Below are 115,343 nucleotides of genomic sequence, written 5' to 3'. Positions count from 1 at the left end.
GCGGTGGCGATGTTCGAGATCTTCGAGGAGGCCGGAATACCGGCCGGGGTGGTCAATCTCGTGACGTCGAATCGTCCCGAGGAAGTCGGTGACGTGTTGCTCGATTCCCGGGACGTCCGCAAACTCACCTTCACCGGATCGACGTCCGTCGGGCGAGCACTCGGCGCACGCGCGGCGGCGACGATGAAGCGGGTGTCGATGGAACTCGGCGGGCACGCACCGTTTCTCGTGTTCGACGACGCCGATATCGAGCACGCCGCCAAGGGTGCGGCACTGGTGAAGTTCCTCAACACCGGACAGGCCTGCATCTGCCCCAACCGCATCTTCGTTCAATCCGGTGCCTACGACCGTTTCGTCGAGGTCTTCACCTCCCGGGTGAACGCAATGAAGGTCGGCAGCGGTGCCGGTGCCGGAGTCGCGATCGGCCCGCTGATCGACACCGACGCCATGGAGAAGATGGCGCGTCAGGTCGACGACGCGGTGGCCAAGGGTGCCAGTGTTCTCGCCGGCGGACACCGAGTGGACGTCGACGGCTCCCCGGGAAAGAACTTCTACGCACCGACGGTCCTCGTCGACGTCACCGAGTACATGGACATCTATCGCGAGGAGACGTTCGGCCCCATCGCGGCGATCATCCGTTTCGACGACGAGGCCGAGGCCGTGCGCCGGGCCAACGACACCGACTACGGACTCGCCTCCTACGTCTACACCGACGATCTGCGTCGGGCCGTCCGCGTCACCGAGAAACTCCGCTTCGGAATCGTCGGCGTCAACGACATCAACCCCACCGCGGCCGCTGCACCGTTCGGCGGAGTCAAGGACAGTGGACTCGGACGCGAAGGCGGCGCCCAGGCGCTCGACGAATATCTCGACGTCAAGCTCGTGGGCATGAGCCTGTGAGCACTGCACACGAAGGCGAGGAACACAAGATGACGCAACAACAATCGGTGATCGTGACCGGCGGCACCGGCGGTCTCGGTACCGCCGTGACGGCACTGCTGCTCGACAAGGGCTGGCGCGTCGTCGTCCCCTGGATCGCCGAAGCCGAGGTCGAACGCCTGGCCGAGCACTCCTCGAACCCGAATCTGGTGCTCACCCAGGCAGATCTGTTCGACACCGAGAGCACCGAGACCGTCGCCGCCCTCGGAGCTGCCGACCCCACCGCACCGTTGACCGCACTGGTCAATCTCGTCGGCGGGTTCGCGATGGGACCGCGCGTGCACGAAAGTCCGATCGGCGACTTCGAGCACCAGTTGAATCTCAATCTTCGACCCACCTACGCGATGTCCGCCGCGGCGATCCCCCACCTCATCACCTCCGGTGGAGGTTCCATCGTCGCGATGTCCACCAAGGCCGCATCGGCACCGTTCGCCGGAGCCTCGGGTTACGTCACCGCCAAGGCCGGCGTGCTCTCGCTCGTCGCGGCGCTGGCGGTGGAATACAAGAAGGACCGCATCCGCGCGAACGTCCTGATGCCGACGGTGATCGACACCCCGGGTAACCGGGCCGGGCAACCCGACGCCGATCGCAGCAATTGGGTTGCACCCGAGCGCATTGCACAGGTCATCGCTTTTCTGGTCGGGCCGGACTCCGAGGCCATCTCCGGAGCCCAGATCCCGCTCCCCGGCGTCGGCTGAGCGCAGCCGCACCGAAGAACTCGAGCCGGCCGCGGTGAGGTGTCCCGCGGCCGGCTCGCCCATCAGTTCCAAGGTCCTACGGTTTGACGGCGTACGAGACCATCGAGTGCGTGAACGGCTTACCCGATGCGCCCATCGTCCGCACGCGCATGACCGCAAGCGATCGACCACGTTGCACCGCCTCGGCGACGACGGTGACCTTGTCACCCTCCACCGCAGGCCGAAAGTAATTCGTACGCAACGACAGTGGGGACCACCGCGCAGCGCCGCCGTCGAGTGCTGCCACCGCGACGTAATCCGAGAGCGTCGCCAGCACACCGCCGTGCATGACCTGGCGTGGATTGTTGAGCCACGGTGCGGCGGCGATCTGGAGTTCGCTACCGGAATGGGTACGCTGCGGCACTCCGCAGAACATGTCCGTCAACGTCGCGGTCGGATCAGGACCGGGGATGTCCATCGGCTCGGAGGGACTGTCTCCGCTGGCGATGGGGAAGAACCGGCCCCACAGTGTTCCGGTGGTGCAGATGTTTCCGGACGAATCCCGTACGTCTCCCCGGGTCAGACCGCCCGAGGCATCGATCTGCATCAGTTCGCTCGCCGCACTGAGTTCGGGTCCCTGCCAGGTGGCAGCGGGAACGAAATCGAGGGACAGTTCCGAGGTGGCCATGCCCATCGTCGGGCCGGGACGCCGCACGAACAGTGGCCCACACAGGACACTGTCCATCATGATCGCCACCGAACTCGGATAGTGCACGCCCTCGGCGTCGGTCATCCACGGACCCGTGTGCATGCCGAGGCCCGTCACCCCCCAGTCCTCACGCCGATCGATGGCGAAGAGGGTCTGGGGGGTGTGTTCGGCGAAACGAGAAGCCGCCGGGCCCGTCAGGACGTCGACACCCCGTGGATGTACCGCCGGTCGCGGACCGGATTCGATCGTCATCAGCGAACTTCGATGATCGCCGCGCCTGCCTGGCCACCACCGGCGCACATCGCCGCAACACCGATTCCGCCGCCGCGACGCTGCAGTTCGTAGATCAGCGTGGTGAGCATGCGAGCGCCCGAGGCAGCAACGGGGTGCCCCAGAGAACAACCGCTGCCGCTGAAGTTCACCAGCTCCTCGTCGATTCCGAGTTCCTTGCACGCACCGACCGGTACCGAGGCGAACGCCTCGTTGATCTCCCACAGTGCGACGTCGGCGACGTCGATCCCTGCGCGCGAGAGCACCTTCGGAATCACTCGGATTGCGCCGAGGCCGGTGTCCTTGGGGTCGATTCCGAGCGCCGCCCACGCCCGCACGGTGGCCATGGTGGTCAAACCCTCGGATGCGGCGAGGTCTGCGCTGGTTAACGCGAGTGCGGCCGCAGCGTCGTTGATGCCGCTCGAGTTACCCGCGGTGATGTTGAAGCCCTCGATCTCGGGATGCAGCACGCGCAACGACGCCAGCTTCTCGAGCGTCGATCCGCGTCGGGGATGCTCGTCGACGGCGAATTCGACGATGGCCCCGTCCGGACCCTCCACCTTGATCGGCACGATCTCGTCGACGAACTTGCCCGCATCGATGGCCACGATCGCGCGCTGATGCGACCGGAAAGCCCACGCGTCGAGCTCTTCTCGGGTCAGCCCGAGGGACTGCGCGGTGTTCCAGCCGACGGTGATGGACATGTCCCGGTTGGGCGCATCGGCGCGATCGGGGTGGGTCGGTGGCATCCACCCGTCGTTGTACTCGTCGACGGTTCCGAGGACACGCTGGGACAACTTCGGTCCGGTGGACGCGGACATGACGCCGCCGGCCACGATCGCCTGTTCCATGCCGGACATGATGTTCGCGGCCGCGTTGCCCACTGCCGTCAGGCTTCCGGCGCAGTGCCTGTTGACGGCCTGACCGGACACGGTGGTGAGGCCGGCCTTGACCGCCGCGTAGCGGGCGAGGTCGCCGCCGCCGTAACCCGATTCGGCGAAGATGACGTCATCGAATCGTGCAGGTTCGAGACCGGACCGGCGTACCGTCTCCTCGAGCACGGTGGTGGCCAGGTCCTCTGCCGACGTATTCCTCAGAGATCCCTTGTACGCAGTTCCGATCGCGGTGCGCGCGGCGCTGACTATGACGGCGTCCGACATGAGCGTTCCTCACTATCTGCAGGGGGCGTGTCCACATCCGGGACAGAAGTCGGAAAACGCCCTGATTTTTTAATTCGGTACTAGCTACCGTAATGCCAACAGTATAGTAACCACCAGGGTCGGGGAACCGATTTCGACCAGCAGATCCACGCTCTCGAAAACACGGCCCGACGCCCTTCACACCACACCGCTCGCCGAGCGGCACGACATCAGGAGAATCCATGGAACTGGCAGGAAGCTCAGCACTCGTCACAGGTGGCGCAGGCGGATTCGGTGAAGCCACGGTCCGACGTCTGGTCGACGCCGGAGCCAAGGTCGTCATCGCCGAACTGTCCGACGAGAAGGGCAACGCTCTCGCCGAGGCCCTGGGCGATAGCGTCCGCTACGTCAAGACCGATGTCACCGACGAGGATTCCGTTGCCGCCGCCATCGCCGCCGCAGTCGAGTTGGGTCCGCTGCGCACCGCGGTGATCGTGCACGGCGGCCCGGCCGCAGGAAAGCGCATCGTGAACAGGGAGGGCAAGGCCTACCCTCTGGCCACCTTCAAGCGCACCGTCGACATCTTTCTCACCGGTACGTTCAACGTGCTGAGCCAGGCCGCCGCCGCGATGTCGTCCAACGAGCCACTCGACTCGGGCCAGCGCGGCGTCATCATCACCACGGCCTCCATCGCCGGCTACGAGGGCCAGGTCGGCCAGTCCGACTACTCCGCAGCCAAGGGCGGAGTCATCGGCCTCAACCTCGTCGCCGCCCGCGACCTCGCCCCCATCGGCGTGCGCACCATGTGCATCGCCCCCGGCACCTTCTTCACCCCCGCCTACGGAATGGAAGAAGCCGAGGCACAGGCTAAATGGGGCCCGGGAGTGCCGAACCCAAAGCGCATGGGACACGCCGACGAATACGCCCGATTGGCACTGCACATCGCCGAGAACGACTACCTCAACGGTGAGGTCATCCGAATCGACGGAGCACAGCGATTCAACATCTGATCGACCCGGCCTTCACCTGACCACCGATGCTGGTCACCGCGCAGTGCGGTGACCAGCATCGGCGTCACTGGTCGGCGGTAGGCTCCGGCGCACCTGCGTGGCCGACATTCGACTCGATCGGCGGGATTCCGCCAATTGGCAACACTATTGGCCGATCCGGTGCGTTTTCACATTCGATCGCCGGAGCTAGCGGACGGCAGTGACCACCGGATCGAGCAGGAACAGGCACGTCGTCTCTTCGTAGCGGTCGATCTTCGCCGTCACACTCAGGTTCGTCCCCACGCCGATCGTCTCCGGTACCGAGCCGGACCAGTGAAGATCGGCAGTGAGATTGACATCGCGGAACAGGAAAGCCGGCCCGGGAGCGGACGTTTCGCTGAAGTCGCCCGCGCCGATGAGGATGAGGTATCTGGTGCTTGCGTCCTCGTAGGGTGCCATCGCACCGATGCTGCCCGGGACCGACACCGTCCGACCTCGATGAGCCGACGCGAACGCTGCCATATCAGGTGAGCAGGTGTCGGTCAGTGCGAGCACGGCCGCGAGCTCCGCACTGTTCTCGGATGTGAGGACGACGCCTTCGGGCTCCGGCGATGGTGCCGGTGCCGTGCCTACCGCGTCAGGGGACGGTTGCTCGCTCGGTGCAGCTGCCTCACTCGACGCAGGACTCGCGGACTCTACTGGCGCAGTGTTGTTTTCACCGATCGCGCCGATGGCGATGACGGTCGCGAGGACAAGCGTCAACGCGCCGCCACCGACGATTTAGAGGAGCCGATGAGACCTGGGCGCGGGCCGTCGGAACGTGATCTCCGTCTTGATCTTCCCGGGTGACTGGGAAACGACCTCCCAGCCTTCGCCCTCCCACTTCTCGATGGTCCGCGACACCATGCCGCGGACCGCACGGACCGTCTTGGTCTCGTACGCGATGTCGGTGTCCGTAGCCATCTCGAAACTCCCAGCGTCATGCCGGAACGTCACCGGACTCGCAGGGAGCCTACCGACCGCCAACGCCTGTGCGGCCCGGGGTGTCGTGGTGCCCTGGTGCCGTGGTGCTCTGGTGTGCGCAGGGTCAGCGGCCGGTCCAGACCGGTGCGCGCTTCTCGGCGAACGCTGCCGGACCCTCTTTGGCGTCGGCCGATGCGGAGGTGGCTTGCGATTCCGTCGAGGTGATCGCCCAGCCTGCTTCCTCACTCGGACGGCTACCGTCGGGATGCTGACCGAGCGCAATCCGCTTGTGCGCCTGCACCGACAGCGGCGCATTGGCCGCAATCTGCTCAGCGAGTTCCAGTGCGGTGTCGAGGAGTCGATCGTACGGAACGACCCTGTTCACCAGGTTGAGTTCCAAGGCGCGCCGTGCGTCGATCGGCTCACCGGTCAACAACATCTCCATCGCGACGACGGGCGGAATCTTCGCGGCCAGTCGAAATGCGCCACCCGCTCCGGCCACCAGACCACGCTTGGCCTCGGGCAGGCCGAAGGTGGCCGTATCCGCCGCGACGACCAGATCTGCAGCCAGCACGATCTCGGTACCGCCGCCGAGGGCAGGCCCGTTCACCGCGGCGATCGTCGGCTTGCTGATGGCATGGCCCACCCATCCCGCCAGACCCCATGCCTCGCGTCCGGGCGGGATGATTCCCTCGCCGCGGGCGATGGCCTTGAGATCGGCACCGGCACAGAAGGCCTTGTCACCAGCACCGGTCAGAACGACCACACGCACATTCGGATCGTTGTCCGCCTCCTCCAGCGCATCGCCGACCGCCAGGCACAGCGCCTCGTTGACGGCGTTGCGAGCCTTCGGCCGGTTCATCACGATCAGCATCACGTTTCCTCGCCGACTGACCAACACCTCTGCGTCGTCGATGCCCGCCTGATCGTTCACTGCCGGTGCGTCCGTAGTCATGGGCCACTCATTTCTCGAGAAGTGCGATGGGCACAGTCCGTATCGCTGCGCGCCTAGTTAGGCTTACGGTATACAACACTAGAACGGTTACGATGCAAAATACGAGAATGGTGACGTCGATGTCCGCAGTGCAGACCGGTTCCGCGATCGAGCTCCGCGTCGACCAGGGAATCGCCTGGTTGACCATGAACCGACCCGAACGCCTCAACGCCATCGACCACGACATGCGCGACGACCTGCTCGCCGCCATCGAGGAGATCCGCACCGATCCCGCCATCCGCGTCGCCGTCGTCACCGGAGCCGGTCGGGCATTCTGCTCGGGGGCGGACCTGAGTCAGGACGACCATTTCCAGGTGGCCCCCGAGTCTCGCCGCGGTGACGGTTCCACCATGGCACGCGAGGACGGCAGAAAGTTCGGCTGGTGGCGCGTCATCAAGGCCGTCTGGGAGAACGAGAAGCCGTTCGTGGCAGCGGTCAACGGGCCCGCATACGGTTTCGGCTGCAACTTCGCACTGGCCTGCGACTACATCGTCGCCGCCGAGGATGCACGGTTCTGCGAGGTCTTCGTCACGCGAGGACTCCCGCTCGAGGCACTGGGGGCCTACCTCCTCACCCGCGCCCTGCCACCCGCCAGGGCCAAGGCCATGGGACTGCTCGGCGAGGCCGTCAGCGGTGCCGAAGCCGAACGATGGGGGCTGGCGAACCAATGCGTGCCCGCCGCCGATCTACTGTCCGTGGCAGGCGACGTGGCTGCCCGCTTCGCCGACGGCCCCAGCATCGGCATCGGACACATCAAGGGCCAGATCAACGACGCCTACGAGGCCACCTTCGAGCAGGCCTGGAAGATGGAGGTCACGTTGCTCGGTCTCGGCAGCGGTGGCGAGAGCGCAGAGGCCTTCTCCGCCTACGCGGGCAAGCGCGCACCGAACTTTCGGGGAATGTGACCGATTCGATGCCGCGCACTTCCACGACACGCATCGTCGACGGCGCCTTTCTGGCACCGGCGACGGCCGTGTTCTTCTTCTTCTTCGCGTTCGGGATGGTCCTGCCCGTACTGCCGATCTACATCACCGACACCCTCGGCGGATCCGATCTCGCCGTGGGAACCGTCGTCGGGATCACGGCCGTCTCCGCCATCGCGATCCGCCCCTGGATCCCGGCGGGCGTACAGCGTTGGGGTGCAGCACGATTGATCGCCGGGTGCGGCATCCTCGGCGGCATCTCGTTCGTCTTCTCGGGACTGATCGGTACCACGGCCGGGCTGTCCGGCCTGCGCCTGCTCGCCGGCGTCGCGCAGGCAGTGATCATGGTCGCGGCGCTGATCATCGTCAGCTCGTCGGTGTCCGACGCCCAGCAGGGCCAGGTCATCAGCTATCTCTCGGTCGCCCCGTACACCGGGATCGGACTGGGCCCGGTCGTCAGTCAACCGATACTGCAGAACTACGGTGCCGCATGGGCATTCGCCGCCGCAGGTGTCGTCTCGCTGATCGCCGCCGCGGCAATCGCGCCCAGCGCCGCCCGTCGTCACGAGCGAGACCTCGGCGCGCCACGCAGCAAGCCGGAGATCTATCTGCCCGCCGTCGTTCCCGGTCTGGTCCTGATGCTCGGCATCCTCGGACCGGTGGCACTGAGCACCTTCATGCCGCTCTACATCGGCGAACTGGGTTCGAACAGTCCCCAGTGGATATTTCTCGGCTACTCCGCAGTGATCCTGGCAGCGCGAATCCTGGGCGGTCGAATTCCGGATCGACTGGGACCCATGACAACCGGCGCAGTATCGACGCTACTTATCAGCGCCGGCCTCGCCGCGATCGCGCTCGCACCCAGCGTGCTGATCGTCTACCTCGCGCTCGTCCCGTTCGGAATCGGCATCGCTCTGCAGTACCCGGGTCTGCTGGCACTGGTCATCGCCCGTGCGCCCGCGGAGCGCCGCTCGACCGCGATATCGACGTTCACGATGTTCTTCGACGTGGCGTCGGGACTGGGCGCGGTACTGATCGGCGTCGTGGCCACCGCCGCCGGATATCGAGTGGCCTTCGGCGCATGTGCCGGGGCAGCGCTGGTCGGATTGGTCCTACTGTTCGCGTTCGCTGCACTCAGCGGACGCGCCGAGGCTCGACCAACCGCAGTGTCGGCGTGATCGGATCAGGCGTCGGCAGCTTTGCGAGCTCGCTTGTCGGCTCGAAGGACCGCCTCGAATCCGGTCATCAGATGTCCGATTCCGGCGTCGTAGTCGTCGTCCGCCACCATGCTGAGCGAGCGTGTCTTGATCAGTTCGGCCAACCGCGGCATGTCGACGGGATCGATCAACCGGGCCTGACGCTGATCGTCGATGGTCGGCGACTTGGCGGAGAGTTGAATGCGTTCGAGCAGTATGGACCCGCGGGTGTACACGGACATCGACTCGTAGACCTCGAGAGCGGACTGCGGCTCGAATCCCGCCTCGATCAACATCTCCAGAATCTCTTCCATGACCACGAAGACCTGATGCACAGCTTCTTTGCTGTACGTGCCGAACCGGACCAGGGCCAGATCGCACAGCGTGTGATCTGCACTGTAGATCGTGCGGGTCAGCGCGAAATGCTCACGCAGATAGGACTTCCAGTCAGATTTCTCGACGGGGAGCAACTGCTCGAACACGATCCGGATAGCCTCGTCCGTCATCGCGTTGAGGAGGTCGTCCTTCTTGCGGAAGTACCAGTAGATGCTGGTGACACCCACGTCGAGATGCTTGGCCAGCTCTGGCATGGACAGCTTGTCCAACGTGTCACGACGAGCCACCTCGAACGCACCGTTGATGATCTCCTCGGCGCTGATCGACCCACGCTCGCGACGTTGTCGACCAACCTTCTCCGATGTTGCCTGCTTCGGCATTACGTGTCCTCCCCTTCGATATCTCCCACAGTCAGTTCGGCAAGCATACCTAAGCATTCGGTAAGGTTTACTGTTGGAGCCGGATTTGCGCGATCCAATTGCGTGAGCAGCCCTGTGAAGACGTAAAATTCGCCCGAATCAGGGCCACATTCGGACAATTGCCGCACTATCAATAGTCGTTCAGAACGAACAGGCTCCTACCATGCCCCGAAACCTCGGCATTGCCACAACTGTGGCCGCCGCACTACCACGACCGCGCAGCGAATTCTGGGAATGGCAACTCCGCGCCTCATGTCGCGGACGGCCGAGCGACACGTTCTTCGGCGAGGATGAATCACCTACGGGTGAGCATGAGGTTGCAGCGAAGAAGATTTGCTCGTCGTGCCCGGTGATCTCCGCCTGTCGAGAACATGCTGTGCGCACCCGCGAACCACATGGAGTTTGGGGCGGACTATCGCCGAGCGAGCGCACGCGCCTCAGATGGTCGTACAGATGAACGGTGCCGCCTCCACGACGCCCGCCACACGTATGGGACTCTGCTGCACCTTCAGGGTGTGCCGATTGCCGTCATCTCGGCATGGCTCGGGCACTCGGACAACGCATTCACAATGCGCACCTACGTCCATTCCCAGAACCATGCGCTACTGGGCGCAGCCGACACTTTGCAGTCACTCGTCCGGCGTCGCGACGAGCCATCCGACGATGCGCGTTGACCGGCGTTTGTCCGCAACCGTCCACATAGGAGTAGGCAGTCTCACCAGGCGCTGTTCCGGCGAGTTCTGCGGCATTTGTGACATTCTGTGACACTGAGCTCGCCTAATCGGCAATGAATCTCATTACTAGTAGCTCAAAATGCCAGTTCAGAACCCTTTTTCAGTGGAGCCTCCTAACGGGATTGAACCGTTGACCGCTCGCTTACAAGGCGAGTGCTCTACCGCTGAGCTAAGGAGGCAGTGAAGCGAGCCAAGCATACCGTTCATCGGACGCTCAGCGACAACAGGTACCTTGTCGGTGGATCACCCCAGCAACGTAAAGACGGTCATGACTTTCCTGCAAGACCTGACGGCTTCGCTGAGCCGTCTCACCGGTGAGCGTCGGGCCACCATCGATACACCGACCGCCGCGCCGTCACCTCTTCGCCCTATCGATCTGACCGACGATGCGACGGTCGCCGAGGTCCTCGAGCTGGCGGTTCGCGTCGGCGAGGTGTTGTTGGCGTCGGGCACGTCTGCGGTGGATACGGCGACGCAGGTGCAGTTCATCGCCGCGACGTACGGCCTCGCACGATGCGATGTCGACGTCACGTACAACTCGATCACGCTGAGCGCACATCGCGGTCCGACGCGACCGCCGGCGTCGACGATGCGCATCGTCCATTACCGCTCGATGGACTTCACACGGCTGGCCGCGGTCGACCGACTCATTCGCTCGGTGCGCGTCAAGGTGGTCCCGGCGAGCATCGCGCGTGACCGCCTCGACGAGATCACCTCGGCCCCGCACCCGTACAACCGGTGGATCGCGACCTTCGCGTGGGCCGGCATGGCGGCGGCAATCGGTGTATTGCTCGGCGGCGGCGCATTGGTCGCGGTCGTCAGCTTCCTGACGACGATGGTGATCGACCGAATCGGCCGCATCCTCAACCGCGCCGGACTGCCCTTCTTCTTTCAGCAGGTGGTCGGCGGATTCGTCGCTGCCACCCCGGCGATCACTCTGTACAACTTTCAGGATCAGCTCAATATCGACATCTCCCCGTCGGTGATCATCGGTGCCGGGGTCACGGTGCTGTTGTCGGGGCTTTCGCTCGTCGGCTCGGTACAGGACGCGATCACCGGGGCACCGATCACGGCGTCGGCCAGATTCTTCGAAGTATTGATGATGACGGGCGGCATCATTGCCGGCGTCGCCACGTCGCTGCGGCTGGCGGCCCTGATCGGGAGCGATCTGCCGCAGATCAGCAACCTTCCTCCCCCGGACATCACACAGGTGCCCACCAAGGTCCTGGCCGGCGCGGCCGCGTCACTGTTCTACGCGCTCGCCTGCTACGCCGAGCGGCGCGCACTGACGGCTGCATTCATGGGCGGCTTCGCGGGCGCGCTCGTCTACCTGATGTCACAGACGTTGGCTGTGGGTCCGATCATCGCGTCTGCCATCGCAGCCACGGTCGTCGGATTCGCCGGTGGTCTCCTCGCACGTCGAGCGCTCATTCCGCCGCTCATCGTCGCCGTCGCCGGCATCACTCCGTTGCTGCCCGGTCTCTCGCTCTACCGAGGTCTGTACGCGATCCTCAACGACCAATTGCTGCTCGGTATCAGCTCGCTCTTCGCGGCGTTCGGCATCGGCTGTGGCCTGGCTGCGGGCGTCACATTGGGTGAGTGGGGTGCGCGGACACTGCGTCGACCCCGGATCCTGGCACGCACCGAGGAACTACTGCGCCCGACGCTTCGCCGCAGAGAAGAACCGCGCCGACCGACGGTTCGTCGGCGGCGCGGTACGAGTCCTTCGTAGAAGGCGGAACTCAAGCCTCGGTGCTGGGGGTTCCCTCAGCACCTGCGCGGGCAGCTGCGTCGGCCTCCATGGCCTCACGCAGGCTGCGCGGACGCATGTCGGTCCAGTTCTTCTCGACGTACTCCAGGCACGCAGCGCGGGTGTCTTCACCGAAGACGACACGCCACCCCTGAGGGACCTCGGAGAACGTCGGCCACAGCGAATGCTGATCTTCGTCGTTGACCAGCACGAAGAAGCGTCCGTCTTCGTCATCGAACGGGTTGGTACTCATCTCGCCTCACTCGTCGCGAACGTTTGATTGGTAAGTCTGCACCGTGAGGTGCCACACGACCCTAGCAACGCAGGTCGTGCTCAGGTGGCGTCAGGCCTTGAAGAAGTCGAGCAAGTGCGCATTGACGGCCTCGGGACGCTCGAGATATCCGTAGTGCCCGGCGTCCGCGATCTCCACGTATCGAGCCCCCGGAATGGCGTCGGCGAGCTCCTTGCCCAGGTAGGCGGGGATCATCCGATCGTCGGCGAACCCGACCGACAGACACGGCACCGACACTGCCCGGTAGGCATTGGTGCGGTCGAAATCGTCGTCCATGCCCAGCTGCGCGCGCACCCCGGCGGATGGTGAGGATGTCGAGAACTCGAACAGGTCGAGCCAATCGCGAGCCGTTCGCGCATCACGCAACGTGGCGGGCGACAGGTTCATCACCGCCGTCACCGCGGCCGAGTACGTGCCCGGCAGCTCGACGCGCTTGTCGTACAGCGCCCGCTCACCCTGGGCGAGCGTCTTCTGGAACTCGTCGACCCGCGCGTGCCCGGCCAAGAACGCCGCCTTGCGAACCAGATCGGGACGCTTCAGAGCCAACTCCTGTGCGACGCGAGAGCCCATCGACGTTCCGACGACGAAGGCCTTCTCGGCACCGTCGCGGATCAGTTCGATCAAGCCCTCGGTGTCGGCGACCATGGCGTCGATGGTGATACCGGTCGCACTTTCCGACGACGGCGCGATACCGCGGTTGTCGAAGGTGCACACCCGGTAGCCGGCCGCCAGGAGGGCCGGTACCTGATGCAGTTCCCACACTCGGCCGGGACTGCCGGTGCCCATTATCAGAACTACCAGGTCTCCACTGCCCTTGACCTGGTAGTTCACGTCGATGCCGTTGATCTTCGCGATAGGCATACGTCTCCTCACTGCTGATGCTTTCGTCGGCGATCGTATCGTCCGAGGTCGACGTGGGGTTACTCGAACAGCCAGTGGGTACCTGCAGTTACATGACTGACGAGAACGTAGCGGGCGAAGCACGCAAAGGAATGCTCGACGGGATCAAGGGCAAAGCCAAAGAGGTCGTCGGCGCTGTCACCGGCAACGACTCGTTGACGGCCGAGGGCCAGTTGCAGGCCGCTCAGGCTCGCGAACGCAAGGAGGCGCAGGCCACCGAACGCGTCGCCGATGCACAGGCTACCGAGGCCGCCGAGGAGCTGGCCGACGTGCGGACTGCGGCAGACAGTCGACGCGAGGCCGCGGAGGAGAACGCAGCAGTTGCCGAGGCGAACGCAGACCACGTTCGTGAGACCCAGGTGGCCGCGGCCGAGCAGAACAAGCGTGAGACCGTGGCGCAGGAACGAGCGGCCGCCGAGGTCGACGCCACGGCCGAACAGATCGAAGCGACCGAGGAGCGCAAAGCCGAGCAGGCCGCGGCAGATGCGGACGAAATGGTGGCTGCGCAAAAGCACCAGGAAGCGTTGCTGCAGGCCGAGGCCGACCGCAAGAAAGCCGAAGAGCTTCGCAACCAGGCTTGACCCACTACTGCTGATCTAGGAGTTCGACTACATGAGTGTTTTGGCCCTACCACTGACCATCCTGAGAATTCAGTACAGGATCGCACGAATTCCGTTGCAGCTCATCGAGACCAACGTCGTGGTAAAGATGGATGCAGAATCGCCGGCACGGCTCGCCTACGAGCACACGCTCGGATCCCTCGATCGTGCTGTCGGAAACCTGTTGGGAGACAGGAGTCTTGCCGATCGCGGTGAGACTCTGGTCGACAGCACCGAGAACCGCGCCGAAGCAGCACGCCTGGACGCCGAGGCACGTGCGAAGAAGACTGCCGCGGACGCCGACCTGAAGACGGCTCGTGAGACCGCCGAGCAAGACCGCCGGGCCGCCGACGCCGCAGCCCAGGAAGCCGCCCGCGACGCGCGACAGGAGGCCGAGCAGCGCAAGCGCGAGGCCGCCCAAGAGGCCGAACGCGAAGCGGCTGCAAAGAAGAAGAAGGCCGACGAGCAAGCTGCCGCGGCGGCCAAGGCAGCCGAGGACCGCAAGAAAACTCAGCAGGCCCAGGTCGACAAGCAGGAGAAGTTGGCTGCAGCACCGTCCGAGGCCGAATTGGCCGAGGCCGCAGAGCGATCCGAGGAAGCCGACGCCAAGAAGGACGAGGCAGAGCGCATCGAGAAGCTGTTCATCGCGGAGAAGAACAAGGACTGACAGCCCGGTTCTCTCGAATCGAGCTCAGCAACAACCTCTTCCAGCCCCGCACCGTGTTCTCGGTGCGGGGCTGGTGCGCGCTGCAACCGTTGGGTGCCACACTCCGAGAGCATCGACCGGGGCGCACCAGCGAAGCCCGATTGCCCGGTTTACTGTAGGTTCGCCGAACACATCGACGAGGAGGGTAGATGCGCATGCGACAAACGGGAACCGAGTCCACTCGACTTATCCATGCCCGGCAGAGACTCTCGCCACTGTTCGCCACTCTGGTGATCTTCGGCGTTCTCGCCATCCCGCGACTGGATCTGCCATGGGCCGGCATCGCGGGCTGGGGTCTGGCAACCGTCGCAGCAGCGGCCTGGCTTTTCACAGCATTGCGCCCGCAGCGGTCCAGCCAAAAGAGCTAGGTCATGCGCAGCGACATTCAGCCGAGGACACGAGTGAGGAATGCGTCGATGTTCTCCCTCACCGTCACCGTGCGGGTGTCGACGTCGAAGTCCTCCTTGAACTGTCGTCCCAGGGCCGGTGTTTTCTTCTTGCGTGCGTACAGAGAACATGCGAGATCCGAGCAGATGTAGGTACCGACGGTGTTGCCGCGTCGCCCGGACTCCCCTGCCTTCGCAGCGGCCATCAGCGACACACCGCCGTTGGCGTGGGTGGTGAGACAGATGCTGCACATCTGCGCAGTCCGCGGTCCACCTGCCTTGTATCGCAACGCAATTGCACGGAGTCGATCTTCCTGCGGTACGACGATGTAGCTCCGTCCCGCCAGCTTCGGGTCGCCCCAGCCGAGGAAATCGAGATCCTCCCACGGCGTTTCGTCGAACATATCGGGGAGGGAAAGCCGAGTGGCGTCACCCTTGGACGAGTTGACGAACGACGATCTGATGTCGCGTTCGGAGATCGGCTTCATGGTTCCTGCCTCCATTGCCGTAGGAGTGTGTCGATTCCGTCGAGGATTCGGGCCCACGACTCTTGTGAGTCGGGTGCACTGTGAGCGAACGAGCCGGCCGCTTCGAGGCTGGCGAAACCGTGAAAGACACTGCCCAACAATCGAACAGCGTGCACCTGATCGGCCTCGTTCAGGTGATACCCACGAAGAATTGCCTTCATCATCGCCGAGTGCCGCACCCCGGCACTGTTGATCGCCGTCTCGTGGTCGAGAGGAAATTGAGTGGCCGCGTACCGGCCGGGATGTTCGCGCGAATAGACCAGGTACGCGTCGGCCACTGCTACCAACGCGTCCTTGCCTGCCCTGCCCGCCAACACTTCTGCCACCCGGTCGGCCAGTTCTTCCAACGCCAGCAGAGCGATGCCGACATTGAGCTGATGCGCGCTCTTCAGATGCGAATACAGACTCGCCACTTTGACGTCGAAGCGTCGCGCCAACTCACTGGCAGTCACGCGATCGAAGCCGACCTCGTCGGCCAGATCCGCTCCTGCTGCCACGATGCGCTGCGCGGTCAATCCTGCGCGTGCCATGTCGGCCTCCTCCATCTTCCGAGGACACCGTAGCCAAAACTAATAGATATAGGCAAATTGCTATAGCAATCAGCGACCCTGCCACGCCTCCCACAGCTCTGCGTAACGCCCACCGGCAGCGACCAACTCGTCGTGCGGACCTTGCTCCACGATTTTCCCGTGCTCGAGCACAACGACGCGGTCCGCTGCAGCGGCCTGGGTGAGGCGATGCGCCACGACCAATGTGCTGCGGCCTCTCGTCGCCGCCTCCGCAGCCAGTTCGAGCTCACGGGCACCGGAGCTGCCGGCCTCGGCGGTGGCCTCGTCCAACACCGCGACAGCCGGATCGGCGAGAACCAGCCGCGCCAGAGCCAATTGCTGCGATTGCGCCGCGGTCAACTGGTGACCGCCCTCGCCGACGGCGGTGTCGAGGCCGTTCTCGAGCGCCTCGACCCATCCCCAGGCCCCGACGGTCCGCAGTGCGGCTTCCACGTCGTCGCGGCCGGCGTCCGGTGCCGCGAGCAACACGTCGTCGATCAGTGGGCCGGCGAAGACGTGCACTTCCTGGCTGACGATCGCGACATGCCGGCGTAAACCCTGGTGGCCCAACGAGTCCAGCGACGCGCCGCCGACACGAACCGTGCCCGACGTCGACGCCATGGACCCGGCCGCAATGGCCGCGATCGTCGACTTCCCGGCACCGGTGGATCCCACGAGCGCGACCGTCTCACCTGCGTCCACACGCAGGTCGACCCCGTGCAGTACTTCGTGACCCCCGTCGTACGAGTGGCGCAGGTCGACGACATCGAGGGTGGCGTCGGCAGGCACGGAACCGTCGCCCACCGGCCGCTCGTCGGCAATGTCGACCACACCGACCAGTCGGGCCAGAGAAGCTCCGGCAGACTGGATGTCGTCGAACGTGAAGAGCAGGGTGCCGATCGGATTGAACAGGCGATGGAACAGCAGCGCCGCGGCCGTGGTCTCGCCGACGGTCACGTAATCGCCTCGTACCAGCAGGAATCCGGCCAGCAGGATCACCGACAGACCGACACATTCGGCGCGGTTGCTGCGTGAGCCGAAGCGCGTGAACAGGCGGAAGACGTCGACGCCGATGTCGCGGGCTTTCGCCGACGCTCGATCCACCTCATCGAGGTGCTCCGCTTCGAGTCCGTAGGCGCGCACCGTCTTTGCGCCCTGCATGCTGCTGACGAAGGACTGGGCTCGCTCGCCCATAGCGACTCGTTCGGCCGCATACAGCGGAGCCGATCGGGGCAGATACCAGCGCAGCGCGAGCACGTACATCGGCAATGCCACCAGACCGGCAAGCCCCAGACGCCAGTCGATTCCGAGCATCGTGATCATGCTCAGGCACACGAGCAGGAATGCTCCGACAAGCTGTGGAATCACTTCGCCGATCGACTTGGCCATCACTGCGACGTCGTCGCCGACGCGGGAGAGCAAGTCGCCCTTGCCCACTCGCTCCAGCGTGGCCACCGGCAGACGGAGGGCGCGTCGCACGACGGCCTCACGCAGGGACGCCAGGATGCCCTCACCGAGGGTACTGATCAAGTAGCCGCTGAAGCCGGTGACAACACCGCCGATGACCGCTGCCACCGCGATCACGACGACGACCCCGACGATGGTCGACGAGTCTGCCCCGTCGCGGACGCGGTCGACCAGGACGCCGAGCACGTAGACGGGCACCAACGACATCGCCGCGGCCACTGCGCCGAGCAGCAACGTCACCGCGGTACGGAGTTTGCGCAGGCGCAGCTGTTCCAACAGCCATCGGCCCGACCGGGCACCGGTGGCGATGGGAAGAAGTTCGGGGGCGGTCATCGCAGCACCGTCTCCTTGTACTGCGCGTCCGAGGACGCGAGATCGTGGTGGGTTCCTTCGGCGACGACGCGGCCGTCGTCGACGACGAGTACGCGATGCGTCACCGACAGCAGCGCAGGGCTGGTGGTGATCAGGATCGTGGTCTGCGCCGCGCTTCCGGTGTGTCGCAGCTCCGCGATACCGCGCGCGATCGTGTGCTCGGTGACGGCGTCGACCGCAGTGGTGGGGTCGTGCAGCACCAGCACCGGGGCGTCGACCGACAGGGCCCGCGCCAACGCGACCCGTTGACGTTGGCCGCCGGAGAGGCTGGCACCGCGGTCGGTGACGGCGTGGTCGAGTCCGGCCTCGTGCAGTTCGACGACGTCGGTGGCCGCGGAGGCCTCGAGCACGCGGTCGAGTTCGGCGTCGGGCTGGGCGCGACCTGCGGTGACGTTGCTGCGGACGGTACCGGCGAACAGGTCGGTGATGTGCGGCTCGACGAGCACGGTCTCGCGGGCGCGTCGGAGATCGATGTCTCCTGTTGCGACGCCGCCGATCCGTACCGTTCCGGCGTAGTCGGACTCGGAGATCTGACCGGAGAGCACCTGGGCGAGTGCCTCCCCGTCCTGCGGCCGGTAGGCGACGATTCCGAGCATCTCGCCGGGTGCAGCCGAGAAGGTGAGGCCGTCGAGCGAACGGAACCCGACCTCGTCGACGGCGAGTTCGGTACCCGAGGGCACAGCGGAATCGGATTGCGGCAGAACGTGGTCGGCACCGAGTACGAGTGCGAGCCGATCGGCAGAGCCACGCACCATCGCCACCACGCCGGGGACCTTGGACAACCCGGTCAGCGGTTCGATGACGAATTGCGAGAGCCCGATGACGGTGATCAGCTCGCCGACCGAAATGCGACCCTGCAACGCGAACCAGCCTGCGGTACCGGCGATTCCGACGGCGAGCAACGCGTTGACCGCCGCCGCCAGGCCCTGATAGACGTTGTTGGCGCGGGCCAACCTCAGCGTGGCCGCCAGTGCCGTTCGGCTCGACGTCACGAACCGCTGAGTCGCGGCGTCCTCGGCTCCGATTCCGCGCAGCGGACGCACTCCACTGACCAGATCGGTGGCCATTCCCGAGACCCCGGCGATCTCGGCCTGCTGTGCGGTGGCCGCGCGGGTGAGCAACGGGGCGAGACGCTGGAGCGCGATCAGAATCACCGGAGTGCCGATCACGACGGCCAGGCCGAGAGGAATGTCGATGATCAGCAATGCCACCGCGGACGCGACCACCGCCACTGCGGACGCGAAGACTCGCGCGATCAGGTCGAGAATCCACGATTCCTTCTCGGCATCGGACGTCGAGACCGTCAGCAATTCCCCGGCCGACAGATCGGTGCGCAGTCCGCGTGGGTCGAGAACGCGGCCGGCGACCTCCACCCGCACATCGTGGGCCTCACGCTCGATGGCGACGACGATGATGCGGGCACCGATGCGCCAGGCGTAGGACAGCGTGACGAACAGAGCCGCGAGACCGACCAACGAGACGATCATCGCCGTCACGTCGCCGGTGTCGATCGCCCGCGACACGATCAGACCGATCGCGACCGGAACCATCGTTTCGCACAGTTGATGCACCCCGAAGAGCAGGGACGAGACGATCAACCGGGTGCGACGACGTCGTACGGTGCGGCGCAGAATCGCGCCACCGGTGGCCGGGAAAGGTGCCTCCACCACGTTTCGAGCATGGTGAAGCGAGACAGAATCGGTCATTCGCTGCAGCCTATGGCATCGGGAAGTGGCGATGGGGTGTCACATTTACATAGAGTTGGCACCAGCGAACACCGAGTAAGTCCAGCAGAGAGTACGGAGATCACCATGCCTGCCAAGACATCGACCGACAACGACATCGCCGACGAAGACATCGTCCCACTCGAGTACGAGACCGCCAGTCAGGCCCAGCGCGTCGTCGCCGCCTATGCGACCGATGCAGACGAGTGCCGCATGTTGTTGTCGATGCTGGGTATAGACCCCGTAGCGAAGACCGACTGACAGGTTTTCGCAGGGCTGATTACCCAGGGATCAACAAGCGGATTGGACAGTTGTGGCTGACGCCTCGCAGGGTTCGGATTTCGTCGTCGTAGCCAACAGGTTGCCGGTCGATCTGGAGACACTTCCCGACGGCAGCACACGATGGAAGCGCAGCCCCGGCGGGCTGGTCACTGCGCTCGAGCCCATCCTGCGCGCCAACAAGGGTGCCTGGGTGGGATGGGTCGGCGTATCCGACGTCGACGTGGAGCCGTTCGTCGAGGACGACCTGCACCTGCGTCCGGTGCCGATCAGCGAGAAGGAATACACCCAGTACTACGAGGGCTTCTCCAACGCCACGCTGTGGCCGCTGTACCACGACGTCATCGTCAAGCCCGAGTACGACCGCGACTGGTGGAACGCCTACGTCGAAGTCAACCGCCGCTTCGCGGAGAAGACGTCCGAGGCAGCCGCGCAGGGTGCGACGGTGTGGATTCAGGACTATCAGCTCCAGCTGGTGCCCAAGATGCTGCGGATGCTGCGGCCAGATCTGACCATCGGCTTCTTTCTGCACATCCCGTTCCCGCCGATCGAGCTGTTCATGCAGATGCCGTGGCGCACCGAGATCGTCGAAGGACTGCTCGGAGCCGACCTGATCGGTTTCCATCTGTCCGGCGGCGCACAGAACTTCCTCTACCTTGCCCGACGCCTCGCCGGGGGAACCACATCTCGCGGAACCGTCGGAGTGCGGTCCAAGCTCGGCGTTGTGCAGGTCGGCTTCCGAACGGTGCGCGTCGGAGCGTTCCCGATCTCCATCGACTCCGGTGACCTCGACACCAAGTCGCGCACGAAAGCCGTCCGGGATCGCGCCAAGCAGTTGCGCAAAGACCTCGGCAATCCGAAACGGATCATGCTCGGCGTCGACCGACTGGATTACACCAAGGGAATCGACGTCCGGCTCAACGCATTTCGAGAGCTGCTCGAAGAAGGCCGAGTCGATCCGGCCGAGAACGTCATCGTGCAATTGGCGACGCCCAGCCGTGAACGCGTCGAGAGCTATGTCGCCATGCGCGGTGAGATCGAACAGCAGGTGGGACGCATCAACGGCGAGTACGGCCAGGTGGGCCACCCGGTGGTCCACTACCTGCACCGTCCCATTCCCCGCGAGGACCTGCTCGCCTACTTCGTCGCTGCCGACGTCATGCTGGTCACTCCCCTACGCGACGGCATGAACCTCGTCGCCAAGGAGTACGTGGCCTGCCGTAGCGACCTCGGTGGCGCGCTGGTTCTCAGCGAATTCACCGGTGCTGCTGCAGAATTGCGCCAGGCGTACCTGTGCAACCCCCATGATCTGGACAGCGTGAAGGACGCCATCACCGGAGCGCTCGAACAGGAACCCGAGGCAGGTAAGCGTCACATGCGAGCCATGCGTCGGCAGGTTCTCGCCCATGACGTCGACCGCTGGGCTCGCTCGTTCCTGTCCGCTCTGGCACAACCGGCCGAGGGCACCAACCTCGTCAGATAAATCGCTTTACCCCCACCGTCGACGGCTGTTAGTTTGCCGTCGACGGTTTTGTGCATGCGAGAAGTGAGGAGGTGGGCATCGTGGCCACCTGGACGAGAACACACCCGAGCCCTCACACCTCCTCCACGAAGGACTTCTCGCATGTCTTCTCTACTCGAATACGGACTCGACCAACACTGGCGTGACGAGTTCGAACAGCATGCTCACAGCGCAGTTCTCGCCCGCGTGGTTCGCGTCGACCGCGGTGAATTCGACGCCGTCACCGAGCACGGAATCGCGCGCGGCACCGGCAGTGTCAGCGGTCGTTCCGCAGGCTCCACTCTTGACGGCCTCTGCACCGGGGATTGGGTGGCACTGGACGCGGAATCGTTCCGGCTGATCGACATCCTGCCCCGCCGAACGGCCATAGTTCGCGCCAGTGCCGGATCGACCTCGGCCGCACAGGTTCTCGGTGCCAACGTCGATACCGTCGTGGTCACCGTCGCGTCGGACACTGCCCTCGATCTCGGTCGCGTCGAGCGCTACCTCACGTTGGCGTGGGGCAGCGGCGGCGTACCCGTCGTCGCGATCACCAAGACCGACAGCGGACGCGTCACCGAAGAGTCGGTACTGGCCGCCGCGCCGGGTGTCACCGTCTGCAGCACCAGCGCGGTGTCGGCCGATGGAATCGACTCGCTGACAGCGCATCTGCACGGCACGGTCGCGCTGATCGGGCCGTCGGGATCGGGTAAATCGACTCTCGGCAACGCTCTTATCGGGAGCACCGCGTTCGCCACCGGCACCACTCGCGAGGCGGACGCCAAGGGCAGACACACGACGGTGCGTCGGGAATTGATTCCGGTACCACGACTGGGACTGACCCTGCTCGATACTCCCGGATTGAGATCGGTGGGTGTACAAGGATCGGAAGACGCAGTGGCGAGCGCCTTTTCGGATATCGACGAGCTGGCCGCCCTGTGCCGTTTCGGCGACTGCGCGCACGTTCACGAGCCCGGTTGCGCCGTTCTCGCCGCCGTCGAGACAGGCGAAATCACCGAACGCCGGCTGGGTAACTACCGAAAGCTGTTGCGAGAGAACGCCTGGACAACGTCGCGCCACGATGCGCGGGCGCGCAGCGAGAAGTTGAGGGAATACAAGCAGATGACCAAGTCGCTACGGCAGAAGTACGCAGCCGACGGTGGGCGGCGCTAGGTCAGCTCTCGTCGAACAGCGAGGGGCTCTCGGACTCCGCCTCTTCCAGCGGAGCCGAGCCCTCGCGCGGCGATGCCTTGCGCACCACCTCGACCGTCGTCGTCCGGACCGACAGCCGATGCCCGTCGTGATGCTCGAGCAACGCCAACCCTTGACGAATCTCGAGCACCTTCCACGGGCCTGCATGCCCGGACGCCTGAACCAGGTCGCCTGGTGCGATCTCGGAAGCCACTGTTGTTCTCCATTCACCGAGCAGGTATCGGGGGTCGAGCAAGTCTGTGACACACACCCTATCGGGCGCCGACCAGCCCGACGCCACTTGCTCGTCGAACAAGTTAGGAGTACTCATGTAATAGTTGTAGATGTACAAGCAAATATGCGGAGGTGCACGTGGCCGAGCTGACTCGACGACACCGATATCTCGTGCTCGGGATCTGCTGCCTCAGCCTGTTTCTCGTCAGCACCGACAACACGATCGTCAACGTCGCGCTGCCGTCGATGCGCGCAGATCTGAATGCATCGGTATCGGGTCTGCAATGGATCATCGATGCATACACGCTGGTCGTGGCATCTCTGCTGATGCTCGGCGGATCGATGGCCGACAAGTACGGCCGCAAACGCTTCTTCCTGATCGGCACCGGAACGTTCGTGCTCGGCTCGCTGCTGTGCAGCGTCGCACCGTCGCTGGGCTGGCTCATCGCCTTCCGGATGCTGCAGGCCGTCGGCGGCTCGATGATGAATCCCGTCGCGATGTCGATCATCACCAACACCTTCACCGACCCCAAAGAGCGCGCCGGCGCGATCGGCATGTGGGGTGCCGTCGTCGGAATCTCGATGTCCGCGGGACCGGCACTCGGCGGCGTGCTCGTCACCAGCGCCGGCTGGCAGTCCATCTTCTGGATCAACGTCCCCGTCGGGATCTTTGCTTTGGCGATGACACTGAAGATCGTCCCGGAATCCAAGGCCGAGCACGCGAGGAAGTTCGATCCGGTAGGTCAGTTCCTCATCTTCGCGTTCCTCGCGTCCCTGGTCTTCACCATCATCGAAGGTCCCGCGAAGGGTTGGGGATCACCGCTGATCGTGTTCACGGGTGCCTTCGCGATCGGCTCTCTCGTCGGGCTGCTGGTGGTCGAATCGCGAATCGATGAACCGCTGATCCAGCTGAAATTCTTCCGCAGTGCACCGTTCAGTGGCGCTACGGTGATCGCCGTGTGTGCGTTCGCGTCCCTCGGCGGGTTCCTGTTCCTCAACACGCTGTACCTGCAGGACGTTCGCGGCTACTCACCTCTGCACGCTGGTCTCTACACTCTGCCGATGGCACTGATGACGCTGATTTTCGCGCCGATATCGGGACGCATCGTCGGCAGCCTCGGGGCTCGCATCCCCCTGCTCGTGGCCGGCCTCGGCTTCGTGGTCTCCGCGCTGATGCTCACCAGAACGACGCCGACGACATCCTTCACCTGGTTGGCGACGGCATACGTGATCTTCGGAATCTCCTTCGGCATGGTCAACGCCCCGATCACCAACACCGCAGTGTCCGGGATGCCGCGCAGCCAAGCCGGCGTGGCATCGGCTATCGCGTCGACCAGCAGGCAGGTGGGTCAGTCGCTCGGCGTGGCCGTCATGGGATCGATCGTCACCGCCAGCATCGTCGGAGAAATCTCCGACGGCTTCACTGCCGCCGCCGTGCCCGCTTGGTTCGTCATCGCCGGTGCCGGCGTGGTCGTGACCGTGCTCGCGCTGGTCACCACCGGCCGGTGGGCACGATCGACCGCCGAACGTATCGACCAACCGGTGCTCGTATGACGAGCGAAGCAGCGCGGATCTGGCGCGAGATGCGAGCGCTGATGCTCGAGGTACACGACACTCGACGGGCCGTCGCCGAGGCCACCGGGATGAGCTTCCTGCGCGCGAAACTGCTGATCAAGCTGTTGGGCGGCGATCGGTCGGTCACCGAACTCGCCGATCTGCTCGCCTCCGACGTGCCCTACGTATCTCTGAACGTGCGCGAACTCGAACAGCGAGAACTGGTGTTGCGCACCGAGGACCCCCACGATCGTCGACGACGCATCATCGGGCTCACCGACACCGGACGCCGCCTCGCCGAGAAAGCCCGCACGATCGCCGACGCCCCGCCGCCGGAATTCACGGCACTACCGCCGGAAGACCTGGCGCATCTGCGTCGAATACTGCGACTGCCCTGATGTGGTGGGACGGCGCTTCTGCTTCGTCTTCTGCTTCGGCTTCAGCGGCGAATGTCTGCGAGCGGGGTTCCGATCTCGACCAGGGCACGCACGGTGGCGGCCTCCATGCCGGGTGAACCACACACCAGGATCTGACTGTCGGGAAACGGGCCCTGCACCGCGACGACGTCGGCGATGGCACCCTCCCAGCAGTGCTCCGGCTCGAAGAAGGATGTGCTGGAACCTATTTCGTCGTGAATACGATCGTTCCAGCGGTCCGAGGCCCACGGCTCGTGCAGCTGATCGACGACGGGAACGACGGTCAGCCACGGCAACTCGGCCGCCATCAACCACAGCATGTCGCTTGCATAGAGATCGCGCGGCGACTTGCCGCCGAAGAACAGCGTGACATTCGGCGGCCGCTCCCAGCGCGTGAGATCGAGCAGAATCGCGCGCAACGGAGCGAGACCGGTACCGCCCGCGATCATGACGACGTCACGCCCGGAATCGTCGACGTGCAGACCGCCCTGCGGATCACTGATCTGCCAGACATGACCGGGCCGCGTCTCGTTGACGACCGACCCGCTCACCCACCCCGCGGGTACCGCGCGCACATGGAATTCGAGCTTGCCGTCCAGCGACGGCGGCAGGGCGGGCGAATATCGCCGCGTCAGAGCAGTGTTCTGAGGCACTGTCACGGACACCGATTGCCCGGCCCTGAACGGGATCGCGTCGCCCTCGAGCCTGATCACCGCGAGGTCGTTCCGAAGGCGATGGTACTGAACGACTGTCGAATTCCACGCCTGCATGCGCACCAGGATAGGGGTCCATGCCGGGTGTCTCGCAAACGCGCGCGGGGTTCGCCGCTGCCGATGCCGCAAACGCGCGCGCGTTTGCGGGGAAGGCGGCGAACTCAGCGCTGGTGCTTCGGCTTCCAGACCACCAGGGCGTTGCGTTGGATCGGCACCAGGTCACGGCGATAGCTCGCGTGCACGTTCGCTACCTCCTGCGCCAGTTCCGAGACTCGGGCCTGCAGGGCCTCGACCTGGTTGGTGAGTTCGATGATGCGCTTGATGCCGGCGAGGTTGACGCCCTCGTCCTGCGAGAGTCGCTGCACCTCACGGAGCAGTGCGACGTCCCGCGGTGTGTAGCGTCGACCCCCGCCGGTGGTGCGGTGCGGGATGACCAGGCCTAGTCGGTCGTAGGTGCGCAGCGTCTGCGCATGCATGCCTGCCAGCTGAGCCGCGACGGAGATCACGAAGATCTGCGCGTCGGGATCACCTTGTGCTCCACCGGCTTTCGCGGAACCGCCCTCGGGAGGGACCGACATCACACACCTGCCCACCCGGCCCGCGGGTCGAATCCGCTGGCCTTCTCGGCTTCCAGATAGGTCTTCAGAGCGTCGGTAGCAGCATCGTCGAGTTTCTGCGGGACGGCAACTTTGACGGTCACCATCAGGTCGCCTGCGCCGGACTTCTTCGGGATGCCGCGTCCACGCACCCGCAGCACTCGGCCGTCGACGGTGCCCGGTGGCACCTTGACGCCCACGCGTCCTTCGAGGGTGGGCACCGACAGTGTGGTGCCGAGGACCAATTCGCCGTAGCTGACCGGCACGGTCACCGTGAGGTCGTCGCCGGTGCGGCCGAAGACCTTGTCGGGCTTGACTCGAACGGTGACGAACAGGTCGCCGGACGGTGCTCCGCGAAGCCCGGCCTCGCCTTGGCCTGCGAGTCGTACTTTCTGGCCGTCGCTGATGCCGGCCGGTACTCGCACGGTGATGGTGCGGGTGCGGTTCTGCACTCCGGTGCCGCGGCAGTCGACGCACGGGTCGTCGATGATGGATCCGGTGCCGCGGCAGTCGTCACAGGGCTCACTGAACCCGAACGCGCCTTGGTTTCGGTTGACGACACCTTGGCCGTTGCACTTGGGACAGACCCGCGGGCTCGTTCCGGGCTTCGCACCGCTGCCGTGACACGTGGTGCACGAGGACGGACTGGTCAACCGCAACGGGACCGTCACACCCTGCGCTGCTTCACGGAATTGCAGCGAGGTCTCGGTTTCCACATCGCTGCCGCGTCGGGGACGGTTGCTCTGCGGGCGCTGGGCTGCGCCGCGATTGAACAGGCCACCGAAGAGGTCGCCGATTCCGCCGTCGCCGCCGCCGCCCTGGCCGAAGATGTCGCCGACATCGAAGGTCTGGCCACCGCCGCCGAATCCGCCTGCACCGGGCGAGAATCCGCCTCCGCCGCGACTACCGAAGCCACCGGACGCGAACAGCCGCCTGGCCTCGTCGTATTCCTTACGTTTGGCCGGGTCGGCGAGAACGGCATGCGCCTCGCTGACCGCCTTGAACTTGTTCTCGGCCGCGGCGTTACCAGGATTGGCGTCGGGATGGTTGTCCCGCGCCAACTTTCGGTACGCCTTCTTGATCTCTTCTGCAGTAGCGCTGGAGGAAACGCCCAGCTCCTTGTAGAAGTCCTTCTCGATCCACTCCCGCTGGCTCACCGGGCGTTTCCTCCTCTCGCGCTATTTCTTTTTACTGCTCGTCGGACGCGGGTGCGTCCGATTCTTCTGTTGCCGTGCCCTCGGAAGCACTGTCGACCACACCGACCATCGCGGTACGCAGCACGCGCTCGCCGAGCTTGTAGCCCGGACGCATCAGCGTGCCAACGACCGGATTGCTGCCGTCGCCCTCATGGGAGACGGCCTCGTGGATGGCCGGGTCGAAGGCGTCGCCCTCGGCCCCGAAGGTGCTCAGACCGATGTTCGAGAACACCCCCGCCAACTTGTCCGCCACGGACTTGAGCGGTCCGGTTTCGAGATCGCCGTGCTGGCGAGCTCGCTCCAGATCGTCGAGGACGGGGAGCAGCTGGGACACGACGGACGCTTTCGCGTTCTCCGCTCCCGTCTGCTTCTCCCGATCCGTGCGGCGACGGTAGTTGGCGTACTCGGCCGACACGCGCTGCAAATCGGCAGTGAGTTCGGCGACCTGAGTGTCGCGCGGATCTTCTGTGTCCTCCGCCTCGACCACGATCTCGCCTGTCCCTTCGTCCACCGAGCCGGGCTGGGGCGCAGTACCGGTGCCCGCGAGGGGCTCCGGAACTGCGTCACCTTCCCGTACTTCACCGGTCTCGGGATCGATCTTCCGCTTGTCCACGAAAGTGACCGGTTCTTGCTCGGAGTTACCCGACGTCACTTCTTGTCCGTGTCGTCGGCGGGCTCGTCGACAACCTCTGCGTCGACTACACCGTCGTCAGCGGCCTGCGCGCCACCCTCTGCGCCGCCCTGCTCCTTGGCCTGAGCCTCGTAGATGGCGGTGCCGAGAGCCTGCGACTCGCTCGACAGCTTCTCCACGGCGGTCTTCACTGCCGAGATGTCGCTGCCCGCGAGTGCCGTCTTGGCGTCGGCGATGGCGGTTTCGACGCGGCCCTTGAGCTCCGCGTCGACCTTGTCCTCGTTGTCCTTGACGAACTTCTCCGTCTGGTGGACGAGGGACTCGGCCTGGTTGCGGACCTCGGCCTCTTCGCGACGAGCCTTGTCCTCGTCTGCGTGAGCTTCGGCGTCGGCGACCATGCGGTCGATCTCTTCCTTGGACAGACCGGAGCCGTCCTGGATCTTGATCGTGTTCTCCTTGCCGGTGCCCTTGTCCTTGGCCGTGACGTGCACGATGCCGTTGGCGTCGATGTCGAAGGTGACCTCGATCTGGGGGACGCCGCGCGGAGCCGGGGGCAGATCCGTCAACTCGAACGAGCCGAGGAGCTTGTTGTGCGAGGCGATCTCGCGCTCACCCTGGAAGACCTGGATCTGCACCGAGGGCTGATTGTCGTCAGCGGTGGTGAAGGTCTCGGATCGCTTCGTCGGGATGGTGGTGTTGCGCTCGATGAGCTTGGTCATGACGCCACCCTTGGTCTCGATACCGAGGGACAGCGGCGTGACGTCGAGGAGCAAAACGTCCTTGACCTCACCCTTGAGCACACCGGCCTGCAGTGCAGCACCGACGGCCACGACCTCGTCCGGGTTGACGCCCTTGTTGGGCTCGCGTCCACCGGAGAGTTCCTTGACCAGCTCGGAGACTGCGGGCATACGCGTCGAACCACCGACGAGCACGACGTGGTCGATGTCCTTGACGGCGATGCCGGAGTCCTTGACCACTGCCTGGAACGGCGCACGGGTGCGGTCGAGCAGGTCGGAGGTGATCTTCTGGAACTCCGAGCGGCTGAGCTGCTCGTCGAGGAAGAGCGGGTTCTTGTCCGCGTCGACCGTGATGTACGGAAGGTTGATCGAGGTGCTCTGCCCGGAGGACAGTTCGATCTTCGCCTTCTCGGCAGCCTCACGCAGACGCTGCAGGGCCATCTTGTCCTTGGTCAGATCGATGCCGTTCTGAGCCTTGAACTTGTCGACGAGCCAGGTCACGATGCGCTCGTCCCAGTCGTCGCCACCGAGGTGGTTGTCGCCGGACGTCGCGCGGACCTCGACGACGCCGTCGCCGATTTCGAGCAGCGAGACGTCGAACGTGCCGCCACCGAGGTCGAACACGAGAATGGTCTGCTCGCTGTCGCCCTTGTCCAGGCCGTATGCGAGAGCTGCCGCGGTGGGCTCGTTGACGATGCGCAGGACGTTGAGGCCGGCGATCTGGCCGGCTTCCTTCGTGGCCTGACGCTGTGCGTCCTCGAAGTACGCGGGAACGGTGATGACCGCGTCGGTGATTTCCTCACCCAGGTAGGCCTCGGCGTCGCGCTTGAGCTTCTGCAGCGTGCGCGCGGAGATTTCCTGAGGGGTGTACTTCTTACCGTCGATCTCCACGGTCCAGTCCGTGCCGACGTGGCGCTTCACGGAACGAATCGTGCGGTCGACGTTGGTGACCGCCTGGTTCTTCGCGGGCTGGCCGACCAGCACTTCACCGTTCTTGGCGAAAGCGACGATCGACGGGGTGGTGCGTGATCCCTCGGAGTTGGCGACGACAACCGGTTCGCCGCCCTCGAGGACGGACACGACCGAGTTGGTGGTCCCGAGGTCGATACCGACCGCACGAGCCATAATGTTTCCTCCTGTTGTTGCGTGGGTTCCAGTCCCTGGGTGAGCGAACTCCGCTCAAGTTTGCACAACGCGATCTATCGCGTCAACTTCCAACTTGAGCCTCATCCACTCAAGGCTGCTGACCTGCACAACGGAGGGTGTGGCGAATTTGTTCCCGAGGGAGCGGCTGCGCCGCATGTGAGTAGGAGTGGAGCCTGCGGAACGACCCAGGTGAGTGAAAACTCGACCCCTGCTACGAAGTTCCACGCACATGGGGCGAAGCCCCTCCACAGCAGTACGCCGCGACGATCGGATGGATCGTCGCGGCGCAGCGGGAGAGAAAGTACGGAACGAAAATTTACTCGGCAGGCTCGGTGGCGGGTGCGGGGATGCAGCTGTAGCTGAGCAGTCCGCCGGTGATGTTGTTCATGAAGTCGGCATCGAGTGCGCTGGCGAAGGCAGCTGCGCCGGCGGGGCGAGCGACCCATTCGCGATCGGCCGACGGCACGGTGTACGTCATTGCCTCGCCTGCCTTGATGGTCTTCTCGGCGTTCTGACCCTGCAGACCCGGCAGTGCGCCGTAGTTGACGTTGACGTTCGACGCGTCGTCGGCACCCTTGTTCTCGACCTTGACCTGCAGTGCGACGACGCCGCCCTCGGGGGCCTTCTCGACTGCGGTGTCGCAGACAGTGGCCATCGAGACCACCAGGTCGGGGCTTTCCAGAACTGCGGAGCCGAGGGGCATCGCGGGCTCGGTCTCGGGCTCGGCCGAGGCCATGGGTACGAGGACGACCGCACCGATGCCGGCGGCCAGGGCGGCCGTCGAGGCCAGGATCGATGTGCGGGCAAGACGTCGCATGGACAACTCCTGTGGCTGAGGGGATGTGACCCGTGAGTCTGATGTGACTGAAGGGACAGTTGGTACTTCCCCACTATGACCTATCCGATTCAGACATTCCACACCAGGCGGTCTCGATTCGATGACGTTCGCATATCGAACAAAACCGGTCGGGCCGAATGACATTCGTGTGATTCGGCCGACGCTCACCGATCGACGGGACGGGCCCGGCGCGCCCACACGCTAGGTTTCGCTGGTCGAAGAAGAGGGGAACCACAACCCTGCGGATCGGCCGCGCCCTACGTAGGGTTGAGGAAAAGCGAGGCTACGGAGGCACATGGATCCCGAAGTGCAGCACGAACCGAGCGAGATCACCTACGACGAAAAGTTCTACCCGGCTCGGCCGAAACCGCTTCGTCCGTCCGTGCGTCGTGCGAACCGAAGTAGTGGTCCCACACCCGACAGCGAGCCGGTCGCGTCCAATCCCGAGTACGTGGACTGGCTGACCGAACAGTCGATGCTGCGAGATGCCAAGCTCATTGCCGAACAGCTGTCGGGCAAGGGCAGCATGTGGCAGAACCCGTATGCCGATCCCGACCCGCGTGCTGCCGTCGAGCGAGCCCCCGTCTGGTTCACCGCCTACCCCATCTCGGTGATCAACGCTCCGCAGACCAGCTTCCTGAGCACCCTCGGTGACGAGAAGTTGTGGCAGGCGTTCTCCGAGATCGGCGTCACCGCCGTGCACACCGGACCGGTGAAGGTGGCGGGCGGCATCCACGGGTGGCGTCCCACCCCGTCCGTCGACGGCCACTTCGACCGCATCGGTATGCAGATCGACCCCGCCTTCGGATCGGAAGAAGAGTTCCGACGCCTGTGCGTCGTGGCTTCCGCGTACGACGGCATCGTCATCGACGACATCGTTCCCGGCCACACCGGTAAGGGGGCGGATTTCCGGCTGGCCGAGATGGCCGTCGCCGATTACCCCGGCATTTACCACATGGTCGAGATCGAGCCGCAGGACTGGCACCTGCTGCCGCGTGTGCGCGCCGGTGCCGACTCGCAGAACATCGACGCCGAGGCCGAGGCCAATCTCGCTCGTGCCGGCTACATCATCGGCCAGTTGCAGCGAGTGATCTTCTACGAGCTCGGTGTCAAGGAAACCAACTGGAGCGCAACACCTCCCGTCGTCGGTATCGACGGCGTCGAGCGGCGTTGGGTGTACCTGCACTACTTCAAGGCCGGTCAGCCGTCCATCAACTGGCTCGACCCATCGTTCGCGGGAATGCGTCTCGTCATCGGCGACGCCTGCCATTCGATCGCCGATCTCGGTGCCGGCGCGTTGCGCTTGGACGCCAACGGTTTCCTCGGCGTCGAACGGCGTGCAGAGGGTCCGGGCTGGTCCGAGGGACACCCACTCTCGGAGGCCGCGAATCACCTGATCGCCAGTGTGGTGCGCAAGATGGGTGGGTTCACCTTCCAGGAGTTGAACCTGACGATCGACGACATCAAGGCCATGGGTACCAACGGTGCCGACCTGTCGTACGACTTCATCAACCGCCCGGCCTACCAGCATGCGTTGGTCATGGGGAACACCGAATTCCTCAGGCTCACCATGACTTTGGCTCGCGATCACGGTGTGGACACCGCGTCGCTGGTGCACGCGCTGCAGAACCACGACGAGATGACGTTCGAGCTCATCCACTTCGCGACACTGCACGCAGAAGACGAGTTCGCCTACGGCGGCGAGTCGGTCAAGGGCTGCGACCTGGGCGATCGCATCCGCGGTGAACTCACCGATCGCCTCACCGGCCGCTGGGCACCGTACAACCGAACGTTCACCACCAACGGAATCGCCTGCACCACAGCCAGTGTGATCACCGCGTCGCTCGGCATCCGCGATCTCGATCGGATGGACGAGCAGGACATCGAGACCGTCAAACGTGCGCACCTGCTGCTCGCCATGTACAACGCACTCCAGCCCGGCGTGTTCGCACTGTCCGGCTGGGACTTGCTGGGCATCCTTCCGATCGCCGCCGACGAGGTCGAGGATCTCATCAAAGAGGGCGACACTCGCTGGCTCAACCGCGGCGCACACGACCTGATGGGGTATTTCCCCGACGCCGTGCGCTCGGAGTCGGGCATTCCCCGTGGACGCAGCCTGTACGGTTCGCTACCGGAGCAGTTGGCCGACCCCCAGTCGTTCGCTCGGCAGCTGGCTCGAATCATCGAGCTGCGCAACAAGTACGGAATTGCCACGGCGCAGCAGATCGACATTCCGACGGTCTCGCACAAGAGCCTGCTGGTGATGGTGCACGAACTCGGCCAGGGCACCATCCAGGCCACGGTGCTGAACTTCTCGTCCGACGAGATCAGCGCAACCATTCAGTCCAAGCACCTGGTGCCCGGCACCTGCGCCATCGATGTGTTCGACGACAACGAGATCGCGACGGTCGACGAACTGCACAGTTTCCCGATGAACCTCGGTCCGTACGAGGGCGTCGCGGTGGTGCTGCGATGAGAGAGACGACGCAGCACCGCTGACGGATAGACTCCTGCACCGTGGCCGAAGAACCGAACGATCCGACAGCGCACAGGCCTCGGCCTGCCCGACCGCAACCACCGCGGCCGGAGCTGTCCGTCGAACCTCTTCGGCCACGACAGGAATCCACCGCAGACTCCCGTCTGCCGAAGATCGCGACCGGACTGTGGGCGGCGACCGCCGCATTGATCCTGGCGCTGGCCGCCGTCATCGCGCTGAACTGGAACGTCGTTCTGTCGGGCGTCGAAACCGCCGTGGCTCAGCAGGATTCGACCGCAAGCGCCGCAGACGTCCGGAACACGGCGTCGGCCACCCTCATCTCGAGCGGTGCTGCCGCCGCCGTGCTGGTACTGCTCGGGTTCGTCTCGTTGAACCTGCTCCGCGGCGCAGCCACGTCGTCCAAAATCTTGATGGGCGCGGTAGGAATTCTGACCATCGGGGCGGCCGTCACGTTCTCGACCTTCGTCTCCGACGCCTCGGCCCTGCTCGGCGGCGTGCTGCAATGGGGTCCGTTCGTCGTGGCAGGCGCTGCCGCAGCCGCCACGGTCGTCGCGCTGCTACCTCGACGCCCCTCACGTCAGTGAGGCGAGAATCCCTTCGGCACTACGTGCGGCGAGGGCACACGAATTCGACGTGAACCGGTCCAGAAGCGGATGCTCCGAGAGGGATCGCCACTTACGCACCGCAGCCAGTGCCGTGTCGCGCTGCTGAGTGTGCCCCGCATCGGGCGGCAGATCGAGACGCTCGGTGGCGGCGATACCGAAGCCGCCGATGATGCGCTGCAGATCGAGCAGTCCGCCGTCGGGCAATGTCGGTGTGACCGAACGCAATCGGCCGAGCAATCGTAGTTCGGCAAACCCGTGCACGTCGGCGAGCATCCGGCCGGCTTCGGTACGCAGCGCATGCGACTCCGGCCGGAACTCCAGAATTCGTTGCAGCGCAACCAGAGCCGAGTGCAGCTTCAGCTGATCCGCACGCTGGCCGAATTGCACGTCGATCACCGATCGAAGTTCGGACAGTCCACTGCGCTCGACCAGGTCGGCCGCCAGCGTCGGCGAATCACGCACACCGAGCCGAATCAGCGTCACGGCCATCCGAATCCCGAACAAGCCGAAGCGGTCGACGATGCTGGCGCGCAGGGCGGCATCGACGGGCAGAGTACTCTCCGCCCGCACGAACCGATCGGCCGAGAGCATCGCCAATTGCAGATCCTCGGTCGGTACCGTCGCGAGCATCTGGAATGCGGCGAACTCGCTCTGCCGCAACGTCTCTGCTCCCAACGCCAACAGCCCTGCCACCGGGACGACAGCCTGGCACAGCCCGGTGGCTTCGAGCTCGGACGCGAACCGCGCCGCAACCTCTTTGGCCGACATCATCGCGTCCATACGGCCCGAGCCGACCTCGTCGGCCCGGGAGACCACCCCGATGACGCCGAGCGGCCCGGAATCACCGCCGACGTGTGCCCCGATCTGCCCGAGAAACGAGACGTCCGTGGCATTGAGGGTGCGCAGCAGGTAGACCACCGCGTCGGCCCCCGACGACGAATTCTCGGGGGTCAGCATCGCCAACGTGCGCGCCGAGACATCGCGAGAGAGCGACGAGGTGCCGGGTGTGTCGATGATCGTCGTTTGTGCCAAAGTACTCGCCGGCCATTCGACGTCGAGCCGGTCGACCTGCGCCGCCGTCAACGCACCGAGATCGAACGTCAGCCGCCCGTCGCGTCGTTGCACCGGAACGTTCGCCGCGCGATCGCCGTCGTACCAGGCCGTCACACTGGGTGAGACGCCGTTGCGATACCACGTGACGACCTTGGTGCATTCGGTGGCGTCGGTCGGCGCAATATCCTGCCCGACAAGCGAATTGAGCAGAGTGGATTTGCCGGCCTTGAGCGATCCGGCGAGCGCGACCCGGAGCGGCTCGTCCAACCGGTAGAGACATTCGTCGAGCATCCAGGACGCCTCCGCGTCGCCGGCGTACGTCGACCGCGCTGCCGAGATCAGATCGCGCGCTCGGGCCAGTGCCGTCACGCTCATACCGCGACGTCCTTCACCAGACGCGTTGCGCGAGCATTCAATTCCGAGACAAGTCGCATGTCGTTCTCCAGCCTCGCGATCCGGGCGGTGCGATCGGTGTTGTCGGCGGCAGCGGCTTCCTGCGCCGAGCGCAACGACTCGTTGAGCGAACGCAATGTCTGCTCGGCGATCGAGGTGAAGTGATCTCGCAGCACCCGCTGCATCTGACGCAGCCGATCCTTCGACTCCTTGCCCACCTGGAAGCTGACGTCGTCGGTGAAGCGGCGAATCGCCATCTTGGCCTCGGAACGACGCGCCTTGACGCGATTCTCCTTGTCTTCCTTGTACGCCTTGGTGCCGAGCAGTACGCCTGCTCCGATCGAGATCGGATTGAGCAGACTCAGCCCGACGAACGTGGTGATCAGACCGAACATCAGTACGCCGCCGTAGGATCCACGCATTCCGACGAGCACTTTCTGCGTGATACCCACCCGACCCGACTCCAGATCGGCCAGGGACGTCACGGGCTCGAGCACATTGTCGAGATCGCCGAGATCGAGATCGGGCAGGGCCGCCGCGCCGGACGACGCGAAGTGCTCGGCCACCAACTCCGACAACCACAGCGCCCGCTCGTGCGCCCACACGAAATTGTCGCCCACCGACGCGGCAATCTGCTCTTCGAGCCATTCGCCCAGTTGCGGCCAGTCCTTCCCCGGATCCCCCTCGTCGACGGTTTCCTCGGCCTCCCGGGTGACGCGTCGCAGTCGGTCGCGCAGGTCGTGATCGATGTCCGACGCGAGATCTGCGATTCCGTCACCGAGCGTCTGTTGCCACTGCGAGGACCTCTTGTGCAGTTCCTCGGCGGCGGACTTGGCGCGCTGGAGTCCGGCGACTGCGGCGGCCGCGCGCTCCGGATCCTTCAGCGCCGCAAGCTCACTGCCGAACGACAGTGTCAGGTGCTCGGTCACCGAGCGGACATCGAGGGATACCGATGCGCGAGCCAGCACGTCGGCTCGTGCCACCACGTCGTCGCGCAGAAACGCGTACAGCTGCTGGAAGCCGGATTCGGCATTGAGTTCCTCGTCGTTCAAACGCACTGCGTGCGAACGCAACAACGACGACACCGGCAGCATCTGCACGGTGATGCCTGCACGGTCCAGATGTCCACGGTTGGCCTCGACGATCTGTCGCCAGTGGGGATACAGATCGATCTTGGTGATCAGCACCGCCACAGCCGGGCACAGACCCTGCACCTGCCGCAGGAACGCCAATTCCGGCTCGGTGAATTCACGAGAGGCATCGGACACGACGAGCACGGCATCGGCCGACGGAATCAGACCCAATGTCCCTGCCGCATGGGGGTTTCCGTGGCCACCGACTCCCGGCGTGTCGACCAGCACCAGGCCGTCGGCGAGCAGTGGGCTCGGTACCGCGATGTCCAGCCGCAGCACCTCCCGGCCCTGAGCCCGGGGACTCGCCGGAGTGACCGTGGTGATCTCTTCGAGCGGTACGTCGACCCGAATCGGTTCGTCACCGGGATTCGCGAGCACGAGCTGCGCGGAGAAGCTGTCCGCGTTGGACACCACCGTCGGAATCGCGGTGGTCTCGTCGTCGCCCACCGAGCACACCGTCAGATTCAGCAGCGAATTCACGAACTGGCTCTTGCCCTGTTTGAGGGGTCCGACCACGATGATGCGACGGCGAGGGTCGAGCACACGCGACTTCGCTGCCTCGACTCGATCGACCAGATCGGATCGTCCCGCCGATGTCGCTACCTCCGCGGTGCGATCGAGCAGCTCGGCCAGTTCCGTAGATTGCCCGTCCATACCTGTGTCTCCACAACCCATCTCGTCGACTCCCGCGAACCCAACCCGTTCCGCAGGCCGCATTCCCAAACTCTAGCGACGACTCGGCCCCGAGTGTCGTTGAACACTCGGGGCCGACTCGTCACTTCGTCACCTGATCACAGGCAACGCGATCAGGGGTTCAGCGGGTCGATGTCGTGGTCGACGGTCAGCGAGTGGCCCAGTGAATCTGCTGCCGAATCGACCGATCCGTGCAGGTTGCCGCCGGTCTCGCCGAACAGGTCCGTGCTGCTCTCGCTCTGTCCGAAGACGTCGGAGTCGACGCTCGACCAGCCCGTGCCCGATGCGTTCGCGCTGGAATCGAAGGAGCTCGCAGACTCGAAAGATCCCTCGGCTCCGGACTGCACTGCACCGGTGACCTGGCCACCGAGCTGCGCGGCGGAGTCAAACCCGCCGGCCACGGAACCCGCAGCGTCCGCACCAGCATCCAAACCCCCGCTCACCGTGGAGGCCAGTCCGCCGCCGATCGAGCCGCCGGCATCCAGTCCGCCGCCGATGTTCGACGCGATCTCGCCGCCCACCGAGGTTCCCGCGTCGACGACGCCGCCCACGGTGCCCTCGAGTCCTCCGGTGACGTTTCCGGCCAGGTTACCCGCGGCGGAACCGGCGAGGTCACCTGCCGATTCGAGTCCTGCACCGACCTGGGTACCGGCGTCGATTCCGCCGTCGACGGCACCGGTGAGAGTGCCTTCCAGTCCTGCACCGGCCTGCGCTGCCGCGTCGATTCCGCCGTCGACGGCACCGGTCAGGGTGCCTTCCAGACCCGCACCGGCCTGCGCGGCTGCGTCGATCCCGGTCGAGACACCGCCCTCGACTCCGCCTGCAACACCGCCTGCGATTCCGCCGCCGAGGCTGCCGAGTCCGGCCAGTCCGCCGGTCAGGCTCGTGCCCGCGTCGACGAGCCCATTCAGTCCACCGGCCACGTCGCCGCCGACGTTGCCGACCGCCGCCAGGCCGCCGGTCACATCTGCTCCTGCGCTACCGACGGCCGCGAGGCCGCCGGTGATGCCTGCGCCGACGCTGCCGACTCCAGCGAGGCCGCCCGTCAGGCCGCCGCCGAGGCCACCGAGTCCGGCCAGGCCGCCGGTGAGGTCTCCGCCGACGTTGCCGAGTCCGGCGAGGCCGCCGGTCAGGCCGCCGCCGAGGCCACCGAGTCCGGAGAGGGTGCCTTCCACGGTGCCGGTGAGATCGGCACCTGCGGACACGGCCGTGTCGACCGCACCGGCCAGCTGAGCACTGAGATCTGCACTCGCGCCGAGTGCTGCTCCGAGGTCGAGTGTGGCTCCGGCGTCGACGATCGCTTCGACGGCCGTGCCGAGCTGTGCGCCTGCAGCGCCGCCCACGCCGAACGCGGTTCCGAGAATTCCTTCGAGGCTGCCCGTGACTCCGCCGGTCAGCGCGCCGGTGATTCCGCCGGTCAGCTCACCCGTCAGCTCACCCGCCAGTTCGCCGGTGATGCTGCCACCGATGCCCAGCCCGGCACCGAGGGTTCCCTCGATCGCGGTGTCGATGGCCGTGGCCAGGTTTCCGACGACTCCGGCGTCGAGATCGAGGACGCCGCCCAGGGCGCCGCTGACGACCGTGCCGATGTTGCCGCCGGCGGCGAGGAGTGCGTCGACGTCGATGTCAGCGAGGGCACCCGCGTCGAGTACTGCACCGAGTGCGGTTCCGATGGATCCTGCGATGGCGCCGTCGACGGCGAAGAGTCCGCCGAGGCTGCCACCGATGCCACCGGCGATGTCGCCGACGAGCGCGGCTCCGGCTTCGGCGGATCCGCTGAGGGCTGCTGCGATGTCTGCGGTGAGGTCCGCGCCGACCGTTCCGAGCCCGGCGAGAGCGCCGCCGATGCCCGCGGTCAGCGCAGTCCCGAGGCCGCCGACGATGTCCAGGCCGGCTCCGGCGTCGAGCACGGATTCGAAGACGCCACCGACGGCAGCGCCCAGTTCGGCTCCGACGGTTCCGCCGACTGCGAAGAGGGCACCGACCGCGCCGGACAGTCCGCCCTGGATGTCGGCCAGCGCGGCAAGGTCGACTGCGCCGGTGGCACCGATCGCGGCGTCGAGGGCTGCCTGCAGCTGCGCTGCCAGGTCGGCGCTGATCTCGCCGCCGATGCCTGCGCCTGCTCCGATGAGTCCGGTGAGCGCAGCGCCGAGTCCGACCGTGCCGCCGAGAAGGCCGTCGAGGTCCAGATCGATTCCGCCACCGAGACCGCCCCCGATGCCCGCACCGGCACCGATGAGCGCGTCGAGAGCTCCACCGAATGCGGTGCCGAGTTCGAGGCCGATCTGGCCACCGACGGCCAGAGCTGCAGCGAGAGCTGCCTGGAGCGACGCTTCGATCTCGCCCGCCACGTCGATTCCACCGGTCAGCGCGCCACCTGCGGCGAGCCCGCCGCCCGCTACCGCTCCTGCGGCAATGCCGAGTCCGGCCGACAGTCCGCCGCCGAGGCTCGCGCCTCCGGCGAGTGCGCCGTCGAGGCCTGCGGATCCGCCTGCACCCAGGATCGCCGAGAGCTGGCTGCCCGCACCGGCGAACAGTCCCGACTCGGCGACCAAAGGGGCCACCGCGACGATGTCCGCGTGGGTGACGCCGCCGAGGCCGGCAGCGGCCAACGTCGTCTCGGGGTTGGCGCAGTAGGCAGCAGCGGCGTTGTCGTCGCGCAGCAGGCCGAGAATGAAATCGAGTACGGCGTTGGTAGCCATGTGAGTCTCCTTGACGAGTGATGCTTCGTGGTTGATCACAAAGCTATGGTCCGCAGAGCCCCCGCCCAACGGGGACGATCCCCCTACTCCCCCGGGGGTCGCCAGGGGACTTGCATTAGGGGATCTGAGCGCTTTAGGGGATTTACCTCGTTGCACGCTCTAACCTGCTGTGAGACGTAACGAATCGGGGCACCGAGCCGACAGTGCGGGTAACGGCGGTGGGAACCAGGGCAGTGCGACAAGAAGGTGGCGGCAGATGAACGCAGGGCTCGGCATACGGATCGGAACTGTGACGGCTGTTGCCGCCCTGGATACCGACCCGGTGACCTCGGTGGTCAAGCGTTCGGCCCTCGATCTTCGTCCCGGTGCGGCCCCCAGTCTCGCCGACCTGTGGGACCGCTCGACGCGCCATCTCATCAGTGGATTCGCCGATCGCGTCGGTGACCCCGTCGAACTGATCGACGACGACGGCCGCAGTCACCGCGCCGAAGACCTGTACGCCACCGCCACTCGTGCCCTCGTCGCCGACGTCTCCGCCGGTGTCGACTCCTCCCCCTCCGTGGTGGTCACCCACCCCACACGCTGGACCGCCTACACCGTCGAGGTGCTCGGCGACGCGCTCGATCGCGCAGGCCTGACCGACGTCACGCTCGTTCCCGAGTCGGTCGCCACGATGCGCTGGCTCGAAGTCACCCGTGGAACCCAGTCCGACGGTCTCGCGGTCGTCTACGACCTCGGCGCGACGGCTCTCGACGTCACGCTGATGCGGACCGGGTCCGACGCAGGCATCGTCGGAACAGGCGTTCATTCGCAGGAGTTCGGCGGCGCTCAGTTCGACCACGAGATCATGCAGTACGTACTCGACACCGTCTCGGGCAGTCAGTCGTTCGAGTTCGATCCCTTCGATCCCGACACCGTCGGTGCTTTGGTCGAATTGCGCGCCCGCTGCGGCGAGGCCAAGGAACAGCTGTCCTACGACACCTCCACATCGCTGACTGTCGACCTGCCGGGGCTGCACACCGAAGTACGACTGGTCCGCTCGGAGATCGAAGACCTCGTTCGCGCATCGCTGCTGGCCTCCATCGGCGTCGTGCGTGACGCGGTCGCGGCCGCAGGCCTCGAGGTCACCGACATCGATCAGGTGGTGCTGACCGGCGGCAGCTCGGCCATCCCGCTCGTCGCCGAGCTCGTCTCGACCGAACTGCGAGTACCGGTCGTGGCCGGGCCGCGCCCCGAACTGACCGTCGCGATCGGAGCCGCGATCCTCGGCAGCGACATCGCCGACGCCACCGCCGCGGACGACGCAGCAGCATTGGCTGCGGTTCCCGCCGCGACCGCCGTTGCCGCGCCGATGCCCCGTCCTACCCCGCGTCCCGCCCCGACCCCGACGGCAGTGGCGTCGGAATCGGGAATGTCCGGACGGAAGAAGGCCGGCCTGGTCGCCGGATCCGTCGTCGTGCTGGCCCTTCTCGCCGGCGGCGGACTGTCGGTCGGAACGGCCCTCACCTCGGACAACACCACTCCGGCCGAATCCAACGCCGAGATCTCGAGCACCGAGACTCCCGGCAGCACGGCCGCTGTGGCAGAAGTCGGGTCCACGACCGGGCCGACCGGTTCTGCAGCAGTCGGCTCCACGGGTGCACCCACCACGGTGGTCAACGCCGACGGCAGTGTCACCCAGATCGATCCGGCCACCGGGGCTCCTGTTGCCGGGGCACCCGTCGCCGGAGCGCCGGCCGCGGTCCCCGGCCAGAACGGGGCCGCCACCGTGCCGACCATCCCGTCGATCGCCGCACCGACGGTGCCCAACTACCAGCCCCCGGCCGTGCAGGTCCCGCAGGCACCGCAGTTCACGCCACAACCGCTACCGACGTACCAGGGCCCGACCCTGGGCGACGTCGGGCAGGGCGTCGGGCAGGGCCTCGGCGGTGTCGTCGGAGGTGTGGGTCAGGGCTTGGGTGACGGACTCGGTGGGGTCGTCGGCGGCCTGACCGGTCGATAGACCGACCGTGGCCAACAGCCCATCCGCTCTCGTCGGCGTCGAGCGCGCCGATCGATTCGTTCGTGACGCGTCGTCGAGCACCGGTGTGCATGTTGTCGTCGGGGTGAACGGCTCCGGTCGATCCGCGGTGCTCGGTGCGGTCGCGGCCGCCGCGACGACGGTGCATGCGGGCAGTGTCACCGACGCGCCGTCGGGTGCGACGGTTCTGGTCGACGACGCCCATCTGTTGCCGGATCACCGCGTGGACGAGATCGCCGCTGCGGCAACCCGTTCGGACATCACGCTGGTTCTCGCCACGGCCCCGCGCCGATACGATTCCCGGATCGAGAAGCTCGTTGCGTCCGCAGGTGCCGCTCGCCTGACGCTGGTACCGCTGGACAAGACGTCGATCGCAACGCGGGCAGCCGCAGTCGCTCGGCCGATCTCCGCGTCACTGGCGAGCGCGATCGCAAAGTCCACCGGAGGGCTTCTCGTCGCCGTCGACGCGGCACTGGCCGCGCTCGGGGGCGAACGGTCCGATCCGACTCCGCTACGTGCGGTCACCGAATCCGTTGCCGAGCAGCATCGCCGAATCCTCGTCGACACCACCGACGACACCCGCGCCGTGCTGCTCGCCGCTCGCTTCGGCGTCGTCCCGGACCCGGCTACGGCGGCGCAGCTCGTGACGCGGCCGGCCGACGCGGAGACAGTCGTCGATATCGCCTGCAGCTCCGGTCTTCTCGACGCCACGGGCGCGTTGATTCCGTCTGCCGAAGGCCCCCTGACCGAGATGATCGGGGAGCGTCGATGCCGGGTACTGCTCGACCGCATCACCGAGGTTGCGGCGCAATCCGGTCTGCTCGACGCCTCGGCCGCGCGAGCGTTGGCGACGCACGGGGTCGTACGCGCCGACCTTGCTAATTTCCTTGCTGGACAAGGCGATTCGACTTCCGCCGACTCAGCGGGCGTGCTGTACGACGCGGCAGCAGCGGCGGGATTCGACCCGTCGGCGCTCGCCGCGCGGCGGGCAGAGGTGGCCGCCGCGACCGGACACCTCGACGAGGCAGGCCGTCGCGCCGACGAGATCCTCGACGCGGCCACCGATCACACGCAGGTCGATCTACGCACGGCAGTCAGGGTCTCGGCGGCGGTCGCCGCGCAGCGCGGAATGGTCTCGCGCAGTGCGCAATTGTTCGCCTGGCTCGGGACGGATCGACTCGGGACCGATGCGGTCTGGGCTGCCCTGTCGGCCGCTGCCGCAGGCGACCGCCCGGCTGCCGACCGCGCACTGAGTGTCGTGGCATCGCTGGCACCGACGTCGAGCACGGCGTCGGGCGCGTTGCTCGTCGACGGGGTCCTCGGTTCGATCGACTCACGCAGCGCTGCGGCGTCGAGTGCGGCGACCAACTCGCTGATGCGCGCGGTCACGTTGACGGCCGCGCCGTCCGATCGTTGGTGCGCTCCGGATTCGGCAGCCGCGGTGGCCGCCCTGCATGCTGTGCACTGCGGTGATCTCGCCCGCGTCGACTCCGTCATCGCTCGTTCGCTACCCGAGCTGCGGCCGGGATCCGAGGCCCACACGCGGCTCGTTCTCATCGGCGGCTGGGCGGCCATGCTGCGAGGAGACGCCGCGCAGGCCTGCCACCTGGTCGACCCGCTCGAGATCCCCGACTCGCACGTGCGCAATCACCTGTTCCTGCACGGCATTCGAGTGGGTTTGGCCCGCAGGTCCGGGGACGCCGGATCTCTCGTCATGGCGTGGACCCGGGCGCAGAACGTCGTCGCCGCGTACTCGATCGACCTGTTCTCGCTCTTGCCCCTCGGCGAATTGGTGCTGGCCGCAACACGAGTGGGCCAGTTCGATCGCGTCGAGCACCTCGTGTCGCAGGCCACGACGCTGCTCGCCGCGTTGGGCGATCCGCCGGTCTGGGCCTCGGCGCTGCATTGGTATCAGGTGCAGGCCGCCATCGTGGCGCAGACGCCCGAAGCCCTGGTGCCGCACGCGAAGGCCCTCGCGTCCGCCGCTCCGACGCACCCGTACAGCTCCGCACTCGCTGCGGCGGGGCGGGCGTGGCTCGGTGTTCTACAGGGCAGGCCCGACGCCGCCGAGGTGGAACTCTCGGCGTGCACCCTCACCGCGTTCGGCCTGCCGTGGGACGGTGCCCGATTGGCGAGCGAAGCCGCACTGACCGTCGCCGACACCGCTACGGCCACCTCGTTACTGCACATCGCCCGGTCGTTGCGTCAGCCCAGCTCGCATCAACGGGAGACCGACGGGACGACGCCGCAGCCGTCGGGATCTCTGAGCGAACGCGAGGCCGAGGTGGCCGAGCTACTGGTTCTCGGCGTCACGTACCGCGAGGTGGGCAGCCGGCTCTACATCTCCCCGAAAACCGTCGAACATCATGTGGCTCGCATTCGCCGCAGGCTCGGAGCCGGGTCGCGCTCGGAACTGATCTCGATGCTGCGGGCGATGGGCTACGGAACATCGACCACCTGACCTCGGCACGCTGATGCCCCCTACTGCGGGTGTAACTGTGTGAGGATCCGAAGCGACATAACGACCGACCATCGACTCCGAGCCCAGGACAGGTAGATATCCCCATGACCGAGCAGCCCGCATGACCGAGCAGCCCGGCGGGGCGAGTATCGGCGCACCGGACGTCGGCCTCTATCTGGACGACGACCAGGCCGTTGCGGCCGTGTCGCACCCCATCGCGCCCGGCCCCTCCCTGCATCTGGCGTCCCTGCACTCGACCGTGCTCAACACTCACCCCGACGGCACCGTCTCACTCGGTGACGCCACCGCCAATGACTCCGAGGCGTACACGCACTTCCTCGACGCGCTCGGTGGCGGTGTCACCGGGAGCCGGGGCACCGTCTTCCCCGCCGAACAGCTGACGTCGATGGCGCTGCTCTGCCTGCTCACCGAGGTGGCGTCGTCGATCGATCTGCGCCCCGGCGATCTCGCTGCGGCCGCCACCTACCCGGCCCGCTGGACCGCCGAGCAGGTGGCGGCCTGCGTGCGGCCATGAACGGGCACGGGTTGGCGCACGTTGCGCTCGTATCGGAAGAGGAGGCGCTGGCCGCCTGGAACTCGTCGATGCGAGCAACCATGGAGAAGAAGGACACTGCCGTCGCCGCGGCGCGTGGTGCAGCGCTTCTGGCTGCCCGGTACCCGGTCGACGCCGTCACCGAACGCCTCGCCGTCGTCGGCGCACCGACCCGCGCCGACCGTCGTCCCCTGTTCACCGCCCCACTGTTCGCCGCCGCGGCGTTCGCAGCGGCGCTGACGGTCGGTGCCGGTGTGATCGCATTGCAGCTCGGCACATCCTCCGAGACTCCGGTGCCCACCATCGAGAACGCTCAGGTGGCGCCCCCGACGACGACGTCGGGAGTCCGGCCGGGTGGGCCGATCGACTTCCCCACCGCCGTCGTCGAACCGGCAGCCGAACTCGTCCCCGCCGTCTCGCCCGCACCGATCATCACGCCGGAGACCACGACCACGGCTACGGATCCGACCCGAGAGCGACGCTCCGAACGCGACGCGGCCGAGGTCGACACGCGACCCGCCGTCGACCTTCCGGAGGCCACCGAGACCGAGGACCCCACCACGACACCGCCGACCGACGACGAACCGGTCGGACCCGAGCTGCCCGACGACGACACCGCCGAGGACCCGCCGAAGCCCACCCCCGACGAGAACGCCGACGACAACACCCAGGCTGGACGTCTCGCTCCGCCCCAGGACCGAGCTCCGGCCGGAGCCACGACGGGCGGCACTCCATGAGCGGTGCCGGGCATCTCGGAATCACGATCGGCAACACCAGGTCCGTTGCGGTGTATCGCGACTCGACCGCGTTCGAACCCACCGTCGTCGTACTGCCGACGACACTGAGGTTCGACGACGACGGCCGCGCCCATCTCGGAGAGTCCGTCGACACCGCGCCGTTCACTCGCTTCGTCGATCTGGTCGGCAAGCAAGAAGATCTCGAACCCGATGCCGACGCGTATCGCGCCGAGGATCTGATGGCCAACGCCGCCAACTGCCTCGTGAGCATGTTCTCCGAGACGTCCGAATCAGCGTCCACGCCCGTCACGACGATGACGTACCCGACGCGATGGCCACGCGAGAACATCGCTCTGCTGCGCGACGCCCTCGATCACACCGGTCTCACCGACGTCGCACTGGTTCCCGAGGCCAAGGCCGCGAGCGCGTTCGCTCAGCCGAGCCCGGGGGCTGCCGTCACGGTCATCGACATCGGGGCCACCGGCACCGACATCTCGACGTATCCGGGCGGCGGCACCGAGCGCACCACCGCGGTCAGCGGTGACGTGTTCACCGATGCCCTGTTCGATCACGTGGTGACCGATCGCGAACACCTCGACCTGTCCGACGCCGCAGTTCTGGCTTCTCTCACCGGTGTCGTCGCGTCCTGCGAGCAGGCGAAACACACGTTGAGCAACGCGGACGTGGCCACGATCGCGGTGGAGCTGCCCGGCGTCTCGGATACGACGACGGTCACCCGCGCCGAGTTCGCAGACCTGATCGCGCCGACGTTGGGCTTGCTCGACGTGCCGTCGACCGGCACGGTCGTGCTCACCGGCGGCAGTGCTGCCCTACCTTCGGTGGTCGCCGACATCGGCGAGCGCACCGCAGGCGCGCTGCTCGTCGAGCCGCTCGCTGCGGCTCGCGGCGCACTGAACATCGCCGAGATCGAGGACGTCGACGGCAACTCGTTGGTGACCGGCGCAGCGCCGGTGGTCACTCGCAACGACGGCACGGACTCGCTCGATACCGACGCGATCCCGGTGGTCGCTCCGCCGCCGCCCCTCGCGTTCTCCGAGGCGATACCGGCGGTGGCACCGGTGTTCGGCCCGTCCCAGCTGCGCTCGGAGCCCATCGTTCCGGCCGGAGATCCCGACGGTTCCGACACGGCGACCCAGCAGTACGCCGCAACCGCGTTCGCCGGTGCGGCGACCGAGAACAAGAAGGAACGCAGCGAGCGCTCGCGTACCGTCACCACGATCATCGCCGGTGCCGGTGCGGGCGTGGTCATCGTTCTCGTCATCGCAGCCCTGAGTGGGGTGTTCAGCAGCGGACCCGCCACGACACCGCCCACCGTCACCGACGCGGGATCACCGGTCACCACCTCCGCGCGGGTGCCCTCGACCGCACCGACCACGACGACCGTGCCCGCGGCTGCTCCCGAGGTGGTGCAAGAGCCGACGGCCGAGGAGTACACCCCGCCCCAACCGGCTCCCCTGCCTGCGCCGCCGCCTGCTCCGGAACCGACACCGGCACCGCCTCCGGTGGTCACGACACCGCCCGTCGCGGTGACCACCCCTCCGGAAACCACGACGCCGGCGGAAACGACGACTTCCGCCACGACAACGACCACGACGACCACCACAACGACCGCTGAAGTTCCCTGACCAGGGCGAACAATGGTTCGGTGGCGCATGCCCTAGGGTGGGGCGCTGATGCCAAGCACCCGATGAAGGGATTTCATGCGTAACACCGGGGCTCTGCGTACTGCAGTGCTGTGCTCGACGGCTTTCGTACTTCTTGCTTCGTTCTCCGGAACAGCGGCGGCCGAACCTGTGGTTCAGTCGCCCGCCGATCAGCTTCCGCGAGAGCTCGTCGAAGCCGTGCAGCGAGATCTGAAGATCTCCCCGCAGGAGTACCTCGATCGTGCCGCACGTGCGCAGGAGCTGTCGGCCTACGCGTCGGATTTCCGGGCGAGCCGACCCGCCGATTTCGCCGGTGCCTGGATCGGGCCCGACGGTAATGCCGTCGTCGCCGTCACCTCTCCCGCAGCCGCGCAGGCCGTCGCCAAGGACGGCTACGCCACCGCGCAGTCGCCGGTGTCCGCGGACGGGCTGGAGAAGTCGCTCGCAGATCTGAACACGTGGATCGCCGGCCTCCCTCGTGAGATCTCGGAGCAGATCAACGGCACAGCCATCGACTTCATCGACAACCAGATCGTGCTGAATGTGGCGAACAGTCCGATCGGCAAGGCCCTGAACCTGCCGACCCTGCTGGCCAACATCAAGGTGATGCTCTCCCCCGGTGGCAACAAGCCCGCCGACCCGGCACCGATGGGCGGCGACACGTACGTCACCACCGCCGGGCCGATCGCCGACGCACCGCCGACCGAGATCAGCATCTGCTCGTTCGGCTTCAATGCCGTCGACGCCGACGGCAGCGCCGTCAATCTGACTGCGGGACACTGCAATCCGAACAAGGCCACGGGCGCCGGCGGAGCACCGGTGTACCTGCCCGATCCGGCCGACATTGCGCGCAGCTCCCAGATCGGCTCGTTCGACCGCTCGAGCCTGGGAGCGCCGGACGGCCTCGACTGGTCGGTCATCGGCCTCGACGCCGCCGGACAGAAGGCCGGGCTGGACCGCCCCACCGTTCGCGGGGCCAACGGCAGCACCGTCACCGTCACCGGAACGGCATCCCCCGTCATCGGCGCACCCGTCTGCAAATCCGGGCAGTCGTCGTCGTTCACGTGTGGAGTGGTGGCTGCCGACCGCGTCGAGACGCAACTCTTCATGGAAGACGGCACGTCGCGCACCGTGCGCGGCTTCGCCAGCACCGCATGCACATTGGCCGGAGACAGCGGCGGGGCCATCGTCACCGGCACGCTGGCACTCGGCATCACCAGCGGATCCAACAGCGGCGGAGCACCCGACTGCACCGAGGCGAACCTCGCGCTGGCGCAGTTCGGCGGCACCGCCAGCCTGGGCATTCCCATCGATCAGGTCACGAGCGCGACCGGAGCTACAGTCCGAACCGGGTAAACCGTTACGCCCGAGGCCTCCGACCCCCTATAGTTCGTGTGCGAAGTGAACGGCATCACATCGTTCGATGCCCGGGGGGAAGGTCGTTATGCGTCGCCGTGCGTGTGCACTATCGGTCACTGCTGTCTCGTTGCTCTTCATGACGGTGGTATCCACACCCACTGCCGTTGCGGCACCGCCCGAACCGGCGTCACTGGCCGACGCTGTGGCACGCGATCTCGGGCTCAGCCCTCAGCAGTTTCTCGACCGCGCCGACACAGCGCGCCGCTTGGCCGAGTTCACAGCTGCCGTCGGCCCGGCGGTCCGTGGCCATCTCGACGCGGCCGGGCTGCCGGTCGTCGCGGTCGCCGACGGACCGTCCCACGCGGATGTGATCGACGCGGCGACGGCCGCCGGATTCGTGATCGACCCGGCTGCATTCGACATCCCGGCCCCCGTCCTCGATGCCTTCGGTCCGCTCCTCGACCGGGTGCCGTTCGATCCCTCGCTCACCGCAGGGCCCATTCGTGCCAGTTCGTATCTCGGCGGCGACAGCTTTCTCGCCGGCACCCCGGCCGGGGCCGGTCTGCGTTGCTCACTGGGCTTCAATGCAGTCGATCCGACGCGTGGTGCCGTCAACATCACTGCAGGACACTGTGATCCGGGCGAGTCGAGCACCGGTTCCGCCGTCACGACGGGCGCATACCCCATGTACGGCAGCCTCGTCGGCTCCAAGTTCGGCTCGTTCTATCGAACCAGCCGGGCGCACAACGACTATGCGCTCATCGACATCGACGACGGCAACACCGGGGAATTCGAGAGCAACGCGATGCGAGTTCCCGGGTCCGGCCCATTGTTGATCACCGGCACGGTGGATCCGGTCGTCGGCGCGCCGGTCTGCAAATCCGGAGCCACCACCGGATTCAGTTGCGGCACAATCCTGTCGACGGGCCAGCACGTCACCATGGGCGGCAACGTCCTGGACCGCAGCTTCTCCACGTCGATCTGCGCGCTGCGCGGCGACAGCGGTGGCCCCATCGTCAGTGGCACGCTCGCCGTGGGCATCGCGAACGCGTCGAACGTGGGCGATCAACCCTCGTGCGAGATCGCGACCGTCGTCAGCATGCTGCAGGGTCAGCGCCCGGAACTGTTCGCGACGCCGATCAACGACATTCTCGCCGAGAACCCGGGCCTGACGGTTCGTACGTCGTAGGTCGGCTCCGGGTCAGTTCTGTTGTTCCAGCAGAACCGATCCCGACGCCGTGTCCTCCACGGCGGACGGTGTCCCGTCCGATTCGTACACCGACACCCAGTCCACATCCACGTTCGCGACGTCGGGTGTTCCCGCCAGGCCGCATTCTCCGACACCCCAGGATTCGAGCTTGGTGCACGCGCCCGCCTGGGCCTGGATGCCCAACCACATCGGCTTGTCCGGGATGGATGCTCCCAGTGGTGTTCGCGCCCAGACTTTTCCGTTGACCAGATACCTGATCTGCTCGGGGTCCCATTCCACTCCGACGGTCTGCCAGTCGTTGGTGTCCAACTGCAGATTCGCCTGTGAGAAGTGACGGTCTCCTTCTGCGCCGCTCCAGTGCAGGAACGACGACATCGTCTGCCTGGTCCCGTCGGCGCTCTCGGCGATGTCGATCTCCGGCGGCCACACCTCGTCGGCGGGCCACAGCAGAATGTGGTAGCTGATCTCGTCGGATCGGTCCGCACGCAGCCGTACGTCCCACTTGCCATACCTCTGTGACACAGGCGAATTCGAGACGCCGCCGGTCACCCAGCGGCCGTCCTTCTGCTCGGCGCGCAGCCGCAGTGCGCCACCGGTGACCGAGGCCTGTTCGTACTCCCACCAACTGGCCGGGTCGCCTCCGGGTTGGCCGTAGTACGCACCCCAGTCGTCTCCGAGATCGCACCGGTCGAAATCGTCGACGAAGGTCTGCCGCCACCCCGGCAGGTCCTCCCGGGGCACGGCTTCACCCGACATGACGTCGTCGGCCATGGGGTCGCACCGTTCGTTGCTGACCAACTCGGGTTGGGGTCCGGTCGACTGCGCACAGGACACCGTCGTCGCCACGACCAGTAGGGCCACCGACAGGCCGCGTCCGATTCTCACTCCCAGATCGCGATCTGTTGGAACCGCACGATTACGACCACTGCGGCCAGGAGCAACAGCACGATCAGTGTCGCGGAGAGCACCACTGCGCGGTTGATGCGTCCGTTGCCGCCGCGCCCGATCGCTCCGTCGGAGGGCACCTCGCGTTCGCGCAGTACCGACGAGACGATCAGTGCCGCGAACAGGGCACCGAATGCGAGGAAGCCGAGCCACAGATCTGTCATTTGAGCACCACCGGTGGGGTGGACGCATTCTGCAGAATGGTCAGGTCGGCGGTTTCGACAACCACGCGATACTCGTCGGATCCGACCAGCATGCCCAGCTGTTGGTCGACGACCGATTGCGAATATCCGTACTGAAGGTAGATCTGCGCCGACGATTGTCGAGTGGTGAACACGAAGTCGGGGTTCTCCTTTCGGACGCACCCGCTGAGATCGTCGAGGCACTCGAACGATTCCATGGTCGCCACTCTGACGTCGTCGAAATAGCGTGCGGACACCAGCCCGGCCGCCGTTCCGATGACCATGATTTCCGAGCCCTGCGGAACCGACCGCATCAATGCGTCTCCGTATCGGATCTGATCCTCGTCGGTGTGCTCGAACGAGGTGTTCAACCCGCGAGTTGCCGTCAGTATCAAGGCAATTCCGAGGATTGCCGCGGTCGCGGCGATGGTGCGCGACCAGTGCCGCGGCTGGGCCGATCGACCCGTGAACCGTCGAATGATCGCGAAGGTGCGCACCAACGCGTCCGCGGCGTAGGGCGCGATGAACGGCGACGCCAGCACGAAGCACCGGATCACCACCTCACCGCCGTAGCTCTGCACCAGCACCAGACCGAAGGGCACCATGCAGAGCAAGCCGCCGATGAGCCACGTCTTGCGTCGGCGGTAGGTCAGCCAACCGGCGAACGCGAACATCAACAGCGCGCCCGACGCCGCCAACCGCAGATACTGCATCTTCTGGTAGAGCGGATCGGCACCGATCCGGTCGCTGACGCCGCCCTGTACCGCGCCCGACACCTGTCCCACATCGCCGAGCACGTACGCGAGGTGGCCCTTCCAGTAGTCGACGGCTCCGTAACTGAACCAGGCCACGAACAGCGCGACCGCGAACAGCCACAGCAGTCGGTACCGCGTGGTTCCGGTGAGCGAGAACAGGAACAGCGCCGCGATCAACACGATGGGCGTCAGCTGGTGAGTGATGACGATCGCCGCGATCATGACGATCATCAGCGCCTCGATCGCGAGGGTGCGGCCGGCACCGACACCGGGGACCGTGCCCAGAGTTCGCCGCGACACCGTGACGATCCACCGACGCCACGACCGCGGGGCCGACGGCAGGGGCGCACTGCGCAACTGCCACAGCAGCAAGGCGCAGATGGTCAGGTACAGCATGGTCGCCGTCGGCTGCGGCGCGAAGTAGTCCTGCTGGTACCAGTTGAACGACAGGTAGAGGATCACCGCGATCCACGCCACGCGCCTGCGCCCGGTCAGCGACAACGCGATCGAGTACAGCGGCAACATGGTCACGCCGCCATAGAAGAGCGGAGCCCACAGCAGCATCGGCGACAGGTCCGACAGTGCGCCGGCACCCGACATATGAGCTCCGGCAGAGAAGAACCCGGCCCAACTGAATCGCGCGTCCGACGGCGGTGGCAGACCCTGCAATGACGCGATGATGTCGATCAGCCCGCGATGGGTGTACGCCGTCGGGATCGACGTGACGCCGTCGGCCAACGACACGTACATCGTGGTGAACATGATCAGAGCGAGACCGGCCGCGCCGAGTACCACCGGGTCGAGTCGGGCCCGCGACAGCGCCACGGCGATCACGGCCGCCACGATCGCCAGCGCGACGAGGTAGCTGAAGCCGATATGGGTGATGACGCCCAACGCCCCGGACGCCTGCGGCCTGAGCACCTTCGTGGCGTGAGCGAACAGCACGACGGCGACGGCCACCGCGCCGAGAAGTGCGTACCGGGTCACCACCGCAGTCCGGTCCGGGCGCGGTCGGGGCACCGCAGGCACCAACGTTCGCGACGCCCACAGAATGAGCGCGGCGGACACCGCACAGATGTAGAGCTGCACCGTCACCGGACGCAGATTCCCGGTGACGACCTCGGCCTGCGCGATGATCAGCATCGTCGCGAACGAGATCGAGACCGTCACCGAACCGACCAGTGCCGGCTGTCGGAGGCGTAGCAGCACCGCGATGGGTGCCCCGGGCAACAGGGTCACGGCGGCGACGACCACGGCGACCCGCAGCCCGTTGGGTACCGCACCCGCGTGATCGGATCCGGCGAGGATGGCCAGCAGCGTCGACGCGATGGCGACCGCTGCGGCAGCGAACAGAAGCGCCTGCGCCCCGCGATAGCTCGAGTCGGGGCGCGTCGGATCGGCTCGACCTACCGTGTCATCGGGTGCGTCGGCGGTGTCGGTTACCGTCATGAATTGATCCCGGAGCCGCGGACCATGATGGCCTTGACGTACAGGAACGGCCCGCACAGGTAGCCGTAGAGCTCGGTGAGCTTGAGGTCGCGAGGCATCGGCGGAGCCCCGTCCGCGAAGCGGTTCTCCTCGGGTGCGAGAAGCATGCGGAATGCTGTCGGGAGCCGGCCGAGCAGTGCGCGGGCCGGAGCTCCGCCGTCGAGGAAGAGTTTGGTGACGATGGCGGCCATTCCGCTTCCGTACCCGAACATCTGCTCGCGCAACGCTTCGTGATCGGCTCGATGATGATGGCCGACGACGGCCGTCGGGTCGTAGACGATCGTTCCCCCGCGCAGCACTGCACGTCGGAACAGCTCGAGGTCCTCACCGCCTTTGGTGGGCGTGCCCGGGCCGATCCTCTCGTCGAATCCTGCGAGCGAGTCGAAGGCAGTCTTTCGGAACGACATGTTGTTGCCGCTGCCCATCTCCCCGGCCGTGTAGGGGAACAGCGCTGCGGTGCCGCGTGCACCCAGTTCTTCGTCGATCGATCCGGTCGGCGCGAGGGTCCAGACCGTGCGCGTCGATCCCTTCTCGAACAACCCGGATTCCTCGAACCACTGCTGCTGATCGGTCTCGACCTCGAGTCCGACGACCCGTCCGGTCACCCCGGCCACGACACCGTCTCGGTCTGCCGAGTACACCTGCGCCACGGAAGCGAGCCACTGCGAATCCGGTTCGGCGTCGTCGTCGGTGAAGGCGATCACGCGGCCCGACGCGTGCCGCGCACCTGTGTTTCTGGCTCGCGAGACCCCGCGGCGCGGCTCACGGACGACGATGCAGCGGGGATCGTCGATCGACCTCAACGCGTCGTCCACCCGTCCCGACGTGGGTGCGTTGTCCACCACCACGATCTCCACGGACGGGTAGGACTGGGCGAGCACGGCCTCGACCGTGCCATGCAGCGACGGCCTGCCCACGGTTCCCACGACGACGGTGATGAGGTCGCCGTCGACGAATTTCTCTGCTGCGCGCAGGGGTTCCGGCGACCGTCTGGGTGCGAGGACCCAGCCGGCCCCGGCCAGGGTCGCGGTCGCAGTCGCGGCAAGAACGGCAACGCCGACCCGCTGCGGGGTGCGGCGGCGCGGGACGCCGGGGGCCATGTGGTCGAGCATCAAGAACTCCGATTCGGTACGAGCGTGTGCGTGCGGATGCCCCGACATCCGCACGGCTGGGTTGCGTCGTCGGCTCCGCTGCAGAGCCGATGCGTCACGTCATGTGATGCGCTTCTTCCCGATTGCTGAACTGTAGATGTCGGCGAAACGCTTCGCGCGATGTCGGGAATCGAACTGTCCGACGGCTTGCCCTCGCGCGGCTTCGGCGAGGGTGGCGGCCAGGCCGCGATCGGTCAGCATCCTGCACAATTGCGTGGCCAGCGAGTCGACGTCGCCGGTTCGGGCAACGAGGCCGGTGCGCTCGTGCGAGACGAAATCGACCAGGCCCCCGGTGTCGCTCACCACGACCGGCACCGCACAGGCCTGTGCCTCGAGGGCAATGAGCCCGAAGGGCTCGTCCTGTGACGGGCAGGCCAACACATCCACGGCACGCAATGTCGACGCCACCGCGTCTGTGCGGCCCAGAAAACGATGCGCGCCGGGCAGCAACCGTTCCGCGGCCTGCTGCAACTCGACGAGATAGCCACCGTCGTCCTCACTGGGCGCGCCGACGATCGCCAGATGCGCGTCGACTCCGGACCGACGCACCCGTGCCACGGCGTCGATCAGCACGTCGAGCTTCTTCTCGCGATCGATCCGGCCGACGGCTGCGATCAGTGGAGCATCGGGGTCGGCGGTCATGTCGGCCCGCAGAGCCGGGTCACCGGCACCCGGTGCGAAGGCCGTGGTGTCGATTCCCTGGTGCACCACGCTCACCCGTCCACGAGTGAGCGACGGGAGTTGCTGTGCTGCGGCAGTGCTGACGGCCACCGTGTGGGTTGCCGTCGCCGCGATCGCGGCGAGCAGTGCGCGCCCAGGTCCGACGGGGACGATGTCGTGAAATTCGACGACGACCGGGGTGCGTGCGAGTCGGGACGCGAGCACCGCGTCGGGGTGCAGCAGCAGATGGTTGGAATGCACGACGTCGAAGTCGCGGGCAGCTCGCCGAAGTATCGACACCGTGCGTGCGCTCTTCGGCACCTGCGCCGCGAGCCCTCCGAGGGGATGCAAAGACTTCTCGCCCTGACGATGGATTCCGATGCGTTGCGGCAGGTCGAGTGGCAGGAACGACAGGCCGGCTGCTCGCCACCACTGTTCGGTGTCGCTGCCACCGGGCGCACCCAGAGTGACGGTCACGCCCAGAGGCTGTAATGCCAGCGCCACGTTTCGCAGACTGTGATCGGTTCCGCCCACCGATGTCGACAGCGAGACCGCGAGTACTTGCACTTCGCTGACTCCGTCCACGACTCCGGTTTCCTGTCCAATAGTTTGTTTGACTCCATTACATCGTACTCAGAGTTGGCTGGAATACCCATTTGAGTTCATACTGCTTCTGAGGCTTTCATAAACAAGAAGTAAAGCCGTCTATCGGAAGGGACCTACGCGATGAACGTGGTCTTTCCCTCGCACGTCACGGTTCACGAGACCGATGTCGCGCTTGCGGGCAACTGGACCGTGGTGGCTTTCGGTCCTGTCGATCATGGTGGCGTCGACGGGATCCGCCGGGCGCTACGCACGACGATGAGCATCGGCCCGGCCGCGCGAGTGGGCCTACGTCCAGATTCCGGCACCCGTCGCTGGCGATACGATCCCGACGCCCCGCTGAACGCCGTCCGGGAAGACTCCGCGATCACCGAGGACGACTACGACACCGCGATGTCGCAGCTACTGGCCACGCACGACCCCGCCGAGCCATTGTCCATCACGGTGCGCGGCGACCACGTGGTGTTCTACATGGATCACGGGCTCGGCGACGGTCAGATGATCATCAACCTCTCCCACACACTCGCTGATGCCGACGCTCGCAACGGCATCGTGCCCCGCTGGGCGACATCAGCGCAGACGCGTCACCCGCTCGCCGTAGCCGCGATGCGCTGTTTCGGAACCGATCCCAGGCGGCTTTCCCGGCTGCTGCGCTCACGCATTCACCCGAGTATCGGAGTGTGCGGACGTAAGCATGCAGGTGGCGGGTCGGCCGGTCACGGGTCCACACAGACGGCATCTACACAGGCGGCACCGACCGCCGCAGGCTCACCCGTCGAGGTGGTGGCCGCGGCCGCCACGATCGAGTGCACCCGAGAACTGGCGAGGTGGCGAGACGACTACCGACCCGGACAGTCGATCTCGATCCTGTTCTTCGCCGCCCTCGATGCCGCACTGCGCGCCGAAGGACTGGCCGTCGACGATGTCGCCAAAGTGCTGTTCGACGTTCGCCGGTACCTACCACCCGAGCTGACCACCCTTGCGAACCTGTCGGCCGGTATCGACGTCTACCTCCCCGACACGACCGACACAGTTCTCCTGTCCCGCCAGTGGCGCCGAATCATCGACTGCGGGCACCCGATCGCAAACCTGATGCTGGTCGCACTTCGCTCGAAACTGGCCAGGTTGCGCTCCGCCCGCGCGACCGACACCCCGCCGCCCACCGCACCCGACACCATCCGTCTGGCCTTGTCCGACATGGGCCGGCATGCCCGATTGAACGACATCGCCTTCGTCGGCGAGACACAGGGCTCGTACCGAGTCATGGTGGCACCCGCGAGCCACGGACACATCACCCTGACGACCGCACGGCTACGCGACTCCATTCGCGTCGCCGCATCGTTCCACTCGCACGTCGTCGATGCCGACACCATCCGACGGGCACTGCGCGCCGCCTGCTCGACGCCCATCGCATTCCTCGAAGCCGACGCATCGACCGCAGCCGTCGCCACCAATCCTGCTGCCTGACAACACAAAAGAACCCACGACCTCGACGAGATCGTGGGTTCTTTGGAAGAATGCGCTGTGACTACTTGGCCCAGGCCGAAGTTCCGGGGGCCGCATTCAGAGTGTTGAGAAGGTCGATGCCGGCAACGACCAGGGTCGGGCCACCCGCGATGACGGTACCGACGATCCCGCCGACGGTCGCGCCCAGCGGAACCGAAGCGAAGCCAACCGGTCCACCCAGGAAGCCGAGTCCACCGGCGAGGGCACCGATAGCGGTTCCTGTGAATCCGCCGATCGCGGTGGCAATTCCGAGCTGCGACGAGAAGTTCTGCTGCGCCTTGAGGTTTTCCTCGGGCGAGGCGACAGTCGTCGCGCCGATGCTGCGCGAGTTGGCCGAGGCCTTCGTCAAGTCGAGCTGCGGCACCAGACGCAGGGTCTTGCCGTTGTCGTCGACGTTCTGCTCGTACGGGAAGTTCAGTCCGCCGAGGTTGAACGACAGCGGGAGGGTGACGAGTGTGTTGTCGGCGGCGTCGAGGACGTCGACGGTCTTGCCGTCGTCGGCAACCTTGAAGACGCCCGCATCGATGGTGGTGACGATGGTGCGGTCTTCGAGCTCGACGGAGTAGTTCGTGTCGGGGGTCGTGGCGCTGGTGTCGGGCTGCGCGTAGGCGGTTCCGCTGGCCAGACCCGTAGCAACTGCTACGAGAGCCGAGGTGACGACCAGTTTGCTGAGTTTCATGTGGTGTTGTGTTCCGTTTCTGTGCATGTGCTGCAGTGCTTTTGGCGGCAAACCGTCGAACGCGACATCACCCCGAATGACGTCCTCGCACCTCTGGTCCACAGGCAGTGTAAACCATCAATCAGACCGGTCGTTGTGCTACCGACCCTTTACCGTGTCCGAAAAGTTATGAACAATCACAACGCCCGAATCGGACAGAAAGACCGCACTTTCGTTCGGTTTCACGGCTTTCTTTTTCCACGCCGCAGCCGTCGGCAAACCTCCGACATCGGGCCGATTCGGCCGGGTTAGGTCTGCCTTCTCGCAGGAGTCACAAGCCCGTACGCCTAACGTGATGCGGGCGACAACCTACTGACGAGTTCAGCCCACCCGTCGGACGGTCTCGTGCGCGCAACCACCAGCGTCGCTCCAGGCGATTCTGACCTAAGTTACCCGTCGGTAGATTTCGCGATCTACTGGCAGGTAACATCGCTGTATTCCTCTCGACGGGCTGGACCCGCGGTAGCTGCTCCAGCTGCCACTGAACGAAAGGCCGCGACATGAACGCCCTGACGATCACGTTGGGCACAGTCGGTGCTCTGCTCAGCCTCGTGTGTTGGTACGCCTTCATTCGTGGCGCCCTGCGCATGTTCAACATCGTGAGGCTGGGTCAGCCGGCACCCGACCGTTGGCGACCGATCGTCCCCCGCTTCAAGCAGATGATCATCGAGTTCGCCGCGCACACCAAGATGGTCAAGTTCCGCACCGTCGGCTGGGCGCACTGGCTGGTGATGATCGGCTTCATGGTCGGGTCCGTGTTCTGGTTCGAGGCCTACGGACAGACGTTCAACCCCGAGTTCCACTGGCCCATCGTCGGCGACACCGCCGTCTACCACCTGATGGACGAGATTCTCGGGCTCGGCACCGTCATCGGCATCACCACGCTGATCATCATTCGACAGCTCAACCACCCGCGTAAGCCCGAGCGTCAGTCACGCTTCGCCGGCTCCGGGTTCAAGGCCGCCTACTTCGTCGAGGCCGTTGTCCTCATCGAGGGCCTGGGCATGGTGTTCGTCAAGGCGGGCAAGATCGCCACCTACGGACACGCGAACCCCTACACCGACTTCTTCACGATGCGCCTCGCCGAGCTGTTGCCGGCCAACTCCAACATGGTGTCGATCTTTGCTCTGATCAAGCTGATGTCCGGCATGATCTGGCTCTACATCGTGGGCACCCGCATCAACTGGGGCGTCGCGTGGCACCGCTTCACCGCGTTCCCGAACATCTACTTCAAGCGTATGGACGACGGCACCGTCGCCCTCGGTGCCGCCAAGCCGATGATGTCCGGCGGCAAGGTCCTCGAGATGGAAGAGGCCGATCCCGACGTCGACGCGTTCGGTGCAGGCAAGATCGAAGACTTCAGCTGGAAGGGCTGGCTCGACTTCACCACGTGCACCGAGTGCGGCCGCTGCCAGTCGCAGTGCCCTGCCTGGAACACCGGCAAGCCCCTCTCCCCCAAGCTGCTGATCATGTCGCTGCGCGATCACAGCCACGCCAAGGCCCCGTACCTGCTGGCCGGCGGCAAGAAGGACATGGCGGGCGACGAGGTCGGACTCGTCGATGCCGAGGGCAACGTCGACCAGAAGGCGCTCGACGCCATTCCGCAGAATGCGCGTGACGAAGCCGATCGCAAGCTCGTCGCCGACGCCATCGAAGGCGGCATCATCGATCCCGAGGTGCTGTGGAGCTGCACCACCTGCGGTGCGTGCGTCGAGCAGTGCCCGGTCGACATCGAACACGTCGACCACATCATCGACATGCGCCGCTACCAGGTGCTGATCGAGTCCGAGTTCCCGTCCGAGCTCGCCGGGTTGTTCAAGAACCTGGAGAACAAGGGCAACCCGTGGGGTCAGAACTCCAAGGACCGCCTCAACTGGATCAACGAGATGGACTTCGACATCCCGGTCTTCGGCCAGGACGCCGATTCGTTCCAGGACTACGAGTACCTCTTCTGGGTCGGCTGCGCCGGAGCCTACGAGGACCGCGCCAAGAAGACCACGAAGGCCGTCGCCGAGCTGCTCGCCACCGCAGGCGTGAAGTTCATGGTGCTGGGCGCGGACGAGACCTGCACCGGCGACTCCGCTCGCCGCGCAGGCAACGAGTTCCTGTTCCAGCAGCTCGCGATGCAGAACATCGAAACACTGAACAACGTGTTCGACGGCGTCGAGCAGAGCAAGCGCAAGATCGTCGTCACCTGCGCCCACTGCTTCAACGCACTCGGCAACGAGTACCCGCAGGTCGGCGGTGACTACGAGGTGGTCCACCACACGCAGCTGCTCAACCGTCTCGTGCGGCAGAAGAAGCTGATCCCGGTGGCCTCGGTCAGCCAGGACATCACCTACCACGATCCGTGCTACCTCGGCCGTCACAACAAGGTGTACGACGCCCCGCGTGAGCTCATGGCTGCGTCGGGTTCCAACCTCAAGGAGATGCCGCGTCACGGTGAGCGGTCCATGTGCTGTGGTGCCGGTGGCGCTCGTATGTGGATGGAAGAGAACATCGGCAAGCGCATCAACATCGACCGGGTCGACGAGGCGCTTGCGACCAACCCGAAGAAGATCGCCACGGGCTGCCCGTTCTGCCGCGTCATGCTCACCGACGGTGTCACCGCACGCCAGGAAGGCGGCGCGCACGAGGGCGTCGAGGTTGTCGACGTCGCGCAGCTGATGCTCGAATCGATCACCCGCGTCGAGTCCTCGGTATTGGCCGAGAACATCAAGGTCATCCCCCGCGAGCAGACTCCCGAGGAGAAGCTGGCCACCGAAAAGGTCGCAGCCGTCGAGGAGAAGGGGCGCGTCGAGGAGATCGAGGTCGCAGCCGAAGGCGGCGATCCCGAAGCCGAGACGAAGAAGGCGCAGCCGGCCAAGGCTGCTGGTGGCCTGAAGATGAAGGGACTTGCGAAAGCTCCCGGAGCCAAGGCACCCGGTTCTGCGCCCGCCAACGCCGAAGCCGACAAGACGTCGGGGCACTCGGCCGATACTGCCGCGGACGCATCGAAGCCCAAGGGCCTCGGTTTGGCCGGTGGCAAGGCACCCGGTGGCAAGGGTCTGCAGATGAAGGGCAAGGCACCCGGCGCGAAGGCGGCTGCCCCGGCACCTGCCGACGCTCCCCCGGCAACCGAAGCACCTGCTCCCGCAGAGGCCTCCGCGTCGACTCCAACCGTCAAGCCCAAGGGCCTGGCCGTGAAGTCCGGATTCAAGAAGCCCGGCGCGAAGGCGCCCGGCAAGCCCGCCGACGCTGCTCCTGCGGCGTCGACACCCGCCCCGGAAGCGGCCGATAATGCAGCGGAATCACCTTCTGCTGCAACTGAATCCGTAGCCACAGAGTCCAAGCCGAGCGTCCAGCCCAAGGGTCTGGCCGTGAAGTCCGGATTCAAGAAGCCGGGAGCCAAGGCACCGGGCAAGCCTGCTGCCGAAGCACCTGCGTCCGAGGCTCCTACTGCTGAGGCACCTACTGCTGAAGCACCGGCTGCCGAGGCAACGGCGTCCGAGGCACCCGCCACCGAAGCTGCTGCATCCGAATCCGTAGCAGCAGAGTCCAAGCCGACCGTCCAGCCCAAGGGTCTGGCCGTGAAGTCCGGATTCAAGAAGCCCGGTGCGCGGACACCGGGTGCGGCCGCCGCTGCACCTGCGGCGACACCAGCCGAGCCGGCTGCAGCAGAGCCCGAAAAGGCCGAGCCGACATCGGAAGCAGAGGCACCGGTCACGGAAGCACCGGTCACCGAAGCGCCAGAGGCCGAGGTACCGGAAACAGAGGCTCCGAAGGCAGAAGCGTCGGACACTGCGGCCGAGACCACATCCAACGGTTCGGATGATCGCACTCCGCCCAAGCCGAAGGCCGGTGGACTCGGATTCGCTCCGGGTGCAAAGGTTCCGGGTCGCCGGAAGTAACCTCCCACCCTTGTTACCGACTGCGCGCCCCTGCTCACTTCAGAGCAGGGGCGCGCAGTCGTCGGTAGGGGTGTGAAGTCCCTGCTGGACCCCCGCGGCGGTGGACGAATCGGACATCGTGAGTATGGTCGGAACCGAACTGCATACCCGAAGAAGTAGGAGCAGGCATGACCGACGACGCGGACAAGCTCTTTCGCCGCTACGACGAGTGGTGGACGGCGCTCTCGCCCGACGATCGAGCGCATGTCGAGAAGTGCTGCGAGTCCGGCCGCACCGACGAGCGCCTCTGTGCATTGGTGATCGAGCACAACGGCCCGTCGAAGGCGGCGTTCGAGGCGGGCAGCAAACTGTCCGTCGGCAACAGCAAGTACTGCGCGATCCCCAGCGCGCTGCTCGAATTTCTCGAGGCGAAGCGCGCACACCCACCACTCAGCTAGACGGTCGCCACAGCTCCAGTTCGGGGATTCCGGGTGGGGTGAATCCCATGACCTGCCCGTAGAACGACAGCTCCGATTCTCGGGCGTTCACCTGTGTTTCGAGTTTGCGGAATCCGTGGGACTCACCGGCGTACGTGAGGTAGGCGTGCGGTATTCCCTTCTCCACCATGGCGTCTCGGAATCGTTCGGCCTGCGAGGGCGGCACGATGGGATCGTCGAGACCCTGCAGCAGCAGTACCGGGCACGAGAGTCCGTCGACGTTGTTCACCGGCGCGCGGGTGCGATACAGATCGAGGGCCTCGGGTAGCGGCCCGATGAGCCCGTCGATGTAGCGGGACTCGAAATCGTGCGTCTCGGCGACGAACATCTCCAGTTCGGCGACGCCGAAGTACGAGGCACCGCAGGCGAATACATCGGACGATGTGAGCGCGGCCAATACCGTCCAGCCACCTGCCGAACCACCTTCGATGGCCAGCCGGTTCGGGTCGGCGAGGCCGGCGTCGGCCAAGCCACGAACTGCGGCGATGGTGTCTTCGACGTCGACCACGCCCCACTGTCCACGCAACCGGTTACGGTATTCGCGCCCGTACCCACTGGATCCGCCGTAGTTCACATCGACGACGCCGATGCCGCGGCTGGTGAAGTACGCGAACACCGGGTTCAACGCCGGTGCCACGTGCGCCGTCGGACCGCCGTGCACGAACGCGACGTACGGCGGTAGTTCGCCGTCGAGCCCCTCGTAGGACGGGTTACGTGGTGCGTACGCGATGGCATGCACTTCGCGATCCGGTCCCTGGAAGGTGACCTGACGCCCCGCGGGCAGATACGCGACATCCGGTATCGATTCGAAACTCGAACGAACACTGCGTAATTCGCGGGTGGACAGGTCGACTGCGAACAGCCCCGACGGCACCTGCGCACCGCCGCCCCGGAGCAGAACCGTCGATCCGAGCCGTCCCCCGAGCCCCACCGATGTCACTCCGTCGAGTTCGATGTCGTCGAGGGTGCCGGTGGCGGGGTCGAGAACGGCGAGCGTATCGGTCCCGACGGTGCGAACGGTCAGCAGCGTGCCGTCGTCGAGAACGTCGTACCAGCGGGCTCCGAGTTGCCATAGTGGGGCACCGAAGTCTGCATCGAGGGTCGACACCGGCGTCGCTGCGCCGTCCAGCGTGACCGAATACAGGTTCCACCAACCACTTCGGTCGCTGATGACGTACAGCGACTCGTCGTCGATCCATTCCGGCTGCAACACCGATTCCTCGGTCGAACCCGCCAACACCGTCCACGACGACGGATCCGCCAGCGATGCGACCCGCAGTTCTGTTCCGTCCCAGGGCATCTGCGGATGGTTCCAGGCGATCCACGCGATGCGGCTGCCGTCGGGTGAAAGCCTGGGGTAGGCAAGGAAATTCGATCCCGAGACCAGTGAGCGCACTCCGCCGCCGCCGAGGTCGATCGCGACGATGTCTCGGGTGACAGCTCCGGCGTCGTGCGTCTCGCGGACGGCGATCACGTCGGTACCGACCACCGACAGCTCCCCGTACCGAATGCTCGACGCCACAGCCGGGGCCGGGGTGAGCGGTAGTGGTGAGTCGCCGGGGGTGAGTCGGTAGATGCGTTGATCGGAGAATTCCGCGAACACCAGATCGCCGTTCGGCGTTGCCGTCCATGCGCCGCCGCCGTATTCGTGAACGCGGGTGCGGGCATTGAACGGTGCCGGCAGGATCGCCTCGACCTGTCCGTCGACGTGGCGGCAGATCGCGGTTCGGCCCTGTTCGGTGGGCCGCACCTCGGACCACCAGATCTCGTGTCCGACGAATCGTCCACCTTCGACGGGGTGGCCGGCCGACGACAGGTCGGCTGCGGTGATGGGCGAGGGCCAGGATCCGTACGCGAGAGCGGTCACCTGCTCCACCCTAGTGAACTCCACACGCACGTAACGCGCTGTTCATCGCACCTTCAACCGCGACACAGATGATGGTGGGACGCAGCACGAGGGAGAGATCATGCGCCGGACCACCACCCACTCCGTCGACCACGAGATTCTGACGTTCGGTCGTACCTGGCATGGGTACGGCGGCGGCAGTGCCGAGGACATCTATGTGGCGTTCGGGGTCGATGCGTCCACCTACTTTCGGCGACTCGAGCGCATCCTCGATTCCCCGGCGGCCCACGACCTGACTGTGAGCGAACGAGCCGCGATGCTCGACATCTGTCGGCACCGCACCGACGGTCAGGGCTAGACCGGAGTCAGCAGCTCGGGGCTGTTGTTCTTCACACTGTTGACCGCGGTACTCACCTCGTAGGGCTCGAGCCGCGGCTCCGGTATCGCGGCCAGCAGCTCGGACACCTCGCTCAGGTCCGTCAGCGTCGGATCGAGCCAGCTCGCCCGCAGCTCCGGGGGCAACACAACCGGTGAGCGATCGTGGATGTGCCCGAGGGCGTCCGCAGCAGGCGAGGTGAGCACGGTGGCCGACCAGACCCAGCGGTCCTCGTCGTCGTCGGCCTTGGTGGGGTCTCGCCACAGTTCGTACAGACCCGCCATCGCCAGCACGCCCTGCTCGTGCAGGAAGTACGGAACTTTGGCACCGTCGCGCTTCTCCCACTCGTAGTACCCGTCGGCCGGAATGATGCAGCGCCGACGGCTTGCGGCCTTCTTGAACGACGGCTTCTCGGTGATCGTTTCGGACCTGGCGTTGATGAGCCGGGACCCGATCTTCGCGTCCTTCGCCCACGACGGAATCAATCCCCATCGCACCGAACGCAATTGGCGCACGGCGTCGGACTCGGGTTCGTGCTTGGGCGCGCGTTCGAGCACCGTCCTGATGGTCTGGGTCGGGGCCACGTTGTACGACGGCGGCACCTCGTCGCCCACTGTCTCGGCGATCTCGAAGACCGCCTGCAGGTCGCTGTCACTCCGGGTACTGGCATACCGTCCGCACATGGAACGAGATTGTTCCACTTGCCACCGACACGGCCCAGTGAAACAGCGGTGCCCGAACGACAACCTCGTGGATTCCCGCGACACTCACCTGGCACGATGTGACGGGTGAGCACTCCGCAGATCCACCCACAGCCGCGTTATCGCACGTTGCAGCAGTCGACCAAGCTGCAGAACGTGCTGTACGAGATCCGCGGACCGGTACACGCGCATGCGGCCCGGCTCGAGGCCGAGGGCCATCGCATCCTGAAGCTCAACATCGGCAATCCGGCCCCGTTCGGCTTCGAGGCTCCGGACGTGATCGTGCGAGACATGATCGCGGCGCTCCCGGTCGCCCAGGGCTACTCGGAGTCGAAGGGCATCCTGTCGGCTCGACGTGCCATCGTCACGCGCTACGAGCTCGAACCGGGTTTCCCCGATCTCGACGTCGACGACATCTACCTCGGTAACGGCGTCTCCGAGCTCATCACGATGACGATGCAGGCGTTGCTCGACGACGGCGACGAGGTACTGATCCCGGCGCCGGACTACCCGCTGTGGACGGCGATGACGACGCTGTCCGGCGGCAAGGCGGTGCACTACATGTGCGACGAGGAGAACGGGTGGAATCCCGATCTCGCCGACATCGAGTCGAAGATCACTCCGAAGACCGTCGCGCTGCTGGTGATCAATCCCAACAATCCGACGGGTGCGGTGTACTCCAAGGAGGTCCTGCAGGGCATCGTCGATCTGGCGCGCAAGCATCAGCTGCTGTTGCTCGCCGACGAGATCTACGACCGGATTCTCTACGACGACGCCGAGCACACCTCGCTGGCGAGCCTGGCTCCGGATCTGCTGTGCCTGACGTACAACGGTCTGTCCAAGGCGTATCGCGTGGCCGGCTACCGTGCCGGATGGCTCGCGATCACCGGCCCGAAGAAGCACGCCGCGGGGTTCATCGAGGGTATCGACCTGCTCGCGTCAACGCGTCTGTGCCCCAATGTGCCTGCCCAACACGCCATTCAGGTTGCTCTGGGTGGGTATCAGAGCATCGAGGATCTGATCCTGCCCGGCGGGCGGCTGCTCGAACAGCGCGATGTCGCGTGGGAGAAGCTCAACGCCATTCACGGGGTCTCGTGCGTCAAGCCGCGCGGTGCGCTGTACGCATTCCCGCGACTCGATCCCGAGGTGCACGAGATCTACGACGACGAGAAGCTCGTACAGGACCTGCTGCTGCAGGAGAAGATCCTGGTGGTGCAGGGCACCGGATTCAACTGGCCCGGGCATGACCACGTACGGATCGTGACACTCCCGTGGGCGCGCGATCTGGCCGTTGCGATCGAGAGGTTCGGCAACTTCCTGTCCTCGTACAAACAGTGAGGCTCGAAGTTACCGACAAGTAGTTGAAAGTGATGGACAAAACACCGGGGTGATCCCGCCCCCGCCGCGAATCATCTGTACATTGGCGGACGGCACTTCGGTGCCCGCGAGCCCTGGTCGTACCCATCCCCCCCGGGTCGATCAGGTGGTGGCGGGGGACGCCCCCCCTGCTCCCCGCCACCGAGCTCCTCGCATCGGCCGAGTACCCGGCCGAAACCGATCCGGCCCCGTACTAGCCTTGCACCGTGGAACCACACGGCACGCAACCCTCGAACGGCATCTCGCCGGGCTCCACTTCTCATGTGGGTCACGGTCACGGCCACAGCGACTCCCCCGTGCCGTTGGGACCGGTAGCAGCCAAGGTCGTCGTCGGATTGCTGATCGCCATTGCCATCGCCGTCATCGCCGGGGCCTTCGCGCTGTGGCCCAGCAAACAGAGCATCGACATCCCGCTGCCGTTCCAGACCTCGGGTGGCGGTGCAGTGTCCACCGAGGCGGGCACCATCACCTCGCAGAGCATCGGGCCCTGCGGGAGTCCCGACGCAGGTCGAGCATTCACCGGCAACCCGACCCCTGCGGTCAACGACTCGTACGAATGTCAGCGCAGCATCGTCGACATCACCACCGGTGAGGACGCAGGCAAAAGGACGGTACTCGAGATCGCGCCGGGTCCCGGCCAACCGACTCTGAGCGCCGGTGAGGACATCCGGCTGGTTGTGCAGACAGACCCCTCCGGTGGAGTCCGATACTCCTTCAACGACTATTCCCGCGGGCTTCCGCTCGGGTTGATCGTCGGTGTGTTCGCCGTGGTCATCTGTGTGGTGGCCCGCTGGCGGGGCTTCCGCGCGCTGGTGGGCCTGCTCATCGCGTTCGCCGTCCTCGTGGTGTTCATGCTGCCCGCGCTGCTCGACGGCGCTCCGGCCATTCCGGTCGCGCTGGTCGCCGGCGCGATCATTCTCTACGCCGTGCTGTATCTGGCGCACGGCGTGAATCTGCGCACCAGCTCGGCGCTACTGGGCACACTGACCTCGATGGGCGTGGCCGCAGTCCTGTCCTACGTCGCGATTCGGATGACGCACCTCACCGGGTTGTCGGAGGAACAGAACACCGCGGTGCAGACGTACATCGGCAATGTCAGCGTCACCGGTCTGCTGTTGGCCGGCTTCATCATCGGCTCGCTCGGTGTGCTCAACGACGTGACGATCACCCAGGCCTCGGCGGCCTTCGAGTTGGCATCGGTGGACGAGACGGCGTCGCGGCGCGAGATCTTCACCGCCGCGATGCGGGTGGGGCGCGATCACATCGCCAGTACCGTCTACACCCTGGTACTCGCGTACGCCGGTGGTGCGCTGCCGCTGCTTCTGCTCTTCAGCGTCGCCGACCGGTCGATCCAAGACGTGTTGACCGGCGACGCGGTGGCGATCGAAATTGTGCGGTCCTCCGTCGGTGGCGTCGCGCTTGCCCTGTCGGTACCGCTCACCACTGCCATCGCCGTCCTGCTGGCCCGGCCGCTCACCTCGTCGCGGATGCCCTCTTCGCCGCGGCAGGCCAAGCCCACACGATCGCGGGGCTCGGGCCGCCACAGCGCGTAGACGGTATGGAGGTCTTGGCTGGGGCCCCTCCGCATGTAAGCGTGGGTTGCCGACAGGAGTGGGTCCTGGCCGGTAGAGCCACAGATGTGGGAGGCCCCAGTGAAGAATCATCGTACGAGTGTTGGTTTGGATGTGCACGCACGATCGGTGGTGGCGTGCGGTTTGGATGGCGAGACGGGCGAGTTGTTCGAGCGTCGCATGTCGCCTGATCACAAAGAAATCCTGGAGTGGATTCGTTCGCTGCCAGGACTGGTGCATGTCGTCTACGAGGCGGGCCCGACCGGTTTCGGTCTGGCCCGTTTTCTGTTGGCCGCCGGTGTCGATTGTGTGGTGGCGGCACCGTCGAAAATTCAGCGTCCCCCTGGTGACCGCATCAAGACCGATGCCCGTGATGCCCGGCATTTGGCTCGGTTGCTTCATTTGAGTTCTATTGTGCCGGTTCTGATTCCGAGTACCGAGCAGGAGTCCGCTCGTGATCTGGTGCGAGCAAGGGAGGACTGCCGCGGCGATCTGGTGTCCGCACAGCATCGCCTGACACATGTGCTGCTGCGTCAAGGGATCATCTACAGCGGCGGCAAACCCTGGACCGCAGCCCACGATCTGTGGTTACGTCGCCAGCGGTTCGATTCACGTGCACTGCAGATCACCTACGACACCGCCTACGAGACCGTCATCGCCACCACCGAACGCCGGAATCGTCTCGATACCGCCATCGCGGACATGGCTGCGCATTCGTCGTTCACTCCGGTGGTGACCCGGCTGGGGTGCCTTCGTGGGGTGGCGACGTTGACAGCGTTCGGTTTGGCGACGGAGATCGGTGAGTGGGACCGGTTGACCGGCCGCTCGATCGGTGCGTTCGTCGGGTTGATCCCGACCGAGCATTCTTCCGGTGAATCCCGGTCGCAGGGCGGTGTCAGCAAAACCGGCAATGCTCACGTACGCCGACTGCTGGTCGAGGCTGCCTGGCATCATCGCAAGCCGTATCGGCCGGGGCGTGAACTGGTGGCACGGTGGAAGGCGTCGACTCCCAAAGCCAAAGCGCGAGGACATCAAGCGAACCGGCGGCTGCACGCACGGTGGGAACATTTCGACGAACGCGGTAAACGTGCGGTGGTCGCCAATGCCGGGATCGCACGAGAGCTGGCCGGCTGGTGCTGGTCGTTGGCCACGCTCGAGGAATGACTGAAGCTCCGACGCCGAAGTAGCGATCTGCGTCGGGATAGATGTCCGGAATGAACGGTCGACGACGATGTGGGATGTGGCCGAGCGTCTGGGAGTGACCCGCTAGCCGCCTATGAGCAATCCTCAACTGCGCGTTGGGATCACGCTCGACTCATAGACTTGCGATCCACTCCAGCCGAAACAGTCCGTCCTGCGGTAACCAACCCGCGTATATGAGAGTTGACGACGCGTCGAACACTACGACACGCTCACCTCCCACTCGCATCGATCACCATCCCGGCAACAGGAAGCGGTGGCACACACGACGGTGCGTGCCACCGCTTCACCATGCCGTCGTTGACAGGCCGACCTCCATATGAGAGCGGCTTCGCCGCACGTGAGTGGAAACTCGTAGCAGGCACCGATCTTTCGTGCACGTGCGGCGAAGCCGCTCGGTCAGGCGAACGCCGCCGCAACGGTCGCGGACAGCAGCTCACCCTCATGGGTGCTCAGGCCCGCTTTCAGACCGGGGTCCGCGGCGCAGGCGGCTTCCCAACCCTTGTCGGCCAGGGCAACCACGTAGGGCAGGGTGGCGTTGGTGAGCGCGTACGTCGAGGTACGGGGCACGGCTCCGGGCATGTTGGCCACGCAGTAGAAAACGGATTCGTGCACCTTGTAGGTGGGATCGGCGTGGGTGGTGGCCACCGAGTCCTCGAAGCAACCGCCCTGATCGATGGCGATGTCGACCAGAACCGATCCCGGCTTCATGCGCTGAACCAGGCTGTTCGACACCAGCTTCGGCGCTTTCGCTCCGGGGACGAGTACAGCTCCGATGACCAGATCGGCAGCCAGCACGGCCTGTTCGAGTTCGTATGCGTTCGACACCACTGTCTTGACGGCACCGCGGTACTGATCGTCGATCGCGCGCAGCGCTCGGACATCGAGATCCAGTACGGTGACGTCGGCGTGCATACCGAAAGCGATTGCGGTGGCGTTCTTTCCGGAGACGCCGGCTCCGATCACGACCACGTTGGCGGGACGCACTCCCGGTACGCCACCCATCAGTACGCCGCGGCCACCTTCACTCGACATCAGGTGGTAGGCACCGGCCTGCGGTGCCAGACGGCCGGCAACTTCGCTCATCGGCGCGAGCAGGGGCAGCGATCCGTCTGCGGCCGTGACGGTTTCGTAGGCAATGGACGTGGTACCCGACGCCAGCAACGCGTCGGTGCAGGCCTTTGACGCCGCAAGATGCAGGTAGGTGAACAGCACCTGACCCTTGCGCAGGCGTGAATACTCCTCGGCGATGGGTTCTTTGACCTTGAGCAGGAGATCGGCCGCGTCCCAGACGGCAACCGCGTCGGTGAAAATTTGCGCGCCTGCGGCTTTGTAATCGGTATCGGTGAACGACGAACCGGCGCCGGCTTCGGTTTCGATGATCACTTCGTGTCCTCGCGAGACAAGTTCGTGCACGCCTGCCGGGGTGATGGCCACCCGGTATTCGTGGTTCTTGATCTCGCGTGGAATTCCGATTTTCATGACGTCCTCCTGCAGTGGCGGTGACCGAAGCGACGCTCCGTGGGTACGCCAACTATGAATTATGTGCGGAATTGCAGCAATGGATGTGAACAAAATTCTGTATCGTCGGGCCATGGATGCAGATAGTTCATTTCAGCCGGTCGATGAGGGGGCTCGATCGAATGATGTTCGGTCCGTCGCCCTGGACCGAATCGACCACATTCTGCTCGACGAACTGCGTCGAGACGCACGCAAACCGAACAATGCGCTGGCGGCCGCAGCAGGGATCGCGCCGTCCACTGCCCTCACCCGAGTTCGGGCGCTTGTCGAACGCGGCGTCATCCGCGGCTTCCACGCCGACATCGACCCCGAGGCCCTCGGGCAGGGCATTCAGGCCATGATCTCGGTTCGGCTGCAAGCGGATGCTCGACGGCGGATCAGCGAATTCGGTTCGAAGATCGCGTCCCGAAAGGAGACGCTGAACATCTACTTCATTGCCGGGGCCGACGACTTCCTGGTGCATGTGGCGACGGTCGATACGGCCACCCTGCGCGATTTCGTCGTCGAGAATCTCAGTGCCGACCCTGCCGTTGCGGCGACGGAGACCATCTTGATCTTCGAGCACATCAGGCCGCGAAACACGAACGCGGACAAGTGAGTCCGATCAGGGAGCCGGCGGCACGATCGGGGGGAAGCCCGGCAACGTGAAGTCCGGGAAGCCCGGAATCAGCGGCGGCGGTTGCTGCGTCGTGACGGGCGGAACGGACTCGACCGGTGCCGGTGGCGGCTCGACCGTCGTGGTCTCGGTGGTCGTGACCGGCTGTTCCCACGTGGTTTCCGGCTGCTCGGTCGTCGGCTCCACAGTGGTGGTCGGTTCCGGCGCAGGCGGTGGCGGCAACAGAACGGGAGCGGGCGTCGTCGTCGGCACCGTCGTGACCACCGGAGTATCGGTTTGGTCGCGACTGACCGAGGTGTCCACTACCTGCGGAGAGTTCTGGTGGGTGAACATGAAGCCGGACACGGCGACCACCGCTGCCGCGCAGAACGCGAGCACTCCGCCGGTCCGCAGCCTGCGCCGTGCGCGAGTGCGATCGTCTTCACCGTCGTCGTCGTCGTAATCGGCGTCGAGCCAGTAGATGTTCTTCAGCTGGAACGGAACGGGCTTACCGTCCTCGACGGCGTCGGCGGCAGCATCGGTTGCGGATGCCTGCGACACCGGCTGTACTGCAGGCGCTTCCACGGCGACAGCAGAGACTTCACCCACGCCGTTCTCGGAAAACTCGTGCACCGCAGTCGATTCCGACGAAGGCTGAGCATCCGCGGTGGACGACTCAGGAATATCGGCGGGCGCGTCGGCGAACTTCGATGATTCGAAACCGGTTGCTGCAGAAGCAGATTCGGTAATCGATGCGGCGGCGATCCACGGACGTGCGGGCACGGGACGAGTTGACCTCGGCGTCGCCACCGGCGGTGCGGCATGCTGCGACTCCGAACGCGCCGGCATCAGCGGCTCGGGCGCAGGTGGCACCACAGGCACAGGCGGTGCCACCGGAGCCGGCGGGACAACAGCGGCGCTGTCCGTGTGTCGACGTCTCGGCACGCTTGCCTGCGCGTCGCGCGCAGTACGGTCCGGAGCGGTTCTGGTGCGCGAATTCGGCCGCGCGGCCAATGCTGCTCCGCGTGCGGCCACCGTCTCGGGCTCGGTCGGGACGATGGAGGGCAGTTCGAGCAGTGGGCCCACGCGCTGCTGGACGATGGGCATGCGGGCACCACCACCGATCAACACGACCGCGTCGATCGGCACGTTGGCACCGATCATGACCTCGCGGGCGAACTCGATCGCCTCGTCGAGCAGGTCTGTGATCAGCAGTTCGAAATTCTCCCGAGACAGCAGGATCATCCCGCTCGCGTCGGGCAGGCACACGGCGTCCTGGGTGGACAGGCGTTCCTTGGCGATTCGGCAGCGCTTCTCGAACAGCGCAATGTCGGGGTCGGTCGCCGGCTTACCGAGGCGCTGGAGCTGATTGTTGCGCACGTAGGCGTCGATCAGATCACCGCTGTAGGAGCCGGAGCGCTGGGATGCCGTCACCGTGCGCGCTGTCAGGTCGACGACGCTGACCGTCAATCCGGAACTACCGAGGTCGAACAGGGCGACAGAGCCGGCACCTCGCGCCTCACCGGTGACGGCGAGGTATTCGATGACGGCCTCGACCTCGGGGACCAGGTGGTAGTTGTTCAGGTGAGCACCGGCGAAGGCGGCGCGCAGTGCATCGGCCTGACGCGGATCCCGGTAGGCGATGCCGGTGGACAGTTCGGGTTCGACCTCGGCAGCGGCACCGATCGATTCGGCGGCCAGGTGCGGGAGGTCCCCGGTGGCACTGTCGATCAGTTCGTTGCGAAAGAACAGTGGCCTCTCGACGTCGGTGACCAGGGCGGACGAGGTGTCGCCGGAGGCTCCGAACTGGTCGGCTCTGGGCTGCGCCGTGCGCACGGCTCGGGTCCCCATGGACACCCCAAGCAGCACAGTCACGATCGTCGGCCTCACTTCGTTCGGCGGTTTCGGTGAACGCCCCATCGGGAGTCCACCCGCACACGGTACCGTCTCGCGGCGAGCTGCACTAAAGGGTGCCTAGGGGCCTGCTTGTTCGGCTTCGGTGTCGGTGAAGCCGAAACCGATGTCGGACGCCTCGCCGGGAGGCTGGTACATCTCACCGGTGTACGAATATTGCTCGACGTAGAGCTGCTCGTACGTCAGAGTGGTCGGTCCCGCCGCAGCCGGTTGGTCCGGTGGAGGCGTGTCGGTGACCGGGGGTGCGATCTCGGCGAGAGTCGCCTCGAAACCGGGGTCGGTATTGATCACGGATCTGGGGGCATTGTCGAAATCGGCGAAGAGCGCGAACATCAGCGCGACAACCACGACTCCGACCGACACCGCCACGGCACCGATCTTGAGTACCGCCTGCCGAGTCCACTGCCGGCCCGAAAGAGTCGACAGGTACGACATAGGAATCGCAGCGACCCCGCGGCGACCGACACCACGGGCTTTGTGTGGCGATGGGTCTTCCCGAGCGAGTTCCGGTTCCGCTTCGGGTTGCGTCGTCGACTCGACCTCGGACGGCGACTCCGATTCCACTACCTCCGCTACAGGCGAGGGTTCCACTACCGGATCGGGGGCCTGTTTCGACCCGATTTCAGCCCTGATCAGCGCGCCCTCGGCAACCGGCGACACCGAGTCGTGGACGGTGAGCGGCACCGGCCAGGTGGCGCGAACTCGCCGCTGGACGAGGGGGCTGTTGGCCACTCCTCCCAGCAACACGATCGCGTCGGGGGTCCGGGGACCGACCCACTCGATCATGTCGTCGATCAGTGGGGTGGCGACCGCCTCGAACTCGTCGCGTTCGAGGATCATCGGGCCGTTGTTGGGTGCGCGCACACCGGCCGACGTGGTCAGTAGCTCCCGAAGCTCTCGGAAGAACGTGCGGTAGGACGCGGCACCCTCGGGCCCTTCCGGTTCCGGCAGGATCCCCTTGGTCATCACCAGGCCCTGCACCACGTCGTCGAGGCGTTCGCCGCCGAACGACTCCGTTCGGTCGTGCCATTCGACGGTTTCTTCGGCGGTGTTCAGAACCAAGGCCGACGTTCCGCGTCTCCCGAGGTCGAGCACCAGCACGTTCGTCGCGGCGGCGAGGGTGTCGAGCGAACGCACGAACGCGAGCAGCGCGTAGTGCTCATCGACCGTCTCGACGGATGCAGCCAGGCCTGCCGACGTCGGGAAATCCGTGTAGCGCAGGGTGCGAGCCTCGCGCCCGGTGATGACGACGGAGTCGAAGGGGCCGCGCGCTCCGATTCGGTCGGACAGGTCGTGCATCGCGCGGTCCGGATCGGTGAGCTCGAGATCGACGGACTCGACGACGCGGCGGTCACCATCGGTGTAGGCGATGCGCAGGGCGTCCGACTCCACGGCCACGCCGCAGACTGGTCCCATCGAGTGTTGTCCTTCGATTGCTTGCCGTATGAACAGACGATCGGAACCTATCGTACGCACGCTCGGTGTGGCCGAAACGAGCAAACGGGCCGAAAACCGACATGCGGGACGTAGGTCACGAAACTTGCACTCGGTATGCGGTATCGGCTTCAAACAATCTGAGATATTGTTTACCCGGGTCTGGGGAGACTGCGGGTCGAAATATTTTCCGTCGGCCTGTACGACTTGCGTGGCCGCCCGGTCTCGCACCCAAGCGATCGGTGGAGGTCCGTCACGATGGAAACACTCAGTACGCAGTTCGACGCACGCATTCGGGACGTGCTGGACAAGCTCGGCAAGATGCCGGTCGCCGCGTCGGACATCGACTCTGCTTCCGACCTCTACGACAGTGGGTTGACCTCGCACGCGAGTGTCAACGTCATGATCGGCCTCGAGGACGAATTCGACATCGAATTCCCGGACTCGATGCTGCAGAAGTCCACGTTCGCGAGCATCGACGCGATCGCAGCTGCTGTCGCACAACTCGCAGGCTGACGACCATGACGGTCTCGTCCGACAGTCGCCCCGCGCAACTGCCCCTCACCGACGTCCTCAAGACCCTCCGCACGTTCGCGGCCGAGGTCGACCGCGAGGGCAGGTTTCCCGCCGAGTCCGTCGACGCTCTGCGCTCGGCAAATCTGTTCGCCGCCGCGATACCGACGGCGCTCGGCGGCGGTGGCCTGTCCCTCACCGAGCTCGCCCGGGTCGCACGCGATCTCGGTGCCGAATGTGCATCGACGGCAATGATTTTCGTCATGCACCAGTCTCAGATCCTGAGCATCGTCAGGCACGGCAGCACCCCCACATCCGACGCGTTGCTGCGCCGCATCGCAGCCGACCAACCGCTCGTCGCATCGGCGACGACGGAGATCAACATCGGCGGCGACGTGCGTTCGAGCAGCTGCGCGGTCGAGTACGACGGAGACCGCATCCACCTGGCCAAGACCGCACCGGTGATCTCGTACGGCGAATACGCCGAGATCGTTCTCGCGACGGCGCGGCGCACGGTGGACAGCCCGCCGAGCGATCAGGTTCTGGTGGTGTGCCAGAAGCCCGACGTCACTCTCGAACGCACCAGCAACTGGGACACTCTCGGGTTTCGTGGCACCTGCAGCCCGGGCTTCCAGCTCGACGCCGTTGCCGACCGCTCGAGCATTCTGCGCGACAACTACGGCGAGATCTCCTCGCAGACAATGCTTCCGGTGGCCCATGTGCTGTGGGCCTCGGCCTGGCTCGGTATCGCCGACGCAGCCGTGTCCAAGTCCCGCAAGTTCGTCCGCAAGGCGGCGAGCAAGAGCCCCGGCGTCACTCCTCCCTCCGCCCTGCGGCTGGCCGAGTTGTTCGTGGCCCACGAACAACTCGTCGACACCGTGTTCGGCGCAGCGGCGAAGTTCGAGGCCATCGCAGATTCCCCCGAGGAGCTCGGTTCCATCGGTTTCGCCGTCAAGATCAACAACGTCAAGGTGACGGCGTCGACTCTCGTCATCGACATCGTCGGCAAGGCGATGCAGATCTGCGGCATCTCCGGGTATCGAGAAGACGGCGACTTCAGCATCGGACGGCACCTCCGCGACGCGCACGGCTCGGCGATCATGGTCAGCAACGAACGCATCCTCGCGCACAACTCTCAACTCGCGCTTCTCTACAAAGGCAAATGATGACCCAGACACAGGACAAGACCTCCGAACTGGATTCGGCACGAAGCGAATTCAGGCAAGAGCTCGTCGACGCCGGCTTGTTGATTCCGTCGTCGGTGCTCGGTCTGTACGGCCGGTCCGGCGAGTTCGAGGACATCATCGAATCGATCGACCGTCGGGTCGTGGCCGCGAGCGCGTCGGAACACGGAACGGCTGTGCCCAGGTTCCGATTCCCGCCGGTCTTCCCGCGGGAAGCGTTCGAGAAGACCGACTACATCGCGTCGTTCCCCAATCTCACCGGTGCCATCAACACGTTCGACGGCGACAACAAGGCACATGCCGCGCTGCTCGCCGATCGGTCCGAGGGCAAGGACTGGGATCACCACCTCGAGTCGGCCGGGACGATGCTGGTGTCCGCGGCATGTCACCCGTCGTACTCGATGTTGCCGTCCGTACTCCCGTCCGGCGGGACGACGTACGACATCTACGGGTACTGCTTTCGGCACGAGCCTGCCGTCGACCCTGCTCGCATGCAGGCCTTCCGCATGCACGAGATCGTGCGGGTCGGCACTCCGGACGACGCCGTCGCCCACCGGGAGAGGTGGGTGCAGCGCGGCCTGGAGGTGCTGGCCGATCTGGGTCTCGAGGCAGAAGCGGTGATCGCCAACGATCCGTTCTTCGGTCGGGCAGGTCGCATGCTCGCGGCCAATCAACGCAACGAGAACCTCAAGACCGAGTTGGTCGTGCGGCTGTACGGAGACCTGGACGACGGCACGGCCGTGGTCTCGTGCAACTGCCATCGCGATCACTTCGGCCACACCTTCGACATCAGCACCGCCGACCGCGAACCTGCACACAGTGCGTGCGTCGGCTTCGGCATGGAGCGTATTGCGCTGGCGCTGTTGCGGACCCACGGTATCGACCGCGACAAGTGGCCGAGGTCGCTTCGTTCGTGACGTCGGTAGCCGACGTCGATATCCCTACCAGCGATCGGAGCGCGCTGTGAACACCACGAATACGGCGACATCCGAGTCCGCCGACAACCGTACCGACGAGCTGGAACAGCTACTGATCACCGAGGCAGGCGTACCGGGCAGACAGTCCACCTGGTTCGGGTCGGCAACATCGCCGCTTCTCGGTGCCGTGCACGTTCCCGAGGGATCGGTTGCCCGCGGTGCCGTCGTACTGGCACCGCCGCTCGGCAAGGAGCAGGTCGACTCGTACCGCGGTCTGGTCCTCCTGGCTCAGCGCCTCTGCGCTCGAGGCCTGCTCGTACTGCGCTTCGACTATCCGGGTACGGGCGACTCGTCCGGTGCACAGGACGACGACGGCATCGTCGAGCAGTGGCAACGCAGCGTCGTCACGGCGGTCGATTTCGTTCGGCAGTGCGGTGTTCGCGATGTTGCGGTCGTGGGTCTGCGAGCCGGCTCGCTGCTCGCCGCATCCGTGGCGGATCGGTGCGGCCCTCTGACGGGAATGGTGTTCTGGGATCCGGTCGTCAGTGGCCGCTCGTATCTTCGGGAACAGCGCGCTCTGTATTCGATGACCGTCGCGCGAGACGACGAGTCGGACCCGCGAGTGTCCATCGTCGGCGCAGTCCTGCATGCCGGAGTGGCGGCAGAATTCTCGACCCTGGATTCGTCGAAGCTGGAACGGCTCGACTGCCCGGTACTGGTTGCCACGCGCAGCGAACGTGCCGACGCCACGCCTGTTCGCAGACTCGTGTCCGCGCAGCAGGCGGACGAGCACACACTCCGCAATCACGACGCGTTCCTCGAACCACCTGCCTGGGACGTGGTCATTCCGCGTCCGGACATCGACGTGATCGCGCGCTGGGTACAGGCCACGTTCGCGTCGACGACCACGCCGGTCACCGTTCCGATTCGACGTTCCGCCGTGGTCTCGACTCCCCGGGGCGACGTCGTCGAAACCATCGAGCGGCTCGGTGACGACGAGCTGTTCTCCATCCGCACCACCGCGGTGGCCACCACGGCCGGCGGTCCTGCCGTGGTCATGTACGGCACCGCGTACGAGCACCGGGTGGGACCGGTACGGCTGTGGGTCGAGTTGGCCCGCACCCTCGCGACGGCGGGCATCACCTCGGTCCGTTTCGACCGTCGCGGTACCGGAGAGAGTGGAGACGTCGGTGCCGACGACGCACCCACGCTCTACAGCGAACTCGGCGACGACGACGCACTGTGCGCCGTTCGATCCGTGGGAACAGCGCCCGACAAGATCGTCTCGGCAGGTCTGTGCTCGGGTGCGTGGTACGCCGGTTACGCCGCCCACCGCGAGGGCCTGAACACCGCAATCCTGATCAATATGCGCGAATGGACAACGCGGCGTGTCGATTTCACCAAGAGATCCACGATCGCCCAGAAGCAGGGATTGACCGCGATCGCACTCGACCGCGCACACACGGCCGCCGTTCGCTTCAAGAACTGGTCGCAACCCCGGATGCCGTACCGACTGTGGCTCGCGCTCGGCCGTCGTGGCTGGATCCAGGTTCCCGAAATCTCGTTGGGAGAACTGCAGCGCAAAGGAGTCGACGCGTCCGTGCTGCTCGTCCCGGACGACAAGCAGTGGTTCCTCGACAACCGCGGCCCCGAGAGCCTGCATCGGTTGCGCCGCCGGGCCGAGCCCGAGCACCCACCCGTGGTGAAGGCGTTCACGGACGGAGATCACACCCTCTTCGGACGCGATGTTCGCGACACGGTCAGGGCCGAGATGCTGCAGACGATCGGTGCTGCGCTCGGAGTCCACATCGAACCGCAGGACCCACCTGTGAAGGTGAACTGGACGCCGTTGTGAAACATCGCGCTCGCCGGGTACCCCCGCCCGATCACGGCCGACTCGACAAGATCACCTACTACCCCGTCGAGCAGGTCCGATGGGACATGGGCTTCAACAGCCGCACCGTGCCTTTTCACGCGGTGCCGCCCGAGTTCGCGGTCGCGGCGTCGCAACCCCCCGGACAGCTGTCTGCGGCCGATTCGATCCCCGACGGGGACCCGATGTTCACCGCGGCCGAGGCGTCGGGCACGGCGGTTGCAGGCTCCAAGCCCGCCGGCCGCAATCTCGCACTGAACTCGTTCGCGATGATGTTCTCCACCATTGCCACCGGCGCGCTCGGTCTGGCCTTCTGGGCCGTGGCGGGCCGGCTGTTCCCCGTCGAAGAAGTCGGCAGTGCATCGGCGGTGATCGCGTCGGCGGTGATGATCGCGACGCTGTCCAACCTGAGCCTCGGCTCGATGTACGAGCGGTTCCTGCCGACCGCGGGTGTGAAGGCCAAGTCCTATGTGCTTCGCGGCTACGCCGCCGTGCTGTCGCTGGCACTGGTCCTGGGATGCGCGTTCTTGGTCGTGGCCCCGGTGGACGAGTTGTTCACCACCACGACCGAGATCGCGACGTTCCCGATTTTCGTCGGCGTACTGGCCGTGTTCGCGCTGCAGGATCAGACGTCGTCCGGGCTGGGCTTCGCGCGGTGGGCGGCGGCCAAGAATGTCTTCCACGCGGTCGTGAAGTTGGCGGTCCTGGCCGTCACGTACGAAACCGGCCGTAGTTTCACCATCATCGCGGCGTGGGCGGTACCAGCGGCCATCGCGGCGATAGTGCTGTTTCGCGCGTTCGGGAAGAAGCTCGGCACCGATCCGCGTTACCAGCTCACACCGAACCTGCCGCCCCGTAAAGAGCTGTGGTCGTACTTCGGGTCGGCGTACGGCATCACTGCCCTGGGAACCTTGGCACCCCTGATGATCCCGATCATCGTGGTGAGCACGCTCGGTGCCGAACAGAATGCCTACTTCTCGCTCACCTGGTCCATCGTGAGCGCCATCTACGTGTTGATCGGGGTACTGGTCGGCCCGTTCGTGGCGGAGGCGGCTGCACATCCCGAACAGTTCTCCAAGCTCGCCAAACGCTTCATCGGCCTGCTGTGCATCGTCGCCGTGGGCGGATCGTTCTTTCTGGCGGTCGTCGCACCGTTCGGACTCGGTATCGTCGGCCCCGACTACCGCGAGAACGGGACCATCATCGTCCATCTCGCTGCCGTCACCATCCCGCTGTCCGTCGTCGGGGCCCTGTACGACGGTCTGGCCAGGGTCCGACGTCGTATGCGGCTTGCAGTGCTCGTCCAGATCGCGGCCACCATCATCATCGTCACCGGGTCGCTGACGTTGTCACCGAGCTTGGGCATCGCGGGCATCGGCTGGTCTTATCTGGCGGCCGAAGCCTTCGGTGCCGTGGTTCTGTTGGTGCCCCTGATCAGGTGGATCGGGGACCTGTCCGGCGGCGCTGGTGCCGAGCATGCCGCGCCGGCTCTCGATCCGCGCGACGAATCCACGTCGCAGGCGACGGGTCGTGAGCACAGCGTACGAGCGTAACCGACATCACTCTCGTTAGCTGGCACCGCAAACATTCTTCGAGTACGTTTATACGCAGCTTGACAATCTCATGGCTTCTTTTAAGCTTCTAGTCAGGAAAAGACAGTGGGTTCGACGGGTAGATCAATCCCGCCGAAACCTACGTGCGAACTCGGCGGGGGTCGTGTCGCATCGGTCAGATACAGCTGCAGTAGCTCGATCAGCTAGTGCCCACCGAACTCGAACATCTGGAATGGATATGTTGAATCGTCAGAATCCCCGCGTCAGTGTCGTCATCCCGACTCTCAACGAGGCCGCGAACCTTCGCCATGTCCTCCCCTTGCTGTCCCACGACTTCGAGCTCGTACTGGTCGACGGCGGATCCACCGACGGAACCATCGAAGCCGCACGCGAGATTCGCAGCGACATCCGCGTCATTCAACAGACCCGCAAGGGTAAGGGCAACGCGCTCGCCTGCGGCTTCGAAGCTGCCACCGGCGACATCATCGTCATGTTCGACGCGGACGGCTCTGCCGACGCGGCCGAGATCCCCCGGTTCGTCGATGCCCTGATCGCCGGTGCCGACTTCGCCAAGGGCAGCCGGTTCTGCGAGGGCGGCGGCAGCCACGACATCACGCCGCTGCGCCGCGCCGGCAACGGTGGTCTGCACCTAGTGGCCAACACGCTCTTCGGCACCCGTTTCTCGGATCTGTGCTACGGCTACAACGCCTTCTGGCGAGACCTGGTGCCGGTCCTGGATCTGCCCGTGGTCGATCAGCCGGGCAGCGAGGGAATGATGCTGTGGGGTGACGGATTCGAGATCGAGACCATCATCAACTGCCGCTTCGCCGAGGCGTCCGTACGAATCGAAGAAGTGCCGAGTGTCGAGCTGGCGCGCATCTACGGCCAGAGCAACCTACGCACCTTCTCCGACGGCTTCCGGGTGCTGCGCACCTTGATGACCGAGCGCATGCGCGCCCGCAGAATCTCCCGCAAGCACATCGCTCGCCCGTCGCGTGAGTCGATCGATGCCCGCACCGACATGGACCTCGAGTTCGAGGTCATGGAGTCGTTCGGCGAGGTCATCGAGCTCCGCGAGAGAACGGCGTGAGTCTGCCGACTTCCTCGGTTGTCATCTGCGCGTACACGCTGGCTCGATGGTCCGAACTGTGCACTGCCGTGCGTGCCGTTCTCGATCAGAGCGTCGCTGCCGACGAGCTGATTCTCGTCGTCGACCACAATCAGCAGCTGGCCGAGCGCGCTCGAGCGGAATTCCTGCCGCTGAGCGACACCGTGAACGTGGTCGAGAACAGCCACCCACGAGGACTGTCGGGGGCACGGAACACCTCCCTCGACCTCGCCACGGGTGACATCGTCGTCTTCTTGGACGACGACGCGTCCCCACGTACGACCGAATGGCTCGACGCCATTCTGTCCCATTACTCGGATGATGCCGTGTACGCCGTTGGGGGCTCTGCATACCCGGTATGGCCGGACAAGCGTCCGGCCTTCTTACCGGCCGAGGTAGTGGGTGAACCCGGCGAACTCGATTGGGTCGTCGGGTGCACCTACCGCGGGCAGCCGACGGAAACCGCTCAGGTCCGTAATCTCATGGGCGCGAACATGTCTTTTCGCCGCGCGCCCGTCGTCGAACTCGGCGGCTTCGTCTCCGGAATCGGCCGGATCGGACGCGTTCCGCTCGGGTGCGAGGAGACGGAACTGTGTATTCGCCTGCGCCAGACGCATCCCGACGCGCAGATCGTGTTCGATCCCTCGATCGTCGTCGATCACACCGTCAGTGCCGATCGGACGCGACCCCGCTACCTCATCACCCGCAGCTACGCCGAGGGTGTGTCCAAGGCAGCGATCGCCCGCCTGATCGGTGCGGGTGACGCACTCTCGTCCGAGCGTGCGTACACCGCCAAGGTTCTGCCGCGTGCCGTCGGCCGTGAGACGAGCGCAGCTGCTCGCGGCAACCCGGCGCGGGCGTGGGGCGCGATGGCTGTGGTGGCCAGCGTCGGGGCCGCGGGAGTCGGTTATGTCCGAGGCAAATTCAGTGTGAGCCGCTAGCGGCACGTGCACGGAACTTCGTAGCCCACTACGAACTTCCACTCACGACCCTCGGTGCCACCGACGCCCGTTCCACGGAATTCAAGGCCCGGACGTGTCCCCTGGGCTTCCCGGTGCCTCGGTTGACGAGTGTGATGGTGCGCGGTTCGTTCGGCGCGAGATGGAACCACGAATCGGACGCGTCGAAGCCGTCGACATCGACGCAGACGTACTGCGCTGCCCACTCCGAGGACACTGTGAGCTCCCACGTCCCGGCTCCGGTATCGACGACACTCGCGCTCAGGCCCACGGTGTTCTGCCGACTCTGCGCGCCGACGAGCGCGGTGTTCCGCGCTATCTCGACTCCGTCGTCGCCCGCGAACACCACTGTGATCGCCGAGTACGTCCGACTCCCGAAACGGTAGGCGTGATTGGCATCGGTGAACGACCCCACGATGGAGTCCACCGTCAGTTCGGTCGAGCCGTTCGAGTCGACCGATACCGCCCGCTCGAACTGTTGCACGCCGCGCGCGGTGTGCAGTGCCACGCGCAGTGTGCCCGATCGGGCCGGGCCGTCGTTGACGAGCTCCACCGAATAGCCGTCGAGACCGTTGTCGCACAACAGCACTGCGGTCGGTGAGCCGGACCTCGCGAGCGCGTAGAACGGTGCCTTCGGTGCACCGGTGGCGTCGGTGATGCCCCACCCGGCACCGGGCACGGTGTCTCGTAACGTCAACACGAGCGCGCCCGCACATCCGGAAGACGCCCGACGCCACCGACCGAACGCTTCCTCGAAAGCTTCGACGATCACCGCCCTGCCGTAGTCCAGGTAGAGCTCGGCGTCGTCCCGCCGAATCAGGTGCGGGTCGACACCGAAGACAGTGCGTACGTAGTGATCGCGGACGTCCTCGAAATCCCACGACGAACCGCGATCGCGGGGGACCGCGGATTTCCACTCGGGGTGGTGCCCTGCCACCGCAGCAGATCCGAAGAACCTGTCGACCTGCGCACGTTCGGGAGGAACGGAGAAGGCCAGGCATTCCGCAGCGAATCTCACACCCGCGGTACGAATATCGGACAGTGGCCGCAGGTAGCCGCCCACCCCGAAGTAATGGGCGATACCGTCGCCCACGTGGGTGTGCAATTCGCCGGTCGAACTGGACGGAGACGACGTCACGTATGCGACGTCCGGCAGACGATCGGCGAGGAAATCAGGAACGATGGTGTCCAGCATGTCCATTCGCTGATCCTCGGCCGCGAGACCCAGCATCGTCGGTTGCTGCTGCGTTTCGCTTCCGCCGCTGACGACCATCAGTGCCGGATTGGCGCAGACGATGTCCGCGAACGCGTGCAGCTCCCGGGCGACCGCCGCCGTGTACACCTCGTCGGTGGGCGGGTCGACGGTTCCCAGCATGACGTCCTGCCACACCATGATGCCGAGTTCCGCGCACAGAGACCAGAATTCGGCCTGCTCGTACGCCAGCGTGCCGACCACGCGCACCATGTTCATGCCCGCCGACTGCAGCTGCACCAACGCTGCACGCAGGTCCTGCTCCGACGACCACAGTCGCACCGGATCGAGTGGAGTCCACGTACCACCGCGACAGAAGATCGGGCTACCGTTGACCACCAACTGCGCGCCGCCTCCGGAGCGATCGAGTACGACGGTGCGAAAGCCGATGTCGCCCAACGGGTATTCCACCCCGTTCACGTCCAACGCCACGCGGTAGGTCCTGGGCTGTCCGTGCGTGTGCGGCCACCACAGCTCGACGTCCGGCAGCGTCAGAGTCGTATCGATACGGTCGACCGTTCCGAGCTCGAACACGCTGTCCCCGATCAGGATTCGCGTCGACGACGGGGAATCCAGCTCGGCGCGGACCGTGACGATACCGTCGGTGCCGCGGACCGTCGTCGACAGACCGACGCCACGAGGGCTCGACATCGGCACCATCGACACCGGCCGCCACGGACCCACCGGAACAGGCACGGGCCCGTACACCGGTGCCCGGCCCAGCATCGTCGTACGCTCGTGCCGCAGACCCTGCGCAGCGATCATCGAGGATCGCCACCGACCACGTGGCCGTCGGGTCTTCAGATGTGCGGCAAGAGATTCGACGTGGACTGCAATGGTGACGGTCGGTCCGCGACCGGTCAGATCGAGAGTCTCGGGCACGAACATGGACGTGACGGTTCGCCGATGAACACCGTCCACCCAGATCTGGGCCCGAGTCGCGATTCCGCCGAAGGTCAGCCGCATCTCGGGGTGATCGCCGGTCGTGACTGTGGTCGCGTACCACCAATCGTGTTCGTCCGGAGCACAATCGGTGTCACCGAGCGCGCTCGCCACCGTGCCGGGCACGACGGCGTCGAGCCACTCGAGGTCGGCAGGCAGGTCAGCAGGGTCGAGGATGGATCCGGCGTCGGTTCGGGCCAGCCGCCACGGTACGCCGTCGAGCAGATCGATCACGCGCTCAATGCACCCACGACGATATCCATCGCTGTCGCCCAGTTCTTGCTCATGTCGTTCAGCGGTTCGTCGAGCACCACGGCGCGGCCACGCGCTGCTCGCGCCATCCGGAACTGAACGGCCTTCGCGCCGGACGCTGCGTCGAGGAAATGCTGCGCCGCGTCGCCGGCTCCACGTATCCCGCGGCTGTCGAGGTACTGCACGTAGTTGGCGGCAAGCTCCGCGGTGGCACCGAATTGCCGGAGCAATCCGAACGACCACAGATGAAAGGCGTCGGGCCCGGACGTCTGGACGAGCGGGATGTCGGCCACGATGCGCCGAGCGAGGGCATCGACGGGATTGCCCGGTGCCCTTCTGGACAGATGTGCCCGGGCGACGTCGAGGTCGCGGTCACCGACCCCCGCGTCGAGCACTCCCGCGTCGACTCGAACCTGTTCGACGTACGGCAGCAACACCTCGGCGTGAGGCTCGGGCGCGAGATTGAACACCCCGTCGAAGTCCGCCCCGGTCAGCTCGAAGTAACCCCGGTTGTGGAAGTAGCCCATCACCTTGTCGTCTCGGTTGACGAGATTCGGCACGATGGTGGTCTTGGTGTGCTGATTCCGGTAGCTGGTGCCTGCGGTGTCGGGAAGCCAGAAACCGTCGACCTCCACCGTGACGTGAGTGCCGTCGAGCAGCCCTTCGACGACGTGCTCGAGAACGGGTCGCCATACGTTCATCTCGGCCACGCCGATGCCGTAGAGCGCGCGCAGATCCTCGGGCAGAATTTTCACGAAGTCCCACTGCCGTCCGTCACATCCGGCGCTGAGCACGAACGCGAGCGCCGGGGTGGGATCGGCACCGAGCGAGTGCAGTACCTCGATCCATAGATCGACGTAGCAGTTGGTCTCGGTCCAGATGCGGTCGTGGTTGTGGATGGGATGAGGCCGGTAGCTGATGGGGTCGATTTCGAGAACCCGGAGGCCGGTACCGAGCCTCTCCAGCACTGCATCGTTCGACATGACGCGCCTCTCCTACCGGAACAATGTCGGACGGTCCCCGAGCCGCATTTGTCCATATTGCCTGCATCCAGGCCACTCATCGTAGCGAATCGGTTTGTTCTACGCTTCCGATCCGGCGGTAGGATTGTTTTCGACGCAATCACTACTTACTGATCCACCGTTTGAGCGTCTGTACAACAGGAACCCGAAAACGCGGGCAATCACACAACGAACAGTTGGTTCCGCGGCGGTAATGCTGATGCGCAGCTTGTTCGTGTCGACACTTGCATATCCGCTCTGAGCTGGGCACATGCCGAGTGTAGACAACACCTGCAACATCCATGCCCATCTCGGGCGGACACGAGGAGGCACGAGCGCAATGCGCCGTTTCGTTCGCAGCGCAGCGCTGGTCGTGGGGTGGTGCCTCCTCGCCGTAGTTCTCGGAATGTTTGCCGTCCGACAGTTCGGCGTGACCGAGATCACCTTCGTTGCTTTGGTGGTCGGAACTCCGTACCTCGGAGTCGCCACCGTCGCGGCGCTCCTGCTCTTCGCCGCCGCCCGCTCACGTATCGGATCGGCAGTCGCAGCCGTCGTCACCGTCGCCGTCGTGGGCGTCCAGGTGCCGATGTTCCTGGCCGACGGGCCGGACAACTCCGGACCGGACCTGTCCGTGTTGACGGTCAACGTGGCGCACGGGGACGCCGATGCCGGGGCAATCGTCGACGCGGTCCGTGATCACGACGTCGACGTGCTCGCCGTCCAGGAACTCACGCCCGAGGAAGTGATCGACCTGCAGGGCGCCGGTCTGGACGACCTGCTGCCGTTCTCCTTCACCGCCGCACTGCCCGTGGCCGACGGCACCGGATTGTGGAGCCGAACACCGTTGACGGACGGCACCCGGCTGAACGACTTCGGCTTCGTACCGGTGCAGGCGAACACCGTCGTCGACGGCACGACGCTGACCCTCGTCTCGTTCCATTCGATGTCTCCCGCGACGCCGCGCCACACCACCCAGTGGGACGCAGACCTGGCCAGGATGCGGACCATCATGGATTCCTACGACAACACTGCCATCGTCGCCGGCGACTTCAATGCCACCAACGATCACCGGCAATTCCGCAGGTTGGCATCGGCTCCGTTCTCCGACGCGGCCGACGCTGCGGGGGCAGGACTGTTCCGCACCTTCCCGTCGGAACGTCCGTTGGCGCGGTTGGACCATGTCGTGACCAGTGACAGCGTCCGCGCGCGGTCGGTGCAGCCGTTACCGATCCCGGAGAGCGATCATCTGGCGGTGCTCGCAACGGTGCAGTTGCCGTGACCGTCCCCGGCTAGAAGCGCGGAAGCTGAATGACCGGAGGCGGCGGCAGCTGAATCTGTGGGAGCTGGATCTGCGGCAGACCGGGGATCAGCGGTGCCGGGGCAGGCGCAGGAGCCGGTGCCGCGGGCGGCACGTACTCGGGCTCGGAATACGTCTGAGCCGGAGCCTGAACGGGCTCGGACGTGGGCGGCGGCGTTGTGGTCGGCGGTGGCGTCGTCGGCGTCGGGGTGACCCGGGTCGTCGTGGGACCTGCGGTGATCGGCACCGGTGAATCTGCCGGTGCACTGGTCGGGGCCGGCGACCCACCCCCGTATCCGAGAGACAGGCCGAGGGCGGCGACCGCGACGAGACCACCCGCGACCAGCACGGCACCGCGCACCTTGCGCTTCGAATCCGCGGGCTTGTCGGAGTGGGGTTCCGGGGTCAACCAATCGGGTGCACCGGTCAGCGATGCCGGGTCGGCTGCGGGCTGTCGCCCGCCCGACTGCGGAGTCGACTGCGCATTCGGTTGGGGAACCGGCTGGTGCGGAGCCTCGACGACCGGTGTGGCGAGCAGTGCCGCTCCACGGGCCGCAACCGATTCGGGGTCTGCCGGAGTGACGACGGGTAACCCGACCCAGGCATCGAGTATCGCTCCGACCAGCGGTATTCGGGCGCCGCCGCCGATCAGGAACAGCGCGTCGACATGCTTGGGAGAACGCCCGATGACGTCACGAACCAGGCGAGCGGAGTACTCGATCGGGACGGTCACCAGTGACTCGAATGCCTCGCGGGAGATCAGGATGACACCGCCGTCGCCCGGAAGACATACTGCGCCGCTCGTCGACAATTGTTCCTTGGCGACCCGGCACCGCGCGGTGAACGCGCTCAGTTCTTGGTTGTCGGCAATGTCGACGCCCTGCTTGGCCAACTGGTTGTCGGCGATCAGGCGATCGAAGTCGTCGCCGCTGATGTCGATGGTGCGTTCTGCCAGCAGAACTTGGCCTGTACCGCGGTCGATCACGCTGATCGTCAGACCCGAACTGCCCAGGTCGTACAACGCGATGGTGCCGAAATGACCCAGCTCGCCCGACGCTTCGAGGTACTGCAGCGCAGCCCGAGCTTCGGGAACGAGTCGATAGTTGTACAGCCGCTGACCGGCCATGGCCTGCTGGATCTCACCGAACTGCTGCTGGTCGCGATACGCCACGCCGGTTGCCTGCACTGGGCCGCCGTTGCCCGGTTGCGAGAGCACCACGCCGATGGACTCGGCGGCCAGTTCCTCGGCCCGGTCCCAGTAGGCGTCGACGGTGTCGTGGTGGAAGTCGAGGCGTCCCGAATCCTGAGGGCGCAGGTCGGGTCGAGCCATGCGCACCGCGCTGGCCCCCACCGACACACCGAGAACTTCGGTCATTACCTGCCTCTTGTCGATTTCCCCGTCAACACACGCCGAGACTTCATGTCACGAACCAGTCTCGATCCCCCCAATTGATCACTGTAGCGCGTCGGTGCGGCTGCGCCGCAGTGGTGCGTTCAGGTGCCCCCTGGGGCACCCAGCCACACCACTACAGTTGCGGCATGCGAGTTCTGTTCGTCTGCACCGGCAACATCTGCCGATCTCCGACTGCCGAGCGCCTTGCGGCCGCCTTCGCCCGTGAGGGCGGATTCGAGCTGACCGCCAGCAGCGCCGGGACACAGGGACTGACCGGGCACGCGATGGACCCGACGGCAGCGTTGGTGTTGTCGCAACTCGGCGGCGATCCCGAGGGCTTCGTGGCTCGACGCCTCACTCCGGCGATCACCGCCGACGCCGAACTCGTTCTGACGATGACCGCGTCGCATCGCGACGCCGTCCTCGCGCTGTCGCCGCGGCACATGCGTCGCACCTTCACCTTGCTCGAGGCGTCGAGCCTGGCCGCGGCGTCGGGCGCACGATCGGTTGCCGCCCTCGCCGACGCGCGGGCCGTCCACAGCGTCGAGACGCTGGACATCGGCGACCCGTACCGCCGCGACCCGTCCGTGTACGAGGAAGCCGGCGAGCTGATCGCAGCATCGTTGCCGAATGTTCTCCGACTGGCGCAGCCGTAACCTTCGACCCACCACGAATTCGCACGCTGCGGTAACGTTCTCGCATCATTGCCGACCACCCGGGTGCGGCCACGGCGTTAGGGTCTGTTCATGCGCGACAAGGTCATCGCGTTGGCAGCAGTGGCGAGTGCCGGAGTAGCCGTCACCGTGGGTCTGGTCATCGGTGCCCTCGGTGGCGCGTTCGACGATTCGAGCCAGGACGTCAGGCCGCCTGCGCTGAGGTCGGACTCCCTCAGTTCGGTCCAGGCGTCTCCGACGTCCGCGATCGTCGTGGTTCCGCCGTCGCCCACCTGGCAGGTCGCGGTGCCCACCACCGCCAAGCCCCCGACAACGACGCCGGAGCGGCCTCAGACGACGACGCGGACGCCCCGATCAACCACCAAGCGGTCGGACCGAACTACCACGACCACCACCGACGAGGACTCGACCGACGAGCCCACGACCGACGAGCCCACGACCACCGAGTCGGGCCGGTAGATCTCACGGACGGCCCGCTGTCAGATCGGGTGCGCTGTCTCCGATTCTCAACGCGGCCACCAGTTCTCGATACAGCTCGTCCGACGCCATGAGCTCCGCATGCGTTCCACGTGCGCGTACCACCCCATCGTCCATCACCAGGATGGTGTCGGCGTCGAGCACGGTGGACAACCGATGCGCGATGGTGACGACGGCAGCATCCTCGGCGATGGAACGGATCACCTCGTGGATCGCCGCCTCGGTGCGTCCGTCGACCTGAGCCGTCGCCTCGTCGAGCAGCAGGATCTGTGGGCGTCGAACGATGGCTCGCGCCAACGCGATTCGTTGCCGCTGCCCACCGGACACCGTTGAGCCGATCAGGTCGGTGTCCAATCCCTCGTCCAGAGCGCGGATGGTCGAATCCAGGTGCACCGACTCGAGCGCCGCCCAGATGTCACCCTCACTGGCGTCCGGGTGACTGAACAACAGGTTCTCCCGCACAGAACCGGGGATCACCGGCGTCTCCTGCTCCACGTAGGACAGTCGAGAGCGCACCTCGTCGATCGTGAGCTCGCTGTACGGCGTTCCGCCGAGCCGTATCTCGCCGCTCTCGGGCGTCAGGAACCGCAGGATCAGAGAGAACACGCTGGTCTTGCCTGCACCGGAGGGACCGACGATCGCTGTGTGGCCACGCGCGGGGACGTCCAGGTCGATTCCTCGCACGGCCGGCTCTCGTCCCGGACCGTAACGTGCAGTCACACTTCGGAATTCGAGTGCCGGAGCAGCGTCGACAACGGAACGGGTCGGCGCGGGGGTACCTTCCTCTCCCACTTCGACGACGAGGTCGTCGATCTGACGTATCCGCGCCGCCGCAGCCATACCCGCCTGCAGCGCGGTGATGTTGGTGGCGAGGGTGGAGACCGGGCTCATGACCTGAAATGCGTAGAGCAGAAACGCGATCAGGCTGGATACCGCCAGATCCCCGGTGCTGACGCGGTAGCCCCCGAGGCCGAGAATGCCGATGATGGCCAATTGCACGCCGCCGCCCGCGAAGGTCCACGCCAGTGCCGAGATCTTGACGGCGTGCACGCTGTGCCGAGCAGAGGTCCGCGCCTCCGCGATGACGCGTTCGGATTCGCGAGTCTCGGCTCTGCTGGACTTCACTGTTCGGATGGCCCGCAGGGTGCCGTCGAGAATGCCGCCGAGTCGTCCGATCGCTTCCTGTGATTGCCTCTGCGCGATGGCGATCGGAGGCATCAGCCGGGCGAACAACACTGCGATCGCCACGATGGCCACCGCGATCGCGCCCAGCAACACCAGATCCAGAACCGCCATCAGAATCAACGCGCCCACCAGACCCACGACGCTGTTGACTATGGCCACCAGCGCATTCGACGTCGCCTCACGCAGCAGCACGGTGTCCGAGGTGACGCGGGTGACCAACTCACCGGTGGGCCGAGTGTTCAGGCTGCCGACCGTGGCACCGAAGTACTTCCGCACGATCGACTTGCGTGCGTCGAGCACGATCCGCTCGGCCAACACCCCGAGCACGATCCATTGCAGATACAGAACGGCCGAGCCGACGACCAACAGGGCCACCAGAACGACGACGGGAACGATCAGCGACGCGTCAGTTCCGAGTCCGTCGAGCACACCCTTGGCGACCATCGGCGTCGCCAACGCCGTTCCGGTACCGATCAGGCCGAGCATCATGCCCAGAATCAGGGTGAGCCGATGAGGCCGCACGAACTGCCACAACACCCGTAGGTTGGGTACCGTTATTTTCTTCTTCTCGGCTGTCGCGATCTGCACATCGACCATGTAGTCAGTGTGCAGCAACGATCAGCTGGTACCGATCGCGTCCCAGATCATGTGGACCGTGGTGCCGTTCTGATCCGACGTCACCGCCGCAGTATCGGCCAGCGCCCGCATCAGTGGGACGCCTCGACCTCGGTTGGGATCGGAATTGCGGGTCGCCCAATCGCCGCGGTCGGTCACCTTCACATCGATCCGGCCCTGCGCACCGCACAACACTCGAATGTCGAGGGTTCCTCGGTCGGTGTGATCGCGATACGCATGTTCGACACTGTTCGCGATCGCCTCGTACGTCGCCAACACGACGTCGTACGCACGATCCGGGTCGACGCCCAACTCGTTCAACCAGTCACCGAGCTCACGCCGAAGCTCCGACGCTCGATCCGCATCGGCAGGCTCGTCGGTGAACAGCAGTTCTTCCATTCGCGCACCTGCCGTCGAGATCGAACTGTCGGTACGTGAGTCGTCACCTCCGAAGAGAGTCGCCATCATGAATCCCGTCTACCCAAAACTTCAGGATCTACCCGCATGAATCGCAACGAGCGCCTCGTCGACCGTCGCATAGATGCCGAACACCTCGTCGAGCCCGACCAAAGTCAACGGACGCCCCGTCGCCGGACCGTCCGCCACCACGGCAAACCCGGCAGTACCGCCCAGTTGCTGATGCGTCGACGCCAACAGCGACATGCCTGCCGATGCGAGGAAACCCACATCACTGAGATCGATGACCACAGCCGACGGCGACTTCTCGAGCACCAGAGCCACGGACTCGGACAGATCAGGAGCCGTCACCAAATCCAACTCACCCGACACCGACAGAACGACATCCTGATCACGCCATTCAACAATCACATCGAAATGCTGGGGTCCGAGCCCCGATTCGTCCGCAGTCACACGAAGACTTTACCTCGCTCCCCCGCCCCGCCACCGCCGCCGAAGTCCACTCAACGTGACATTGACCCCCGAAAAGTCCACTCGACGTGACATCGACCCCCCGCAGGTCCACTCAACGTGACATTGACCCCCGAAAAGTCCACCGAACGTGACATTGAGTCCCCTCGGGGTGGCCTTCGGGTTGTTTTGCCGCCGTCGGCTCACTCAGCCGAGGGGTATCGATCGCATTAGGCTCGTCCAAGTGATCGAGGGACTGCATTCCATGGACGGTCGCGGTCTGCGTCGTCGCTTGCTCGGGGAGTACGTCGCGGTCGTTGTGGGCGGCGCGGTCGGTGCGGCGCTTCGGTACGAGGTGTGGACGTGGCGGGCGACGCCGCGGTGGCAGTTGTTGTCCACGTTCGGTGTGAATGTGTTCGGCTGTCTGCTCGTCGGTGCTGCGTTGGGGTATCTGTCCGGTCGTCGGGCTCCGGTGACTCGGGCCGGGCTGTTCGGTCTTGCGTGCGGTCTGACGACGTTCGGTCTGTATGCGTTTCAGGCGGTCACCCATCGCGGGGCGTGGAATTCGGTGATCTATCTGGTGGCGACTCCGGTGTTCGCGTTGATCGCGATGGCAGTCGGGGCTGCGATCACGAGACCGGCACGAACGAGCCCGACGCTGTGACGACGTTGATTCTGGTGGCGGCCGGCGGCGGACTCGCGGCTCTGGGCCAGTTCGTGTTCTCGTTCGCCCTGCGGTCGAGGCGACGGGCGACGGCATTGAATCTGGTGGCGTGTGCCGCGCTGGGGTTGGTGTTCGCACTCGATGCGCCGAACGCTGTTCGTTCCGTGGTGGCGGTCGGGTTTCTGGCGTCGGTGGCTCCGTTGGCGGGGACGACGCTGGCGACGATCGGACTTGCGCGAGATCGTCGGTATCGCTCGGCAGCACTGTTCTTCGGCGCGAACGTGGTGGGTGGAATTGCCGCGGTGATGTTCGGGTTCCTGACGTGGAAGTCCGGTGTGACGCTCTATCACAAGATTCTGTGACTGGATCCGGTCAGTCGCTTCCCGAATCCTGGCAGGAGCCCTGCACTCCGGCCTTGACGAACCCTGCGATTTGGTACAGGTACGTGAACTCCCATTCGACGAGTGAGAAGTTGTACGCGCGAGGCGTCGGACGCATCGTGACGGTTCCGTCGAAGCACTGATCGAAGATGTAGCGAGCCCGCGGGAGGTGGTATCGCCACGTCACGACGATGACGTGGTTCCAGCCGCGTTCGCGGGCAAGGGTTTCGGTGAACATGGCTTCGCCACGGGTGGTCGAGGGCGACGGCGGAATGCACAACACCTCGAACTGCGACGTGGACGCTGCGCAGGCTTTCTTCATCGTCGGATCGCTGGATCCGTAGGGATCGGACAGCACCACTGTTGTGGCCAGGCCTTGTTGGGCGAGCGAGATGCCGTAGGCCTCGCGTCCGTCGTGTTCGCCGCCGAGCACCACGATTGCGTCGGCGGCAACGAGCGGATCCACCCGAGCTTTGGTGAACGCGAGGTAGCCGCCGACACCTACCGACGACACCAGGACAACCGGGATCTCCAGGGCGAGAAACAGCAACCAGCGTCCGCGGAACACCTCACCAGGTTAGGGAAGGCGCTCCGCGAGCGCGCGGTCAGCGACTCATATCACTCGCTGGGCTGCGGCACGGTGACATTGCAGTCCGTGACCTCGGGGTTGATTCCGAAGTAGTTGAGCGGACCTGCAACGACGGTGAGGGCGATGGTGCCTGCACCTGCACAGTTCTCGGGCGCGTTCTCGAAGTCTCCGCGCTGGTACGACGCGAATGCGCCGATGATCAGCCAAACCAGAACGATCAACGTTACGAACCTCATTGGTGCCCCCTTAGGCGGTCAGCCGCCGTTCGGCTGTCGAAGGGCAGGTATGTCCGATTGTGGCAGGCTTCAAACCACGTCACGTGCGCTTCGACAGAGTCTCCGACAGATAATCGTTGAGGGCGCGTTCCTGTACCCGGTCCAGGGCGCGGGCCAGTTCTGCCTGTGCCGATTTCATGGCAAGGCTGCGCATCTTCTCGAACATCTCGGTGGTCTCGGCTACCTCTCCGGACTTGGGCAGCCAACCTGGACCGTGTTTCGCGGCCAGATGGTCGGTCACGCTCCCGACCATCGACTCGGCGATTTCGTTCATTTTCGACGCGGTCCGCTCGTGCTGGTCGAGCAGTCGTTCCAGGGTGAACCCGTACTGGCTCAGGTCGACGAACACCTCGAGCAGGGTGGGGTCGAGGATCTCGGCCTGATCCCCGTCGATCCTGATCAGTTTCGCCTCGATGAGGCGCGCGACGATCGCATCGTTGTCCTCACCGAGAAATTGAGCGATCAATTCGACGGGTATGACCGTGGTCTCGGCCGACGACCACTTTCGAGTCACGATTTCCTGCAGGCCCAGGATTTCTTCCAGGTCCTTGCCTTGCTCCCAACCGGACAGGAAGTCTGCGATGTGAGCCGAGGTGAAACCTCGCTGGAGCAGCGAATCGATGACCTTCAGACGAGTCAGATGGTCCTCACCGTAGATGCCGACGCGGCCTCTCAGAGTAGGCGGCGGGAGCAGACCACGTTCCTGGTACGCCCGCACGTTCCGAGTTGTCGTCTTGGCCTCCCTGGCCAAGTCGTCGATTCGATATTCCACCGAGCTCCCTACCTCCACCGCGCGTCGACCCACAGGATATACGTCGAACGCGCGGTGGAAGGGAAGTCGGCTGCACACATCATCGCGACGAAAGCGCACATCGGCGCAGAGATTTCTCCTGCTCGGCAAGGCCCGGCGCTTTGTCTGCCTTCGGATCAGGGCAGCCGGATCTTTCGGGAGAACCCCCATCCGCTACCCCTTTCGGCCCTCAGGAGTGCGCGACGGCCCTGACCGGCTCGTTCGGGAGTTCGAGGACGCGCGGGACGGCCGTGTAGTCCTCCCGCTCGACGCGTCGAAGTTGGTTCACGTACTGCGTCGCGAAGCCGGGGAACATCGTTGCGTTGAAGCCGTCCTCGGTGAGATACCAACTGCTGCAACCGGAGTTCCACGTCGTCTTGTCGAGTTTGCGCTGCAGTTCGGCGTTGTAGGCGTCCTGTACGTCCTGCCGGACCTCGAGACTCTGTAGATCTCCGTCGATGATCGACGACACGGCGTCGACGATGTACTCGATCTGCGCCTCCATGTAGACCAGGGCCGAGCTGTGCCCTGGGCCGGAGTTCGGGCCGAAGGTGAAGAACATGTTCGGGTATCCCGATACCGCAATGCTCTTGTACGCCTTGGCTCCTGCGCTCCATTCGTCGGCGAGCACACGGTTGTCGCGTCCGGTGATCGGGATGGGAGTTCCGGTGTTGGACACGTCGAATCCGGTGGCGAAGACGATGGCATCGAATTGATGCTCGACGCCTTCCACGGTCCGAATTCCTTTGGGCGCGAGGGTCGCGATCGGCCAGGTCACCAGTGTGCAGTTCGGTTTCTGCAGTGCCGGGTAGTAGTCGCTGGTCATCAGCAATCGCTTGCAGCCGGCCCGGAATCGGGGTGTCAGCTGTCGCCGCAGCCACGGATCGCGAACCTGCTGACGCAGATGCGCGCGCCCGACCAGTTCGACGATGCGCGTCAACGGGGTCTTCCACACGACACCGAGGGCAACGGACTCGTGCCCCCAGAACCACAGCGACCGCGCCAGGGCCTGCGTCTGCGGGTACCGGGCGTATCGATGCTTGGTGCCTGCCTGCACCTTTCGATTGATCCTGGGCAGCGTCCAACCCGGGGTGCGTTGGAACACCTTGACCGTATCGGCGATCTTCACCAGTTCGGGCACGATCTGTACCGCGCTCGCCCCGGTTCCCACGACCGCGACCTTCTTACCCTCGAAGTCGTAGTCGTGATCCCACCGTGCACTGTGGATCTTGTGTCCCTCGTAGGTATCGATGCCTCGAATGTTCGGCAGGCTGGCATTGGCGAGCGGCCCCGACGCCATCACCACCGTGCGCGCCCGAACATCGGGGTGCCCGTCGATGCTCACGTGCCAATGCCCGGCCGCCTCGTTCCAGATGATGTCGACTACGTTGTGTCCGAATCGAATACGCGATCCGATGTCGAACTCACGCACCATTGTGTGGATGTAATCGAGAATCTCACCACTACCGGAATAGGTGTGCGACCAGTTGGGATTGGGCGCGAAACTGTACGAATACAGCCTCGACGGTATGTCGCAGGCTGCGCCCGGGTAAGTGTTGTCGCGCCAGGTTCCACCGACGGCGCTGCCGCGTTCGAGGATCGCGACATTCTCGATTCCACTGTTGCGCAGTCGGATAGCGGTACCGATTCCGGCGAATCCCGCACCGACGATCACGGCGTCGAGTACACCTTCGCGCACATCGAACTCGCTCATGCGACGGGCTCGTAGGTCAGTTCCTTGGCCCAGGTGGGCTCGGAATTGAGAGTCTTGGTCGGGTACCGGCGAGTGAGCTTCACCAGTCCGTCCGCAACGCGGTGGTATGGATGCTTGCGGTTGATGACGATGCTGCTGTGCCACTGCACAAATCGATACATCGGCACGCGGAGCGCCTCGGGGCTACGCTCCCCCACACTGCGGAATCGCTTCATCGCGGTGTAGAGCCGCTCCTCGTCGACACCCATCTCGACGATGTTGTCGCGCATCTTGTTCAGCAGTGGGATGTAGCGCAGCAATCCGACGATGAGGGCCGGGTTCATCCAAGCACCGATGGTCTCGACCACCAGCTTGCGCATCCGGGAATGCCCGAGCAATTCGATGACCGCGAAATCGACCGCCAGATGCCGAGATTCGTCGGAGTTGATCTTCTTGAACACGGCTTGACACACCGGATCGTCGATCTCGTCCATGATGAACTTCACCAGCGCGCCGTCCAGCGCCACCTCGAGCATCGGTATGACGGTGCCCAGCACGGTCAGAGACAGCCCGTCGGAATGCTTGTCGAGCCAGTCGATGACGAGCTTGACGTTGACGTTCGGCTCGGGCATCCGGTCACCGTCGAGCATGCCCCACCGACGCATGAGAGCGAGCTCGGCGTTGGCGTGCTTCTGCTCTTCCGCGTGGAAGTAGCGATAGATCTCTGCGAGAGTCTCGTTCGGTGCCTTGAGCGCCATTGCCGCGAAGCCGCGAGCGCCCACGTTCTCGATCCACATCAGATCGGACATGAAGGGCTTCAGTTTGGCGTGTAGTTCGGGGCTGATGGTCTCGGCTCCCGGGCCGTCCCAGTCGATGTCCGCCAATGCCCACTGACGGTCCTTGATCTTGGTCAACATGTCATCGAAATCCATTGCCATGTCAGGCTCCTGTGGTTGTCGAGGTGAGGGATTCGTTCTTCGCCGGCTGCTGCTCGGCGGGCAGCACACGATTGAGCAAGCCGAGAAAACGCACGTACACGGCGGGCAGCAATCTCTTGAACCGCCACACGGATTTGGCGTCGAACTGGGGCACGACGTAGAGCCGGCCCCGGTCGAATGCATCGAGCGTTCGGGCAGCGATCTTGTCGGGAGACCGTCCGGTCCAGCGCATCGCGAACTCGGCCAGCCGGGACGAACTCGCGGTGATCCGGCCGTCGACGGCAACGTTGGTCTTGACGAACGTGGGACACAGAACCGACACCCGCACACCGGTACCCGAGAATTCCGCCGCCATCGTTTCCGACAGGCTCATCACTGCGGCCTTGCCGACGTTGTACGGACCCATCAGCGGCGCAGCGGCAAAGCCGGCGGCGGACGCGACGTTGATGATCCCGCCCTCACCCGCAGCCCGAAGCCCAGGCGTGAACACCTCGCAGCCGTGGATCACGCCCCAGAGGTTGATTCCCAAGGCCCAGTTCCAGTCCTCGAAACCGATGTTGCCGACGGGCTTTCCGCCGATTCCGACGCCTGCGTTGTTGATGAGCACCGTGGTGGGTCCGTCGAACTCGATGCCGGCACGCAGGGCCAGTTCCTCGACGTTCTCGCGGATCGACACATCGCACTCGACGGCGTATCCGGTGCCGCCGAGGGCGTTCACCATCGCGACGGTCTCCTGCGCTCTCGGCAACGAGATGTCGGCGCACATGACGGCTCCTCCACGTCGAGCCAGTTCCAGTGCGAACGCCCGGCCGATGCCGCTGCCTGCGCCGGTCACTACCGCTCTCGACCCGTACGAGGGTCTTCCGGTCTTGCTTCTCATCGACTTACCTGTCCCTTCGAATCATGTTGTAGGGCTTGATTTTCGAGCGCATCAGCAATGAAAGCGGCTGCATGCTCTAGTGCTCGGTCGGCCTCGGGGATCAACCTCGGGAGAGCTTGGAACACGTGCATCTGATCGGGCCAGATCTCGAGTTCGGCCTCTCCGCCGGCCGCGTCGATCATGGAGTGCAGGTGTCGCGCATCGCCCCTGAGCATCTCGGCTCCGCCCACCTGGATCAGCGTCGGTGGCAGCTCTCGCACACGTCCGAGATCGAGCCGGAGACGCGGGAGATCCGCATCGTGGCCGTCGGTGTACAGCGCCACGAGTCCTCGCGCTGCCTTCGCCGAGATCATCGGGTCCTTGCGCGTGCGTTCCATGCGCGCCGATAGCTCGAAGTCGAGATCGATCAACGGCGAGAACAACACCAATGCTCCCGGCTGCGGCGTCCCGGTTCGGTCGTTCTCGATGATCAGGTCGGCGGCCAGGTGTCCGCCGGCGGAGTCCCCGGCGATGACGATGTTCGATGCGTCGTACCCCTGGTCCAGCAGCCAGCGGTACGCGGCTTCGAGGTCGTCGGCTGCGGCGGGAAACGGGTGTTCCGGGGCGAGCCGGTAGTCGATCGTGAACACCGGCAGGCTCGTCGCCCTGGACAAGCGTGCGGTGAGACCACGGTGCGTCCGCGCCGAGCAGATGACGTATGCACTGCCGTGGATGTAGAGGATCACGCGTGGCCCCGGCGACAGGCCGGGTGCTCGCACCCACTCACCGCGAACCGGGCCGTCGGCCACGAGGTCCACTGCCGTTCCTTTCGGGACCGGACCGCACAGGTTCATCGAGGTGGCGACGAGGCGTCGAGAGAACTCGATGCCGCCGCGGGAGGTCGGCAGCAGGTTCGTCATCGGACGCAGAATCAGCCGAGTCATCAAGGCAGCCAGACGGGTTCGCCGAGACCCGGCCCTGAAAGCGCCGCGAGGCAGGTAGTCGTCGTCGGTGGTCGGAGTCACGTCATCACCCTCACCCGCTATTCGCCATTTGTCAATGGCCTATTATTTGGTGGCGAAGTGTGCGACAGTGGCGTCCAACACCGAAAGCGCAAGGGAGCGAGCACACGTGACGATGTTCAGGAGTAATCCACCGGCGGAACTGGATGCGTCTGCCATCGGTCCCGAGGACAGGATCTTCGAGTTGGAGATCGCCGAGGTGACCCGCGAGACCGAAGATGCGATCTCCCTCGGCTTTGTGGTTCCCGAGCATCGAGAAGCGCACTTTCGGTACGATCCGGGACAATTCCTCACCCTCGAGATTCCCTGCACGGACGGCGGCTCGGTGGCCCGCTGTTACTCCTTCTCGAGCTCTCCGGTGCGCAACCCATTCCCCACCGTGACCGTCAAGCGCATCCGGGACGGACTGGCATCACACTGGTTGCACGACAACGCTTTTCGCGGGATGCGACTCAAAGCGCTGAAACCGTCGGGCATGTTCGGACCCGAGGGCTGGGACGTGGATTTCGTCCTCATCGCCGCCGGCAGCGGCATCACCCCGATGATGTCGATCCTCAAAACTGCTCTGTTGCAGCACAAGAATCGAATCACCCTGGTCTACGCCAACCAGAACCGCGACTCGGTGATCTTCGCAGAGCACCTGACCGAACTGCAGTCGCGCTTCCCCGAACGACTCGACGTTCACCACTGGTACACCTCGGAATCGGGGTTACCCACCGCTGCCGGACTGGCCTCGATGAACGTGACGACTCCGTCCGACTGCGAGGCCTTCCTCTGTGGACCGACGCAATACATGAACGTCGCCGAGGAGTGGCTCGCTCGCACCGGTACGACGGCGCACAGAACACACCGCGAGGTGTTCTCCTCATTCGACTCGAATCCGTTTCAGGCCAGGGGCGCGTCGATTTCCGACGAACCCGGCGCGAACTCCGTGGCCGCTCAGGTCGAGATCGACGGAATGGAGACCGAGTTCACCTGGAATGCAGACACGAAGCTGCTCGACCGACTTCTCGAGCTGGGTCTCGACCCGCCGTACGTGTGCCGCGAAGGAACATGTGGCGGTTGCGCTTACACACTCACCGAAGGCACCGTGACCATGCTCGCGAACGAAACTCTCGACGAGTACGAACTGCAGCACGGTGTCCGATTGGCCTGCCAGTCCGTACCCGATTCCACAAGCGTTCGTGCGGTGTTCGACCGCTGATGTCGAGGAGGGCGCTCAGCTATCGAGCGTCAACGTGTGCGGCTCCGAGGTGAAGATAGCGGCCGATCCCGCAGCGCGCGCTATGCCCGCGATACCGCCCCAGACCATCATGGTGAGGTAGTCGATGAGCTCGTCGACCGTCATGGTCCGGTCGAACATCCACCAGTGCGACGCCAACCGCACCGCGCCGATCATGGCAAAGGCGATGGGCATCGAACCGCCCGTGGAGAACTCCCGCTCTCGGAATCGGTCGGCGATGACGGAGGACAGTAACTCCGCGATCAGTCCCTCGGACACGGTGATGATGTCCTGGTTGCCGCTGACTGCATTGTTGGATTGGACGTAGATGTAGATTTCGGGATCTGTGGCAACCGTAGTGACGTAGGCGGAAATCACTGCGCGAGTGAGGTGATACTCATCGAGGTCCTCGGACATCGCATCCTGGATCCGCGGCACCAGTGCAGTCTCGACGTATCGAGCCATCGCAGCGTCGGCGAGACCCTTTTTGTCCGCGAAGTGTTTGTACAGAACGGTTTTCGAGACACCGTTCGCTGCGGCGATGGCATCCATACCCACGTCGTGTCCATGCTCACGAATCGCTGCCAGTGTTCGATCGAGCAGTTCACGTCGCCGGGTGATTCTGTGGTCGCGCCACCGGTCGCTTCGCCCGTCCACCTTGACCACCGCGCTCATGCCGACTGCGGTACCGCTCGTGATCCCCTCAGCAGAATCGACGCCACCAGCTCCGGATCGTCCGACATCGGAACGTGCCCGAGACCCGGGTACGTCGTCACTTCGGCCTGCGGAAAGGTTCGACGCACGAGCGGTGCCTGATAGACCGGCAGAACCAAGTCACGACGGCCCCACGCGACGGTGACGGGAACGGTCTCGTCGACCGGAATGCTGAAGCGCGGCACTGCATTTCCGGCTGCGTCGATCGCACGGTTGGTGGTGATGCTGAGTGCGTCGATCGTGGCCGTCGCTGCGGGAACTCGCCACGGCTTGGCGTAGAACACGCCGTTGGCGATCGTGCGGCCGACGACCGAACGCATGACGGTAGGTGCGATCGGGCTGATCACTCGAGACAACGCTCGCAACAGTCGGAACACGAGGAGCGCCCGGGTCTGATCCCAGTGTCCGCGAAAGAATCCGGCCGGTGACAGGGCGGTCGCCGAGGCGACCGACCCGCGGGCAGCCAGTTCGAGCGCAAAGTAACCGCCCAGCGAATTTCCGGCCACGTGCGGCTTCTCGCCGTCCACCGCCACGTGCTCGAGGAATCGCTCCAACTCGGCCACGATCCACGGACCCAGGTCGAATTCCTCGGTGGGCAAGTCCGGTGACGCGCCGTGACCGGGCAGGTCCACCGTCACCACTCGTCGATGCCGCGCCAGTATGTCGACGACACTGTCCCACGCATGTTGTCTGTGCACGATGCCGTGAATGAGCACCAATGTAGGGCCCTCACCCCGGATGGTGTGCGCGAGGGTCAGACCGTCGATGTCGGAAGTCACTGCGTGCCGACCTTTCTCGGCCAGATGCGGTATACGGGCGCGATATCCGCCCCCGCCACACGGGCGTTGTCCGCTCGGCCGAACGTCATCGATTCCGTCAGATCGTCGAATCGTGCGTCGATCCTGTCGAGAATGTAGTTCTGCCGCACCGACCAGGGACGTTCGGTCCCCGATTTGGGTAGCTCGTTCAAGGAACGCGTGACGTATCCGGAGGCGAGGTCGACGACCGGACGAGAGTCCACGGCCTTGCCCTGTCGGTCCGGGATCGCATGGGTGTAGCCGTGAGACCGCATGTACACCAACAGTTTGGCTACTGCCTGCGCCGTCATGTCGGCCTTGAGCGTCCACGATGCATTCGTGTACCCGATGGACCATGCAACGTTGGGTACGTCCTCGAGCATGTGACCCTTGTAGACGAACTTGTCGTGCACCTCGAGCCGCTCACCGTCCAGAGACAATTCGATACCCCCGAACGCCTGGAGCTTCAATCCGGTTGCGGTGACGATGATGTCGGCGGGGATCTCGTCACCAGATTCCAACCGGATCCCGTCGGCGGTGATCTCGGCTATCCGGTCGGTCACCACGGTCGCGCGGCCGGAGCGAATGGCCTTGAAGAGATCGCCGTCCGGCACGACGCACAGCCGCTGGTCCCACGGGGCATACGTCGGCTTGAAGTGCTTGTCGACGTCGTATCCACGCGGAAGCTGCGCCTTCGTCATCGCCCGGAACACCCTGCGGGCCGTCTTCGGCGCACGTCGACACAGCTGATACGAGCCGACCATCAACAGTGCATTGCGCCACCGCAGTGCACTGTGCGCGAGGGAGTCCGGCAGCACACGCTGAGTGAGGGTGGTGAACGGATCGGTCATCGGCAACGACGCGATGTAGGTCGGCGAGCGCTGCAGCATCGTCACCGACGCAGCATCGACCGCGAGCGAAGGCACCAAAGTGATTGCGGTCGCGCCACTTCCGATGACAACGACCCGCTTACCGGTGTGGTCGAGACCTTCCGGCCACTGCTGGGGATGCACCACCTGCCCGGTGAACTTCTCCATCCCGGGAAGATCCGGGGTGTACCCACCCGAGTAGTCGAAGTAGCCGGTACACAAGAACACGAATCGACTTCGATACGTCCGCGGCACGCCGTCGGACAGCGTGTCGACGGTCCATAGGTCGGTCGACGAATCCCAGTTCGCCGCAACGACGGAGGTAGAGAAGTGCGTGTGCTCGTCTATGCCGTTGGTGTGAGCGGTATCGACGATGTAGTTACGAATGTCTTCGCCATGGGCAAGCAGAGTGTTTCCCTGCCAGGGCGTGTGCGGAAACGAGAACGTGAAGATATCGCTGTCCGAACGAATTCCCGGGTACCGGAACAGATCCCAGGTACCGCCTGCTCGCTCGCGCCCTTCGAGGATCGCGTAGCTGAGCTCCGGTGCCATCTCCTGCAAGCGATACGCGGCTCCGACTCCCGAAATACCCGCACCGACGATGAGCACATCCCTGAAGTTGTCGTGGATCGAACCGTCGACCTCGGGCCAAGTATATGCATTCATCGACGCGCCTCGCTGTCTCACCGAACACCATCGCCCGGACGCCGACCCAGCAGCGACACCGCGACTAACATCACATAATGTGCCATTGACTGGTGGCGGTGTCAATGGCAGCCTTCGTGACAACACAGACAGGAGCTGTCATGGACCGCTTTCTCTTCGTTGGGTGTACACCCAACGCAACCGGAACCAGTAGCCGATGACTCCCGTGGCGGTCGGGGCTGCGGGAGTCATCGCGCTGATCCTGCTCACGTCGAGAGGGTCGGGACTGGACTTCGACCGGCGCTCGTTGTCGACGGCCTACTCAGCACGTGCGACGCGCGCACGCCGTCGAACGTGGTGGCCGCGTTCGACGAAGTAGTCACAGCACGCCGAGCAGCACAATTACGACTACTCGTCGTAGTGACCCGAAACACCCGTGGTCGGACGTATGTTTCGGACCGTCGAGTTCGACTCATACTTACCGGCGTCGTCCGCGACGTCACCGCTCCGGTTTCCGGAGACGACCTACACGAAAGAGGGATACCGATGGCCGACTTCATCGACAAGGCTCAGCACAAGGCAGAAGAACTGGCCGGGACTGCGAAGGAGAAGGCCGGTGAGGCCACCGGTGACGACAGCCTTCGCGCCGAAGGGGCCACCGACCAGGCCAAGGCCAACACTCAGCAGGCTGCAGACAAGGTTTCCGACGCCGCCGAGAGCGTTGCCGACTCCGCGGCCGGCGCTGCCAAGCAGGCCAAGCACGCAGCTGCAGACGTAGCCGACAAGGCAGCCGAGACCGCCGCAGACGTCAAGAGCACCGTCCAGGACAAGGTCGAGAACGTCGACGTCGGCGACGTCAAGGAGAAGGCCTCCCAGGTCGCCGACAAGGCAGCCGAGAAGGCCTCCGCCGTCGCCGACGACGTGAAGACCACGGTCCGCAACATCGACAGCGAGGATGTGGCCGAGGCCGCGAAGGTCGGCACTCCGATCATCGCCGCCATAGCAGCCGCCGCCGGTGCCGTCGCATTCGTGCTGATCCGTCGCCGCAACCGTCGCCGCAGCGCTGCACACCTGTTCGTTCCGTCGAAGCGCACCACCCGCAAGCTCGCCAAGAAGGCGCGTAAGCACAGCTTCTGAAGGTGATCACCCGAAAGCCCCGCCTCGTTTTTCGGGCGGGGCTTTTGCTCGTTCTACAGCGGTTTCAGCGCCCGGCTGGGCACCCAGTGTGTGACGGTTTCACTCCGGTCTCGCGACATCAGTTCGTAGGTGACGCGACCCAACCAATCGCCGTCGACGGTGATGGACCATTCGACCAGATCCCCCGGGACCACGCGTCGAACATCGAAGCCTTCCGGATTGAACTTCGACGCGTGATGTGGCGGTAGCGGGTAGAGGACGTTCAGATCGATCCACACCTTGAGTGGTGGTCTGAGCATCTTGAACGGACGCACGGCAGACGCGGGTCGAGGTTGAGCGCGTCGTGCCATCGTTCGATCATACGTTCGATTCGGACGCAGTCATACCTGTCCCCGCAACGAGAAACGGCCACCCGCACACGAGGTGCGGGTGGCCGTCTTCGATCAGGATGAATCAGATGCCGAGCGATCCTGCCAGGAACGGCCAGGACTTGTGCAGGTCGTCCTGCCAGTAGCCCCAGGAGTGGTTGCCGACCGGACGGAAGTCGACAGTTGCCGGGATTCCCAGCTGGTCGAGACGCTTGGCCAGGTTGGACGTGCAGAAGTTGGTGGCCAGCTCGATGCCGCCGCCGACGATGACCTGGTTGGCGAGCGTCGCCGGGTCGTTCTTCAGTCGCGGGTTGGCGAAGGTGTCGTTCGGGATGCCGGGCAGTCCGCTGCCGGTGCTCATGTAGATCTGGGTGCCGCGCAGCTTCTCGGCGTTGAGCAGCGGATCGTTCTCGCGCCACACGGGGCCGTCGAGCGGGCCCCACATGTTCTCGACGTTTCCGCCGCCGTACGTCTCGACGACGAGCTTGACGAACTGCTGCCCGATCGGGTCCGAGGTCTGCGCGCAACCGCTGTATGCCGCGACACCGGTGAACTTGCCGGGGTACTTGATTGCGATGTTGAGAACCGACGTGCCCGTCATGGACAACGCTGCCAGCGACTGGCGACCGTTGGTGTCGAACTGGGCGTCGATCAGCGGAGGCAGTTCTTCACCGAGGAAGGTGCTCCACTTGTTGCTGCCGAGCTTCGGATCGTCCTGCAGCCAGTCGGTGTAGTAGGACCACTTGCCCTTCTGCGGAGTCACGATGTAGGCGTTCTTGTCCGACAGGAAGGCCTCGGCGTCGGTCTGCGACTGCCACGATGCGGCATCCTCGCCGCCACCTGCACCGTTGAGCAGGTACAGCACCGGACGCGACACGCTCTCGTCGGCGGGGCGCTGCACCGTTACCGGAATGGTGCGGTTCATCGACGCGGAGTACACCTGGAGCTGAACCTGGCGGCCGTCGAGGGTGTTCACCGATTCGATTCGCGAGCCGTTGCTCGACTGAGTCGTTGCGGCGGGCAGTTCGTCCGCGGACGCGACGGGCGTCATCAGCGCGGTCGGAAGAATCGCCACTGCGAGGGCGACGGCCGCAGCCGAACCGAATCGCTGGAAGCCGTGTCGTCGAGATCGTGGCACGCTGTTTCACCTTTTCGTCGAGTTACACCGGTCGAGTTTCTACATCGGCCGAAGATGAGGTGACGTTACCTCGAGCAAACGTCCCGAGCGTTATGGACCGGACGAATCCGAGACGCGATCGTGATGCTCGCGCTCGGCCCTCGAACCGAGGACGAGACACACCAGGATGACGATCACCGCCACGACAACACCGACGGGAAGTGGCGAATAGAGCCAGACAATGGGCGGCACATAGTCGTCGGATGTCCCATCCGTCCAACCGAACACCCGCGGCGGTACCGGTGCCGACACCGAGAACAGCGTCAGTGCGAACGGTACGAGCGGACCGATGGTCGACGCCACCGTGCGCGTCACTCGTGCCGATCCGACGAGCAATCCGACAGCGATGGGATGCAGCACGCAATAGCACACAGTCCCAACGGTATTGATCGAGTCGTCTCCGATGGGCAGTAGACCGGTGGCCGTCACAACGGTCAGCAGTGCACACGCGGCGGTGGTGAGATCGCGTCGCAGGCCCACTCCCACCGCTCCGACGAACAACACCGCGGCCACGACGAGTACCCACCACGACGCGTCGCCCCACCCGAGCGCATTGACTCCTGATGCCGCTATCGCCAAGCCCGACATCACGTATCGGCCGTCGAGGCCACCGAGGTCGAACGCAACACCGTATGCCACCAAGACGACGATGGCGACGGCGAACATCCACGTGGCCGCCGTCGACGTCGTATTGCCCAGATAGATGTAGACCACGAGACAGACGAATCCCAGCACGAGAGCGGCTACTGCGTCGGAGGTTTCGAGTCGGCCCACGGATGCCCGCCGGACGGCCACGAGCAGCACGACAGTGGTTGCGAGAAGGAGGAGTAGCGGGACCGTGGATTCCACCAGATACGGCCCCAGCCCGTCCATCCACCGACCCTCACGCGGTCCGCGTAGCCGGGAGATCGCGCTGTAGAACAACATCGAGCCCAGCAGTCCTCCTGCAAGGCCGCCCGACGGGAGCCTGCGTCCACCGGCGATGAATCCGCAGATGCCGACCAGAGCGCCGGCACCGAGCGCATTGGTCGTCACCGCTTGGTTGGCCGCGATCGGTACGAAGGACGGCAGCGCCACCAGCAGCGAGCCGAGAACGGTTGCTACGGCAGCCGATATCCGGGGGCGACGGCGATGGACCGCCACGAGCACGAGCACCGCCATCAAAACAGTGATAGAGCCAGCCCATTGCGCGGTGACGAACGCTCCGTACCACTTCCCCGTCGACTCGATGTGGAACACATCCTGGCCGAGGGATTCACGAATCGAATATCCGGCCACGAATCCGCCGATGGCCGTGGCCACTACGGGCAATACGCGATCCGCTGCAATCACGCGTTCAATGTAGAGGGCTTCCCAATCGACGGCCATGTGTGGTCTATTCGACGCGAACCCAACGTCAGGAGTGCGCCATGTTTCGTCGTATCACCGTCACGGTTGCTGTCGTCGCAGGTGCCGCCGCACTCGGAGTCGGTACCGCCAACGCCGACGAATGGCCCGTCGCGCCGCCGTACCCGAGCCCGACTGCTCCGCAGGACGTCACCGGAGTGTTCGTCACCCCTCAGGACCCGGACTACTGGAATCCCTTCGTCAGCGAGAATCGACTGACGTCCCCGTACGGCAACAGCACTCGCATCGTCTGCACCGGATTCCATGGCGTACTGCTGGAGTGCTGGCAGGCCGACTCGAACGGCAACCCGCACAAGCTCATTCCGCTGAGTATGGACTACCCGGGTTCGACGGGTCATTTGCTCCCCGGCGGCGGTCCAGGGCACTTCGTCTATCCCGGCTACATCCCCGGCATCGGCTGACCCTGTCGACACCGGCAGCAACTGATCTGAGTGTCCACAATTTCGCCCTCGAAAGCGGGATTCCGTACGAGGGTGACAATAGTGGGCGCTCAGGTCAGTTGTACGGCTTGCGCGCCGTTTCCGGGTCGCCGTAGGTGATTGCCCGTTCACGTCGCGTTCCACTGAGAAGTGTTGCGCCCCAGTTGATCAGCGTCCCGGCTCGGTTGCGTTTACCGGCCAGGAATGCGATGTGGATGACGCCCCACGACACCCAGCCCAGGAATCCCGACATCTTCAGCGGCCCGGCCTGCACCAGCGCGTGGCCGCGGGCGATGTAGGCGGCAGTGCCCAGGTCTCGATACTTGAAATCCGAACGCGCAGAACCGGATACATCTGCTGCGATTGCTGCGCCCGCTGCACGTCCACCCTGCATCGCCACTTCGGCGACACCGGCCAGACCGTTCAACGCCATGATGTCGCCGACGACGAACACGTTGCGGTGACCCGGTACGGACAGGTCGGGCTGCACGGCGATCCGTCCGGACCTGTCCTGCTCGACGCCCAGGGCGTCGGCCAGGTGCTTCACGAACGGAACCGCTTCGACGCCTGCGGTCCACAGCACGGTGCGAGTGTCGTGGCGTGTGACGGTCTTCGGTTCGGCCTTGGCCGTCACCTCGACGTCGGCGGCCGTGACGTCGGTGACGTGAACGCCGAGATGCGTTTCGACTCCGACCGTGTCGAGGGTGCGCTGGGCCTTCTTCGTCAGGGAGTCTGGGAACGATTCGAGTACGCGGTCGCCACCGTGAAAGAGGAGCACCTTAGCTTCGGACGGGTGGATCGAATCGAATTCCTTCGCCAGCGCCCGGGTGGCGAGTTCCCTGATCTGCCCGGCCAATTCGACTCCGGTGGGCCCTCCACCGGCGACGGCGAAGGTGAGCCAGGGGCGACGCTCTTCGGGGGTGGGCAGGGACTCGGCCATCTCGAATGCCGAGATCAGTTTTCGCCTGATCGCCAAGGCGTCGTCGAGGGTCTTCATGCCCGGTGCCCACTGCACGTATTCGTCGTGGCCGTGATACGCCTGCTGCATTCCGACGGCAACCACGAGGTAGTCGTACGGCAACTCGAACGTCGACCCGTCGAAGCGGCTCGCCGTCACCACTCCGCCATCGCCCACGGTTGTCACCGAGGTCGCTTCACCGAGAGCCACCTTCACGTTCTTCTGCTTGCGCAACAGGTGCCGCAACGGGCTGGCGATCGAGCCTTCGGAGAGAAGGCCGGTTGCGCACTGATAGAGCAGCGGCTGAAAGACGTGAGAGGTGCCTCGTTCGAGAACGGTGATGTCGACATCCGAACCGTGCAGCCGGCGGGTTGCATACAACCCGCCGAAGCCGCCGCCGAGGACCAGGACCCGTGGACGTGACATCGTCGATACTCTCCCTCGATCCGACCCGCAGAACACAATTCCTCGCGCGTCACAGCGTACTCGAGGGCAACGGCGTGCAGCCGTCCCCCGCCGGGCCGCACCCCGGTCTTGGGTGCGGCCCGGCAACGTACCGACAACAGTTCAGCCGAGCATCCGCTGCATCGTGTCGATTTCCTGCTGTTGCGTGGCCACGATCGTGCGGGCCATCTCCTGCGCGTCGGGGTTCGAGCCGTCCGCAATCTCGTTGTTCGCCATCTCGATCGCGCCCTCGTGATGCTCGATCATCATCGTCAGCCACTGACGGTCGAACTCCGGGCCCGACAGACCGGTCAGGGCGTCCATGTCCTGCTGGGACATCATGCTCATACCCGAGCTGTGGTCCATTCCGCTCATCTCACCCATGTCCGACGGGGATGCGGGCTGACCCCATTCGGCGAGCCAGGCCGTCATCCGGTCCATTTCCGGTTGCTGCGCGGCTTGGATCGCCGACGCCAGTGCCACGACGTCCGGATTGTCGGTGCGACCTTGGACCATGTCAGCCATGTCGACGGCCTGCGCGTGGTGCGGGTACATCATCCGCGCGAACATGACGTCGGCGTCGTTGAACTCCGCCGATGCCGATGCCGATGCCGATGCCGAATCCTGAACGGAAGCCGATGAGGTAGTCGACATCGACGAATCCGACGTGGTGTCGCTGCTGCAGCCGGCGACGAGGAATGCGCTTACGGTGGCGGCAGCCACCGAAGCGACGAGTGTTGTACGCATGTGAATCTCCTTGAACGAGTGTGCAATACAGGGATCTAGGTATGTCGATCCGCCGGTGGTCGTGCGTCCACCGGGCTGCCTGTCACACTCGCAAGGTCACCGATCTGTCCAACTCCCACAGAGTCCACGGCGGCGCACGCTCCGATATGGAATGGACGCGCCCACCGATCCCGTCCTCCGACATGACCGAGTGGACGCCATCGACGCTCGTCACCGGGACCGACAGCGCAGCCCACGACACGGTGGTTCCCGCGCACGGATGCATCATCTGATGTGCCGACGGGCAGTCGTGCTCACCGACTGCCACCTGAACCGGGTCCTCGTGGTGGGTCGCCGACGCCATGGCCGCATGCTCGCTTTGTGCCGACGTGGTCGGCGTCACCGAATGCATCAGCAGTACCCCGAGGATCGTCAATGCGATCAGCAATCCGGTCGCCGAGGCAAGGCCCGGGCGACGGCGTCGGATCACTGAATGCATGTCACCGACGATAGCAAGACATACCCCCCAGGGGTAGCGGTCAGGGCATTCCGGCTCGAACCGAGGGACTTCCGACTCTGTCTGCGCTCCAGCGAACCGGCCATGCTCGAGGTGTACCTGAACACGACAGTCAACGAACGGGAATACAACATGAATGCATCGAGTCGGGTCGTCGTCGGAGTCGACGGATCTGCCACATCGCTCGACGCGGTCCGTTGGGCAACGCGCGAGGCTGTTCGACGCCACGCCCCGCTCGAGTTGGTCACGTCGTCACTGTTCGCACCGGGAACCTACGGCGATGCCATCAGCCTCCGGATCGGCGCGTTCGCAGATCCGGACGTCGAGGCCAAACGGGTCCTGACCGCTGCGGTCGACGTTGCTCACAAGACCGCGGCAGGCAATTCACTGATTCTCGACACTCGTCTCGAACATGGCTCGGCTGCACGCAATCTGACGCACTTCGACGTCGCACCTGCCTTGATCGTCGTCGGTTCGAGGGGCCTCGGTGAGTTCACCGGCGGATTGGTCGGGTCGGTCAGTACCGCCGTCGTGTCACACGCCAAGTGCCCTGTTGCAGTGATCAAGTCGAACACGGTCAGCGACGGGCCGGTGGTCGTGGGTGTGGATTGCACGTCCAACAGCCAGCCGGCCATCGGATTCGCGTTGCGCGAGGCGTCGATGCGAGGTGTCGACCTCGTTGCCGTACACGCGTGGAGCGACCTCGAGCTCGGGAGCGTGCTGACCCGCGACGAAGAAGGTCCGTGGGCCGATTCCGAACTGGCAGAGAAGACTTCGCTGGCCGAGAGCCTGGCCGGGTGGTCGGAGGACTACCCCGACGTCACCATCCGCCGGGTGGTGGTTCAGGACAGACCCGTTCGCGAACTGGTCCGCGCCTCCGAGAGCGCGCAGCTGATCGTGGTCGGTAGCCGCGGCCGGGGCGGCTTCGCCTCGATGCTGCTCGGATCGACCTCACGCGCGGTGCTGCATTCGGTCGATGTCCCCGTCGTTGTCGTACCCACGAACCGATGACCGCGTCCACCACCGAGACCACCTACAGCTCCGATGAACTCGACGCCGATCTGCGCTACTGGGCTGCCGCGAACTACCTCACGGTCGCCCAGATCTACCTGCAGGACAATGTATTGCTACGGCAACCACTGACGGTGGAACACATCAAGCCCCGACTGCTCGGGCACTGGGGCACCAGCCCCGGTCTGTCGATGATCTACACACTGCTCAATCGCCTCATCTGCCGAACCGGTTCGGATTGGCTGTATGTCACCGGTCCCGGTCATGGTGGCCCGGCGTTGGTCGCGAACACCTATCTCGAAGGCACGTACAGCGAGATCTATCCCGACATCTCGCACGACAGCGACGGTGTGCGTCGTCTGTGTCGCCAATTCTCCACTCCCGGTGGCATTCCGAGCCATGTGAGCGTGCAGACCCCCGGCAGTATCCACGAGGGTGGCGAGCTGGGGTATGCCCTGATCCACGCAGCGGGCACGGCGTTCGACAACCCCGATCTGGTGGTCGCCTGTGTCGTCGGCGACGGGGAGGCCGAAACCGGTCCGCTGTCGGGTTCGTGGAAGATCCCGGCGTTCCTGAACCCGGTTCGTGACGGCGCAGTGCTGCCCATTCTGCATCTCAACGACGCCAAGATCTCCGGCCCGACAGTGCTCGGGCGCAGCACCGATCAAGCGATTGCCGACTACCTCGGCGGTCAGGGTTGGGCACCGATCTTCGTCGAGGGCGACGATCCGCGAGAGGTGTTCCCGGCCTTGCAGTTCGCTCTCATCCGCGCCCACGACGATATTCGGAGAATCCAGCGTGCGGCCCGCGGCGGCGAGTCGCACCACGGAAGTGCATGGCCTGCAATCGTCTTGCGTACCCCGAAGGGCTGGACCGGGCCACACGAGGTCGACGGCAAGCTGATCGAGGGAACGCACTGGGCCCACCAGGTCCCGCTGTCCGGCGTCCGCGAGAACCCGTCGCATCTGGCGCAGCTCGAGCAGTGGTTGCTCTCCTACGATCCCGGATCACTCTTCGACGACAACGGCGTACCCGCGGCGCACATCAGTGAACTCACTCCGACGGGCGACAAGAGGCTCGGGGCCACTCCCCACGCCAACGGCGGTGTGCTGTTGCAGCCCTTGGTCATTCGTGAGCTCGAGAACTACGCTCTGACGATCGACTCCCCGGGACGCATCTCGCACGAGACGACCACCGTACTCGGGGAGATGATGCGGGATATCTACCTCGACAACGCACGACCCGACGGCGGTGGCACTTTCCGCCTGTTCTGCCCCGACGAGACCGCCAGCAACCGTCTGCAGGCCGTGTTCGAGGCCACCGACCGATGCTGGCAGCTGCCGACCACCGAGTTCGACGACAACCTGGCCGCCGACGGCCGCGTCATGGAGGTGCTCAGTGAGCATCTGTGTGAGGGCTGGCTCGAGGCGTACCTGTTGTCGGGCCGACACGGATTGTTTGCGAGCTACGAGGCTTTCGCGATGGTGAGCGTGTCGATGCTGATTCAGCACACCAAGTGGCTGCAGCATGCGGCCACTCTGGCCTGGCGAGCACCCGTCGCCTCGTTGAACGTGCTGCTCACCAGCACGTGCTGGCGCAACGACCACAACGGGTTCAGTCATCAGGGGCCCGGACTGATCGACGCGGTGATCCCTCTGGCACCGGATGTGGTGCGCGTGTGGCTGCCACCGGACTCCAATACTCTTCTCGCCGTTGCCGACCACTGCTTTCGGAGCCGCGGACACGTCAATGTGCTGGTGGTCGACAAACAGAGCCATCCCCAGTACCTGACGCTCACCGAGGCTCGCGCACACGCAGCAGCCGGTGCCTCACGGTGGGACTGGGCCGGTACCGAGAACACCGACAAACCAGGCGACCCCGAAATAGTCCTGGCCTGCGCCGGCGACGTTCCGACCGAGGAGACTCTCGCTGCAGCGGACCTGTTGCGTAGCTGGACACCCGAGCTGCAAGTACGCGTGGTCAACGTCATCGACCTGATGGCGCTGCTACCCGTCGCCGATCATCCACACGGGTTCTCGGAGGATCAGTTCGCCGATCTGTTCACCGAGTCGGTCGATATCGTCTTCGCTTTCCACGGCTACCCCCGGGCGGTGCACCAGCTGCTGCACGGCCGCCCGAACGCGCAGAGATTCCACGTCCGCGGCTTCATCGAACAAGGCACTACCACAACACCGTTCGACATGGTGGTGCTCAACAAGATCAGTCGCTACCACCTGGCGATCGAAGCACTCGACCGAGCACACACGGTGCCGGCCGGTGCCGAGGAACTGCGGCAGCACTGCCGGGACCAACTGACCCGGCACGACGCCTACATCCGGAAACACTTCGAGGATCTACCCGAGATTCGCGAATGGCGGTGGTCGTGACGGATCGGTTGCTATCCGCGAGCGATGATCAGCGGACAGTCGACGCGGTGGGCCAGTGACCGAACGGTGGATCCGAGCAGCTGGCCACTGAAACCGGTGCGTCCGCTCGAACCGACCACCACGGCCTCTGCGCGCACCGCCGCGCCCAGGATGCGTTCGACGACGTCGCCGCGCAGCACTGTCTGCTTCACCACCACGTCGGGATACAGCTCGCTCCACCCGGACAGGTTCTCGGCCAACACGGTTCGGCCGGTGGACACAATTGCCTCGGACTTGTCCGACGTCGACGCGTCGGGTGACGAGACGAGTCGGTCCGTCGACACGTGGACTGCAACAAGGCCAGTGCCCCGAAGCGAGGCCTCCTCGAAGGCCAGCCGGACGGCCTCCTGGTTGTGCGCCGAGGCGTCGACTCCGAGGACGACCGGTCCCCGTGCCGAATGTAATTCCACGCTGCGCGGCACGATGACTACCGGACAGCGCGCCTGCACAGCCACCGCCGTGCTCACAGAGCCGAGCAGCTCGGCGAAGTACTCGCCGTTGCCGCGTGAGCCGACCACCATCATCGACGCGGTGGCGGACTCGTCGATCAGCGCCTGAACAGTCGGTCCGACAATCGGTTCGATCATGATCGTCAGCGCGTCGGGTTTCTCGACCGACCGCCGCGCGACGAGGGATGCCGACGTCAGAATCGAA

Annotated in this window: 106 protein-coding genes and 1 tRNA gene (2 of these 107 only partly in view); 50 read left to right on the top strand and 57 right to left on the bottom strand. The window is 65.2% G+C overall.

The features are described from left to right. Positions 1 to 900: the 3' portion of an NAD-dependent succinate-semialdehyde dehydrogenase gene (locus VF34_RS07435; RefSeq protein WP_032375025.1), read on the top strand. The gene continues 552 nt to the left of window position 1, outside the view; the window shows 900 of its 1,452 coding nt (coding positions 553-1,452); its start codon lies beyond the left edge, outside the window; the stop codon is at positions 898 to 900. 29 nt (positions 901 to 929) lie between these two features. Further along, the gene (locus VF34_RS07430) at positions 930 to 1,637 is read left to right on the top strand and encodes an SDR family NAD(P)-dependent oxidoreductase (protein WP_032375176.1); all 708 of its coding nucleotides are present in this window, start codon (positions 930 to 932) and stop codon (positions 1,635 to 1,637) included. 76 nt (positions 1,638 to 1,713) lie between these two features. On the opposite strand, the gene VF34_RS07425 is transcribed toward VF34_RS07430, so the two are convergent. Together VF34_RS07425 and VF34_RS07420 are read right to left on the bottom strand one after the other, a co-directional pair. Beyond that, positions 1,714 to 2,577, bottom strand: coding sequence for a PaaI family thioesterase (locus VF34_RS07425; RefSeq protein ID WP_032375024.1), 864 nt, complete (start codon positions 2,575 to 2,577; stop codon positions 1,714 to 1,716). Continuing rightward, positions 2,577 to 3,755, bottom strand: coding sequence for a thiolase family protein (locus VF34_RS07420; RefSeq protein ID WP_032375023.1), 1,179 nt, complete (start codon positions 3,753 to 3,755; stop codon positions 2,577 to 2,579). Before VF34_RS07420 ends, VF34_RS07425 begins: the two co-directional genes overlap by 1 nt. Before the next feature lie 221 nt (positions 3,756 to 3,976). On the opposite strand from VF34_RS07420, the gene VF34_RS07415 reads away from it, so the two are divergent. Beyond that, positions 3,977 to 4,744, top strand: a complete 768-nt coding sequence (locus VF34_RS07415) for an SDR family NAD(P)-dependent oxidoreductase (protein ID WP_032375022.1) — start codon at positions 3,977 to 3,979, stop codon at positions 4,742 to 4,744. 186 nt (positions 4,745 to 4,930) lie between these two features. On the opposite strand, the gene VF34_RS07410 is transcribed toward VF34_RS07415, so the two are convergent. From VF34_RS07410 to VF34_RS07400, 3 genes are all read right to left on the bottom strand, one after another. After that, a complete protein-coding gene (locus VF34_RS07410) occupies positions 4,931 to 5,485 on the bottom strand; it encodes a DUF4839 domain-containing protein (protein WP_032375021.1) in 555 nt (184 codons plus the stop codon). An 18-nt stretch (positions 5,486 to 5,503) separates the two neighbouring features. Beyond that, positions 5,504 to 5,686 (bottom strand): hypothetical protein, encoded by a 183-nt coding sequence (locus VF34_RS07405; protein WP_155289621.1) that lies wholly within the window; start codon positions 5,684 to 5,686, stop codon positions 5,504 to 5,506. A 124-nt stretch (positions 5,687 to 5,810) separates the two neighbouring features. Next, the gene (locus VF34_RS07400; RefSeq protein WP_032375019.1) at positions 5,811 to 6,641 is read right to left on the bottom strand and encodes an enoyl-CoA hydratase-related protein; all 831 of its coding nucleotides are present in this window, start codon (positions 6,639 to 6,641) and stop codon (positions 5,811 to 5,813) included. A gap of 119 nt (positions 6,642 to 6,760) precedes the next feature. On the opposite strand from VF34_RS07400, the gene VF34_RS07395 reads away from it, so the two are divergent. Further along, positions 6,761 to 7,585 carry an enoyl-CoA hydratase/isomerase family protein gene (locus VF34_RS07395; RefSeq protein WP_045841240.1) on the top strand — a complete coding sequence of 275 codons (825 nt, stop codon included), beginning with the start codon at positions 6,761 to 6,763 and terminating at the stop codon, positions 7,583 to 7,585. Positions 7,586 to 7,593: 8 nt separating this feature from the next. Further along, positions 7,594 to 8,781, top strand: coding sequence for an MFS transporter (locus VF34_RS07390; protein ID WP_155289620.1), 1,188 nt, complete (start codon positions 7,594 to 7,596; stop codon positions 8,779 to 8,781). A gap of 5 nt (positions 8,782 to 8,786) precedes the next feature. On the opposite strand, the gene VF34_RS07385 is transcribed toward VF34_RS07390, so the two are convergent. Further along, complete coding sequence (locus VF34_RS07385; protein WP_032375017.1) at positions 8,787 to 9,515, bottom strand: TetR family transcriptional regulator; 729 nt, start codon at positions 9,513 to 9,515, stop codon at positions 8,787 to 8,789. 202 nt (positions 9,516 to 9,717) lie between these two features. Between VF34_RS07385 and VF34_RS24640 the strand changes: the two genes are divergently transcribed. Beyond that, entirely contained in the window at positions 9,718 to 10,011 is a 294-nt protein-coding gene (locus VF34_RS24640) for a WhiB family transcriptional regulator (RefSeq protein WP_080733397.1), read from the top strand. Next, positions 9,926 to 10,228, top strand: coding sequence for a tyrosine-type recombinase/integrase (locus tag VF34_RS07380; RefSeq protein ID WP_045841159.1), 303 nt, complete (start codon positions 9,926 to 9,928; stop codon positions 10,226 to 10,228). The genes VF34_RS24640 and VF34_RS07380 overlap by 86 nt, the downstream gene beginning before the upstream one ends. 164 nt (positions 10,229 to 10,392) lie before the next feature. On the opposite strand, the gene VF34_RS07375 is transcribed toward VF34_RS07380, so the two are convergent. Continuing rightward, positions 10,393 to 10,467 (bottom strand) — tRNA-Thr (locus VF34_RS07375). Between the two features lie 89 nt (positions 10,468 to 10,556). Between VF34_RS07375 and VF34_RS07370 the strand changes: the two genes are divergently transcribed. Then, a complete protein-coding gene (locus tag VF34_RS07370) occupies positions 10,557 to 12,020 on the top strand; it encodes a threonine/serine exporter family protein (protein ID WP_027495673.1) in 1,464 nt (487 codons plus the stop codon). 10 nt (positions 12,021 to 12,030) lie between these two features. Here VF34_RS07370 and VF34_RS07365 read toward each other — a convergent pair whose 3' ends face one another. Then, positions 12,031 to 12,291: an MbtH family protein gene (locus tag VF34_RS07365; protein WP_027495672.1), complete on the bottom strand. Its 261-nt coding sequence runs from the start codon at positions 12,289 to 12,291 to the stop codon at positions 12,031 to 12,033. 90 nt (positions 12,292 to 12,381) lie between these two features. After that, complete coding sequence (locus VF34_RS07360) at positions 12,382 to 13,191, bottom strand: alpha/beta fold hydrolase (RefSeq protein ID WP_045841158.1); 810 nt, start codon at positions 13,189 to 13,191, stop codon at positions 12,382 to 12,384. A 92-nt stretch (positions 13,192 to 13,283) separates the two neighbouring features. Between VF34_RS07360 and VF34_RS07355 the strand changes: the two genes are divergently transcribed. From VF34_RS07355 to VF34_RS07345, 3 genes are all read left to right on the top strand, one after another. Beyond that, positions 13,284 to 13,811, top strand: coding sequence for a hypothetical protein (locus VF34_RS07355; protein WP_032375173.1), 528 nt, complete (start codon positions 13,284 to 13,286; stop codon positions 13,809 to 13,811). Positions 13,812 to 13,842: 31 nt separating this feature from the next. Continuing rightward, positions 13,843 to 14,496 carry a hypothetical protein gene (locus VF34_RS07350; RefSeq protein ID WP_032375015.1) on the top strand — a complete coding sequence of 218 codons (654 nt, stop codon included), beginning with the start codon at positions 13,843 to 13,845 and terminating at the stop codon, positions 14,494 to 14,496. Between the two features lie 188 nt (positions 14,497 to 14,684). Then, a complete protein-coding gene (locus VF34_RS07345; RefSeq protein WP_032375014.1) occupies positions 14,685 to 14,903 on the top strand; it encodes a hypothetical protein in 219 nt (72 codons plus the stop codon). A gap of 17 nt (positions 14,904 to 14,920) precedes the next feature. Here VF34_RS07345 and VF34_RS07340 read toward each other — a convergent pair whose 3' ends face one another. The 4 genes from VF34_RS07340 to VF34_RS07325 form a co-directional block, all read right to left on the bottom strand. Next, positions 14,921 to 15,409: an FBP domain-containing protein gene (locus VF34_RS07340; protein ID WP_032375172.1), complete on the bottom strand. Its 489-nt coding sequence runs from the start codon at positions 15,407 to 15,409 to the stop codon at positions 14,921 to 14,923. Further along, positions 15,406 to 15,978 carry a TetR/AcrR family transcriptional regulator gene (locus VF34_RS07335; RefSeq protein ID WP_032375171.1) on the bottom strand — a complete coding sequence of 191 codons (573 nt, stop codon included), beginning with the start codon at positions 15,976 to 15,978 and terminating at the stop codon, positions 15,406 to 15,408. Before VF34_RS07335 ends, VF34_RS07340 begins: the two co-directional genes overlap by 4 nt. Positions 15,979 to 16,047: 69 nt before the next feature. Next, on the bottom strand, positions 16,048 to 17,796 hold the full coding sequence (locus tag VF34_RS07330; RefSeq protein ID WP_032375013.1) for an ABC transporter ATP-binding protein: 1,749 nt from the start codon (positions 17,794 to 17,796) through the stop codon (positions 16,048 to 16,050). Continuing rightward, positions 17,793 to 19,541, bottom strand: a complete 1,749-nt coding sequence (locus VF34_RS07325) for an ABC transporter ATP-binding protein (RefSeq protein ID WP_196249594.1) — start codon at positions 19,539 to 19,541, stop codon at positions 17,793 to 17,795. The genes VF34_RS07330 and VF34_RS07325 overlap by 4 nt, the downstream gene beginning before the upstream one ends. Before the next feature lie 105 nt (positions 19,542 to 19,646). Between VF34_RS07325 and VF34_RS25255 the strand changes: the two genes are divergently transcribed. The 3 genes from VF34_RS25255 (at position 19,647) to rsgA (ending at position 22,512) form a co-directional block, all read left to right on the top strand. Then, a complete protein-coding gene (locus tag VF34_RS25255) occupies positions 19,647 to 19,820 on the top strand; it encodes a hypothetical protein (RefSeq protein WP_008710019.1) in 174 nt (57 codons plus the stop codon). Between the two features lie 52 nt (positions 19,821 to 19,872). After that, positions 19,873 to 21,321, top strand: coding sequence for an alpha,alpha-trehalose-phosphate synthase (UDP-forming) (locus tag VF34_RS07320; RefSeq protein ID WP_027495664.1), 1,449 nt, complete (start codon positions 19,873 to 19,875; stop codon positions 21,319 to 21,321). Between the two features lie 141 nt (positions 21,322 to 21,462). After that, positions 21,463 to 22,512 (top strand): ribosome small subunit-dependent GTPase A, encoded by a 1,050-nt coding sequence (rsgA, locus tag VF34_RS07315; RefSeq protein ID WP_032375012.1) that lies wholly within the window; start codon positions 21,463 to 21,465, stop codon positions 22,510 to 22,512. A 1-nt stretch (position 22,513) separates the two neighbouring features. Here rsgA and VF34_RS07310 read toward each other — a convergent pair whose 3' ends face one another. Then, complete coding sequence (locus VF34_RS07310; protein WP_027495662.1) at positions 22,514 to 22,744, bottom strand: hypothetical protein; 231 nt, start codon at positions 22,742 to 22,744, stop codon at positions 22,514 to 22,516. A 158-nt stretch (positions 22,745 to 22,902) separates the two neighbouring features. On the opposite strand from VF34_RS07310, the gene VF34_RS07305 reads away from it, so the two are divergent. After that, positions 22,903 to 24,318: an MFS transporter gene (locus VF34_RS07305; RefSeq protein WP_032375169.1), complete on the top strand. Its 1,416-nt coding sequence runs from the start codon at positions 22,903 to 22,905 to the stop codon at positions 24,316 to 24,318. Continuing rightward, complete coding sequence (locus tag VF34_RS07300; RefSeq protein WP_032375011.1) at positions 24,315 to 24,716, top strand: MarR family winged helix-turn-helix transcriptional regulator; 402 nt, start codon at positions 24,315 to 24,317, stop codon at positions 24,714 to 24,716. The genes VF34_RS07305 and VF34_RS07300 overlap by 4 nt, the downstream gene beginning before the upstream one ends. A 41-nt stretch (positions 24,717 to 24,757) precedes the next feature. Here the strand turns inward: VF34_RS07300 and VF34_RS07295 are convergent, their stop codons facing one another. From VF34_RS07295 to VF34_RS07270, 6 genes are all read right to left on the bottom strand, one after another. Further along, positions 24,758 to 25,504 (bottom strand): FAD-binding oxidoreductase, encoded by a 747-nt coding sequence (locus tag VF34_RS07295; protein ID WP_032375010.1) that lies wholly within the window; start codon positions 25,502 to 25,504, stop codon positions 24,758 to 24,760. A 104-nt stretch (positions 25,505 to 25,608) separates the two neighbouring features. Further along, a complete protein-coding gene (locus tag VF34_RS07290) occupies positions 25,609 to 26,025 on the bottom strand; it encodes a heat shock protein transcriptional repressor HspR (protein ID WP_045841157.1) in 417 nt (138 codons plus the stop codon). Beyond that, the gene (dnaJ, locus tag VF34_RS07285; protein WP_027495657.1) at positions 26,025 to 27,200 is read right to left on the bottom strand and encodes a molecular chaperone DnaJ; all 1,176 of its coding nucleotides are present in this window, start codon (positions 27,198 to 27,200) and stop codon (positions 26,025 to 26,027) included. Before dnaJ ends, VF34_RS07290 begins: the two co-directional genes overlap by 1 nt. A 31-nt stretch (positions 27,201 to 27,231) precedes the next feature. Then, positions 27,232 to 27,891 carry a nucleotide exchange factor GrpE gene (gene grpE / locus VF34_RS07280; protein ID WP_027495656.1) on the bottom strand — a complete coding sequence of 220 codons (660 nt, stop codon included), beginning with the start codon at positions 27,889 to 27,891 and terminating at the stop codon, positions 27,232 to 27,234. After that, on the bottom strand, positions 27,888 to 29,732 hold the full coding sequence (gene dnaK, locus VF34_RS07275; RefSeq protein ID WP_027495655.1) for a molecular chaperone DnaK: 1,845 nt from the start codon (positions 29,730 to 29,732) through the stop codon (positions 27,888 to 27,890). The genes grpE and dnaK overlap by 4 nt, the downstream gene beginning before the upstream one ends. Before the next feature lie 337 nt (positions 29,733 to 30,069). Then, complete coding sequence (locus tag VF34_RS07270) at positions 30,070 to 30,570, bottom strand: hypothetical protein (protein WP_032375009.1); 501 nt, start codon at positions 30,568 to 30,570, stop codon at positions 30,070 to 30,072. Between the two features lie 316 nt (positions 30,571 to 30,886). Here VF34_RS07270 and treS point away from each other — a divergent pair, with 316 nt between their 5' ends. Next, complete coding sequence (treS, locus tag VF34_RS07265; RefSeq protein WP_027495653.1) at positions 30,887 to 33,067, top strand: maltose alpha-D-glucosyltransferase; 2,181 nt, start codon at positions 30,887 to 30,889, stop codon at positions 33,065 to 33,067. 41 nt (positions 33,068 to 33,108) lie between these two features. After that, positions 33,109 to 33,672, top strand: coding sequence for a hypothetical protein (locus VF34_RS07260; protein ID WP_032375008.1), 564 nt, complete (start codon positions 33,109 to 33,111; stop codon positions 33,670 to 33,672). Here VF34_RS07260 and VF34_RS07255 read toward each other — a convergent pair. From VF34_RS07255 to VF34_RS07245, 3 genes are all read right to left on the bottom strand, one after another. Beyond that, positions 33,661 to 35,121 carry a dynamin family protein gene (locus VF34_RS07255; RefSeq protein ID WP_027495651.1) on the bottom strand — a complete coding sequence of 487 codons (1,461 nt, stop codon included), beginning with the start codon at positions 35,119 to 35,121 and terminating at the stop codon, positions 33,661 to 33,663. The genes VF34_RS07260 and VF34_RS07255 overlap by 12 nt on opposite strands. After that, positions 35,118 to 36,926: a dynamin family protein gene (locus tag VF34_RS07250; protein WP_032375007.1), complete on the bottom strand. Its 1,809-nt coding sequence runs from the start codon at positions 36,924 to 36,926 to the stop codon at positions 35,118 to 35,120. Before VF34_RS07250 ends, VF34_RS07255 begins: the two co-directional genes overlap by 4 nt. A gap of 152 nt (positions 36,927 to 37,078) precedes the next feature. Further along, positions 37,079 to 39,667 carry an IniB N-terminal domain-containing protein gene (locus tag VF34_RS07245; protein WP_032375168.1) on the bottom strand — a complete coding sequence of 863 codons (2,589 nt, stop codon included), beginning with the start codon at positions 39,665 to 39,667 and terminating at the stop codon, positions 37,079 to 37,081. A gap of 256 nt (positions 39,668 to 39,923) precedes the next feature. On the opposite strand from VF34_RS07245, the gene VF34_RS07240 reads away from it, so the two are divergent. The 7 genes from VF34_RS07240 to VF34_RS07210 all read left to right on the top strand — a co-directional run bounded on the left by VF34_RS07240 (position 39,924) and on the right by VF34_RS07210 (position 49,650). Further along, positions 39,924 to 41,669 (top strand): Hsp70 family protein, encoded by a 1,746-nt coding sequence (locus VF34_RS07240; protein WP_032375006.1) that lies wholly within the window; start codon positions 39,924 to 39,926, stop codon positions 41,667 to 41,669. Between the two features lie 7 nt (positions 41,670 to 41,676). Further along, complete coding sequence (locus VF34_RS07235; RefSeq protein WP_052063127.1) at positions 41,677 to 44,148, top strand: helix-turn-helix transcriptional regulator; 2,472 nt, start codon at positions 41,677 to 41,679, stop codon at positions 44,146 to 44,148. Positions 44,149 to 44,269: 121 nt separating this feature from the next. Then, entirely contained in the window at positions 44,270 to 44,683 is a 414-nt protein-coding gene (locus VF34_RS07230) for a hypothetical protein (RefSeq protein ID WP_045841156.1), read from the top strand. Continuing rightward, a complete protein-coding gene (locus tag VF34_RS07225; protein WP_045841155.1) occupies positions 44,680 to 45,438 on the top strand; it encodes a hypothetical protein in 759 nt (252 codons plus the stop codon). Before VF34_RS07230 ends, VF34_RS07225 begins: the two co-directional genes overlap by 4 nt. Beyond that, the gene (locus tag VF34_RS07220) at positions 45,435 to 47,084 is read left to right on the top strand and encodes an Hsp70 family protein (protein WP_032366884.1); all 1,650 of its coding nucleotides are present in this window, start codon (positions 45,435 to 45,437) and stop codon (positions 47,082 to 47,084) included. Before VF34_RS07225 ends, VF34_RS07220 begins: the two co-directional genes overlap by 4 nt. Before the next feature lie 75 nt (positions 47,085 to 47,159). Beyond that, on the top strand, positions 47,160 to 48,458 hold the full coding sequence (locus tag VF34_RS07215) for a S1 family peptidase (protein ID WP_032371871.1): 1,299 nt from the start codon (positions 47,160 to 47,162) through the stop codon (positions 48,456 to 48,458). Positions 48,459 to 48,597: 139 nt separating this feature from the next. After that, complete coding sequence (locus tag VF34_RS07210; protein WP_045841238.1) at positions 48,598 to 49,650, top strand: S1 family peptidase; 1,053 nt, start codon at positions 48,598 to 48,600, stop codon at positions 49,648 to 49,650. 12 nt (positions 49,651 to 49,662) lie between these two features. Here VF34_RS07210 and VF34_RS07205 read toward each other — a convergent pair whose 3' ends face one another. From VF34_RS07205 to VF34_RS07185, 5 genes are all read right to left on the bottom strand, one after another. Continuing rightward, on the bottom strand, positions 49,663 to 50,556 hold the full coding sequence (locus VF34_RS07205) for a glycoside hydrolase family 16 protein (RefSeq protein WP_052063124.1): 894 nt from the start codon (positions 50,554 to 50,556) through the stop codon (positions 49,663 to 49,665). Further along, positions 50,553 to 50,780, bottom strand: coding sequence for a hypothetical protein (locus VF34_RS25250; RefSeq protein ID WP_032371870.1), 228 nt, complete (start codon positions 50,778 to 50,780; stop codon positions 50,553 to 50,555). The genes VF34_RS07205 and VF34_RS25250 overlap by 4 nt, the downstream gene beginning before the upstream one ends. Next, positions 50,777 to 53,002 (bottom strand): hypothetical protein, encoded by a 2,226-nt coding sequence (locus VF34_RS07195; protein ID WP_045841154.1) that lies wholly within the window; start codon positions 53,000 to 53,002, stop codon positions 50,777 to 50,779. Before VF34_RS07195 ends, VF34_RS25250 begins: the two co-directional genes overlap by 4 nt. Next, positions 52,999 to 54,153 carry a glycosyltransferase family 2 protein gene (locus tag VF34_RS07190; RefSeq protein WP_196249593.1) on the bottom strand — a complete coding sequence of 385 codons (1,155 nt, stop codon included), beginning with the start codon at positions 54,151 to 54,153 and terminating at the stop codon, positions 52,999 to 53,001. Before VF34_RS07190 ends, VF34_RS07195 begins: the two co-directional genes overlap by 4 nt. Positions 54,154 to 54,252: 99 nt before the next feature. Next, positions 54,253 to 55,437 carry a glycosyltransferase family 4 protein gene (locus VF34_RS07185; RefSeq protein ID WP_052063122.1) on the bottom strand — a complete coding sequence of 395 codons (1,185 nt, stop codon included), beginning with the start codon at positions 55,435 to 55,437 and terminating at the stop codon, positions 54,253 to 54,255. A gap of 141 nt (positions 55,438 to 55,578) precedes the next feature. Here VF34_RS07185 and VF34_RS07180 point away from each other — a divergent pair, with 141 nt between their 5' ends. Beyond that, positions 55,579 to 56,922, top strand: a complete 1,344-nt coding sequence (locus VF34_RS07180; protein ID WP_032375004.1) for a hypothetical protein — start codon at positions 55,579 to 55,581, stop codon at positions 56,920 to 56,922. Positions 56,923 to 56,983: 61 nt separating this feature from the next. Here the strand turns inward: VF34_RS07180 and VF34_RS07175 are convergent, their stop codons facing one another. Continuing rightward, entirely contained in the window at positions 56,984 to 57,640 is a 657-nt protein-coding gene (locus VF34_RS07175; protein WP_032375162.1) for a DUF8020 domain-containing protein, read from the bottom strand. Positions 57,641 to 58,179: 539 nt separating this feature from the next. On the opposite strand from VF34_RS07175, the gene VF34_RS07170 reads away from it, so the two are divergent. Both VF34_RS07170 and VF34_RS07165 read left to right on the top strand, forming a co-directional pair. Beyond that, on the top strand, positions 58,180 to 61,569 hold the full coding sequence (locus VF34_RS07170) for a heterodisulfide reductase-related iron-sulfur binding cluster (RefSeq protein WP_032375003.1): 3,390 nt from the start codon (positions 58,180 to 58,182) through the stop codon (positions 61,567 to 61,569). Positions 61,570 to 61,736: 167 nt separating this feature from the next. Next, a complete protein-coding gene (locus tag VF34_RS07165; protein WP_027495639.1) occupies positions 61,737 to 62,006 on the top strand; it encodes a hypothetical protein in 270 nt (89 codons plus the stop codon). Here VF34_RS07165 and VF34_RS07160 read toward each other — a convergent pair. Further along, positions 61,999 to 63,912, bottom strand: coding sequence for a dipeptidyl-peptidase 5 (locus VF34_RS07160; RefSeq protein ID WP_032375161.1), 1,914 nt, complete (start codon positions 63,910 to 63,912; stop codon positions 61,999 to 62,001). The two genes, VF34_RS07165 and VF34_RS07160, sit on opposite strands and share 8 nt — an antisense overlap. Before the next feature lie 100 nt (positions 63,913 to 64,012). Between VF34_RS07160 and VF34_RS07155 the strand changes: the two genes are divergently transcribed. After that, the gene (locus VF34_RS07155; RefSeq protein WP_032375002.1) at positions 64,013 to 64,249 is read left to right on the top strand and encodes a DUF3263 domain-containing protein; all 237 of its coding nucleotides are present in this window, start codon (positions 64,013 to 64,015) and stop codon (positions 64,247 to 64,249) included. On the opposite strand, the gene VF34_RS07150 is transcribed toward VF34_RS07155, so the two are convergent. After that, positions 64,246 to 64,950, bottom strand: a complete 705-nt coding sequence (locus VF34_RS07150) for an SOS response-associated peptidase (protein ID WP_032375001.1) — start codon at positions 64,948 to 64,950, stop codon at positions 64,246 to 64,248. The genes VF34_RS07155 and VF34_RS07150 overlap by 4 nt on opposite strands. 105 nt (positions 64,951 to 65,055) lie before the next feature. Between VF34_RS07150 and VF34_RS07145 the strand changes: the two genes are divergently transcribed. The 3 genes from VF34_RS07145 to VF34_RS07135 all read left to right on the top strand — a co-directional run bounded on the left by VF34_RS07145 (position 65,056) and on the right by VF34_RS07135 (position 69,080). Further along, on the top strand, positions 65,056 to 66,306 hold the full coding sequence (locus tag VF34_RS07145; RefSeq protein WP_027495635.1) for a pyridoxal phosphate-dependent aminotransferase: 1,251 nt from the start codon (positions 65,056 to 65,058) through the stop codon (positions 66,304 to 66,306). Between the two features lie 245 nt (positions 66,307 to 66,551). Further along, positions 66,552 to 67,898: a YibE/F family protein gene (locus VF34_RS07140; protein WP_196249592.1), complete on the top strand. Its 1,347-nt coding sequence runs from the start codon at positions 66,552 to 66,554 to the stop codon at positions 67,896 to 67,898. Positions 67,899 to 67,997: 99 nt separating this feature from the next. Beyond that, complete coding sequence (locus VF34_RS07135; protein WP_426374983.1) at positions 67,998 to 69,080, top strand: IS110 family RNA-guided transposase; 1,083 nt, start codon at positions 67,998 to 68,000, stop codon at positions 69,078 to 69,080. Between the two features lie 435 nt (positions 69,081 to 69,515). On the opposite strand, the gene ald is transcribed toward VF34_RS07135, so the two are convergent. Then, a complete protein-coding gene (gene ald / locus VF34_RS07130; protein WP_027495633.1) occupies positions 69,516 to 70,598 on the bottom strand; it encodes an alanine dehydrogenase in 1,083 nt (360 codons plus the stop codon). Between the two features lie 112 nt (positions 70,599 to 70,710). Here ald and VF34_RS07125 point away from each other — a divergent pair, with 112 nt between their 5' ends. Beyond that, a complete protein-coding gene (locus VF34_RS07125) occupies positions 70,711 to 71,235 on the top strand; it encodes an Lrp/AsnC family transcriptional regulator (RefSeq protein ID WP_032375159.1) in 525 nt (174 codons plus the stop codon). A gap of 6 nt (positions 71,236 to 71,241) precedes the next feature. Here VF34_RS07125 and VF34_RS07120 read toward each other — a convergent pair whose 3' ends face one another. Next, the gene (locus tag VF34_RS07120; protein WP_032375158.1) at positions 71,242 to 73,107 is read right to left on the bottom strand and encodes an Hsp70 family protein; all 1,866 of its coding nucleotides are present in this window, start codon (positions 73,105 to 73,107) and stop codon (positions 71,242 to 71,244) included. Positions 73,108 to 73,206: 99 nt separating this feature from the next. Continuing rightward, the gene (locus VF34_RS07115) at positions 73,207 to 74,562 is read right to left on the bottom strand and encodes an acetate and sugar kinases/Hsc70/actin family protein (protein ID WP_155289618.1); all 1,356 of its coding nucleotides are present in this window, start codon (positions 74,560 to 74,562) and stop codon (positions 73,207 to 73,209) included. Positions 74,563 to 74,838: 276 nt separating this feature from the next. Between VF34_RS07115 and VF34_RS07110 the strand changes: the two genes are divergently transcribed. The 7 genes from VF34_RS07110 (at position 74,839) to VF34_RS07080 (ending at position 82,669) form a co-directional block, all read left to right on the top strand. Then, positions 74,839 to 75,096 (top strand): acyl carrier protein, encoded by a 258-nt coding sequence (locus VF34_RS07110; RefSeq protein ID WP_027495629.1) that lies wholly within the window; start codon positions 74,839 to 74,841, stop codon positions 75,094 to 75,096. A gap of 5 nt (positions 75,097 to 75,101) precedes the next feature. Continuing rightward, on the top strand, positions 75,102 to 76,259 hold the full coding sequence (locus VF34_RS07105; RefSeq protein ID WP_032374999.1) for an acyl-CoA dehydrogenase family protein: 1,158 nt from the start codon (positions 75,102 to 75,104) through the stop codon (positions 76,257 to 76,259). Further along, complete coding sequence (locus VF34_RS07100; protein ID WP_032374998.1) at positions 76,256 to 77,194, top strand: amino acid--[acyl-carrier-protein] ligase; 939 nt, start codon at positions 76,256 to 76,258, stop codon at positions 77,192 to 77,194. Before VF34_RS07105 ends, VF34_RS07100 begins: the two co-directional genes overlap by 4 nt. 46 nt (positions 77,195 to 77,240) lie before the next feature. Next, a complete protein-coding gene (locus VF34_RS07095) occupies positions 77,241 to 79,049 on the top strand; it encodes an alpha/beta hydrolase family protein (RefSeq protein WP_052063120.1) in 1,809 nt (602 codons plus the stop codon). After that, positions 79,046 to 80,620, top strand: a complete 1,575-nt coding sequence (locus VF34_RS07090; RefSeq protein WP_052057068.1) for a lipopolysaccharide biosynthesis protein — start codon at positions 79,046 to 79,048, stop codon at positions 80,618 to 80,620. The genes VF34_RS07095 and VF34_RS07090 overlap by 4 nt, the downstream gene beginning before the upstream one ends. Before the next feature lie 238 nt (positions 80,621 to 80,858). After that, entirely contained in the window at positions 80,859 to 81,710 is an 852-nt protein-coding gene (locus VF34_RS07085; protein WP_032375156.1) for a glycosyltransferase family 2 protein, read from the top strand. Beyond that, positions 81,707 to 82,669: a glycosyltransferase family 2 protein gene (locus VF34_RS07080; protein ID WP_027495624.1), complete on the top strand. Its 963-nt coding sequence runs from the start codon at positions 81,707 to 81,709 to the stop codon at positions 82,667 to 82,669. The genes VF34_RS07085 and VF34_RS07080 overlap by 4 nt, the downstream gene beginning before the upstream one ends. A gap of 28 nt (positions 82,670 to 82,697) precedes the next feature. Here VF34_RS07080 and VF34_RS07075 read toward each other — a convergent pair whose 3' ends face one another. Beyond that, a complete protein-coding gene (locus VF34_RS07075) occupies positions 82,698 to 85,115 on the bottom strand; it encodes a glycosyl hydrolase 2 galactose-binding domain-containing protein (RefSeq protein WP_052063119.1) in 2,418 nt (805 codons plus the stop codon). Beyond that, entirely contained in the window at positions 85,112 to 86,116 is a 1,005-nt protein-coding gene (locus VF34_RS07070; protein WP_045841153.1) for a DUF1839 family protein, read from the bottom strand. Before VF34_RS07070 ends, VF34_RS07075 begins: the two co-directional genes overlap by 4 nt. 358 nt (positions 86,117 to 86,474) lie before the next feature. Here VF34_RS07070 and VF34_RS07065 point away from each other — a divergent pair, with 358 nt between their 5' ends. Further along, positions 86,475 to 87,413 (top strand): endonuclease/exonuclease/phosphatase family protein, encoded by a 939-nt coding sequence (locus VF34_RS07065; RefSeq protein WP_032374997.1) that lies wholly within the window; start codon positions 86,475 to 86,477, stop codon positions 87,411 to 87,413. A 10-nt stretch (positions 87,414 to 87,423) separates the two neighbouring features. Here the strand turns inward: VF34_RS07065 and VF34_RS07060 are convergent, their stop codons facing one another. Next, positions 87,424 to 88,806, bottom strand: a complete 1,383-nt coding sequence (locus VF34_RS07060) for a DUF7159 family protein (RefSeq protein WP_045841152.1) — start codon at positions 88,804 to 88,806, stop codon at positions 87,424 to 87,426. Between the two features lie 164 nt (positions 88,807 to 88,970). On the opposite strand from VF34_RS07060, the gene VF34_RS07055 reads away from it, so the two are divergent. Both VF34_RS07055 and VF34_RS07050 read left to right on the top strand, forming a co-directional pair. Then, positions 88,971 to 89,480 carry an arsenate reductase/protein-tyrosine-phosphatase family protein gene (locus VF34_RS07055; RefSeq protein WP_032374996.1) on the top strand — a complete coding sequence of 170 codons (510 nt, stop codon included), beginning with the start codon at positions 88,971 to 88,973 and terminating at the stop codon, positions 89,478 to 89,480. Positions 89,481 to 89,570: 90 nt separating this feature from the next. Continuing rightward, complete coding sequence (locus VF34_RS07050; protein ID WP_032374995.1) at positions 89,571 to 89,957, top strand: hypothetical protein; 387 nt, start codon at positions 89,571 to 89,573, stop codon at positions 89,955 to 89,957. A gap of 3 nt (positions 89,958 to 89,960) precedes the next feature. Here the strand turns inward: VF34_RS07050 and VF34_RS07045 are convergent, their stop codons facing one another. Genes VF34_RS07045 through VF34_RS07035 form a run of 3 tightly spaced genes read right to left on the bottom strand, consistent with a single transcriptional unit; the run spans position 89,961 to position 92,600 of the window. Beyond that, a complete protein-coding gene (locus VF34_RS07045) occupies positions 89,961 to 91,757 on the bottom strand; it encodes an ABC transporter ATP-binding protein (protein ID WP_045841151.1) in 1,797 nt (598 codons plus the stop codon). Between the two features lie 21 nt (positions 91,758 to 91,778). Next, complete coding sequence (locus VF34_RS07040) at positions 91,779 to 92,243, bottom strand: ATP-binding protein (protein WP_027495616.1); 465 nt, start codon at positions 92,241 to 92,243, stop codon at positions 91,779 to 91,781. Between the two features lie 21 nt (positions 92,244 to 92,264). Then, positions 92,265 to 92,600: an STAS domain-containing protein gene (locus VF34_RS07035; protein WP_027495615.1), complete on the bottom strand. Its 336-nt coding sequence runs from the start codon at positions 92,598 to 92,600 to the stop codon at positions 92,265 to 92,267. Between the two features lie 286 nt (positions 92,601 to 92,886). On the opposite strand from VF34_RS07035, the gene VF34_RS07030 reads away from it, so the two are divergent. Beyond that, on the top strand, positions 92,887 to 93,306 hold the full coding sequence (locus VF34_RS07030) for a FluC/FEX family fluoride channel (RefSeq protein WP_027495614.1): 420 nt from the start codon (positions 92,887 to 92,889) through the stop codon (positions 93,304 to 93,306). Then, positions 93,303 to 93,668, top strand: coding sequence for a CrcB family protein (locus tag VF34_RS07025; RefSeq protein WP_032374994.1), 366 nt, complete (start codon positions 93,303 to 93,305; stop codon positions 93,666 to 93,668). The genes VF34_RS07030 and VF34_RS07025 overlap by 4 nt, the downstream gene beginning before the upstream one ends. A gap of 10 nt (positions 93,669 to 93,678) precedes the next feature. On the opposite strand, the gene VF34_RS07020 is transcribed toward VF34_RS07025, so the two are convergent. The 7 genes from VF34_RS07020 to VF34_RS06990 form a co-directional block, all read right to left on the bottom strand. Continuing rightward, the gene (locus VF34_RS07020; RefSeq protein ID WP_052718644.1) at positions 93,679 to 94,254 is read right to left on the bottom strand and encodes a YdcF family protein; all 576 of its coding nucleotides are present in this window, start codon (positions 94,252 to 94,254) and stop codon (positions 93,679 to 93,681) included. Positions 94,255 to 94,304: 50 nt separating this feature from the next. Beyond that, positions 94,305 to 94,511, bottom strand: coding sequence for a hypothetical protein (locus VF34_RS07015; RefSeq protein WP_027495611.1), 207 nt, complete (start codon positions 94,509 to 94,511; stop codon positions 94,305 to 94,307). A gap of 79 nt (positions 94,512 to 94,590) precedes the next feature. Next, positions 94,591 to 95,322, bottom strand: coding sequence for a MerR family transcriptional regulator (locus VF34_RS07010; RefSeq protein ID WP_032374992.1), 732 nt, complete (start codon positions 95,320 to 95,322; stop codon positions 94,591 to 94,593). A 208-nt stretch (positions 95,323 to 95,530) separates the two neighbouring features. Further along, positions 95,531 to 97,054, bottom strand: a complete 1,524-nt coding sequence (locus VF34_RS07005) for a flavin-containing monooxygenase (protein ID WP_032374991.1) — start codon at positions 97,052 to 97,054, stop codon at positions 95,531 to 95,533. Next, complete coding sequence (locus VF34_RS07000) at positions 97,051 to 97,971, bottom strand: hypothetical protein (RefSeq protein ID WP_032374990.1); 921 nt, start codon at positions 97,969 to 97,971, stop codon at positions 97,051 to 97,053. Before VF34_RS07000 ends, VF34_RS07005 begins: the two co-directional genes overlap by 4 nt. Position 97,972: 1 nt before the next feature. Beyond that, positions 97,973 to 98,851 carry an SDR family NAD(P)-dependent oxidoreductase gene (locus tag VF34_RS06995; RefSeq protein WP_032374989.1) on the bottom strand — a complete coding sequence of 293 codons (879 nt, stop codon included), beginning with the start codon at positions 98,849 to 98,851 and terminating at the stop codon, positions 97,973 to 97,975. Then, a complete protein-coding gene (locus VF34_RS06990) occupies positions 98,848 to 99,855 on the bottom strand; it encodes an alpha/beta hydrolase (RefSeq protein ID WP_269431367.1) in 1,008 nt (335 codons plus the stop codon). The genes VF34_RS06995 and VF34_RS06990 overlap by 4 nt, the downstream gene beginning before the upstream one ends. Positions 99,856 to 99,967: 112 nt before the next feature. On the opposite strand from VF34_RS06990, the gene VF34_RS06985 reads away from it, so the two are divergent. Next, entirely contained in the window at positions 99,968 to 101,056 is a 1,089-nt protein-coding gene (locus VF34_RS06985; RefSeq protein ID WP_045841231.1) for a ferredoxin--NADP reductase, read from the top strand. A 15-nt stretch (positions 101,057 to 101,071) separates the two neighbouring features. Here VF34_RS06985 and VF34_RS06980 read toward each other — a convergent pair whose 3' ends face one another. The 3 genes from VF34_RS06980 to VF34_RS06970 are packed head-to-tail and all read right to left on the bottom strand — an operon-like array spanning position 101,072 to position 104,120. Beyond that, positions 101,072 to 101,749 (bottom strand): TetR/AcrR family transcriptional regulator, encoded by a 678-nt coding sequence (locus VF34_RS06980; protein WP_052057081.1) that lies wholly within the window; start codon positions 101,747 to 101,749, stop codon positions 101,072 to 101,074. Next, a complete protein-coding gene (locus VF34_RS06975) occupies positions 101,746 to 102,546 on the bottom strand; it encodes an alpha/beta fold hydrolase (RefSeq protein WP_027495603.1) in 801 nt (266 codons plus the stop codon). Before VF34_RS06975 ends, VF34_RS06980 begins: the two co-directional genes overlap by 4 nt. Positions 102,547 to 102,563: 17 nt before the next feature. Then, positions 102,564 to 104,120, bottom strand: a complete 1,557-nt coding sequence (locus VF34_RS06970) for a flavin-containing monooxygenase (RefSeq protein WP_045841150.1) — start codon at positions 104,118 to 104,120, stop codon at positions 102,564 to 102,566. A 525-nt stretch (positions 104,121 to 104,645) separates the two neighbouring features. On the opposite strand from VF34_RS06970, the gene VF34_RS25855 reads away from it, so the two are divergent. Then, a complete protein-coding gene (locus VF34_RS25855) occupies positions 104,646 to 105,236 on the top strand; it encodes a CsbD family protein (protein ID WP_080731925.1) in 591 nt (196 codons plus the stop codon). A 53-nt stretch (positions 105,237 to 105,289) separates the two neighbouring features. Here VF34_RS25855 and VF34_RS06960 read toward each other — a convergent pair whose 3' ends face one another. The 3 genes from VF34_RS06960 to VF34_RS06950 all read right to left on the bottom strand — a co-directional run bounded on the left by VF34_RS06960 (position 105,290) and on the right by VF34_RS06950 (position 108,113). Further along, positions 105,290 to 105,586, bottom strand: a complete 297-nt coding sequence (locus VF34_RS06960) for a hypothetical protein (RefSeq protein WP_027495602.1) — start codon at positions 105,584 to 105,586, stop codon at positions 105,290 to 105,292. A gap of 103 nt (positions 105,587 to 105,689) precedes the next feature. Continuing rightward, positions 105,690 to 106,655: an alpha/beta hydrolase gene (locus VF34_RS06955; protein ID WP_205914390.1), complete on the bottom strand. Its 966-nt coding sequence runs from the start codon at positions 106,653 to 106,655 to the stop codon at positions 105,690 to 105,692. 177 nt (positions 106,656 to 106,832) lie between these two features. Beyond that, positions 106,833 to 108,113 (bottom strand): hypothetical protein, encoded by a 1,281-nt coding sequence (locus tag VF34_RS06950; RefSeq protein ID WP_155289617.1) that lies wholly within the window; start codon positions 108,111 to 108,113, stop codon positions 106,833 to 106,835. Positions 108,114 to 108,190: 77 nt separating this feature from the next. On the opposite strand from VF34_RS06950, the gene VF34_RS06945 reads away from it, so the two are divergent. Next, positions 108,191 to 108,589: a hypothetical protein gene (locus tag VF34_RS06945; RefSeq protein WP_032374986.1), complete on the top strand. Its 399-nt coding sequence runs from the start codon at positions 108,191 to 108,193 to the stop codon at positions 108,587 to 108,589. A 94-nt stretch (positions 108,590 to 108,683) separates the two neighbouring features. Here the strand turns inward: VF34_RS06945 and VF34_RS06940 are convergent, their stop codons facing one another. The 3 genes from VF34_RS06940 to VF34_RS06930 all read right to left on the bottom strand — a co-directional run bounded on the left by VF34_RS06940 (position 108,684) and on the right by VF34_RS06930 (position 111,234). Next, positions 108,684 to 109,991, bottom strand: a complete 1,308-nt coding sequence (locus VF34_RS06940) for an NAD(P)/FAD-dependent oxidoreductase (RefSeq protein ID WP_032374985.1) — start codon at positions 109,989 to 109,991, stop codon at positions 108,684 to 108,686. 141 nt (positions 109,992 to 110,132) lie between these two features. Continuing rightward, entirely contained in the window at positions 110,133 to 110,756 is a 624-nt protein-coding gene (locus tag VF34_RS06935) for a DUF305 domain-containing protein (RefSeq protein WP_032374984.1), read from the bottom strand. 82 nt (positions 110,757 to 110,838) lie between these two features. Then, entirely contained in the window at positions 110,839 to 111,234 is a 396-nt protein-coding gene (locus VF34_RS06930; protein ID WP_032374983.1) for a DUF6153 family protein, read from the bottom strand. A gap of 150 nt (positions 111,235 to 111,384) precedes the next feature. On the opposite strand from VF34_RS06930, the gene VF34_RS06925 reads away from it, so the two are divergent. After that, entirely contained in the window at positions 111,385 to 112,263 is an 879-nt protein-coding gene (locus VF34_RS06925; RefSeq protein ID WP_032375146.1) for a universal stress protein, read from the top strand. Then, positions 112,260 to 114,650 (top strand): phosphoketolase family protein, encoded by a 2,391-nt coding sequence (locus VF34_RS06920; protein ID WP_045841149.1) that lies wholly within the window; start codon positions 112,260 to 112,262, stop codon positions 114,648 to 114,650. The genes VF34_RS06925 and VF34_RS06920 overlap by 4 nt, the downstream gene beginning before the upstream one ends. 11 nt (positions 114,651 to 114,661) lie before the next feature. Here VF34_RS06920 and VF34_RS06915 read toward each other — a convergent pair whose 3' ends face one another. Beyond that, a protein-coding gene (locus tag VF34_RS06915; RefSeq protein ID WP_052718642.1) for a universal stress protein crosses the window boundary here: on the bottom strand, positions 114,662 to 115,343 show its 3' portion. The gene runs 203 nt beyond the window's last position; only the last 682 of its 885 coding nucleotides appear in the window; its start codon lies beyond the right edge, outside the window; it ends in the stop codon at positions 114,662 to 114,664.

Source organism: Rhodococcus sp. PML026, assembly GCF_000963615.1.
Classification (GTDB): domain Bacteria; phylum Actinomycetota; class Actinomycetes; order Mycobacteriales; family Mycobacteriaceae; genus Rhodococcoides; species Rhodococcoides fascians.
This window is presented reverse-complemented; position numbering and strand designations above follow the sequence as displayed.

Excerpts from the sequence above, each read along its gene's own strand:
- VF34_RS07170 (WP_032375003.1), top strand. The coding sequence starts at position 58,180 with ATGAACGCCCTGACGATCACGTTGGGCACAGTCGGTGCTCTGCTCAGC.
- VF34_RS25255 (WP_008710019.1), top strand. The coding sequence starts at position 19,647 with ATGCCTGCCAAGACATCGACCGACAACGACATCGCCGACGAAGACATC.
- VF34_RS07050 (WP_032374995.1), top strand. The coding sequence starts at position 89,571 with ATGCGCGACAAGGTCATCGCGTTGGCAGCAGTGGCGAGTGCCGGAGTA.
- VF34_RS07335 (WP_032375171.1), bottom strand. The coding sequence starts at position 15,978 with ATGGCACGCGCAGGATTGACCGCGCAGCGCATCGTGGCAGCAGGAGCG.
- VF34_RS06955 (WP_205914390.1), bottom strand. The coding sequence starts at position 106,655 with ATGACGCCCGTCGCGTCCGCGGACGAACTGCCCGCCGCAACGACTCAG.
- VF34_RS07150 (WP_032375001.1), bottom strand. The coding sequence starts at position 64,950 with ATGTGCGGACGGTATGCCAGTACCCGGAGTGACAGCGACCTGCAGGCG.
- VF34_RS07110 (WP_027495629.1), top strand. The coding sequence starts at position 74,839 with ATGGAAACACTCAGTACGCAGTTCGACGCACGCATTCGGGACGTGCTG.
- VF34_RS07085 (WP_032375156.1), top strand. The coding sequence starts at position 80,859 with ATGTTGAATCGTCAGAATCCCCGCGTCAGTGTCGTCATCCCGACTCTC.
- VF34_RS07250 (WP_032375007.1), bottom strand. The coding sequence starts at position 36,926 with ATGGACGGGCAATCTACGGAACTGGCCGAGCTGCTCGATCGCACCGCG.
- VF34_RS07325 (WP_196249594.1), bottom strand. The coding sequence starts at position 19,541 with ATGACCGATTCTGTCTCGCTTCACCATGCTCGAAACGTGGTGGAGGCA.
- VF34_RS07290 (WP_045841157.1), bottom strand. The coding sequence starts at position 26,025 with ATGTCGGTCCCTCCCGAGGGCGGTTCCGCGAAAGCCGGTGGAGCACAA.
- VF34_RS07430 (WP_032375176.1), top strand. The coding sequence starts at position 930 with ATGACGCAACAACAATCGGTGATCGTGACCGGCGGCACCGGCGGTCTC.
- dnaK (WP_027495655.1), bottom strand. The coding sequence starts at position 29,732 with ATGGCTCGTGCGGTCGGTATCGACCTCGGGACCACCAACTCGGTCGTG.
- VF34_RS07060 (WP_045841152.1), bottom strand. The coding sequence starts at position 88,806 with ATGACCGAAGTTCTCGGTGTGTCGGTGGGGGCCAGCGCGGTGCGCATG.
- VF34_RS06920 (WP_045841149.1), top strand. The coding sequence starts at position 112,260 with ATGACCGCGTCCACCACCGAGACCACCTACAGCTCCGATGAACTCGAC.
- VF34_RS07345 (WP_032375014.1), top strand. The coding sequence starts at position 14,685 with ATGCGCATGCGACAAACGGGAACCGAGTCCACTCGACTTATCCATGCC.
- VF34_RS07015 (WP_027495611.1), bottom strand. The coding sequence starts at position 94,511 with ATGAGGTTCGTAACGTTGATCGTTCTGGTTTGGCTGATCATCGGCGCA.
- VF34_RS07190 (WP_196249593.1), bottom strand. The coding sequence starts at position 54,153 with ATGCTCGACCACATGGCCCCCGGCGTCCCGCGCCGCCGCACCCCGCAG.
- VF34_RS07180 (WP_032375004.1), top strand. The coding sequence starts at position 55,579 with ATGAACGTGGTCTTTCCCTCGCACGTCACGGTTCACGAGACCGATGTC.
- rsgA (WP_032375012.1), top strand. The coding sequence starts at position 21,463 with ATGTCTTCTCTACTCGAATACGGACTCGACCAACACTGGCGTGACGAG.
- VF34_RS07360 (WP_045841158.1), bottom strand. The coding sequence starts at position 13,191 with ATGCCTATCGCGAAGATCAACGGCATCGACGTGAACTACCAGGTCAAG.
- VF34_RS07165 (WP_027495639.1), top strand. The coding sequence starts at position 61,737 with ATGACCGACGACGCGGACAAGCTCTTTCGCCGCTACGACGAGTGGTGG.
- VF34_RS07340 (WP_032375172.1), bottom strand. The coding sequence starts at position 15,409 with ATGAAGCCGATCTCCGAACGCGACATCAGATCGTCGTTCGTCAACTCG.
- VF34_RS06940 (WP_032374985.1), bottom strand. The coding sequence starts at position 109,991 with ATGTCACGTCCACGGGTCCTGGTCCTCGGCGGCGGCTTCGGCGGGTTG.
- VF34_RS07400 (WP_032375019.1), bottom strand. The coding sequence starts at position 6,641 with ATGACTACGGACGCACCGGCAGTGAACGATCAGGCGGGCATCGACGAC.
- VF34_RS07055 (WP_032374996.1), top strand. The coding sequence starts at position 88,971 with ATGCGAGTTCTGTTCGTCTGCACCGGCAACATCTGCCGATCTCCGACT.
- ald (WP_027495633.1), bottom strand. The coding sequence starts at position 70,598 with ATGAAAATCGGAATTCCACGCGAGATCAAGAACCACGAATACCGGGTG.
- VF34_RS07215 (WP_032371871.1), top strand. The coding sequence starts at position 47,160 with ATGCGTAACACCGGGGCTCTGCGTACTGCAGTGCTGTGCTCGACGGCT.
- VF34_RS07365 (WP_027495672.1), bottom strand. The coding sequence starts at position 12,291 with ATGAGTACCAACCCGTTCGATGACGAAGACGGACGCTTCTTCGTGCTG.
- VF34_RS25250 (WP_032371870.1), bottom strand. The coding sequence starts at position 50,780 with ATGACAGATCTGTGGCTCGGCTTCCTCGCATTCGGTGCCCTGTTCGCG.
- VF34_RS06960 (WP_027495602.1), bottom strand. The coding sequence starts at position 105,586 with ATGGCACGACGCGCTCAACCTCGACCCGCGTCTGCCGTGCGTCCGTTC.
- VF34_RS07175 (WP_032375162.1), bottom strand. The coding sequence starts at position 57,640 with ATGAAACTCAGCAAACTGGTCGTCACCTCGGCTCTCGTAGCAGTTGCT.
- VF34_RS07355 (WP_032375173.1), top strand. The coding sequence starts at position 13,284 with ATGACTGACGAGAACGTAGCGGGCGAAGCACGCAAAGGAATGCTCGAC.
- VF34_RS07370 (WP_027495673.1), top strand. The coding sequence starts at position 10,557 with ATGACTTTCCTGCAAGACCTGACGGCTTCGCTGAGCCGTCTCACCGGT.
- VF34_RS07115 (WP_155289618.1), bottom strand. The coding sequence starts at position 74,562 with ATGGGACCAGTCTGCGGCGTGGCCGTGGAGTCGGACGCCCTGCGCATC.
- VF34_RS07300 (WP_032375011.1), top strand. The coding sequence starts at position 24,315 with ATGACGAGCGAAGCAGCGCGGATCTGGCGCGAGATGCGAGCGCTGATG.
- VF34_RS07230 (WP_045841156.1), top strand. The coding sequence starts at position 44,270 with ATGACCGAGCAGCCCGGCGGGGCGAGTATCGGCGCACCGGACGTCGGC.
- VF34_RS07350 (WP_032375015.1), top strand. The coding sequence starts at position 13,843 with ATGAGTGTTTTGGCCCTACCACTGACCATCCTGAGAATTCAGTACAGG.
- VF34_RS07040 (WP_027495616.1), bottom strand. The coding sequence starts at position 92,243 with ATGATGGCGACTCTCTTCGGAGGTGACGACTCACGTACCGACAGTTCG.
- VF34_RS07390 (WP_155289620.1), top strand. The coding sequence starts at position 7,594 with ATGCCGCGCACTTCCACGACACGCATCGTCGACGGCGCCTTTCTGGCA.
- VF34_RS06970 (WP_045841150.1), bottom strand. The coding sequence starts at position 104,120 with ATGAATGCATATACTTGGCCCGAGGTCGACGGTTCGATCCACGACAAC.
- VF34_RS07330 (WP_032375013.1), bottom strand. The coding sequence starts at position 17,796 with ATGACCGCCCCCGAACTTCTTCCCATCGCCACCGGTGCCCGGTCGGGC.
- VF34_RS07105 (WP_032374999.1), top strand. The coding sequence starts at position 75,102 with ATGACGGTCTCGTCCGACAGTCGCCCCGCGCAACTGCCCCTCACCGAC.
- VF34_RS07270 (WP_032375009.1), bottom strand. The coding sequence starts at position 30,570 with ATGCGACGTCTTGCCCGCACATCGATCCTGGCCTCGACGGCCGCCCTG.
- VF34_RS06935 (WP_032374984.1), bottom strand. The coding sequence starts at position 110,756 with ATGCGTACAACACTCGTCGCTTCGGTGGCTGCCGCCACCGTAAGCGCA.
- VF34_RS07385 (WP_032375017.1), bottom strand. The coding sequence starts at position 9,515 with ATGCCGAAGCAGGCAACATCGGAGAAGGTTGGTCGACAACGTCGCGAG.
- VF34_RS07295 (WP_032375010.1), bottom strand. The coding sequence starts at position 25,504 with ATGCAGGCGTGGAATTCGACAGTCGTTCAGTACCATCGCCTTCGGAAC.
- VF34_RS07000 (WP_032374990.1), bottom strand. The coding sequence starts at position 97,971 with ATGGCAATGGATTTCGATGACATGTTGACCAAGATCAAGGACCGTCAG.
- VF34_RS06985 (WP_045841231.1), top strand. The coding sequence starts at position 99,968 with ATGTTCAGGAGTAATCCACCGGCGGAACTGGATGCGTCTGCCATCGGT.
- VF34_RS07395 (WP_045841240.1), top strand. The coding sequence starts at position 6,761 with ATGTCCGCAGTGCAGACCGGTTCCGCGATCGAGCTCCGCGTCGACCAG.
- VF34_RS25855 (WP_080731925.1), top strand. The coding sequence starts at position 104,646 with ATGGCCGACTTCATCGACAAGGCTCAGCACAAGGCAGAAGAACTGGCC.
- VF34_RS07415 (WP_032375022.1), top strand. The coding sequence starts at position 3,977 with ATGGAACTGGCAGGAAGCTCAGCACTCGTCACAGGTGGCGCAGGCGGA.
- VF34_RS07425 (WP_032375024.1), bottom strand. The coding sequence starts at position 2,577 with ATGACGATCGAATCCGGTCCGCGACCGGCGGTACATCCACGGGGTGTC.
- VF34_RS07420 (WP_032375023.1), bottom strand. The coding sequence starts at position 3,755 with ATGTCGGACGCCGTCATAGTCAGCGCCGCGCGCACCGCGATCGGAACT.
- VF34_RS07155 (WP_032375002.1), top strand. The coding sequence starts at position 64,013 with ATGCGCCGGACCACCACCCACTCCGTCGACCACGAGATTCTGACGTTC.
- VF34_RS06930 (WP_032374983.1), bottom strand. The coding sequence starts at position 111,234 with ATGCATTCAGTGATCCGACGCCGTCGCCCGGGCCTTGCCTCGGCGACC.
- VF34_RS07125 (WP_032375159.1), top strand. The coding sequence starts at position 70,711 with ATGGATGCAGATAGTTCATTTCAGCCGGTCGATGAGGGGGCTCGATCG.
- VF34_RS07100 (WP_032374998.1), top strand. The coding sequence starts at position 76,256 with ATGATGACCCAGACACAGGACAAGACCTCCGAACTGGATTCGGCACGA.
- VF34_RS07245 (WP_032375168.1), bottom strand. The coding sequence starts at position 39,667 with ATGGCTACCAACGCCGTACTCGATTTCATTCTCGGCCTGCTGCGCGAC.
- VF34_RS06925 (WP_032375146.1), top strand. The coding sequence starts at position 111,385 with ATGAATGCATCGAGTCGGGTCGTCGTCGGAGTCGACGGATCTGCCACA.
- VF34_RS07220 (WP_032366884.1), top strand. The coding sequence starts at position 45,435 with ATGAGCGGTGCCGGGCATCTCGGAATCACGATCGGCAACACCAGGTCC.
- VF34_RS07405 (WP_155289621.1), bottom strand. The coding sequence starts at position 5,686 with ATGGCTACGGACACCGACATCGCGTACGAGACCAAGACGGTCCGTGCG.
- VF34_RS07255 (WP_027495651.1), bottom strand. The coding sequence starts at position 35,121 with ATGAGCGTGACGGCACTGGCCCGAGCGCGCGATCTGATCTCGGCAGCG.
- VF34_RS07065 (WP_032374997.1), top strand. The coding sequence starts at position 86,475 with ATGCGCCGTTTCGTTCGCAGCGCAGCGCTGGTCGTGGGGTGGTGCCTC.
- VF34_RS07045 (WP_045841151.1), bottom strand. The coding sequence starts at position 91,757 with ATGGTCGATGTGCAGATCGCGACAGCCGAGAAGAAGAAAATAACGGTA.
- VF34_RS07380 (WP_045841159.1), top strand. The coding sequence starts at position 9,926 with ATGCTGTGCGCACCCGCGAACCACATGGAGTTTGGGGCGGACTATCGC.
- VF34_RS07070 (WP_045841153.1), bottom strand. The coding sequence starts at position 86,116 with ATGTCGAACGATGCAGTGCTGGAGAGGCTCGGTACCGGCCTCCGGGTT.
- VF34_RS24640 (WP_080733397.1), top strand. The coding sequence starts at position 9,718 with ATGCCCCGAAACCTCGGCATTGCCACAACTGTGGCCGCCGCACTACCA.
- VF34_RS07225 (WP_045841155.1), top strand. The coding sequence starts at position 44,680 with ATGAACGGGCACGGGTTGGCGCACGTTGCGCTCGTATCGGAAGAGGAG.
- VF34_RS06995 (WP_032374989.1), bottom strand. The coding sequence starts at position 98,851 with ATGAGAAGCAAGACCGGAAGACCCTCGTACGGGTCGAGAGCGGTAGTG.
- VF34_RS07240 (WP_032375006.1), top strand. The coding sequence starts at position 39,924 with ATGAACGCAGGGCTCGGCATACGGATCGGAACTGTGACGGCTGTTGCC.
- treS (WP_027495653.1), top strand. The coding sequence starts at position 30,887 with ATGGATCCCGAAGTGCAGCACGAACCGAGCGAGATCACCTACGACGAA.
- VF34_RS07005 (WP_032374991.1), bottom strand. The coding sequence starts at position 97,054 with ATGAGCGAGTTCGATGTGCGCGAAGGTGTACTCGACGCCGTGATCGTC.
- VF34_RS06980 (WP_052057081.1), bottom strand. The coding sequence starts at position 101,749 with ATGAGCGCGGTGGTCAAGGTGGACGGGCGAAGCGACCGGTGGCGCGAC.
- VF34_RS07210 (WP_045841238.1), top strand. The coding sequence starts at position 48,598 with ATGACGGTGGTATCCACACCCACTGCCGTTGCGGCACCGCCCGAACCG.
- VF34_RS06945 (WP_032374986.1), top strand. The coding sequence starts at position 108,191 with ATGTTTCGTCGTATCACCGTCACGGTTGCTGTCGTCGCAGGTGCCGCC.
- VF34_RS07195 (WP_045841154.1), bottom strand. The coding sequence starts at position 53,002 with ATGACGGTAACCGACACCGCCGACGCACCCGATGACACGGTAGGTCGA.